Source organism: Spelaeicoccus albus (genome assembly GCF_013409065.1).
Taxonomy (GTDB): Bacteria; Actinomycetota; Actinomycetes; order Actinomycetales; family Brevibacteriaceae; genus Spelaeicoccus; species Spelaeicoccus albus.
The window spans coordinates 1,838,026-1,953,368 of sequence record NZ_JACBZP010000001.1 but is presented as its reverse complement, the minus strand read 5'-3'; the positions used below and the strand labels follow the sequence as shown (position 1 = coordinate 1,953,368).

The 115,343-nt window shown below is 63.9% G+C and carries 103 protein-coding genes and 3 tRNA genes (1 of these 106 running past the window's edge); 55 read left to right on the top strand and 51 right to left on the bottom strand.

Going from position 1 to position 115,343, the window contains the following annotated elements; translation table 11 throughout:
- Nucleotides 1-531: the 5' portion of a FadR/GntR family transcriptional regulator gene (locus BJY26_RS08990; RefSeq protein ID WP_179427522.1), read on the bottom strand. Its footprint begins 192 nt before the window's first position; 531 of the gene's 723 nt are visible here — the first part of the coding sequence; it begins with the start codon at nt 529-531; the stop codon falls past the left edge of the window.
- Nucleotides 532-613: 82 nt separating this feature from the next.
- Here BJY26_RS08990 and BJY26_RS08985 point away from each other — a divergent pair, with 82 nt between their 5' ends.
- The 11 genes from BJY26_RS08985 to BJY26_RS08935 all read left to right on the top strand — a co-directional run bounded on the left by BJY26_RS08985 (nt 614) and on the right by BJY26_RS08935 (nt 7,839).
- Entirely contained in the window at nt 614-1,573 is a 960-nt protein-coding gene (locus BJY26_RS08985) for an ROK family protein (protein WP_179427520.1), read from the top strand.
- On the top strand, nt 1,570-2,253 hold the full coding sequence (locus BJY26_RS08980; RefSeq protein WP_179427518.1) for an N-acetylmannosamine-6-phosphate 2-epimerase: 684 nt from the start codon (nt 1,570-1,572) through the stop codon (nt 2,251-2,253). Before BJY26_RS08985 ends, BJY26_RS08980 begins: the two co-directional genes overlap by 4 nt.
- A 351-nt stretch (nt 2,254-2,604) precedes the next feature.
- Complete coding sequence (locus BJY26_RS19550; protein WP_308191267.1) at nt 2,605-2,991, top strand: dihydrofolate reductase family protein; 387 nt, start codon at nt 2,605-2,607, stop codon at nt 2,989-2,991.
- Between the two features lie 30 nt (nt 2,992-3,021).
- Nucleotides 3,022-3,246 carry a hypothetical protein gene (locus BJY26_RS08970; protein ID WP_179427516.1) on the top strand — a complete coding sequence of 75 codons (225 nt, stop codon included), beginning with the start codon at nt 3,022-3,024 and terminating at the stop codon, nt 3,244-3,246.
- A gap of 339 nt (nt 3,247-3,585) precedes the next feature.
- Nucleotides 3,586-3,879 carry a hypothetical protein gene (locus tag BJY26_RS08965; RefSeq protein WP_179427514.1) on the top strand — a complete coding sequence of 98 codons (294 nt, stop codon included), beginning with the start codon at nt 3,586-3,588 and terminating at the stop codon, nt 3,877-3,879.
- Nucleotides 3,880-3,881: 2 nt separating this feature from the next.
- Entirely contained in the window at nt 3,882-4,124 is a 243-nt protein-coding gene (locus BJY26_RS08960; RefSeq protein WP_179427512.1) for a DUF2249 domain-containing protein, read from the top strand.
- On the top strand, nt 4,115-4,447 hold the full coding sequence (locus BJY26_RS08955) for a metal-sulfur cluster assembly factor (RefSeq protein ID WP_179427510.1): 333 nt from the start codon (nt 4,115-4,117) through the stop codon (nt 4,445-4,447). The genes BJY26_RS08960 and BJY26_RS08955 overlap by 10 nt, the downstream gene beginning before the upstream one ends.
- Nucleotides 4,444-5,592, top strand: a complete 1,149-nt coding sequence (locus BJY26_RS08950; protein WP_179427508.1) for a hypothetical protein — start codon at nt 4,444-4,446, stop codon at nt 5,590-5,592. The genes BJY26_RS08955 and BJY26_RS08950 overlap by 4 nt, the downstream gene beginning before the upstream one ends.
- 154 nt (nt 5,593-5,746) lie before the next feature.
- Nucleotides 5,747-6,292, top strand: coding sequence for a TetR/AcrR family transcriptional regulator (locus BJY26_RS08945; RefSeq protein WP_179427506.1), 546 nt, complete (start codon nt 5,747-5,749; stop codon nt 6,290-6,292).
- A 62-nt stretch (nt 6,293-6,354) separates the two neighbouring features.
- Nucleotides 6,355-7,005 (top strand): VC0807 family protein, encoded by a 651-nt coding sequence (locus BJY26_RS08940; RefSeq protein ID WP_280928325.1) that lies wholly within the window; start codon nt 6,355-6,357, stop codon nt 7,003-7,005.
- A 357-nt stretch (nt 7,006-7,362) separates the two neighbouring features.
- Nucleotides 7,363-7,839, top strand: a complete 477-nt coding sequence (locus BJY26_RS08935) for a PPOX class F420-dependent oxidoreductase (RefSeq protein ID WP_179427502.1) — start codon at nt 7,363-7,365, stop codon at nt 7,837-7,839.
- Nucleotides 7,840-7,916: 77 nt separating this feature from the next.
- Here the strand turns inward: BJY26_RS08935 and BJY26_RS08930 are convergent, their stop codons facing one another.
- Both BJY26_RS08930 and BJY26_RS08925 read right to left on the bottom strand, forming a co-directional pair.
- Nucleotides 7,917-8,960: an IS110 family RNA-guided transposase gene (locus BJY26_RS08930; protein ID WP_179425479.1), complete on the bottom strand. Its 1,044-nt coding sequence runs from the start codon at nt 8,958-8,960 to the stop codon at nt 7,917-7,919.
- 353 nt (nt 8,961-9,313) lie between these two features.
- Nucleotides 9,314-9,925, bottom strand: coding sequence for a TetR/AcrR family transcriptional regulator (locus BJY26_RS08925; RefSeq protein WP_179427500.1), 612 nt, complete (start codon nt 9,923-9,925; stop codon nt 9,314-9,316).
- A gap of 100 nt (nt 9,926-10,025) precedes the next feature.
- On the opposite strand from BJY26_RS08925, the gene BJY26_RS08920 reads away from it, so the two are divergent.
- Nucleotides 10,026-10,772, top strand: a complete 747-nt coding sequence (locus BJY26_RS08920) for an SDR family NAD(P)-dependent oxidoreductase (protein WP_179427498.1) — start codon at nt 10,026-10,028, stop codon at nt 10,770-10,772.
- 487 nt (nt 10,773-11,259) lie between these two features.
- Here BJY26_RS08920 and BJY26_RS08915 read toward each other — a convergent pair whose 3' ends face one another.
- Nucleotides 11,260-12,348, bottom strand: a complete 1,089-nt coding sequence (locus tag BJY26_RS08915; RefSeq protein ID WP_179427496.1) for a CHAT domain-containing protein — start codon at nt 12,346-12,348, stop codon at nt 11,260-11,262.
- A 1,370-nt stretch (nt 12,349-13,718) separates the two neighbouring features.
- Between BJY26_RS08915 and BJY26_RS08910 the strand changes: the two genes are divergently transcribed.
- On the top strand, nt 13,719-14,774 hold the full coding sequence (locus BJY26_RS08910; RefSeq protein ID WP_179427494.1) for a Gfo/Idh/MocA family oxidoreductase: 1,056 nt from the start codon (nt 13,719-13,721) through the stop codon (nt 14,772-14,774).
- Nucleotides 14,775-14,830: 56 nt separating this feature from the next.
- A complete protein-coding gene (locus BJY26_RS08905; RefSeq protein ID WP_179427492.1) occupies nt 14,831-15,946 on the top strand; it encodes an NAD(P)/FAD-dependent oxidoreductase in 1,116 nt (371 codons plus the stop codon).
- A 72-nt stretch (nt 15,947-16,018) separates the two neighbouring features.
- Here BJY26_RS08905 and BJY26_RS08900 read toward each other — a convergent pair whose 3' ends face one another.
- Nucleotides 16,019-17,071 carry a LacI family DNA-binding transcriptional regulator gene (locus tag BJY26_RS08900; protein ID WP_179427490.1) on the bottom strand — a complete coding sequence of 351 codons (1,053 nt, stop codon included), beginning with the start codon at nt 17,069-17,071 and terminating at the stop codon, nt 16,019-16,021.
- Between the two features lie 424 nt (nt 17,072-17,495).
- Between BJY26_RS08900 and BJY26_RS08895 the strand changes: the two genes are divergently transcribed.
- The 5 genes from BJY26_RS08895 (at nt 17,496) to BJY26_RS08875 (ending at nt 22,886) form a co-directional block, all read left to right on the top strand.
- A complete protein-coding gene (locus BJY26_RS08895; protein ID WP_179427487.1) occupies nt 17,496-18,818 on the top strand; it encodes an ABC transporter substrate-binding protein in 1,323 nt (440 codons plus the stop codon).
- A 93-nt stretch (nt 18,819-18,911) separates the two neighbouring features.
- A complete protein-coding gene (locus tag BJY26_RS08890) occupies nt 18,912-19,778 on the top strand; it encodes a carbohydrate ABC transporter permease (protein WP_237249175.1) in 867 nt (288 codons plus the stop codon).
- A complete protein-coding gene (locus tag BJY26_RS08885) occupies nt 19,775-20,683 on the top strand; it encodes a carbohydrate ABC transporter permease (RefSeq protein WP_179427483.1) in 909 nt (302 codons plus the stop codon). The genes BJY26_RS08890 and BJY26_RS08885 overlap by 4 nt, the downstream gene beginning before the upstream one ends.
- A 162-nt stretch (nt 20,684-20,845) precedes the next feature.
- The gene (locus tag BJY26_RS08880; protein ID WP_179427481.1) at nt 20,846-21,832 is read left to right on the top strand and encodes an SIS domain-containing protein; all 987 of its coding nucleotides are present in this window, start codon (nt 20,846-20,848) and stop codon (nt 21,830-21,832) included.
- Nucleotides 21,833-22,004: 172 nt separating this feature from the next.
- Entirely contained in the window at nt 22,005-22,886 is an 882-nt protein-coding gene (locus BJY26_RS08875) for a PfkB family carbohydrate kinase (RefSeq protein WP_179427479.1), read from the top strand.
- 17 nt (nt 22,887-22,903) lie between these two features.
- On the opposite strand, the gene BJY26_RS08870 is transcribed toward BJY26_RS08875, so the two are convergent.
- The 6 genes from BJY26_RS08870 to BJY26_RS08845 form a co-directional block, all read right to left on the bottom strand.
- A complete protein-coding gene (locus BJY26_RS08870; protein ID WP_179427477.1) occupies nt 22,904-23,692 on the bottom strand; it encodes a PfkB family carbohydrate kinase in 789 nt (262 codons plus the stop codon).
- A 46-nt stretch (nt 23,693-23,738) separates the two neighbouring features.
- The gene (locus BJY26_RS08865; protein WP_179427475.1) at nt 23,739-24,755 is read right to left on the bottom strand and encodes an SIS domain-containing protein; all 1,017 of its coding nucleotides are present in this window, start codon (nt 24,753-24,755) and stop codon (nt 23,739-23,741) included.
- Nucleotides 24,756-24,818: 63 nt separating this feature from the next.
- On the bottom strand, nt 24,819-25,646 hold the full coding sequence (locus BJY26_RS08860; RefSeq protein ID WP_179427473.1) for a sugar phosphate isomerase/epimerase family protein: 828 nt from the start codon (nt 25,644-25,646) through the stop codon (nt 24,819-24,821).
- A gap of 37 nt (nt 25,647-25,683) precedes the next feature.
- Nucleotides 25,684-26,511 carry a carbohydrate ABC transporter permease gene (locus BJY26_RS08855; RefSeq protein WP_179427471.1) on the bottom strand — a complete coding sequence of 276 codons (828 nt, stop codon included), beginning with the start codon at nt 26,509-26,511 and terminating at the stop codon, nt 25,684-25,686.
- 33 nt (nt 26,512-26,544) lie between these two features.
- A complete protein-coding gene (locus BJY26_RS08850; protein ID WP_179427469.1) occupies nt 26,545-27,522 on the bottom strand; it encodes a carbohydrate ABC transporter permease in 978 nt (325 codons plus the stop codon).
- A complete protein-coding gene (locus BJY26_RS08845; RefSeq protein WP_218852337.1) occupies nt 27,519-28,799 on the bottom strand; it encodes an ABC transporter substrate-binding protein in 1,281 nt (426 codons plus the stop codon). Before BJY26_RS08845 ends, BJY26_RS08850 begins: the two co-directional genes overlap by 4 nt.
- A gap of 426 nt (nt 28,800-29,225) precedes the next feature.
- Between BJY26_RS08845 and BJY26_RS08840 the strand changes: the two genes are divergently transcribed.
- From BJY26_RS08840 to BJY26_RS08830, 3 genes are all read left to right on the top strand, one after another.
- Nucleotides 29,226-30,227: an SIS domain-containing protein gene (locus tag BJY26_RS08840; RefSeq protein ID WP_179427465.1), complete on the top strand. Its 1,002-nt coding sequence runs from the start codon at nt 29,226-29,228 to the stop codon at nt 30,225-30,227.
- A 5-nt stretch (nt 30,228-30,232) separates the two neighbouring features.
- Entirely contained in the window at nt 30,233-31,117 is an 885-nt protein-coding gene (locus BJY26_RS08835) for a PfkB family carbohydrate kinase (protein ID WP_179427463.1), read from the top strand.
- A gap of 82 nt (nt 31,118-31,199) precedes the next feature.
- On the top strand, nt 31,200-32,291 hold the full coding sequence (locus BJY26_RS08830) for a LacI family DNA-binding transcriptional regulator (RefSeq protein WP_179427461.1): 1,092 nt from the start codon (nt 31,200-31,202) through the stop codon (nt 32,289-32,291).
- Nucleotides 32,292-32,307: 16 nt separating this feature from the next.
- On the opposite strand, the gene BJY26_RS08825 is transcribed toward BJY26_RS08830, so the two are convergent.
- Nucleotides 32,308-32,772: an MFS transporter gene (locus tag BJY26_RS08825; protein WP_269151246.1), complete on the bottom strand. Its 465-nt coding sequence runs from the start codon at nt 32,770-32,772 to the stop codon at nt 32,308-32,310.
- Between the two features lie 100 nt (nt 32,773-32,872).
- Here BJY26_RS08825 and BJY26_RS08820 point away from each other — a divergent pair, with 100 nt between their 5' ends.
- Nucleotides 32,873-33,073, top strand: a complete 201-nt coding sequence (locus BJY26_RS08820) for a helix-turn-helix transcriptional regulator (RefSeq protein ID WP_179427459.1) — start codon at nt 32,873-32,875, stop codon at nt 33,071-33,073.
- Nucleotides 33,074-33,083: 10 nt separating this feature from the next.
- On the top strand, nt 33,084-33,380 hold the full coding sequence (locus BJY26_RS08815; protein WP_179427457.1) for a tyrosine-type recombinase/integrase: 297 nt from the start codon (nt 33,084-33,086) through the stop codon (nt 33,378-33,380).
- A 374-nt stretch (nt 33,381-33,754) separates the two neighbouring features.
- Here BJY26_RS08815 and BJY26_RS08810 read toward each other — a convergent pair.
- Nucleotides 33,755-33,830 (bottom strand) — tRNA-Arg (locus BJY26_RS08810).
- A gap of 321 nt (nt 33,831-34,151) precedes the next feature.
- Between BJY26_RS08810 and BJY26_RS08805 the strand changes: the two genes are divergently transcribed.
- The gene (locus tag BJY26_RS08805) at nt 34,152-35,984 is read left to right on the top strand and encodes a phosphoenolpyruvate carboxykinase (GTP) (RefSeq protein ID WP_179427455.1); all 1,833 of its coding nucleotides are present in this window, start codon (nt 34,152-34,154) and stop codon (nt 35,982-35,984) included.
- Between the two features lie 283 nt (nt 35,985-36,267).
- Entirely contained in the window at nt 36,268-37,482 is a 1,215-nt protein-coding gene (locus tag BJY26_RS08800) for an MFS transporter (protein WP_179427453.1), read from the top strand.
- Between the two features lie 331 nt (nt 37,483-37,813).
- Here the strand turns inward: BJY26_RS08800 and BJY26_RS08795 are convergent.
- The 3 genes from BJY26_RS08795 to BJY26_RS08785 all read right to left on the bottom strand — a co-directional run bounded on the left by BJY26_RS08795 (nt 37,814) and on the right by BJY26_RS08785 (nt 42,884).
- Nucleotides 37,814-37,905, bottom strand: a tRNA-Ser gene (locus BJY26_RS08795).
- 66 nt (nt 37,906-37,971) lie between these two features.
- Nucleotides 37,972-40,152 carry a YhgE/Pip domain-containing protein gene (locus BJY26_RS08790; protein WP_179427451.1) on the bottom strand — a complete coding sequence of 727 codons (2,181 nt, stop codon included), beginning with the start codon at nt 40,150-40,152 and terminating at the stop codon, nt 37,972-37,974.
- A 2-nt stretch (nt 40,153-40,154) separates the two neighbouring features.
- Entirely contained in the window at nt 40,155-42,884 is a 2,730-nt protein-coding gene (locus BJY26_RS08785; protein WP_179427449.1) for an efflux RND transporter permease subunit, read from the bottom strand.
- Between the two features lie 135 nt (nt 42,885-43,019).
- Here BJY26_RS08785 and BJY26_RS08780 point away from each other — a divergent pair, with 135 nt between their 5' ends.
- Entirely contained in the window at nt 43,020-43,655 is a 636-nt protein-coding gene (locus BJY26_RS08780) for a TetR/AcrR family transcriptional regulator (protein WP_179427447.1), read from the top strand.
- A gap of 15 nt (nt 43,656-43,670) precedes the next feature.
- Here the strand turns inward: BJY26_RS08780 and BJY26_RS08775 are convergent, their stop codons facing one another.
- A complete protein-coding gene (locus BJY26_RS08775) occupies nt 43,671-45,137 on the bottom strand; it encodes a peptide MFS transporter (RefSeq protein ID WP_179427445.1) in 1,467 nt (488 codons plus the stop codon).
- A 197-nt stretch (nt 45,138-45,334) separates the two neighbouring features.
- Here BJY26_RS08775 and BJY26_RS19545 point away from each other — a divergent pair, with 197 nt between their 5' ends.
- Nucleotides 45,335-46,906 (top strand): LCP family glycopolymer transferase, encoded by a 1,572-nt coding sequence (locus tag BJY26_RS19545; protein ID WP_179427443.1) that lies wholly within the window; start codon nt 45,335-45,337, stop codon nt 46,904-46,906.
- 21 nt (nt 46,907-46,927) lie between these two features.
- On the opposite strand, the gene BJY26_RS08765 is transcribed toward BJY26_RS19545, so the two are convergent.
- Nucleotides 46,928-47,392 carry a MarR family winged helix-turn-helix transcriptional regulator gene (locus BJY26_RS08765; protein WP_179427441.1) on the bottom strand — a complete coding sequence of 155 codons (465 nt, stop codon included), beginning with the start codon at nt 47,390-47,392 and terminating at the stop codon, nt 46,928-46,930.
- A gap of 57 nt (nt 47,393-47,449) precedes the next feature.
- Here BJY26_RS08765 and BJY26_RS08760 point away from each other — a divergent pair, with 57 nt between their 5' ends.
- From BJY26_RS08760 to BJY26_RS08750, 3 genes are all read left to right on the top strand, one after another.
- A complete protein-coding gene (locus tag BJY26_RS08760; protein WP_179427439.1) occupies nt 47,450-49,459 on the top strand; it encodes an FAD/NAD(P)-binding protein in 2,010 nt (669 codons plus the stop codon).
- A gap of 72 nt (nt 49,460-49,531) precedes the next feature.
- Nucleotides 49,532-50,128 (top strand): nitroreductase family protein, encoded by a 597-nt coding sequence (locus BJY26_RS08755; protein ID WP_179427437.1) that lies wholly within the window; start codon nt 49,532-49,534, stop codon nt 50,126-50,128.
- Nucleotides 50,129-50,150: 22 nt separating this feature from the next.
- The gene (locus BJY26_RS08750) at nt 50,151-51,335 is read left to right on the top strand and encodes a low temperature requirement protein A (RefSeq protein WP_237249172.1); all 1,185 of its coding nucleotides are present in this window, start codon (nt 50,151-50,153) and stop codon (nt 51,333-51,335) included.
- Here the strand turns inward: BJY26_RS08750 and BJY26_RS08745 are convergent.
- Entirely contained in the window at nt 51,277-52,155 is an 879-nt protein-coding gene (locus tag BJY26_RS08745; protein ID WP_179427435.1) for a PaaX family transcriptional regulator C-terminal domain-containing protein, read from the bottom strand. The genes BJY26_RS08750 and BJY26_RS08745 overlap by 59 nt on opposite strands.
- A 50-nt stretch (nt 52,156-52,205) precedes the next feature.
- Here BJY26_RS08745 and BJY26_RS08740 point away from each other — a divergent pair, with 50 nt between their 5' ends.
- The 4 genes from BJY26_RS08740 (at nt 52,206) to BJY26_RS08725 (ending at nt 55,943) form a co-directional block, all read left to right on the top strand.
- Nucleotides 52,206-52,967, top strand: coding sequence for a VC0807 family protein (locus BJY26_RS08740; RefSeq protein WP_179427433.1), 762 nt, complete (start codon nt 52,206-52,208; stop codon nt 52,965-52,967).
- Nucleotides 52,964-53,452 (top strand): hypothetical protein, encoded by a 489-nt coding sequence (locus tag BJY26_RS08735; RefSeq protein ID WP_179427431.1) that lies wholly within the window; start codon nt 52,964-52,966, stop codon nt 53,450-53,452. Before BJY26_RS08740 ends, BJY26_RS08735 begins: the two co-directional genes overlap by 4 nt.
- 54 nt (nt 53,453-53,506) lie before the next feature.
- The gene (locus tag BJY26_RS08730) at nt 53,507-53,914 is read left to right on the top strand and encodes an RNA-binding S4 domain-containing protein (protein WP_179427429.1); all 408 of its coding nucleotides are present in this window, start codon (nt 53,507-53,509) and stop codon (nt 53,912-53,914) included.
- Nucleotides 53,915-54,077: 163 nt separating this feature from the next.
- Entirely contained in the window at nt 54,078-55,943 is a 1,866-nt protein-coding gene (locus tag BJY26_RS08725; RefSeq protein ID WP_179427427.1) for an ABC transporter ATP-binding protein, read from the top strand.
- Between the two features lie 13 nt (nt 55,944-55,956).
- On the opposite strand, the gene mgtE is transcribed toward BJY26_RS08725, so the two are convergent.
- The 12 genes from mgtE to BJY26_RS08665 form a co-directional block, all read right to left on the bottom strand.
- Nucleotides 55,957-57,291 (bottom strand): magnesium transporter, encoded by a 1,335-nt coding sequence (gene mgtE / locus BJY26_RS08720; protein WP_179427425.1) that lies wholly within the window; start codon nt 57,289-57,291, stop codon nt 55,957-55,959.
- Nucleotides 57,292-57,519: 228 nt separating this feature from the next.
- Nucleotides 57,520-58,542 (bottom strand): alpha/beta hydrolase fold domain-containing protein, encoded by a 1,023-nt coding sequence (locus BJY26_RS08715; protein WP_237249171.1) that lies wholly within the window; start codon nt 58,540-58,542, stop codon nt 57,520-57,522.
- Nucleotides 58,543-58,564: 22 nt separating this feature from the next.
- The gene (locus BJY26_RS08710; protein WP_179427421.1) at nt 58,565-60,253 is read right to left on the bottom strand and encodes an ABC transporter ATP-binding protein; all 1,689 of its coding nucleotides are present in this window, start codon (nt 60,251-60,253) and stop codon (nt 58,565-58,567) included.
- The gene (locus tag BJY26_RS08705; RefSeq protein WP_179427419.1) at nt 60,254-61,138 is read right to left on the bottom strand and encodes an ABC transporter permease; all 885 of its coding nucleotides are present in this window, start codon (nt 61,136-61,138) and stop codon (nt 60,254-60,256) included.
- Nucleotides 61,135-62,091, bottom strand: coding sequence for an ABC transporter permease (locus BJY26_RS08700; RefSeq protein ID WP_179427417.1), 957 nt, complete (start codon nt 62,089-62,091; stop codon nt 61,135-61,137). The genes BJY26_RS08705 and BJY26_RS08700 overlap by 4 nt, the downstream gene beginning before the upstream one ends.
- On the bottom strand, nt 62,088-63,668 hold the full coding sequence (locus BJY26_RS08695) for an ABC transporter substrate-binding protein (protein ID WP_237249170.1): 1,581 nt from the start codon (nt 63,666-63,668) through the stop codon (nt 62,088-62,090). The genes BJY26_RS08700 and BJY26_RS08695 overlap by 4 nt, the downstream gene beginning before the upstream one ends.
- Before the next feature lie 24 nt (nt 63,669-63,692).
- A complete protein-coding gene (locus tag BJY26_RS08690) occupies nt 63,693-64,190 on the bottom strand; it encodes a thioesterase family protein (protein ID WP_237249169.1) in 498 nt (165 codons plus the stop codon).
- Nucleotides 64,187-65,149, bottom strand: a complete 963-nt coding sequence (locus BJY26_RS08685; RefSeq protein WP_179427415.1) for a 3-hydroxyacyl-CoA dehydrogenase NAD-binding domain-containing protein — start codon at nt 65,147-65,149, stop codon at nt 64,187-64,189. The genes BJY26_RS08690 and BJY26_RS08685 overlap by 4 nt, the downstream gene beginning before the upstream one ends.
- Before the next feature lie 3 nt (nt 65,150-65,152).
- Entirely contained in the window at nt 65,153-66,040 is an 888-nt protein-coding gene (locus BJY26_RS08680) for a beta-keto acid cleavage family enzyme (protein WP_179427413.1), read from the bottom strand.
- Nucleotides 66,037-66,969 carry a TetR family transcriptional regulator C-terminal domain-containing protein gene (locus tag BJY26_RS08675; RefSeq protein ID WP_237249168.1) on the bottom strand — a complete coding sequence of 311 codons (933 nt, stop codon included), beginning with the start codon at nt 66,967-66,969 and terminating at the stop codon, nt 66,037-66,039. Before BJY26_RS08675 ends, BJY26_RS08680 begins: the two co-directional genes overlap by 4 nt.
- A gap of 123 nt (nt 66,970-67,092) precedes the next feature.
- Nucleotides 67,093-67,551 (bottom strand): nuclear transport factor 2 family protein, encoded by a 459-nt coding sequence (locus BJY26_RS08670; RefSeq protein WP_179427411.1) that lies wholly within the window; start codon nt 67,549-67,551, stop codon nt 67,093-67,095.
- Nucleotides 67,552-67,654: 103 nt separating this feature from the next.
- The gene (locus BJY26_RS08665; RefSeq protein ID WP_179427409.1) at nt 67,655-68,485 is read right to left on the bottom strand and encodes an MBL fold metallo-hydrolase; all 831 of its coding nucleotides are present in this window, start codon (nt 68,483-68,485) and stop codon (nt 67,655-67,657) included.
- Between the two features lie 343 nt (nt 68,486-68,828).
- Here BJY26_RS08665 and fdhA point away from each other — a divergent pair, with 343 nt between their 5' ends.
- Nucleotides 68,829-70,043, top strand: a complete 1,215-nt coding sequence (fdhA, locus tag BJY26_RS08660; RefSeq protein ID WP_179427407.1) for a formaldehyde dehydrogenase, glutathione-independent — start codon at nt 68,829-68,831, stop codon at nt 70,041-70,043.
- A 123-nt stretch (nt 70,044-70,166) separates the two neighbouring features.
- Here fdhA and BJY26_RS08655 read toward each other — a convergent pair whose 3' ends face one another.
- Nucleotides 70,167-71,036 (bottom strand): oxidoreductase, encoded by an 870-nt coding sequence (locus tag BJY26_RS08655; protein ID WP_179427405.1) that lies wholly within the window; start codon nt 71,034-71,036, stop codon nt 70,167-70,169.
- Between the two features lie 155 nt (nt 71,037-71,191).
- Between BJY26_RS08655 and BJY26_RS08650 the strand changes: the two genes are divergently transcribed.
- The 5 genes from BJY26_RS08650 to BJY26_RS08630 all read left to right on the top strand — a co-directional run bounded on the left by BJY26_RS08650 (nt 71,192) and on the right by BJY26_RS08630 (nt 78,451).
- Nucleotides 71,192-71,782, top strand: a complete 591-nt coding sequence (locus BJY26_RS08650; protein WP_179427403.1) for a TetR/AcrR family transcriptional regulator — start codon at nt 71,192-71,194, stop codon at nt 71,780-71,782.
- 137 nt (nt 71,783-71,919) lie between these two features.
- Nucleotides 71,920-74,016: a choline BCCT transporter BetT gene (gene betT / locus BJY26_RS08645; RefSeq protein ID WP_179427401.1), complete on the top strand. Its 2,097-nt coding sequence runs from the start codon at nt 71,920-71,922 to the stop codon at nt 74,014-74,016.
- A gap of 10 nt (nt 74,017-74,026) precedes the next feature.
- The gene (locus BJY26_RS08640) at nt 74,027-75,514 is read left to right on the top strand and encodes an aldehyde dehydrogenase family protein (protein WP_179427399.1); all 1,488 of its coding nucleotides are present in this window, start codon (nt 74,027-74,029) and stop codon (nt 75,512-75,514) included.
- Entirely contained in the window at nt 75,511-77,067 is a 1,557-nt protein-coding gene (locus BJY26_RS08635; protein ID WP_179427397.1) for a GMC family oxidoreductase, read from the top strand. The genes BJY26_RS08640 and BJY26_RS08635 overlap by 4 nt, the downstream gene beginning before the upstream one ends.
- Nucleotides 77,068-77,407: 340 nt before the next feature.
- A complete protein-coding gene (locus BJY26_RS08630) occupies nt 77,408-78,451 on the top strand; it encodes an IS110 family RNA-guided transposase (RefSeq protein ID WP_179425479.1) in 1,044 nt (347 codons plus the stop codon).
- An 80-nt stretch (nt 78,452-78,531) separates the two neighbouring features.
- Here BJY26_RS08630 and BJY26_RS08625 read toward each other — a convergent pair.
- Nucleotides 78,532-78,621 (bottom strand) — tRNA-Ser (locus BJY26_RS08625).
- Nucleotides 78,622-78,790: 169 nt separating this feature from the next.
- Between BJY26_RS08625 and glgX the strand changes: the two genes are divergently transcribed.
- Nucleotides 78,791-80,959, top strand: a complete 2,169-nt coding sequence (glgX, locus tag BJY26_RS08620) for a glycogen debranching protein GlgX (protein ID WP_179427395.1) — start codon at nt 78,791-78,793, stop codon at nt 80,957-80,959.
- Between the two features lie 40 nt (nt 80,960-80,999).
- Here glgX and BJY26_RS08615 read toward each other — a convergent pair whose 3' ends face one another.
- Entirely contained in the window at nt 81,000-81,731 is a 732-nt protein-coding gene (locus BJY26_RS08615; RefSeq protein ID WP_179427393.1) for a phosphotransferase, read from the bottom strand.
- A gap of 150 nt (nt 81,732-81,881) precedes the next feature.
- Here BJY26_RS08615 and BJY26_RS08610 point away from each other — a divergent pair, with 150 nt between their 5' ends.
- A complete protein-coding gene (locus BJY26_RS08610; RefSeq protein WP_342354693.1) occupies nt 81,882-82,178 on the top strand; it encodes a helix-turn-helix domain-containing protein in 297 nt (98 codons plus the stop codon).
- Nucleotides 82,179-82,210: 32 nt separating this feature from the next.
- Nucleotides 82,211-82,639, top strand: a complete 429-nt coding sequence (locus tag BJY26_RS08605) for a VOC family protein (protein ID WP_179427389.1) — start codon at nt 82,211-82,213, stop codon at nt 82,637-82,639.
- Between the two features lie 25 nt (nt 82,640-82,664).
- On the opposite strand, the gene BJY26_RS08600 is transcribed toward BJY26_RS08605, so the two are convergent.
- A complete protein-coding gene (locus BJY26_RS08600; protein WP_179427387.1) occupies nt 82,665-83,162 on the bottom strand; it encodes a DUF2306 domain-containing protein in 498 nt (165 codons plus the stop codon).
- 110 nt (nt 83,163-83,272) lie between these two features.
- Between BJY26_RS08600 and BJY26_RS08595 the strand changes: the two genes are divergently transcribed.
- The 4 genes from BJY26_RS08595 to BJY26_RS08580 are packed head-to-tail and all read left to right on the top strand — an operon-like array spanning nt 83,273 to nt 88,930.
- Complete coding sequence (locus BJY26_RS08595) at nt 83,273-83,923, top strand: MerR family transcriptional regulator (protein WP_179427385.1); 651 nt, start codon at nt 83,273-83,275, stop codon at nt 83,921-83,923.
- Between the two features lie 48 nt (nt 83,924-83,971).
- Nucleotides 83,972-86,368 (top strand): malto-oligosyltrehalose synthase, encoded by a 2,397-nt coding sequence (treY, locus tag BJY26_RS08590; protein ID WP_179427383.1) that lies wholly within the window; start codon nt 83,972-83,974, stop codon nt 86,366-86,368.
- Nucleotides 86,365-88,230 carry a malto-oligosyltrehalose trehalohydrolase gene (gene treZ, locus BJY26_RS08585; protein ID WP_179427381.1) on the top strand — a complete coding sequence of 622 codons (1,866 nt, stop codon included), beginning with the start codon at nt 86,365-86,367 and terminating at the stop codon, nt 88,228-88,230. Before treY ends, treZ begins: the two co-directional genes overlap by 4 nt.
- Before the next feature lie 4 nt (nt 88,231-88,234).
- Nucleotides 88,235-88,930, top strand: coding sequence for a GNAT family N-acetyltransferase (locus BJY26_RS08580; protein ID WP_179427379.1), 696 nt, complete (start codon nt 88,235-88,237; stop codon nt 88,928-88,930).
- 30 nt (nt 88,931-88,960) lie between these two features.
- Here BJY26_RS08580 and glgB read toward each other — a convergent pair whose 3' ends face one another.
- The 3 genes from glgB to BJY26_RS08565 all read right to left on the bottom strand — a co-directional run bounded on the left by glgB (nt 88,961) and on the right by BJY26_RS08565 (nt 94,991).
- Complete coding sequence (gene glgB / locus BJY26_RS08575) at nt 88,961-92,470, bottom strand: 1,4-alpha-glucan branching protein GlgB (RefSeq protein WP_179427377.1); 3,510 nt, start codon at nt 92,468-92,470, stop codon at nt 88,961-88,963.
- Between the two features lie 13 nt (nt 92,471-92,483).
- A complete protein-coding gene (locus BJY26_RS08570) occupies nt 92,484-94,487 on the bottom strand; it encodes an alpha-1,4-glucan--maltose-1-phosphate maltosyltransferase (protein ID WP_179429872.1) in 2,004 nt (667 codons plus the stop codon).
- A 66-nt stretch (nt 94,488-94,553) separates the two neighbouring features.
- On the bottom strand, nt 94,554-94,991 hold the full coding sequence (locus tag BJY26_RS08565; protein WP_218852336.1) for a DUF5709 domain-containing protein: 438 nt from the start codon (nt 94,989-94,991) through the stop codon (nt 94,554-94,556).
- Nucleotides 94,992-95,094: 103 nt separating this feature from the next.
- On the opposite strand from BJY26_RS08565, the gene mobA reads away from it, so the two are divergent.
- The 4 genes from mobA to BJY26_RS08545 all read left to right on the top strand — a co-directional run bounded on the left by mobA (nt 95,095) and on the right by BJY26_RS08545 (nt 97,893).
- Complete coding sequence (mobA, locus tag BJY26_RS08560) at nt 95,095-95,727, top strand: molybdenum cofactor guanylyltransferase (protein ID WP_179427375.1); 633 nt, start codon at nt 95,095-95,097, stop codon at nt 95,725-95,727.
- 43 nt (nt 95,728-95,770) lie between these two features.
- On the top strand, nt 95,771-96,745 hold the full coding sequence (locus tag BJY26_RS08555; protein WP_179427374.1) for an NAD(P)H-quinone oxidoreductase: 975 nt from the start codon (nt 95,771-95,773) through the stop codon (nt 96,743-96,745).
- A gap of 48 nt (nt 96,746-96,793) precedes the next feature.
- The gene (locus BJY26_RS08550; protein ID WP_179427372.1) at nt 96,794-97,333 is read left to right on the top strand and encodes a bacterial proteasome activator family protein; all 540 of its coding nucleotides are present in this window, start codon (nt 96,794-96,796) and stop codon (nt 97,331-97,333) included.
- Between the two features lie 95 nt (nt 97,334-97,428).
- Nucleotides 97,429-97,893 carry a hypothetical protein gene (locus BJY26_RS08545; RefSeq protein WP_179427370.1) on the top strand — a complete coding sequence of 155 codons (465 nt, stop codon included), beginning with the start codon at nt 97,429-97,431 and terminating at the stop codon, nt 97,891-97,893.
- A 51-nt stretch (nt 97,894-97,944) separates the two neighbouring features.
- Here the strand turns inward: BJY26_RS08545 and BJY26_RS08540 are convergent, their stop codons facing one another.
- The 3 genes from BJY26_RS08540 to serS are packed head-to-tail and all read right to left on the bottom strand — an operon-like array spanning nt 97,945 to nt 100,854.
- Nucleotides 97,945-98,757 (bottom strand): HAD family hydrolase, encoded by an 813-nt coding sequence (locus BJY26_RS08540; protein WP_218852334.1) that lies wholly within the window; start codon nt 98,755-98,757, stop codon nt 97,945-97,947.
- 1 nt (nt 98,758) lies between these two features.
- Nucleotides 98,759-99,586 carry an HAD family hydrolase gene (locus tag BJY26_RS08535; RefSeq protein WP_179427368.1) on the bottom strand — a complete coding sequence of 276 codons (828 nt, stop codon included), beginning with the start codon at nt 99,584-99,586 and terminating at the stop codon, nt 98,759-98,761.
- Entirely contained in the window at nt 99,583-100,854 is a 1,272-nt protein-coding gene (gene serS / locus BJY26_RS08530) for a serine--tRNA ligase (protein ID WP_179427366.1), read from the bottom strand. Before serS ends, BJY26_RS08535 begins: the two co-directional genes overlap by 4 nt.
- Nucleotides 100,855-100,925: 71 nt before the next feature.
- Between serS and BJY26_RS08525 the strand changes: the two genes are divergently transcribed.
- Nucleotides 100,926-102,125, top strand: a complete 1,200-nt coding sequence (locus tag BJY26_RS08525) for a diacylglycerol/lipid kinase family protein (RefSeq protein ID WP_179427364.1) — start codon at nt 100,926-100,928, stop codon at nt 102,123-102,125.
- Nucleotides 102,126-102,156: 31 nt separating this feature from the next.
- Here BJY26_RS08525 and BJY26_RS08520 read toward each other — a convergent pair whose 3' ends face one another.
- From BJY26_RS08520 to BJY26_RS08500, 5 genes are all read right to left on the bottom strand, one after another.
- Complete coding sequence (locus BJY26_RS08520) at nt 102,157-103,485, bottom strand: MFS transporter (protein WP_218852331.1); 1,329 nt, start codon at nt 103,483-103,485, stop codon at nt 102,157-102,159.
- Nucleotides 103,486-103,628: 143 nt separating this feature from the next.
- The gene (pheA, locus tag BJY26_RS08515) at nt 103,629-104,582 is read right to left on the bottom strand and encodes a prephenate dehydratase (protein ID WP_179427362.1); all 954 of its coding nucleotides are present in this window, start codon (nt 104,580-104,582) and stop codon (nt 103,629-103,631) included.
- Nucleotides 104,579-105,355, bottom strand: a complete 777-nt coding sequence (locus tag BJY26_RS08510) for a glycosyltransferase family 2 protein (RefSeq protein WP_179427360.1) — start codon at nt 105,353-105,355, stop codon at nt 104,579-104,581. Before BJY26_RS08510 ends, pheA begins: the two co-directional genes overlap by 4 nt.
- Nucleotides 105,356-105,383: 28 nt before the next feature.
- Entirely contained in the window at nt 105,384-106,340 is a 957-nt protein-coding gene (locus tag BJY26_RS08505; RefSeq protein WP_179427358.1) for a DUF5926 family protein, read from the bottom strand.
- A 68-nt stretch (nt 106,341-106,408) separates the two neighbouring features.
- On the bottom strand, nt 106,409-107,614 hold the full coding sequence (locus BJY26_RS08500; RefSeq protein WP_179427356.1) for an ATP-binding protein: 1,206 nt from the start codon (nt 107,612-107,614) through the stop codon (nt 106,409-106,411).
- Between the two features lie 191 nt (nt 107,615-107,805).
- Here BJY26_RS08500 and BJY26_RS08495 point away from each other — a divergent pair, with 191 nt between their 5' ends.
- Complete coding sequence (locus BJY26_RS08495; RefSeq protein ID WP_179427354.1) at nt 107,806-108,141, top strand: rhodanese-like domain-containing protein; 336 nt, start codon at nt 107,806-107,808, stop codon at nt 108,139-108,141.
- A gap of 1 nt (nt 108,142) precedes the next feature.
- On the opposite strand, the gene BJY26_RS08490 is transcribed toward BJY26_RS08495, so the two are convergent.
- The 5 genes from BJY26_RS08490 to BJY26_RS08470 form a co-directional block, all read right to left on the bottom strand.
- Complete coding sequence (locus tag BJY26_RS08490) at nt 108,143-109,102, bottom strand: threo-3-hydroxy-L-aspartate ammonia-lyase (RefSeq protein WP_218852330.1); 960 nt, start codon at nt 109,100-109,102, stop codon at nt 108,143-108,145.
- 108 nt (nt 109,103-109,210) lie between these two features.
- Nucleotides 109,211-110,080, bottom strand: a complete 870-nt coding sequence (locus tag BJY26_RS08485; RefSeq protein ID WP_179427351.1) for an Fpg/Nei family DNA glycosylase — start codon at nt 110,078-110,080, stop codon at nt 109,211-109,213.
- A gap of 4 nt (nt 110,081-110,084) precedes the next feature.
- The gene (locus tag BJY26_RS08480) at nt 110,085-110,564 is read right to left on the bottom strand and encodes a MaoC/PaaZ C-terminal domain-containing protein (RefSeq protein WP_237249112.1); all 480 of its coding nucleotides are present in this window, start codon (nt 110,562-110,564) and stop codon (nt 110,085-110,087) included.
- 82 nt (nt 110,565-110,646) lie between these two features.
- Nucleotides 110,647-112,689, bottom strand: coding sequence for an FtsX-like permease family protein (locus BJY26_RS08475; RefSeq protein ID WP_179427349.1), 2,043 nt, complete (start codon nt 112,687-112,689; stop codon nt 110,647-110,649).
- The gene (locus BJY26_RS08470) at nt 112,686-113,498 is read right to left on the bottom strand and encodes an ABC transporter ATP-binding protein (protein WP_179427347.1); all 813 of its coding nucleotides are present in this window, start codon (nt 113,496-113,498) and stop codon (nt 112,686-112,688) included. Before BJY26_RS08470 ends, BJY26_RS08475 begins: the two co-directional genes overlap by 4 nt.
- 179 nt (nt 113,499-113,677) lie before the next feature.
- Between BJY26_RS08470 and pgm the strand changes: the two genes are divergently transcribed.
- Nucleotides 113,678-115,315, top strand: a complete 1,638-nt coding sequence (gene pgm / locus BJY26_RS08465) for a phosphoglucomutase (alpha-D-glucose-1,6-bisphosphate-dependent) (RefSeq protein ID WP_179427345.1) — start codon at nt 113,678-113,680, stop codon at nt 115,313-115,315.
- The last annotated feature ends 28 nt before the right edge of the window (nt 115,316-115,343 follow it).

Here is a 115,343-nt window from a genome sequence, read left to right as displayed (position 1 = left end):
GGAGATGAGTTGACCGGCAAGGCTGTTGCCGACACGGGCGAGGAGACGGGAGTGAAATGCGCCGTCCTCGTCGGCGAACGTGCGCCCGCGACGCGCCTTTTCCTGCATCGCGCCGACAAGTTCGGCAAGTTCGGAATCCTCCGTGCCGTCCAGTGCGGCCACGACGTCGCGTGCCATCGCAAGATCGAGCGCTTGCCGGATCTCGACGACCTCGCGCAGCGCGGACATATCGCCCGACGCGTTCATCACGGCCTTGAACGCGAGACCCTCGACGAGTGGCGCCATCGACATCTTCCCGACGATCGTGCCGTACCCGTGCCGCACTTCGATGATGTCGAGAGCTACGAGAGTGCGAATGGCCTCGCGCAAACTCGACCGGCTGACGTCGAGCTGTTCGACAAGCGTCGATTCCGGCGGGAAAGGGTCGCCGGGCCGCAATTCGTGCGAGAGAATATAGTCTTTCAGCTCGGCAGTTACCGACCGGCCACGTCGCGAGTGCTGCGCGAAGACGGCGTCCGTGGGATGCTGCATCGTGTTTGACCTCTCGTCGAAGACTGGTAATTTGATTATCAAACATATGACGTCATATGTCTAGAACGAGCGGAGTCCTCCCATGACATTGGCAGTCGGCCTGGATCTCGGCGGTACGAAAATCGCCGGAGGTCTCGTGTCGCCGTCCGGCAGCGTGAGCGCGACCGCGTCGGTGCCCACCCCTGCCGACGACGGCCCCGCAGCAATCATCACTGCCGCTGCCCAACTAGTTGCCGCTATCGCCGGCCATGCCCGCGAGCCGGTCGCCGGTATCGGTATCGGCGCGGCGGGCGTGATCGACCCCGTCACCGGGCGCGTCATCGCCGCAACGAGTTCATTGCGCAATTGGGCCGGCACGGCTCTCGGCAGTGACCTGCAAGCGGCCACCGGACTGCCGGTGGCCTGCGATAACGACGTCCGCGTGCATGCGCTCGGCGAAGCCTGGCTCGGGGCCGGCGAGGGTGCCGAATCGATGTTGTTGATTGCTGCGGGAACCGGAATCGGCGGCGCGTACGTCACCGGCGACGGACCCACGATCGGCGCCCACGCCGCCGCCGGCCACTTCGGCCACATCCCCTCCCCCGAAGCCGCGGGCCTGCCCTGCACCTGCGGGCGCACCGGCCATCTCGAAGTCATCGCCTCGGGGCCGGCCATCCTGCAGGCCTACGAACGCGCGGCCACCGCGCCGACCGCGCCCGGCGCGCCCACGGACGGCCGGTTCACGTACCCGTCAACGACCCAGGACGTCGTCCGCCTCGCCGCCGAAGGCGACGCCACGGCTGCAGAGGCCGTCGCCGCGGGCGCCGGTGCACTCGGCCGCGCCGTGGCAGGCCTCGTCAACTCACTCGATCCGTCGCTCGTCGTAGTGACCGGCGGAATGGCCGACGCCGGACCGACCTGGTGGAACCCGTTGCATGCAGCCTTCGACGACGAATTGATGGACATCGTGCGCGACTGCCCGCTTCGGCCCGCAACGCTCGGCTCGAACGCGGCACTGATCGGCGCCGCCAAACTCGTATTCGACGAAAGGGCTCGCTCATGACGGAATCGACAACGGTCTTCGAGTCGCTTCGCGGCGGCCTGATCGTGTCGTGCCAGGCCTACCCGGGCGAACCGATGCGGCATGCCGAGACCATGACGCAGGTGGCCGAGGCAGCGGTCGCCGGTGGTGCGGTCGGGATTCGCGCACAAGGGCTCGCCGATATCGCGCTCATCCACGAGCGCGTGCGTTTACCGCAGATCGGACTGTGGAAGGACGGGAACGACGACGTCTTCATCACACCCACCCTGCGTCACGCTCTGGCGGTCGCCGAGGCCGGCGCCGAGGTGGTGGCGCTCGACGGCACACGACGGCGCCGTCCGGACGGGCTCACGCTCGCCGAGACTCTGACCAGGCTGCGCACGGAGACGAACGCGCTGATCATGGCCGATTGCGGAAGCTTGGACGACGCGATGGCGGCCGAGCAGGCCGGCGCGGATTGCGTCGGCACCACGCTGTCGGGCTATTCCGGCGAGCGCCCGAAACTGGACGGGCCCGACCTGGAGTTGATCGAGCAGATCGCGGGCAGCCTATCGGTTCCGGTGATTGCCGAAGGTCGAATTCACACGCCGGCCCAGGCAGCCGCGGCCAAAAGGGCGGGCGCACACGCCGTCGTGGTCGGAACGGCCATCACGCACCCGACCACCATCACGTCGTGGTTTACCGGCGCACTTGCCGATTAGTCCAATCGATTTCCTCTTCGTGCGATGAGTTCGCCCGTCTCGGCTCGTCTTACCAAGCGGAACGTCATCCACCCGCTCATCGAGGAGTCGCCATGGCCCGCGCCAGAATCCACAGCCTGAACGTTTCGCTCGACGGCTACGCCGCCGGCGCGGACGTCACGTTCGACGCCCCAATCGGCGGCGCCGAGCGCTTATTCAGCATGTACGACGGCCGCGTGATTCACGGGGTCGATGCAGTCGACGACGCCATCACCATCGATCGGGCCCTCACCAGCACCTGGGGCCAAGGCATCGGTGCCGAGATCATGGGACGACGTAAGTTCGGTCCCGCGGTCGGCGATTGGCCCGACGATGATTGGCGAGGCTGGTGGGGGCGACGAACCGCCGTTCCGCACGCCGGTATTTGTGATGACCCACTATCCGCACGAAACGATCGAGTTCGCCAACGGGACAAGCTTCCACTTCGTGTCCGGGTCTCCGCGCGAGATTCTCGACCGTGCCTACGAGGCCGCAGACGGCGGCGACGTCCGTATCGGCGGCGGCCCGTCGATGGTGCGTCAATTCCTGCAGGCGGGCCTCGTCGACTTCATGCACCTCGTGATCGTGCCGATCACGATCGGGCATGGAGTCTCGCTGTGGGACGGGCTGGACGGCGTCGAAAGCGGTTTTGCCGTCGAATCCGTTACGTCGCCGAGTGGTCTTGTCCATCAGTTCTGGAACAAGATCGACCACGAGTGATCCGGAAGTGCGCTCCCATATAATTCGACGATGGCTCATCAACCTCGCGGATTCGAATACGCAGTGGTCGGCAATGACGTGCTCATCACCCACAATGGGCGACGAGCGTCAACGCTGCGACATGCGGCAGCACGTCAATTCCTTGCTGACCTCGAATATGACGACCCGCAGGAACTGATGGCGCGCATCACGGGCAATTACAAACGCGGCAACGAGCGAGTTGCCAAGAATCATCCCCGCAATCGGCTGCGCTGATCATCGGTGGAAACCTCAGCGGCGGCAGCGAGAAAAGTCGCTGGAGCGTTATGCCCGGCGGATGATTCTCGCCGTTGACCGCCGGACCCGGCCACGGGTGATCAAGAGAATTACCGGTTACCTCTGTTCGCTCGGAGCCATCCTCGGTTATCTCGGCTTGATCACGTATCTGATCGCCACGCTGCCGATGACTACGTGCGGTCCGTCCGTCGGTTACGTATCAGTGATGCCGCCGCCGGCCGACTAATTTGATTAGTCGGCCGTTGCCCGATTGAACCGCCTTATTTAGGTGATAATCTCCTTGCGTAATTCGGTATTGAACGACAAAGGCGGTGACACGTGGAACGAGACCCGGCCCACACCGACCCGGTCGAGCGCACTCACGATGCCGGCTCGACGTCCGACGCTCTCACGAAAGTACTTGTGCGCGCGCTGCGGGCACTGGGCGAAGCCGGCCGTGCCGACCAAGCCAGCAGACTTGCTGCAGGGGCGTGGTCGGCGATGAGACACAGCGATCCCGCCATTGCCGAAAAGATCAACGGAACCATGCATTATCTTGCTCGGCTGCCCGATCCCGTCGATACCCCGCACTCGGACCACTCGGTCCGGGCATTCACGCACGAAGGAGACTAACTATGCCGGCAGCAGACTTGCAGCTCGATGTCCGTTCAGAGGTTCCGGCCAGGCGCCATCAACTGATTTTTGAGACGTATCAGGGCCTCGGCGACGGTGAGGCGTTTGTGCTGATCAATGATCACGATCCGAAGCCGCTCTACTACCAGTTCGAAGCCGAGCACACCGGCGAGTTCACCTGGGACTACCTCGAAGAGGGTCCGGAAGCCTGGCGCGTGCGTATCGGACGCATCGTATGTCCGTAACCGAATGGCTACACGGAGACGCCGACGTCTGGATGATCCAGGATCTTCTCCGCGGGGTGATCGACCCCGAAGTGGGAGTCGACATCGTGAATTTGGGGCTGATATACGGCTTGTCCGTGTCGCCGGACGGCGCGGCGACGATTCGCATGACGCTCACGACGCCGGGCTGCCCGTTGAGCGGCTATATGGACGACGCCGTCCACGACGTCTTGTGGGGCGCGCCGGGTATCAACTCGGTCGACTTGCAGATCGTGTGGGACCCACCGTGGGATACCTCCATGATGAGCGTTCAGGCTAAACGCGAGCTCGGCTGGATCCGGTGACGGGGCAGTCCATTGGTCTGACGACTGCCCGTCGGCGGCGCGGCGGCTGGGTTGCTCCGTTGATGATCGGAGCCGTGGTCATCCTCTTGGCCGCGTTGTGGTCGGGGCTCGTGCATTTGGGGCTGCCGCTTCCGAGCGGCGGAGTCAGCCTGCACAAGGGGCACGGGCCGATGATGATCCTCGGTTTCCTCGGCACGGTCATCGCACTGGAGCGCGCCGTGGCGCTTGGTGCCCGATGGGCGTACATCGGACCTGCCGCGGCGGCGCTCGGCGGACTCGGTGTCTTGTTCGCAGTGCCGGACGGCGTCCCGCAAATGCTCGTCACCGTCGGCGGGCTGGCACTGGTCGGAGTGTTCGTCGCAGTCGATCGGATTCAGCGGTCGCTGCACAATTTCGTACTGGCCTCCGGTGCCGTGTGTTGGGTAGTGGCCGGCTGTCTGTGGCTCAGCGGATGGGAAGTCTACGAGTTCCTGCCGTGGATGGCCGGATTCCTGGTTCTCACGATCACGGGTGAACGCCTCGAATTGTCCAGGCTGACGGGCACGTCGACGACCGGCAGGCGGCTGTTCATGGTCGCGGCGGCAGTTTTTGCGGCGGGGCTTGTCGTCTCGACGGTGACCGAAGACGCCGGAGTACGCTTGGCCGGCATCGGTCTCCTGTGCCTGGCGCTCTGGCTGGGCCGCTACGACATCGCGCGGCGGACCGTGCGCACCAAGGGACTCACCCGATACATGGCCGCGGCACTGTTAACCGGCTACGCATGGATGGCCGTGGCCGGAATTTTGTGGATCGTCTTCGGACGCCTGACGGCTGCCGTTTCCCACCAAGCGTCCTACGACGCCATGCTGCACGCGTTGTTCTTGGGTTTTGTGATCTCGATGATTTTTGCGCATGCGCCGATCATCATCCCCTCCGTGCTGGGTCGGCCCCTTCCGTATCACCCGGTACTTTACGTGCCGTTGGCCCTTCTCCATCTTTCCTTGTTGCTGCGGCTGATCCTCGGCGACGCCGTCGACAACACGGTGGCGTGGCAGTGGGGCGGCATCCTCAACGAAGTGGCGCTGCTGCTGTTCATGGTCATCGTGGTGTACCGATTGTTCTTGCACAAGCCGACTCGGCGGCGCACGCGATCCGCCGCGGCCTGAGGGTCGGCCGCCGAGCCGCGAGCAACGGCGACTTCAACACGGCGAGATCGCACAAAGTGGGTTGCGTTATTTTACTTAACCAAGTAATTTTTTACTTGTGCGAGTAACGAATGCGGATAAATCTGCCGCGGCAAGTGCTCGGCGCGCGCAGATCGTGGCTGCCACTATCACCGTGATCGCTGAAGAGGGGTACGGCCGGGCGTCGTTCGCGCGGATCGCAAAGCGTGCGGGCCTGTCCAGCACCCGGCTGATCTCGTACCATTTCGCCGGCAAGGACGAGTTGATCACTGCCGCGGCAAATGACGTGATGAGTACGATCGGGACCTTCATGGCCGAGCAGATGCGCGACCGGCACGCCGCTCCGGCGCGTTTACATGCCTATATCGAGGGAATAGTGGGCTTTATCGACTCCCATCGGACACAGATGAAGGCGCTGATGGCCATCTTGCTCGGGGGAGGTCTGAATTACGACGCCGATACCGACCGCAAGGTGATTTCCCCGGTCGAGCAGATCTTGCGCGACGGGCAGGCGGCCGGCGAGTTCGGCGAGTTCGACCCGGTCATCATGGCCGCCGTCGTGCAACGGGCGGTGGATGGGCTGCCGTTCCTGCTGGACTCGGAGCCGGACCTGGACTGCGCCCACTACGCCCGCGAGCTCGTAGCACTGTTCGACGCCGGCACTACCCGGACTCTGCCGTGAACCAGTCGACGACACAGGAGCAGGATCGCCGCACCGGTCGCGCATTGCTCGCGGCGGCACGAATGGTATTCGACTTGGTAGTTCCACTCACACTGTTCTACGTGCTGCGCGGCGCCGGAGCGAGCATCTACCTCGCACTGCTTGCGGGTACACTCGCCTCCGGGATCACCGCGGTCGTCATAGTGGCGACGCAACACCGGCTGGACGGTATCGCGGTATTCGTGATGAGCACGATGCTGTTGAGCGTCGGGGTGTCGCTGCTGACCGGCAGCGCCCGGTTCCTACTGGCCAAAGAAGGCTGGCTGACCGCCGTCACGGGGATCTGGTTCCTCGGCTCTCTCGGGGCGCGACGGCCGCTGGCCTATCAGTTCTCTCGCCCACTACTCGAAGGGCGGCTCGGCTGGCCGGCCAATTGGGACGCCACCTGGGACCGCGCGCCGCGCTTTCGGCGAATGTGGCAAATCTCCACGGCACTCTGGGGACTCGGCACACTACTCGATTCCGCCGCCCGGGTGATCATGGCGTATACCCTTCCCGTCGACGTCGTCCCCGCCCTGAGTACTGCAATGTACGCGATCACCTCGGCCGTCCTCATCGTCGTGACAAACGTCTACTATCGCGCCGCCGGTGCGCAGAACCCAACATCGGCGCTTTACCGTCCCAACCCCGCCCCGCTCACGCGAACGGGCGAAATAGGAGGTCTCGGTGTCTGAGCGGCCCCGTGCAATGCTGCCGGTCGTGGTCCTGATCGTGCTCTCTTGCCGTCGCCGTCGTCGTACTCGCGGTTTTGTGGCGTTCGTCGTTGCGCACGGGATGGAGTCGGCACCACAGTGTCGCAGTCGCCGGCAGTGCCCTGTTGGCACACACCGTTGTCGGCGCCTCCCTTTTCGCACTGACCAACCCGGCCGAGCTCATCACCCTTGCGGTGTTCGCTCTGCTCGAGGCGGTCTTGATCATCGCCCTCAACCACCGCCCGATCGATTCGCGGCCGGCATCGTCCGACCGGCGAGGGGCGCACCCGCCGTCTGCCGACCCAACCTCCGACGACACGCCAGAAAGGAGCACGAACGGTGCGCATCGGTCAGATAGTCCGCAGGACGCTCACGCGGAGCTTGGCCGGCCTGCAGTTTCGAACTGATCCGCACAAGGATCGCTTCTTCGCACTTCGAACTTTCCGACGTGACGGGTCCGCCAAGTCGACGCCGATCTGGTTCGCGCCGGCGAACGGGCGATGGTACGCCGTGACACCCGGCCGGTCGTGGAAAGTCAGACGCATTCGCCACAACGACCGCGTCGGAGTTGCAGCAGCCACGTTCCACGGCGAACCGCTCGGACGATGGCACTCAGGGCGCGCACGCGTCCTGCCCAGAGCGGAACTATGCACGGCCGCGCGCGCCATGACGGCCAAGTACGGCAATCAATTTCACCTGTTCCGTCTGATGCTCCTCATCGGCGCGTCCCGTCAATACGGTGGCCCGGCCGTCGGCCTGGAGATCACCCTCGACGAGGGGCCCCGAGCGGCCGGCGGGCGCGAATACGGCGCTTGAGTAGCCCGGCACCGCTGACCCTTCCGCCGAGTGGTGGCGAATGGCTTTACCGCCGCGTCGACACTTCTATGGTTGTGTCAAGCGGTGATGTGTTCGAGGTTTCGGTAGATTTCTCGGGCTATGTAGCGTTTGAGGCTTCGGTGGATGTCGCGGTTGCTGGCGTCGTGGGTGGTGCGTTTGTCGCGGTATGCCTGGGTGGCGGGGTCGTGGGCGAGTCGGGTCATGGCGATGCGGTGGAGTGCTGAGTTGAGTTGCCGGTCGCCGTAGCGTGATAGCCGGTGTCGGGTGGTGTTGCCGGAGGATGCTGGTAATGGGGCGGTGCCGGCGAGTTTGGCGAATGCGGCTTCGGTGCGGATGCGGCCGTGGTGGGAGTAGGCGTTGAGGATTTTCGCGCCGTTGATGGGGCCGACGCCGTTGATGTCGAGGAGGGCTGGCGTGGTGTCGGTGATGATGGTGGCCAGGCGTTCTCGGTTGGCGGCGAGTTCGGCGGTGAGGTGGTGGATTTCTTTGGCTATGCGGCGGGCTTCGTCGCGGCAGGTGGTGGTGTCGAGGTCGTCGGTGGTTCGGGTTCGCCAGGCGGCGATGGTGGTGATTTGAGCGTTGGTGATGCCGGTGCGGGCGTCGATGCCGAGGTTGGTGTCGCGGCATAGCGCGGTGAGTGAGTTTTTCAGCCGGGTGCGGTGGGCGTCGAGGCGTAGGCGGGCGGCGAGGAGCACTGCCAGGGCGTGGCGGGCGCCTGGCGCGCGGGGTGTGATGAGCTGGTCGGTGTCGGTGCCCAGAATCCCGCGGGCAGCGGTGCGGGCGTCGATGTTGTCGGTCTTACCGGTACCGACTCGGCTGGTTTTGGCTGGTGGGCGCACTTCGGTCACTTGCAGGCCGGCGTCGGCCAGCAGGAGGGCCAGTTGGCGCCCGTAGGAGCCGGTTCCCTCGCAGGCGATCAACACGGTGCCGGTGACTTGGCTGATCCAGGTCAGGGCTCGGGCTAGTCCGGCCGGGTGGGTCGGGAACGTTTTCGTTTTCTCAATGCCGCCGGTGCGGGCGTTGACGAGGGCATAGGTGTGCGTGCGGGCGTGGGTGTCCACGCCGATGACATGATCGTAGGTGTCTGCGACGATAGTCATGATGGTTACGTCTCCTTCACGGTTCGTGACTGTCACGGTGCCGGTCTGGAAATAGTGTGTGGAGGCATCTCCTTTAAGGGCCACACCCCCACATACGGGGTGGGCATACTTCTATCAAGCCTTCGACACGGTCAGGCCGGCACCGGCCTCTTATCGTGGTCAAGTCGACGCAAAGACACCTCAACAGAGGGGCCGAGTGGTGGAGAGACACGCCACAAGAGACCAGTTACCAGCCTGCCAGCTAACAACCAGGCCAGCCACACACCAGTAAAGGAGTGGTGGCGAATGGTGGCAAAATCGGCGATTTTGCCACCATTCGCCACCACTCGACGGGCCGGACTGGGTAGGAATGGTTAGTCCGCGGAATGGTCCGGCAGGAGCTGAGTCGCAAGTGATCGTGCGGTAGCGGTGAGAGTAGCGGTGTCCATTCCGGTTCGGCCCATGAAGACGATCCCTTGTTGCGCGGCCAGGAGTGCACGCGCGAGGAGGACCGGATCCGCATCGGCAGGGACGTCGCCTTCGCGTTGGGCCCGATCGACGCAGTTACTGATTAGTGCAGTGGACGTCTCGTACGCGCGACGGGCGTGGGCGAGAACGTCCGCATCGGAATTGCCGAGCTCACAGGTGCTGTTGGCCAGCAGGCAACCGCGTCGCACACCGCTGTCAGCCGGGCGGCGGGCGTGATCGCCGATCGGTGCCTCAAGGAGCATGCGCAGCGCGTCAATGGCCCGGCGTGCTTCGGTGAGCGCCCGACGAAGGAAGTCGTGGCTGGTGTCGGTGTAGTCCTGCAGGGCTCGGAGGAAGAGTTGGTGCTTGTCGCCATAGGCCGCATAGAGACTGCCCTTGCCCAGCCCGCTCACGCGCATCAGGTCCTCGACCGAGGTCGCGGCGTAGCCCGCGTCCCAGAACTGGTCCCGGACGGCGCTGACCACCGACTCCTCGTCGAACGCTCGCGGACGTGCCATGCACCCAGACTAGCGGTTCTTGACTGTTCAGTCCAGAATTTCTATTCTGGACCGAACGGTCAAGAACTCTCTTGACGCCGAACCTAGTGATGGGATGCACATGAGCAAGCTGGACAACAAGGTGGCGATCGTAACTGGCGGGTCCCGGGGCGTGGGGGCAGCGACTGCACTGGCACTGGCCGAGGAAGGCGCCAATGTCGCAATCAGCTACTCCTCCTCCACCGACCGAGCCGAGGCCATAGTCGCCGAGATGGAGGCGAAGGGGGTGCGCGCGGCGGCCTTCCGCGCCGACCAGGCGGACGCTAGGCAGGCTGTCGGTCTGATCAACAGCGTCGCACAGCGCTTCGGCAGGCTGGACGTCCTCGTCAACAACGCGGGTATCAGCGTCCGCGGACCGATCGACTCGGAGTCGGACGACGCTTCCGCCGTCGACCGCCAGCTGGCCGTGAACTACACCAGCGTGGTCGCCGCGATCCGGGCCGCATTCCCGCTCATGCCCGAAGGGGGTCGGATCGTCAGCATCACCTCGGGCGTGGCGACGCGGGTTGGCTTCCCGGGACTGACCGACTACGCCGGCACCAAGGCGGCCCTTGAGGGCTATAGTCGTGGCGCGGCGCGCGACCTGGCCCATCGGGGCATCACGGTCAACGTCATCGAGCCAGGGTTCATCGACACCGAGATGAACCCTGCAGACGGTCCGGCCGCGCAGGTTTTCCTGCCCACAACAGCGATGGGACGTTACGGCAGACCGGAGGAGATCGCCGCAGGCGTGGCCTTCCTCGTTAGCCCACAGGCCTCGTACGTCACCGGCGCAGTACTAAGGATCGACGGCGGCTACGCCGCGTAGAACGAGTGGGGACGTCGCCGGCGCGTGTCCCAAGGTATCGGCGTGATGGCGCGCGTCGCGATAATCACCGAATTGCAACTCGACGCTGGTCCCACCAATGGACTGCACCCGACAGGGTCCAAACATCCGTGCGCGGTCCCAGCCGGCAACCCTCGGTCGACGCGCGCATGGCCCTGCCCGGTGTCCACGATGGCGACGACGTGGAAGTCGTCCCGCTGCGTGCCGCCGTCGGCGTGTACCTGTGAGGCCTCAAGACAGTTACGAAAGGGCCCCTGGAGGGATTCGAACCCCCAACCTTCTGTTCTGGATCAGGCATTTTGTGCCGTTCGTTTGCGGCTTGCGTTAGCCCCCTACTTCCTTGCAACGGCGCGCATGGAGTGGTTTGCTGCTTTACAACGTTTTGCTCCAGATGCGGCCGGCTTTTCAATTTAAGTACGGGGTAAATACGGGGTCGACGTTAAGTACGCCATCGCGCTGGCCTCTAGGTTCATTCAGAAGGATTGACCAGCACGAGGGAGTGCCCGTCCACACCCTCCCGTGTGCGGATTTCAGGTAGATCGAAGTCTTCAAGCATCGCCATCTGCATTTGCGTCTTCGCTTGTTCGACCGCCGAGGCGACTGATTGTGCGGAGGCGATGGCGGCATAGAACTGAGTGGCGAAGTTCATGGCAGCAAGGTCGCTAATCGATTCCGACATTCCAATGATGGTCGGCACGGTCCTCAAGAGGTCACCGGCCCCTTCAAGACTTTCACAGGCGTTCAAGACAACTAAGCGTGGCGGCTCGTCAGTCGCCCCCAGGACACGCGCCAAAAGCGCAAACTCCATCCCGTTACCGTCCCGGGATCCTTCGTCGTCCTCCAGCAGGACGCCCAGCTCAGACGCATGACCCGAGAAATGGACAACATGCGGGCGATGATCGTTCAGGCCGTCCATCAGGTCCTGGCCCGTAGCAGCGGGCAGATGCTCGACGGTCACCAGATCCCGAAACTTCGACTTCTTTAGCGCCTGGTTGACCTTACGGACTTCCTGGTCAACCCGAAGCCAGACGCCGTTCGTCTCAACCGTCCCATCCGGGTGCTCTACAGTGGTCTCGGTGGCGTGTGGATTTGCCGTGAGATAGAGCACCCGCAATGGTTCGGGGTCCGGTGGTTGCACCTCCACGAAGCGCACGCGCGCGGGAGGATGACTCAACCTGGCGATCTCCTGCGCATGGCTCTTCTCCTTCCGCCGGCGACGATCGTCCTCGTGGTCCTTCGTTCTCTGCTCGCTCCGTTCAGCCGCGGCCAGCGAGGTCCGCTTAGCATTGACCGACTTCTCTTTCGCAGCGATTTTGACGCTGATGTCGCCAACCTTCTTCATCCCCGTGGATGCTTCCTTGTCTTTCCTTTCCGCCGTCGCCATTGCGGAACGTTTAGTCGAATCACTTTTCGTCTTATGTGCTCGGTCACGCTCATGGCGAGCCTTCGCTGCCGCGTCGTCGGCTTTCTTTTGCTGCCTCGCCAGTTCCTTCCTCAGGGCTGCGATCGAGCCATCCAGTCGTCCTATCTCTGATTTAATCTGGTCACTGCGAGTCATGGCGTGCCTCCTCAACTTCATACCCACGTCAGTCGTGGCGGTCGTGGATACAGTACCGGTCAGCACTGACGTAAGCGGATCAAATAGCCTGAGTTGGTCACAGCCTTGCCTAAGCACGACTCGAACCCACACTGAACAGATATGGTTTAAGCATTTTTCGATAGCCGTAAGCTGTGTGCATGAACCGTCAATTCTCCCCGAATTACGCGGATGGGGCGGGGTCAGCGCGTTGCATCGGTTTGCGCCAAATACGGGCCATTTTTCAACCAAAGTACGGGGTAAATACGGGGTGCGCCGCGGCGCTCTGCATTCGAGTCGCATCGGCGAGTATAGGTAGATATAAGTTTGGACGCGCATCCGCGCAGCTTCGGCCCGAGCGAAGTGTCGACTCACCTGAATTATTTCAATACAGCCGCGCATCGCCCGCCACTCGCGAAAAACGGAATGCCCCGTTATCTTTTTCGTGGTCCTTGATTGAGCGATGATTGAGGACAGGTAGCCAACCGGTCCCGGCATGATTGTTACCCCCAGTCGTTCATGATCCGGGGGTGTAGTCACCGGGACTGGTCTGGCGGTGGCGGATCGCTAATAGAAGCACGCCCAACATTCGGGGTCTACATAACGTGGATGTGAACGACGCGCCGGATTCGCGCATCGAGGACCTGATCCGGACAGAGTAAAAGTCAGATACGGGCTAGGGGATCACGCAAGCTAAAGCGTCGATGTGCTGACCAGCTCGAAACGCACCGCAACGTCACATCCCTCGCTGCGAGGTCGCAGCCGGCAACGTTTAAGTTGGGCATTGGGCAGCAAACATGTGGGAGTACCCCCTGCAAAGGCTCGATGATTCTGCCTCCCCGGGCGCAGTCATTCCCGACTGACGGCAGGGTGTTCAAGTGGCGCTCAAGCCCGTATTTACTCCGCATTTTCGTTGAAAAAACGCATCTATCCGGGCATGCGGATGAAAGCTGCCGTGACCGCTCTACAACCCGCGGGTTGCAGGGAAGTAACGCGTTCGTGCAAAGTCTCGACAGCTGCTGAAAATCGGGCTGCCTTTAACAATGGGTTCCGGGTCCAAGTCCCGCGGCCAGAGAGCCGATTCCGACCGGCGGCTTGAGCATCGTCGAGGTCGCGAACAACCCGAATACCGGCAAATTCGGTTTCCAGCGGACACCGCCGACCATTTCCAACAAAGCCATCCTCGGCTCCAAGCACCATCATTCCGCAGGCTTCACCTTGCAATCCCACATACTGAGCTGGCATCCGAAGAGGCTGGTATGTCGCCCTTGGGCATCGTGATTCGGTGACTTAGAATGAGATCGATCCCAGTAGAAAAAGTCAGCAAATTTCGGCGCAGAATGGAAAATAACATGTCCTCAGAAGACAATCGGCGTATCCGGACTGCAGTGATCGGGTTTGGAACGTCCGGGCACTACTTTCATGCACCGTTCATCGAGCGAAGCCCGGAATTCGAGCTGGCCGCGGTCGTAACCTCGAGTACTGATCGCAGTGCCCAAGTACGCAATGAGTACCCCAACACCGAAATCATCGCCGGCGCCGACGAACTCTTTGCACGTGCGCGTGAATTCGATTTGGTTATTGTGGGGAGTCCGCCCGAGACCCACGCGACGTTGGCTACCGAGACTCTGGCGTCCGGACTCGACGTCATTGTCGATAAGCCGTTCACCACCACATCCGACGAGGGCCGCGATTTGATCGCCGCCGCCCGAGACGCCGGCCGACGGTTGACGGTCTTTCAAAACCGCCGTCGCGACGGCGACTTTCTCACACTCAAGTCGCTTCTTCAGAGCGGACGGTTGACCGGTGTTAGCCGTTTCGAGTCGCGTTTCGAGGTCTATAATCCGGCCCCGAGACACTCCTGGAAGACCGCGACCCGGATGACGAACGGCGGTGGCGTCCTTTTCGATATCGGCTCCCATCTAATAGACCAGGCGATCGAACTTTTCGGACCCCTCGAAGTCTCTGCCGCCCCCTATATCGAACTGGCCTCGCGGCGCAAGGGGGCAGTGGCGCCGGACGACGCGTTCGTCGCGTTACGCCACGCTACCGGCACGATCTCGCACTTGTGGATGAATACGCTCGCAGCGCAGGTGGGGCCGCGTTATCGAGTTCTGACGCCGACCAGTGGATATACTTCGTGGGGCTTGGATCCGCAGGAGGCGCAGCTTAAGTCGGGAAAGCGACCCGGCGATGTGGGCTTCGCAGAAATCGCTCCGCAGAACTACGGAGTCCTCGGCACCGACGCCGTCTCGGAGCCCGTTCCGACTCTGGCCGGCGACTATGCAGGCTATTACGAGGCAGTTGCCGACTGGATCCTTCGCGACGGACCCGCGCCAGTCGACCCGGAGGACGCTGTCGCAGTCATCGCGCTCATCGAACGCCTGCACACCGTTGCTGTCCCGTAACACCACGCCATAGTGCCGTAACACTTCTGGCACCGCTCCCCCGAAAGGATCAGATCATGAGAATTCCTGAGCACGTCGTCGTCGTCGGCGGTGGTATCTTCGGAGCTTCTTCCGCTACTGAACTCGCACGTCGCGGTATAACCACCACATGGGTCACGAAGGGCCGTCTGGCCGATGGCGCGTCCGGCCGGTCCCTGGCGTGGCTCAACTCCGCAGGATTCCGTACCGAGGCCTACCATCGTATCCGAGTCGAGGGAATCTCTCGTTGGCGTGACTTTGCCAACCGAATCCCGGGCTCGGAGTCTTTTCTTCGCTTCGACGGGGGCCTTACTTGGGCCAAGCCTGGTTTGTCCCACAAGGAACGCTTTCGGCACGAGCGGGCGTTGGACTACCCTTCGGCGTGGGTGCCCCGCGATGCGATCTCCGAGGTCGCTCCGGCTGTCGACCCCGCTGCTGTTGCGTCCGAGGGCGCCATCTTCAATGCCAACGACGGCTGGGTGGACCTACCGAGCGTCATCTCTGTCCTCCGCCGCGAGTTCGAGATCTTTGGCGGCACTGTCATCGAAGACGCCGGACGCTGTGTGCCTGTGGTCGAAAACGGCAGAGCGACCGCCGTGCGTACCGGAGCCGGAGGCGTGCTGCCTGCCGACGCTGTAGTTGTCGCTGCCGGTCCCCAATCTCCAGGAGTTCTGCGCGATATCGACGTAACAATCAGCGACGATTCTCCCGCCGCGTTCGTGGCCTTCACTCAACCTCTCGATCACGGACTGAGCACCGTGCTGAACACCCCGCTGGTGGCGATTCGCCCGACAGTAGACGGCGGCCTTGCCATGGATTCGGGGTGGTCTGAGCGCTCCATCACTGTCGATGACGGTGGCACCACGCACGTCGCGGACCAGGTAATTGAACGACTACTAGCCGAAGCCACCAAGGTTCTTGCCGCACATCCCTCGCTCGAGCTCGACCACATCGGCATGGGTGAAAAACCGATCCCGGGCGACGGTGAGCCGTGCATTGGGGCAATAGACTCCGTAAGCGGCCTCTACGTCGCCTTCAGCCACTCCGGTGCGACACAGGGACTCCTGATGGGCGCACTCATCGCGGCGGAAGTCATTGATGGCAGCATTGACCCGCTCACAGAGCCGTTCCGCCCAGGCCGACTAACTGCCTGAATCCGGAGCAAGTCATCAGATCTCGCCGCTACTGCAGCGTCGAACAGCTTCTACGCGGATCCAGCTTAGTGATTAACCTGGCGGCCGAGCAATGGAGCCGCGTGGAATCCACCGATAGTCCATGACGAAGTTCTCAGGGGTAACTCCGCCGGAGAGTCGGGCGAGCAGTCGTTTCGCCGCCAACTCTCCGACTTCCTGGGAGGGCTGGGCGACTACCGATAATCCCGGGCGTACTACGCTCGCCCATTCCGGGTCGTCGATGGCGACGACCGAGACGTCCTCGGGCACGGAGAGGCCAGCCTGTTGAACACCCATTAAGGTTCCCAGAGCATGCTGTTCGTCTGTGGCAAACAACGCGGTCGGACGATTTCGATGGGACAGGAGCTGTGCGACGTCCGCGGCGACTTCGTCGAACTCGCGCGAGTTCCGAAGCACGTTGGGCGGGTATACGTCGATGCCGACGGAATTGAGCGCATCGACGTAGCCGCGGATGCGCTCGGTGCCCGGGGTAATGACCTCAGACCCCTCGGGCTGATGTAAGTGGGCGCTGCTACCGGTGATGATCGCGATGTTGCGGTGCCCGGCTACAGTCAAGTGCGAGACTGCCTCGAACGCGGCATGAACGGAGTCGAACACAATGCTGTCGACTGTCGTATCGGCGATCCTGCGGTCGATAGTCACAATCGGCACGTGGACGCTCTGTGCCGTGAAAAGGGACGCACTGGCGCCGTTCTGCGCAGGAGCGACCACCAGCCCGTCGACACGCCCCTGCTGCAGAACCTTGAATGCTTCGGATTCGACCTCGGCGTCGTCGTCGGTGTTGGCGATGATGACTTGGTAGCCTGCCGCGTGTGCGACGTCGCTGACCCCTCGTGCAACCGCTGAGAAGAATCGCTCTCCCACGTCGGCGACGACCAGTCCCAATGCTTCGGAACGTCCGGTGCGGGTGGATCGTGCGATCTGGTTCACTCGGTAGTCTAGGCGCTGAGCGGCATCGAGCACTTTCTCGCGAGCCTTGGCCGAGACCTGTCCGTACCCGCCGAGAGCACGCGAGACAGTGGAACGGGAGACGCCAGCCTCCGTGGCAACGTCATCAATGGTCGGCGCCGCCTGGGTCTCGCTCATGCTCACGTCTCTCTCCTCGCAATCGTGCGCCGTCGGTACCGGGCGCTGATAACTATGGCGCTGCGACGCCAATAGATGCAGGGCCAAGCCATGCATTGCTCCAGCAAAGCGGTCTCCTAGGATTTTCGGCGCACACACCGGAAATCGAGGGTTCCACAATTGAGTCTACGGCCGCGGCCCGGTGGATCCCGAAAGCCCACCCGCATGAAACTAAGCCACCAGCCCACCATGTGAGATCGATCTCAGAAACCTCTTGACACTCGAAGTTCACCGTCTGTAGATTCAATGACTGGGATCGATCTCAGTCACAACGGAAAGCGCGATGTTGCTCCGGCACGGACCGGGACAGGCCACCACAGTTCACGGATTCTCTCTTTAGGAGAAGTATATGCACATGCCACGCCCGACAAGGTCGGCTCTCGTCGTGACGGTCGCAGCATCCTTGCTCGCTCTTGGCGCATGCTCCACTCCCCCTGGCCCGGAAGCCGCCAAAGCCTCAGCCGCCGATTTCCAGCTCCCTGACGGCCCTAAGAAGGGCGAGCTGTCGATCATCACCAAGTACGGCAACGCGAAGTACTCTCCTTATTTCAACGGGATTGTGAAGGCCTACGAGAAGGCAAACCCCGGTGTCGACGTGACGATACAAAACGCAGGCGATCAGGCCTACAAGGACAAGGTCAAGGTCCTCGCTGCCGGAAAAAAGCTTCCGGACATCTACTTCTCCTGGCCCGGTGCTTTCGCCGAGCAATTTATCGACGCCGGTTATGCCGCTGACCTGTCGTCAGTGTTGAAGGGCACCAAGTGGGGTAAGTCTTTCGCACCGGCTGCCTTACGAGCCACTAAGCATGACGGCAAGATCTACGGCGTTCCGATCACGCTGGATGCCAAAGTCTGGATTTACAACAAGGAGGCCTTTCGCAAAGCCGGCCTCCAGCAGCCCAAGACTTTCCAAGACCTCATCGGTTCGTGCTCTGCCCTGCGCAAGGCCGGTTATCAGCCGGTGGCGTTCGGGAACCAGGACGGTTGGCCGGCCATCCAGTACCTCACGCAGCTCAACCCGCAACGCGTGCCCTACCAAACACTGCAGAAGGATTACGCGGGTGGACAGGGTGCGGACTTCTCCGACCCCGGATATGTCAAGGCTCTTAAGGACTTCAAGAAAGTTAACCAGGGCTGCATGACTAAAGGGTCCAACGCAATTTCCGATCAGACTGCGACTGCGAACTTCCTCAATCAGAAGGCAGCAATGTATTACACGGAATCTCTAGCCTTCGGGCAATTCTCCGAAGCCGGCGGCGCACCAAAAGGCTTCGAGAAAAAGTGGGGCTTTTTCCGCAATCCCCCAATTCAAGGGGCCAACGGCAACCAGAAGATTCTCGCCGGTGCGCCGGACACTTTCATGGTCAACTCGCAGTCGAAAAACAAGGCGCTGGCAGTCGATTTCCTGAAGTTCATGACGAGCCGGAAAAACGGCACCAAGATGATCGAGGAGCTCGGCTGGCTCTCGCCGATTGACGGCAGCGCCGCGGCCGCAGACACCATTCCCCAGCAGCAAAAGCTGTCGAACCTGATCGACCATACCGACACCATGGCAGTCTGGCTCGACACCGCCGCCGACCCCGACATCGCGCAGGCCTACCTAGCCGGCGTCGAGGGCATGCTGAGCGGCAACCTCAGCGCCACGGGCGTCATGAAAAATGTCAAGAGCGCGGCCAAAGGAGACGGCGATGCATCCCCCGAGAACTAACTCACGCACTCACCAACCAGGCCATCCACAATCGTGCCGTTACGCTTTCACCGCCTGCGAGGTCAACCCATGAGGTCCTCCCGAAAAGCGAGAATGAAAAACCTGGCATGGCTCGCGCCCGGCTTGTTGCTGGTGGCGATCTTTGTCTACTACCCTATCGTGTCCAATTTCGTGATGTCCACGTACGATTGGGGGGCGTTTCACAGCCCTAAATTCGTCGGTCTGGGCAACTATTCCAGGGCTTTCCATGATCCGGTATTTTTGCGGGCACTGCTCAACAATGTGGCGTTCGCCGCCGTGTCGTTGTTGGTGCAGGTCTTCGGGGCGCTTGCCCTTGCCGCGTGCCTCGAAACCTTCGTGGGACGCAGGCTCTCCGGAGTGTTGCGAATCCTGTATTTCGTACCGGCCACTGTCTCCATCACGGTCGGTGGCATCCTGTTCACCTTCATGCTCGACCCGAATATCGGCGTGTTCAACTCGTTCCTGGATGTCATCGGACTTGGAGACCTACAAAGAGCCTGGCTGGGCGACGGAAACACAGCAATGGGCTCAATCATCGCGATGAGCCAATGGATGAACTTCGGCTACACCACTATGTTGTTCGTGGTTGCCATGCAAAAAGTCCCCCGCGAACTCTATGAGGCAGTGGAAATCGAGGGCGCCGGCCCCGTCCGCGCCTTCTTCACGATCACTTTGCCATTGGTACGCCAGATGACCACGCTGATGATGATCGTGACCATCTCCGGCGCCTTCCTCGTATTCAATGAAGTCCAAGTGATGACCGGAGGCGGGCCGAATAATACCACGCAAGTATTGGGCACTTGGCTGTACTACAACGCGTTCACTGCCGATCGCATGGGTTATGCAGCAACAATCGCGACAATCATCTTCATCATCACGTTCGGTGCCGGACTCTTCCAGATTCTGCGCGCCAACAAGAAAAAGGTGGAACTGGTATGAGCATCACAAAATCATTGCCAGCCAAGGCGGCCGAGAAGACGCCCGAATTTACGGGTCAGGATCGGCACAAACACCAGCTTTCCCCAGTGAGCAAGTACGTCATCCGTCCGGCGATCTGGATCATTCTCGCAGCCTTGGTCGTGGCAGTGCTGTACCCGCTGATCTGGATGATCTTATCCAGTTTCAAGACCTCCCGGCAGATCTTCGGCGATCCGTTCGCACTCCCCACGCAGTTCAACTTCGACGCGTACCGCTCCGCGATCGATCAGGGCGTGATCGGGTTCTTCGGCAACTCATTGATAGTTACTGTCACGTCCATCGTTCTAGTCGTGCTGATCAGTTCGTTCGCCGCCTATGCCCTGTGCAGGCTGCATATCCCGTTCTCGGGCCCCCTGCTCATGTTTATTCTTGGTGGGCTCATGCTCGCCCCGACTGTGGCGCTTGTCCCGCTATTCAACCTTATGGCAGCTATCGGCCTGTACGACACGCGCACCGCACTGGTCATCCTTTACGTAGCCTTCCGTATTCCGTTCACCACGTTCTTGATCCGCTCGTACATGGTCGACCTGCCCAACGACATCGAAGAAGCAGCCACCATCGATGGTGCCGGGGCCTGGCGGGCCTTTTGGCAGATCATCATGCCACTGTGTAAACCGATCATCGCCGCAGCTGCAGTACTCCAAGTTATCTTTGCCTGGAACGAATATGCCTTCGCGCTGGTTTTCATCGACTCGCCTTCGAAGCTGACCCTCCCAGTAGGGCTGGACCAGATGGAAGGCAAGCTCACTACCGACTGGCCGGCGCTCTTTGCGGCCCTGGTTATCGCTGCCCTTCCTGTGATCATCACGTTCGTCATCGGGCAGAAGCAGTTCGTCCGTGGCCTCACAGCCGGATCCAACAAATGACACTAGGCTCCACCGATTCCGGCTCCAGCTCGGCAGCACGGGGTCGAATCCACACCCCGCAAGATTCCCAGCACCCCGCTTAAACACAAGACCACCCGCGTCAGCGCACGCGGGCCCCGCCGACCCCCGATGGGGGCGGCAGATCATTACCGAAAGGAACCCATGTCCGTAAACGACACAATCACCATCCAGGTTCAAGACGCAGTCGACGCCATCGCGGCCCGAGAGGCCGTACACACCGTGTTCCTTGCCGCGTGCGGAGGCTCGTTCGCCATGCTCGGACCAGCCAAGTACGTCCTGGATCATGAATCGGCCGACACCGCCGCACATCACTTGAACGCCCGCGAGTTCACCCACCGCGCGCCCAAGAGTCTCGGCAAGGGCTCGGTCGTCATCGCTGCCTCACACTCAGGCACAACCCCGGAGACGGTCGACGCCGCCGCGTACGGGCGCGATCACGGAGCACTAGTCATCGCAATCACCAACGACGGCGAGTCTCCCCTAGCCCAGAACGCCGATCACGTCGTCACATACGTGCACGGACCGGACATCGACCTGCACGACTCCTCCGAAGGCGTCCTCTACCGTGTCGTCTTTGGCTACCTCGCCGCTCGCGAAGGCAACACCGCCGGCAAAAATATCGATGCGTCGCTAAGCGCCCTCAACGGCACGTTGAAGAAGACCCGCGACGACAACGCCGGCGCTGCCGACACGTGGGCAGCTGCGCACAAGAAGCATGAACTGGTCTACACGATGGCGTCAGGGTCGAACTTCCATGAGGCTTATGCGTTTTCGATCTGCTTGCTACAAGAAATGCAGTGGGTACACTCGGCGGCCATCCATGCCGGGGAGTACTTCCACGGCCCCTTTGAGATCACCGACAAGGATGTACCGTTCATCGTGCTTGCCGGCATTGGCGAGACCCGCCCGCTGGATACCCGTGCAATCGACTTTGTGGCGAAGTACTCGGACGACGTCGTGGTGCTCGACGCCGACGAGATGGAGCTCACCGGCGTCGACGAATCACTGAGGGGGTACTTGGCAGTAATCATCTTCGGCAAATGGCTGCGGCTGTACGCCGATGCCCTCGCCGACTACCGAGGACACCCGCTCTCGGTACGTCGGTACATGTGGCGCATGGAATACTGATTCCCCGGCGAATCAGCGAAGGTACCTTCCCTCATCTTCGTCCGCAGGTGCGGCCGATCGAACCGATCGGCCGCATTCGCGACATCCTGTACCCGACTAATCCACAAGACATCCCCGTACCCTGGGCGTGCGCGGGACGCGGAACACATTGAGAAGAAAGAATTACCCACGCATGCGACTGCTCGGCATCGGCGACAACGTTCTGGACCACTACATGAATATCGGGATGCTTTATCCCGGAGGCAACGCCGTCAATGTCTCGGTCTACGCGGCTCAGCTCGGCGCGGACGCCGCAGGATACGTTGGAATCGTCGGCAGCGACGCGATGGGCGACCATTTGATGTCTGCCCTGGACGCCGAGGGACTCGATCTGGCGCAGGTCCGCCGCGCCATCGGACCGACCGGATCCCCGAAAGTCTCGATCGACGCTACCGGCAACCGCGTGTTCGTTGGCTCGAACAAGGGAGGCGTCCAGCACGGCCTGCGTCTACGCCTTACCGACGAGGATGTGTCACTTGCCTCCGCGGCCAATGTCGTGCACACCTCGGTTTACTCAGCCCTGGAGGATGCTCTCCCCGACCTGGCCGCGGTGGCTCCTGTGTCGTTTGATTTCTCCGACGAACGTGATCCCGCGTACGTCGGCAAGGTCGCGCCTCACGTGCAACATGCCTTCTTCTCCGGCTCCGGACTCGATGGTGCCGAAGTCCAGGCGCTTGCCACTTCGGCACTGAACGCAGGATGCGCGACGGCTGTCGTTACATTGGGGTCGGACGGGGCTTGGGTGACGGCCGACTCCGGCGAAGCATTCGCTGTGCCTACTGAGGCGGTCGAGATCGTGGACACTCTCGGCGCGGGCGACGGTTTCATCGCTGGTTTCCTCGTCGCGCACTACACGGGCGCCACGCTGTGCGAGGCCGCCGCAGCCGGTACCGCAGGGGCGGCCCGCGCATGCAGATTCAACGGCGCGTTCGGGCGTGCTATCAGCGAATCAGAACTAGTTCCCGCCGCAGCTGGCACAGCGGCCGACCGCAACGATCAGATGCAACCGCGTTGAGCGAGATTCGAAGATTGTCACTTCGACAAGGGGTCTTGCCTCCATCCTCCCCGATGGGTACACGTCCTAGCCGACGCGACTGATGCAGACTGAATACAATCGGTAATTGGCCGGCCATTCACGTACGAAGCGAGAAAGGCGGCGATGAACGTGTCGCCGGCTCCGGTAGTGTCGACTACTTTGACTGGTATGGCCTCCTGCCGCCACAAGTTCGTGCCGTCGAAGGCGACACTGCCGAATGCGCCGCGCGTGACGACCGCGAGTTTGGCTCCGCCTGTAATCGCGGTTTTCGCCAGTGCCAGAGCATCCTCGTCTGCGGGACTGTCGCGCGAGCAGAACGCGATTTCAAGATTGTCGAACCCCGTGCTAACCGCGCAGTCTTGGCTGACACGGCATCCACGTTCTGCAAGGTCACGGCGGAGTTCCGTGGCATCTCGGAGCATGCCGATGTGAACCCAGTCTCTCCTGGCGAGTTCATCGATAGTTCGTGAGTCGGGAAAATAGTCGTCGGATACGCCGAAAAATTCCTCCACGAATTCTCGGTCGCCGTCGTGGTGAAGCGCGATCGCTGAATAGGACGTCCTCCCAGGTAACTGCAACACGTGCTCAGTCGACACCCCAGCCCTGGCGAGAGCGTCGGTCGTCAAGACGCCGAGTCTGTCGGTGCCGACGGCCCCCGCGTACATCGACCTCGCTCCAGCTGTAGCTAGGTGGACCGCCACGTTCAGCGCATTTCCGCCGACGTACATGTGAGAGTCCGAGTAGCTATCGATTGTATTGTCGCCGACAGACGCTACGTCGAACATTCACCACTCCTTGACGCTTGGATCAACCACTTGCTCATGCGCCGCCCTAATAGTCAATTACTTTGTAGTACCGGCGGGTAGTCAGAGGATGGTCACGAATTACTTCCAGGTGGGAGCTCACGCGCTCCAGCATCGTCGCTAAGACTATTGGGGAGACATCTGCCTGCATTTCAGTGCTTAGACTCGGTACCAACGCTGCTCCCGAGTCGAGTGTTATCACTTCCGAACTGATCCGGTGTGCGAAATTCTCAGCACGATCTGCTATTGGGCGCGCAGCATCCTGCCCTTTCATGATGACGACTGGGGTATCGTCCTCCAGAAGTTCCAAGGCTCCGTGAAAAAAGTCGGAGGCATGGACGGGGCGAGTTCGGATCCACTGCATCTCTTCGAGGATGCACATGGCGTAGTAGTGTGTTTCCGGCCAAACATTTCCAGCACCGGTAAACATCACGTAGTCACGGCGAGACAGCCAATGCGCGACGCTGAGCGCCTGGTCGTCGTACGAGTCTCGAATATCCATGAGCGCGCTTGGCACCGCTTCGATTTCCTCGGCGAAAGTACTAAACGGCCTTCCGGATCCGCTGGCGCTGACGACGGCTTGAGCGACGACAAGAAAAGCTAAATAGAATATTTCCGACGACGTCGAGTCATCGAGCGACATTGCATAGTTGAAGTCAGCCTCGGTCGCTATCGGCGAGTCGGGATTTCCTGTGAATGTGACGACGCTGGCACCTTGGTTTTCAGCATGCCGAAGCGCCTCAATGGCCTCCGATGTCGTGCCCGATACAGATGGCATGAATACGAGTGACCTGTAGCCGAGATTGATGTTCCCGCGTTTAACGAGTTCCGCCCCCATTTCATAGAAGACCGGCACTCTGCTCCGTGTGCGTATGAGATCGTATGCAGGCTGTGTCAGAAATTGCACCCCGCCAGCGCCGAGGATAAATATATTTGCATCTGGGTGATTCTGAAGGTGTTGACTGACAACTTCGAATATTTGCCGTGAATGCGACAGCGGTTGTCGATAGACGGCTTCGAGATCATTGGACGTCGATGTAAGCATTGCTTCCTCTCGTTCCTGCGTACGTGCGGGTGGTCAGTACATTTTCAGTTGGCGGCGAGTTGACTAGAGCCAACGCCGAACCTGCGGTAGCCCTTTATCCCAAACCGATTCGGGATTGAGCGCGTATCGGCCATCGCCGAATGGTTCGAACGTCAATGACGCGTCGACGACGGACTCCGCGAGTTCCTTCATCCACGCATCGAGCGGCAGGTTGCCATCGCCCCATGCCAGGTGGCCGGTCGGGGTGCCGTCGACAATCTGAATGTGCCGGATACGGCTGCCAAGGCGCGCCAAGTAGGTGCCGATCGAGTCGCCGTTTGCCGACGCTGCGACAGTATCGAGTGTCACGCCTACACTGTCCTTGCCGATCTCCGACAGCATGCGTTCCACATCGGCGACAGTATTGACGAGGTTGCTCTCGGCGCGTTGCAGGGGTTCGATCAAGCACGCCACGCCAAGGGACTCAGCGAAAGCAACAATTTCCGTCAACGACGAGACAGACCGACGCCACGCAGCTTCCTTCGGTTCGTCTTCGAGGCCCCAGCCCGACGTCAGAAACAAGTAAGGGCTTTCTAGGTGTTCGGCAACTGCTGCTGCACGCCGGAAGTATTCGATGCTCTGCGCCCGAAGTTGTTCATCCGAAGCAGCAACGTTTACCGGGTAGATGACTTGTTCTGGGGTTACGCACCGCACGGACAGCGACCATTGATCCAGGCATGCGCGAATTCGATCCGTTTCGGCACCGAGATCACGAGCGAATAGATTTAGATGTGGTGCGATGCCCCACAATTCGATCGAGTGGATACCGCGTTTGGCCATCGCTGAAGAGAAATAGTCGAGCGAATAGCGATCAAAAGCGAAATTGGAGCCGACCACCGTCATCAGTGCCATAGTGCGTTGCCTTTCACGATCATACGAATTGAATTGGTCATTTACCGCTTCCTTCGGCCAGACCACGAACAAACAACCGTTGCGACACGAAGAACAGAATGATTATCGGAGCCGCAGCGATACACATAGCGGCGAAAATCTCGCCGAAGTTCGAGTTAACCCGTCCCATCAACGACGTCAAGCCGACAGGAAGCGGCTCGACTTTGGTGCTGCTTGTCAATACCAGCGCCATCGCATACTCGTTCCACGCGAACAGGACATGCAGAACTCCCGCGGAGTACAGAATCGGACGACACAGTGGAAAGATGATTCGCCAGAAGACGAGCCCCTTTGATGCCCCGTCGATCAGCGCTGCTTCGTCTAACTCTCGCGGCAGCGTGATCATGTACGACCGGAGTAGGAATGTCGTGAACGGTATCCGGAATGCCGTATAGACGACTATCAGTGCCCAAATGGTGTTGTACAGTCCGATGGCTTGAAATTCGTCGACCAGCGGCAGAAGCGCCGCGATCGGACTAATCATCAGTCCGCCCAGCACGATCCCGAGAATTACCGTATTGCCCTTGAGCCGCACCCGTGTCAGCCCGTAGGCTGCCCATGCACTGATTAATACCGTCGTGACAGTAGTGACGACAGTCACCACAACACTGACGAGCACGAAGTTCCGAGCGCCGTCGTTCCACGCATCGAAGAAGTTCTGCCAATTTAGCGACGTTGGAAGAGCGAACGGATTTCCAAAGATTCCGGCATTGTCTTTGAACGCACTGCTGAGCATCCAGAACAGTGGATAGACGACGATAAAGCCGAGACAAATCAGGAACGTGTAGAGCGTAGCCTTGGAAGTTGTCGAAAGGAATTTTTGCATTTTAAGTCCCGATCACCGAACGAGGCATGAGCTTCAGTACTCCACTCGGGTTCGTCGTGCATACATTTGTTGGATAACGCCGATCCCGAAGCTCAACACGAAGATCACGACGCCGATTGCCGTTGCCGCCCCGAAATCGTTCGCCTCAAACGCTTGGTGATAGAGCCACGTACCTAGGACGTGCGAACTGTTTCCCGGGCCGCCTGCGGTCATGACTTGGACCTCCGTGAATACCTGGAACGCCATCGTCGCGGTAAACAACGCCACGAATCCGGTCATCTCACGTACCAAAGGGAAGGTCACCGAGAACGCGCGCCGCACCGCCCCCGCGCCATCGACTTTGGCTGCGTCGAAGTACTCCTGTGGCACACGCCGGATCGCTATCGATAGGAGCAACGTCGAGTAACCAAAGCCCTGCCATTGGCTCATCAGAATGATCGCAAAGATGGCGGTACTTGAATTGCCGAGCCAAGGCAGCGCCAAGTCGCTAAGCCCGACAGCGTCCAAGAATCGATTTAAGATGCCGATATTAGGCTGATAAATGAAGTAGAAAAGCAGCCCGGATACCGGAATCGAGGTAGCCGACGGCACGAAGTACAGCGCCCGCCAAAACTTCCGCCAACCATCACTTCGCAACGACTCGATACAAGAAGCGACGAGAAGAGGGAAAAACACTTGGCCGACAATCGATAAGACGGCATAAAGAATATTATTGATTACCGCACGCCAGAATATCGGGTCAGCAAACAATATTCGGTAATTCTTTAGCCCGACAAACTTTGTTTCTTGCGTGAAGATGTCATGATCCGTGAAGCTCTGGCCGATATTGACTGCGATTGGATAGTAGACAAAAGCCAGAACGACTATAACGGCAAGTATTATCCATTTGTAGTCTGCAAGCGCCCGTAATACGCCGCGAGGCTGAGGTTTGAGACGAGGCGATCCCGGAGTGGCTCGATTTCGCCGAGCCACTCCGGAAATCCCGCTTCTATCTTCGGCGTTGACCGTCATTCTGCTTCCTTGGCGGCTTTCCGTACTTGTTCCATGACGTCTTTTGCCGATATGCTTCCGGAGACGAATTTCTGCAGACTGCTCTTCCACGTATTCGCAACATCGGGAGTATTCGCGGTGTCAAGCCACGGAACGAGGTACGTAGCGTTGTTGATGTCCTTCGTTGCCTGCGTGACGTATTTGGATGCAATGTCGGTCGATACGACGCCCTTCACCGCACTCGGCTGACCGTAAGGCGGTGCGGATAGAAGCCGCGCATTCTTCCGGTTTGTTAAGAATTTGAGGAAGTCCAACGCGAGCTTCGGATGCTTGGACGCCGAGCTGATCATGTACCCTTCGGGAGCCCCCTCCAGCACACCTTGGCGCTGTTGATCGCCGGCTGGAGCCGGCAGTTGGAAGTATCCGAAGCCGTCCTTACGCAGCTGCGTTCCCTTTGCGTTGCTCTGATCGAATTCGAGAATCTCCTGGTAATACATCGCAGCGTCACCGTTAATTGTCTCTTGAATGGCATTTGTATACGAAACACCATTCATACTTGCACCTTTGGTACAGTGATTGACGAATTTCTTCAATACACTCAAGCTTTTGACGTATCCCGAGTTACTATATTTTGCAGTCTTTGGATCGTAGTCTTTTTTCAGTACGTTATGCGGCACTGTATATCCGACGAGTTGGCCTTCGTAATGCAGTACTGGCCACCCTTCCTTGTTGCCCAGCGACACGGGAGTAATGTCGTGTTGCTTGAGCTTGTCGCAGGCTGTCAGCAAACCGTCGAACGTTTTCGGAACCTTAGCACCCGCACGTTTGAACAAGGTTTTGTTGTAGCCCATGAATTTTCCGTCGGTATACAAAGGCATGGTGTAGTATTTGCCGTGATATTTGAACGAATCCAGTGCAGCCTTGCCGAAAGTCTTTCCCCATTTGGTGTTCGGCGCGATCACCTTCGACAGGTCGATCGCGCGGTGCCCGCGGATGAATTGCTTTTGCCAGTCCCCGGTCCACGTAAAGTAGATGTCAGGTAGGGAATTCGATGAAACCAGACTCTTGGTCTTCGCTTTGATCGATTCGTCATTCTGCTGATCCAACTCGAACTTCACCTTCGGATGCAGCTTCTTATACTCCTTGGTCACAGTTTTGAAGTAGGGACTTAGCTCAGGAGTCCCGAACTTGGTCAACAGTGTCAACGTTCCGGAGTAGTCGGGCTTGCCCTTCAGTGACTGCTCGGTCTTAGCGCTTGCATTGCTGGAGCCGCCGCAAGCACTCAGTGAAAGACTCACGCACGCGAGTGCGCTAAATACCATTACTCGTCTGCTTCGCACGATCGATTACCTCCTTGTATCGCCGCCGTGCACTGGCTGGCAACTATCGGATTCATGCCTGTGCACGTTCGGAATGATGAAGTGGGCTTACCTCGCGTCCTCGCGGACTATCGAGTCATGGAGGCATCGGATGGTTGCCTCTCAATTTATTGATACCGATCTCTTTATCCGACGTTTTTCTGGGTACGTGCCGACCACGAGTCCGTTAGCCTCCTTTGTGCGTCCTCGTTCTCTCGCGGATCTCGTCTGTTTTAGCACGTGATTCAGGTCACGTCAAGATCCGCTTGCGCGCTTCGACATTGCGGTCTGTGTTGTCTTAAGCGACTTGGCGTGACATTATTCTGATACGTCTTGATACCGATATCACACCGAGAGGAACAACTCATGCTCGATTACGACTTGGACAAACACCTCAACGAACAGCGGAGTCTCGTCGCGCTCCGTCCACAGATCGAGGAAATCGCGGCGCTGATCCACGAGGGCCCATACAAGAACCTCTACTTCGTCGGAGCTGGCGGCACGTACGCGGCGGCACTCCCCTTTGAACGCCTCTTCCAGACCCGGTCGAGCTTTCCGGCGCGTGCGGTGATCGGCAAGGAATTCATCCTCGCGCCCGATCCGGACTTCGGCGCGGACTCCGTGGCGGTGTTCGGCTCGGAATCGGGCACGACGCCCGACATTCTCGAGTGCATCGACTTCGCCAAATCCAAAGGCGCGCTGACTATCGGCGTGACGGGACGCGCCGAGAACCCCTTCGCGAAAGCCGTCGATCGCGTTCTGCTGACGGAGCCGGGAGCATGGCCTATAGACGTTCCGTACCTCACGCTTTCCGCGAATTTGTTGCATCGCCGCGGCGAGTTCGACTCCTATGAGCGCCTGAGCACCGATCTGGATGCGCTCCCCGAAGCACTCACCGCGGTGGCTCGTGCGGCCGATCCGATCGGCCAGGCATTCGCCGAAAAGCACACGGAGACCGACTACCACTTCTTGACGGGCACGGGTTACCTCTGGGGATTCACCTACCTCTATTCCATGTGCATCCTCGAAGAGATGCAATGGTTGAAAACCACGCGCGTGCATGGAGCTGAATTTTTCCACGGCTCGCTCGAACTCCTCGAGAAGGACACCAGCGTCCTTCTCTTCTTGGGCGAGGACGAGACGCGCCCTCTCATGGATCGCGTGGAGAACTTTGTCACGTCATATAGCGACGACGTCACAGTGATCGACACGGCCGGATACGATTTGCCCGGCGTCAGCAGGGAAAACCGGGCTCTTCTCGCCCCGATGATCGCCAGCGCAGTGATGGACCGGTTCAGCCACCACCTCGCAAAGGTGCGCGACCACTCGCTTGACCTGCGACGCTACTACCGCGTGGTCTCGTACTGAGCGCCATGGAACACAGCACGCCGAGAATCCTCGGCTTCGGGGACAACATCGTTGACCGATTCGTCGACAGATTCGTTGAATATCCCGGTGGAAACTGCGTCAACGTTGCCGTCCTAGCCCGTTCACTGGGAGCCGATTGTGCTTACATGGGCGTGATCGGCAACGACGAACGCGGGCGATTTCTGAGTTCAGCAATCGCCGATTGCGGGATCGACACCTCACATGTCACCTCGCGGCACGGTCCCACCGGCTTGACTGAGATCGAGACGATTGACGGAGATCGCAGATTCCTCGGCGGAAATGACGGTGGCGTGACTGTGTCTGACGCGTACGTGCTGGAACCTGTTGATATTGAATTCGCGGCTGGCTTCGACCTCGTCCATTCAAGCGTCTACTCACAGAGCACCAACGAACTCGATAAGCTCAAAGCCACGGGTAGCCTCGTGTCGTATGACTTCTCGTCGGAGAGCGAGTTCCGCACGGACGAGTATCTGTCAGTCGTGGGGCCGTCGATAGATTTAGCCCTGCTCTCCTCCGCCGACGATAGCGGTGTCGATCCGGCAAGCGAACTGCCCCGGATCGCCGAGTTCGGCCCGTCTCTCGTCCTTGCCACCATGGGCGCATCGGGCGCTCTGCTGTACGACGGTGGCAGTGTGATCCGAGTGCCTGCCACCAAAGTGGAGGGCGAGTTCGTCGACACTATGGGATGCGGCGACGCCTATCTCGCAGCTTTCGTGGTTGAATTGCTTAGGGCAGGCTGGAGCCGTAAGTATCGTCCCGACGGCACGGTTCTCCGGCGAAGCATGAGCATTGCGGCGCAAGCCGCAGCAGATCAATGCACAGTCGAGGGTGCTTTCGGGTACGGCAGAGCCATCCCCGCGGACCAGTGAGGCCAACACATACGGGCAAAAGTTCGGGCCGACCACGCGCCACACGAAAGAGACTACTGAACCGTCTGAGGGGGGAGAGAGGTTGACAAAGCCCAAATCTTCACCAACAATCTCGGACGTAGCAACCGCTGCCGGTGTCGGACGAGCAACAGTCGCCCGATCACTCGGCGGATACGGGTCGGTAAGCGAGAAGACGCGTGCTAACGTCCTCGCTGCGGCACAGCGTATTGGTTACCGTCCAAATACTTTAGCCAAATCGATGAAGACGCGTACTACTCATACCATTGGCGTAGTACTGGCCGACATCGGTAACCCGTTCTTTACCGACGTCCTCCGTGGAGTCTCAAGCGTCGTACGCGAGGCAAGATACGACCTATTGCTGTCGACGTCCGACGAGGATACCGACAAAGAGGCAGCTTCAATTGACGTGCTTCTTAACAAACTGGTCGACGGGATTATCCTCGCGCCCGTGGCCGGCAAAGCCGAACCGCTAAGACATCTTGAGTCCTTGCTCGAACGGGAAGTTCCTTTGGTCATGGTAGACCGCAAGCTCAATGCGTTGGACGCCGATGCGATAGTCATCAACAATCGCGAAGCATCTTATGCCGCCGTGCAAGAGTTCATCAGACATGGTCACAAACGTATTGGCTTCGTGTGGGGCCCCACGACTAACCGGCCCGCTGCGGATGCGTCGGAAATGCGTGCCATCATCGAGAGGTCTATCTCAAGTGAAGGGGGACGTCTTCTCGGCTACATGGACGCGCTCGACGATGCCGGGATTGAATTCGATACCTCACTTGTCACACACGTCCACAACGACGAGCACCAGGCGATCCGGGCGGTGAATGGGATGATGGCGCTCAGCGATCCGCCGACTGCCATCCTCGCCACCGAGACCGAGGCGTTGACCGGCTCATTGCACGCGATGCAGCAACGGGGGCTTGAGTGCCCGCGAGATGTATCGCTGATAGGTTTCGATGACAGCGCATGGGCGTCAATTATGCAACCGCCCATGTCGATCGTTGCCCAACCGACGTTCGAGCTCGGTAGACTTGCAGCACGCAGGTTGATCGAACGTATCGACGGAGACGCTTCGCCGACCCGGGACTACGTTCTAGAGGCGACTTTTGTCCCAAGGGAATCGGTGACGACTACCGACCACGTCAATTCCTGAGCCGGAGCGCGCTCGATCATCGGCCCACATGTGCCAGGCCCTTCCGCGATGCGGCCGACGAGCGCTCCTTCAGCGTGCGGAGCGAACCAGCCGTAATAGCGATGTCAAGGTCCTCCGGCGATCGGCCGCGGGTCTCTGGCACAGTCGTGAATTCGAAGACCCATGACAGTGCGCCGAGTATCGCGAGCAATTGTTGGGCGTCGTGTTGTAAGCCGGTGGCCGCGGCAATCAGGATATGCGAGATAGTCGTTAAGGTGACTCCCAGCAAGAGCGTCGTCCGGCGATCCAAACGGTCCATCAACTTCAGAGCAATAATTGCTCCGATGACGGCGATGATGCCCGGCCCGATTTGAGCGATAGGCGCGCCGTTTCCCGCCAACCCTGTCCCAGTAAGCACTGCCTGCCCGTAATACATGATCACGTTGATCCCAGACGCCATCTGCACGGAACCTACACCAATTCCTATAAGCAGGATCTTCAGTAAATGCTTGTTCGCAGCAGCACGAAGCAGATCGTAGAAGTTGAAAACAGCTGAAAGCTATACGCAGACCTCGAATCATTCCCATCGCATAAAGGCCAGTATGCAGACATTACGAGAACCCATGACCATCTATCCGCTACTGACCGTCGACGACCTGGCGGCCTACCTATCGAAGCCGAAAGCCACCTTCTACGCCTGGCGTACCCGGCAACTCGACCCAAGGGCTGTACGTATCGGCGGCAACATCCGATACCGGTGGGAAGACGTCGAAGCCTGGATCGACCAGCACATCGAAGAATGACAATGCCGTCGTGCCAAAATGGGCATTGCCGATGTTCGCGGTCGACATGCTGCTCCGCCGTCGCGTCGATGATGACGCTTCCATCAATGAACTCGGTGTCGTTTTCCACACGAAAACGTCGAGCTACATTGCACCCCGCATTTTTGCCCGGACATGGCGGACAGTTCGATCGTTCGCCGGATTCGAGTGGGTAACCGGGCACACATTCAGAAAGACTGTGGCAACGATCTTGGAGTCGCAGGCCGACCTGCGCACCAGCTCGCTCCAGCTCGGTCATTCAAGCGAGGCGGTCACCAGCACTTACTAAGTCCAGCGACCTGACCGAACCCCGGATAGTAGCTCGATCTTGGATAAGTTGGCGTCAGAAACCTAGCGTCTGACTTCTACACTGACCCGTGACGAAAACGCGGCCACCCCAATTCACTGGGGTGGCCGCGTTTTCGCACCTGGAACGTCGAACGACACACGGGAAAATTTTGCCGATGTTCGCCGCATACACAACATTCGACGCGAGACCAGGTGGTCATCTTCGCCCGTGCTCGGCAACGCAAAAACTTCAGTAGATGCCTTCCGACTTGCACTATTTTGCACTCAAAGTACGGGGTAAATACGGGATTATGGAGTTATCAAGAAATTATCCGAGGCTGTGACCACTCGTTTTGCCTGGTCACAGCCTCGCGATGGTGCGCCTGGAGGGATTCGAACCCCCAACCTTCTGATCCGTAGTCAGATGCTCTATCCGTTAAGCTACAGGCGCATGCCCGAAAGTTCTCCGGGCGAAGCAATTAAGCCTCAACGATCATACCCATAACTGTCGTGATGAGCGAATCCGGGTGGTTGAGCGGGCGAACCCGGATGCACACGTCGTTCATCATGCAATATGACGTATAGCAGTCAACTATTTGTACAAATACGTCATTTAATTTACAGGATCGGTCATTTTGGTTGTCATTGTGATCTACGTCACAGCTTACTGACCAGTTTTTTCGGCTTCCGGCCGCGCTCACTTCCTAGCGTGGAATATGCCACCGACACCGGTGACTCGCTCTTAATATCTATCCGCCCGGGAGAGAGATTCATGACCCTTCTTGAAAACCGGCCATCCACCGATGCCCTCGCCGATGCGCCCACTTCGCATCCCGGACTTCTCAGCTGGGTTCGCGACGTCGCCCGGTTGACTTCCCCCGACCGCGTTCAGTGGGTTTCCGGTTCGACCGCCGAAAAGAAGGCATTGGAAGATGAGCTCGTCGAGGCCGGGACTCTCGTCCGCCTGACGAAGCAGAAAGACTCGTTCTACTGCGCCTCCGACCCCGAGGACGTCGCCCGCGTCGAAGGTCGCACCTTTATCTGCTCACGTAATGAGCGCGATGCCGGCCCGACAAACAATTGGGCCGCGCCGGACGAGATGAAAGCCACCATGACGGAGCTCTACCGGGACTGCATGCGCGGACGCACCATGTTCGTCATCCCGTTCGTCATGGGTCATCTGGACGCCGATCAGCCGATGTACGGCGTCGAAATCACCGACTCGCCCTACGTCGTGCTCTCGATGTTGATCATGGCCCGCGTCAATAGCGACGTTCTGGCGAAGATGTCGCGCACGAATGCGGACTTCGTCAAGTGCCTGCACTCCGTGGGCGCTCCGCTTGAGCCCGGTGAACAGGACGTCGTCTGGCCGTGCAATCCGACGAAGTACATCAGTCACTTCCCGGAAGACCGGACCGTGTGGAGCTTCGGCTCGGGCTACGGCGGCAACGCACTCTTGGGCAAAAAATGCTACGCACTTCGGATCGCGTCGGCCATCGCGCACGACGAAGGCTGGCTGGCCGAGCACATGCTCATCCTGAAGCTGACGAATCCCGAAGGTGAGTCCAAATTCATCGCGGCCGCCTTCCCTTCGGCATGCGGGAAGACCAACCTGGCCATGATCGAGCCGACGATCCCGGGGTGGAAGGCCGAGATGCTCGGCGACGATATCGCCTGGATGCGCTTTGGCGACGACGGACAGTTGTACGCAGTCAACCCGGAGTTCGGCATGTTCGGCGTGGCGCCGGGCACCGGCTGGTCGACAAACCCGAATGCCATGCGCGCCATCGAGGCCGGCGGCAACATCTTCACCAACGTCGCGCTGACCGACGACGGCGACGTGTGGTGGGAAGGCATGACCGATGAAACCCCTGAGCATTTGACGGACTGGCGCGGCAATGACTGGACTCCCGATTCCGGGCGCCCGGCCGCGCACCCGAATTCGCGGTTCTGCACGCCGATCGAGAACGTCCCGGTCGTTGCGCCCGAGTGGGACAACCCCAATGGCGTGCCGATCTCCGCCATCATGTTCGGCGGACGCCGCAAGACGACGATGCCTCTCGTCACCGAGACCCTCGACTGGGCGCACGGCGTCTTCATGGGCGCCACGCTCTCGTCCGAGACGACCGCAGCCGCCACCGGCCAGGTCGGTGTGGTTCGCCGCGATCCCATGGCGATGCTGCCCTTCATCGGCTACGACGCTGGCGACTACTTCGCCCATTGGCTGGCCCTGGGTGAGCGGGACGGCGCGGTGCTGCCGAAGATCTACTACGTCAATTGGTTCCGCCGGGACGAGAACAATAAGTTCATTTGGCCCGGCTTCGGCGAGAACTCGCGCGTGCTGAAGTGGATAGTCGACCGTATCGACGGCAAGGCGGACGCCGTCGAAACGGCGATCGGACGCATTCCGGCCCCCGGTTCGCTTGACGTCGCCGGACTCGACTTCTCCGACGACGAGCTGGCCAAATGCCTCGCTGTCGATCCCGCCGAATGGGATGCCGAACTTGACGACATCGCCGACTGGTTCGCTCGAATCGGCGACACGCTGCCCAGCGAACTGGCCGACCAACGCGACGCACTTCGCGGCCGGCTCGGCCTGGAGTAATCACCGCCCGGCGCACGACGCCGGTCACACGCCGAGAAGGGGCGCCGTCACGAGCCGGACGGCGCCCCTTCTCCATGCCGTGGTCGAGGCGACCACGGACCGGGCAGTGATCGACACCACGAAGTTCGACGAAATATTTTCCGCCCGTCTAGGCTTGTGCCCGTAGGGATTGCCGTGCACCGCCCGCGGGCGCGAGCCCGGCCGCGTAAGTCCCTCCCCTTTGTCCTCACCGGAATGCCGACGACGCCGACCGGACCCCGCCCGAATATCGGAAGGCAGATCTATGACTTCTTCGGCAACGGTCTCGCCAACGACCGAACAGCCGAACGCCTCACGCCGTACCGCCGGCTGGGCGATCCTGGCCCTGGCGCTCGGCGGCTTCGGCATCGGCACCACCGAATTCGCCACGATGGGCATCCTTCCGCTCATAGCGCACGGTCTCGGCACGTCCATTTCGACGGCCGGCCTTGTCATCACCGCCTATGCAATGGGCGTCGTGGTCGGTGCGCCGCTGATTTCGACACTGACTGCGCGATTGCCGCGCAAGACGCTGCTGCTCGCGCTCATGGGACTCTTCGTCATCGGCAACGCGGCGTCGGCGCTGGCCCCGAGCATCAGCATGCTCATCCTTGCCCGCTTTGTGGCCGGGCTTCCGCACGGCGCGTTCTTCGGCGTCGGATCCGTTGTCGGCTCGCATCTCGTCGGGCCGCAGCGCAAGGGGCGCGCCGTGTCGCTCATGATGGCGGGATTGACCGTCGCCAACATTCTCGGTGTTCCGGGCGCAACGTTGGTCGGGCAGCACTTCGGTTGGCGGGCCGCGTTCCTCATCGTCGGCGCCATTGGGCTGATCACCCTGTTGGCACTGATGCGGTGGGTGCCGAAGATCGATGCGCTCGGCGGCACCAGCATGCGCCGCGAGCTCACCGCGTTGAAGCGTCTGGACGTGTGGCTCACCGTACTGACCGGGGCAGTCGGCTTTGGCGGCATGTTCGCCGTCTACTCGTACATTGCGCCGATCATGACGCACGTCAGCGGCCTATCGGCCGATTGGCTGCCGCTGGTATTGGCGATCTTCGGCGTCGGGATGACCCTTGGCAATTTACTCGGCGGCCGGCTGACCGACCATTCGCTATCCACATCGCTGCTCGTCGGTTTCGCCTCGATCGCGGCGATCATGACGACGTTCGCGCTCGTGGCGCACAATCCGTGGCTGGCAATTCCGACGGTGTTCTTGATCGGAGTGTCGGCCCAGTTCATCGGACCGGCCATCCAGATCCGGCTGATCGAATCCTCCCCGGACGCCCCGTCGCTTGCCGCATCAATGTCGCACTCCGCGCTCAACATCGCCAATGCGGGCGGCGCCTGGCTCGGCGGAGCAGTCATTGCTGCCGGGTTCGGGCTGCTCTCCCCCGCATGGGTCGCCGTCATTCTCGGCTCAGCCGGCCTGCTCTTGGCGATCGGTACCGAGTGGCGTCACCGTCGGCCGGCCGTCCGCTAGCCGATTCCCCGCTGGCCCCCCGCAGCCGGTGATCGCACCCTGCCCAGTGGTGGCGAACGGCTGTCCCGCCTTGCCCAGTGGTGGCGAATGGCTGTGAAATCGGCGATTTCACAGCCATTCGCCACCACTGGATGGATGGGGCCGCCGGACGTCGACACCCTGGCCCGAGCGTCGTCCCGGGCGGTACCAACCATGCCAAACGGCGCGGCCTCGTGCATTCCGGGCGGAACGTACGAGGCTGCGCGACTTGCCGCAAGAAACGCGGTTGGTCCCGCCAGCCGACAAGAGCCCCCGTCGTCCGGATCAACGGACGACGGGGGCTCTTGTCGGCTGGCGGAGACGGAGGGATTTGAACCCTCGGTCCCCTTGCGGGGACTCCACCTTAGCAGGGTGGTGCACTAGGCCTGACTATGCGACGTCTCCAAGCAATTTCGCGTGCCGATCCAGCCTAGCGGTTCGGAGCCACTTGTCGCAAAACCTGTCCGCCGCCTACACCTCTTGCGGGTGGCCGAGCCCGTCCGGGGAAGCCGAGCGCCGCCTGGCCACCGCCAGAATGCTCACGACGACCCCGCCGATCAACCACCCCAGCAGGCCGCCGGCGGCCGAACCCACGCCGGTACCGCCGCCCGCAATGGCCTGCAGCCCGTCGATAGCGGGCGTCAGCGGCAAGAACGGAGTGATACTTGCGAAGAACTCCGGTATTGCCGACAAAATGTTCGCTGCGGCAGTGGCCACCACCAGCACGACGGAGATGAACCGGCCGATGCCTCCCAGCAATGCCACTAGCGCGTGGTTGACTGCGACGAATGCCGCCCCGGCCAACAGGCTGAACACGAAGAACTGGGTGAACACGCTCGCGGAGAAGTCCATTACCACGGCCAGCAGGCCCGACAGCAGGATCGCCTGCACGGCGACGACCAGCATGCCCGGCATCAGCCCGCGCAGGGCGAGCATCCACGAGGGCCTGCTCGACGTCAACACGCGACTCGTCACGGCACGCATCACCAAATACGCCACCAGGGCGCCGATCCACAAGGCGATCACGACCAGGAATCCGGAGGCCGACGCGTCGGCGAAGATCGACGAACCGCTCGCCCCGGAATCCTTCACCGGTGACGACACCACCTTCGACAGCTGGGCACGCTGCGATTTCGAGTAGCTGGGCACCGACTTTGCGCCCTTTTCCAGACCGTCGGCCAGCTTTTGAGTGCCGTCGGTGAGCTTGTCGCTGCCCTTTGACAGCTTGCCGACGCCGTGCGAGAGCTTGTGCGCGCCGTCCGCCGACTTGTTCGCGCCCGTGGCCAGCTTGTGCGCGCCGGTGCTGAGCCGGTTGGTTGCCGCGGCCAGCTTGTCCGCGCCCTGGGCCGACTGGGTAAGCCCCTTCGACAACGGACCCATACCGTCGGCCAGCTTTTGAGTGCCCGAGGCCAATGAGTCGGCGCCCGATGCGACGCCGTTTGCGCCGTTGGACAGTTTGCCCATGTTCTGATCGAGTTTCGTCACGCCGTCGGCGACCTGCGAGACTCCGCCCGTGTACGACTTCGTGCTGGACGCGAGACCGGCGGCACCGGCGGCAAGGCCCGGCTGCTGCTCCGATCCTTGCCCGGCCGCATCGGCCATCGCCTGGACCTGCGCACAATACCGTTGCATCCCCGGACTCTGCTTGGGGCAGTTCGCCGCAAGTTTCTGCATGTGTCCGGCATAGGCCTTGGCGCCGGCCGCGTACTTGCTCGCGCCGTCGGACAGCTGCTGGCCGCCGTTCTTCAGGGCCGGCATTTTCGAATCGAGCTGGTGGACGCCGCCGGCGGCTTTCTGAGTGCCGTCCGCGACCTGCCCCGCACCCGACGAGAGCTTTTTGGCGCCGTCGGCGAGCTTTTGCGTTTGGCCGGGCAGCTGGGACGCGCCGTCGGCAGCCTGGTGCAGCCCCGAGGCCAAGCCCTTTTGCCCCGTTGCCAGCTTATCCGTCCCGGACGCCAGCTCGTCGGCACCGGACCCGAGCTTGTCGAGCCCGTTCGCCAGTGACTGACTGCCGTGATGCGTCTTGTGGATGCCCTTGTTCAGCCCGTCCTGGCCGTCCGCAAGTTTGCTTGTCGCATCCGACACGTTCGAGAACTGGTCGCCGATCTTGTTGAATCCGACATAGATGTTCTTCAGATACGACCCGGTCAACTCCGAATTGAGAGTCTTCGTCGCCGTCGACGAAATCATGCTGCTGATGGCCGGATCGGCAAGCCCCGTCACGTTCGACGTCGTCACGTCGAGCGTTGCGTGCCGGGCTTTGTCACCGTCCTTCTTGGCATACGACGTCGCCGCTTTCGAGAAGTTCTTCGGGATGGTCACGACTGCCGCGTACTTGCCCGACTTCAACCCGGCCTCGGCGTCCGAGGAATCGGTGATCTGCCAGTCGTAGTTCTTCCCGTCGGACGACTGGGAGTCGCCGCCCTTGACCAGTCCCCCGGCCAGCTGCCGTCCCATCGGAACGGTCTGCCCGTTGACGGTGGCCGGCTCGTCGTTGTTGACGATCGCGGCGTCCACGTTGTCCAGCCGGTCGGTTGCGTGCCAGATCGCCCAGACGAAGCCGCCGGCCACGATCAACGGGACCAGGATAATCCCGATGATGGACAGGGGGCTGATCTTGCGCGTGCCGCCTGCGTGTTCGATGTTCATCATTCTTAGCGGGCTCCTTCAACGTTCAAAGCCGGGTTGTACATGGATATCCGAGTCGTGCCCGGAGGGAGCAGATCCGTCAGGATTTCGGGGTTCGTCGCCCCCAGAACGATGGCGGGCCCCTGACCGGAACCGGCGCGCTCGCTCATTTCGGCGATCTTCGCCCGGTCGGCATGCGCCAGCAACATATCGGCATCGTCGATGAACACGATGTCCGGACCGCGTCCGAGAACCCGCCTGGCAATACGTGTCAGGTCGTCCGCATCGCTTCCGGTGATGTATCCGGTGTGCCGGCGGACGCCCGTGGATTGTTCGGGCAGCACATTGCCGAGCACCTTGGCCCGGCCGCCTTGCAGCTTCATCCGCCCGGCAAGCGTCAACATCAATTGCGAGCGCCCCGAATCGCGGCTTCCATCGATCAAAAGAACGCCGCCGCGCTCCAATCGCATCGACACGCCCTCGAAGACGGTCTTACCGTGGACGTTCTGCAGGGACAGGCCGTCGGCGTAAATCGCCGAGTCGTCATCGGCGCTCGGCCAGTTCTGCAATTGGATTTGATGGTGCAAGGCTTCGCCTTCCACATCGAACGACGGCAGAACCCTGTCAAGCCATGCCGGCAGCCACCAGGCGTGTCTGCCCAGCAACGCCAACACGGCCGGTACCAGCGTCATCCGGACCAAGAACGCGTCGACGAACACGCCGACCGCCAGGCCCAGACCGATGGCCTTGATGGCCGGCTCCCCCTCGGGGACGAACGCCGCAAACACCGAGAACATGATGACGGCCGCGGCCGTCACGACCGTGGACGCGCCAAGGAACCCGGTGCGGATCGCGTGTTTGGCATCGCCGCCGTGCACGAAGTCCTCGCGGATCCGGGAGACCAGGAACACCTCGTAGTCCATGGCCAGGCCGAACAGGATGCCCATCAGGATGATCGGCAGGAAGCTGATCACCGGACCGGTGTGGCCGACGTTCAACGCGTCGGCAAACCAGCCGTGACCGAAGACCAGCGAGACAACTCCGAACGAGGCTCCCACGCTGAGCAGATAACCGACAGTGGCCTTGATGGGTACGGCTATCGACCGGAACACCATCGTGAGCAGCACTATCGACAGGCCGACGACGAGGATTCCGAACGGAAGGAGCGCGCTACCGAGTTTGTCGGACACGTCGATTCCGACGGCGGTGAATCCGGTGACGGCAGTCGTCACTCCGTACTTGTCCTCCCAATGTCCGGACTTGTCGCGGATCCTGTTGACGAGATCCTTGGTGGCCTGCGAGTCCGGCGCGGATTTGGGCGTGACCTGCACGATACCGGTGTCGGCGTCCTCGTTCGGAGTGGCGAGCGGCACCGCCGCAACGTCCGGCATCTTCTTGATATCGGATTCGATGCCGTCCATCACTCCCAGCGGGTCGTCCGAGCCCACGATATTGGCCGTCACGATGAGCGGGCCGTTGTACCCGGGACCGAAGTTCTTGGAAATCATGTCGTACGTGATCCGCGCCGGCGTCCCCTTGGCCGACGTGCCGTTGTCGGGAAGCGCCAGCTTCAGGCTCGTCGCCGGCAAGGACACGACCGCCAGCCCGACGACGACTATCGCGATAGTGAGCGGCGGCCATTTCGTGACGGCAGTGATCCATCCCCGGAAGAACGCGCGCTTCTCCCGCGGCTGCTTCGAGGTGTGCCCCCGCTTCTTCTTCGACACTCGCTTCACCTTCGGGCGCAGCTTGTCGCCGGCGAACCCGAGCAGCGCCGGCAACAGAGTCAGCGCGATCATGACGGCGATGGCGACGGCGGCCGCCGCAGCTATGCCCATGGTCGTGAGGAACGGAATACCGGCGACCGACAGACCCGCCAGGGCGATGATCACCGTCAGCCCGGCAAAGACGACTGCGGATCCCGCCGTCGCCACCGAACGCGCAGCGGACTCTTCGGTTTCCATCCCTTCACCCAACTGGTCGCGATGTCGGGAGAGGATGAAGAGTGCGTAGTCGATCCCCACGGCCAGTCCGAGCATGAGGGCCAGCATCGGCGTCGTCGACGACACCGTGGCGAACGCCGTGGCCCCGACGACAAGCATCATTGAAATCCCGACGCCGAGCAGCGCCGTCAAAAGCGGCATGCCCGCCGCCCGGAACGACCCCAATGTCAGGAAGAGGACGACAAGCGCAATGACGACGCCTATCGCTTCGGTCACGCTGACCTGCACCCCCGTCATGCCGAAGGCGTCGCCGCCGGCTTCCGCTTTCGACTGGGGGAATTTCTTTTCCAGCTCGGTGGCGACGTCTTGAAGTTTGTTCTTGGTGCCCTGCGTGATCTCGGCCCGCTCACCGTCCAATTGGACAGTGATGATGGCAGCCTTGCCGCCCGCCGCGATCGCGCCGTGGATGTGCTTGTCGTACGGCGAACTCACGTTCGACACCTGGTTGAACTGTTTAATCGATTTCACGTCCGCCTGGAGGGCGCTTTTGATATTCGATGAGCGCACCGAGTCGCCGTCAGGCGCCTGAAAGACGATCTGCGCATTTGAGCCGCTGGCCTGCGGGAACGTGTGACTGAGGGAGTCCATCGCCTCTTGGGACTGGGTTCCCGGCAACGTGAACTGATCATCGAACGCTTTGGAGAACGCGCCGGCAAAGCTGCCGATGACGACGAGCGCGCCGAGCCAGATGAACAGCACCATCTTGCGGTGGCGGAACGACGAACGCCCGAGAGCGTACAAGAACGAGGACACGGAGGACTCCTGAAAAATATATTCGGGTCGGCGTCACTGGATCGCATTTTGCATACAGGACTGTATTGCATACAGTAATGTATTGAAAATACTCACTGCAAATCGCTAGCCGGTTCCCGGCGAGAAGGACAAGCAATGGCTGAATCGGCACCCGTGACGAAGCGTCGTGCCCAGACCCGGGCGCGACTGATGGACGCCGCCATCGATGCATTTGCCGAACGCGGAGTGATGGCGGCAAGCGTGGAAGACATCTGCGAGCGGGCCGGCTACACGCGCGGCGCGTTCTATTCCAATTTCGCCGACAAGGAAGAACTCGTCCTTGCACTGCTCGATCAGCAGATTTCGGATGTCGTCGAGCGCGCACACCAAGTGATCGGCGACTCCTTGGCAGAGCCCTCGCAGGAGGATTCGGCGACACTCATCGAGCACGCGGCCGAAGCGTTCTCGCGTGCCGCCCGCCCGGTCACCCGCGAATGGATAATCGTCCAGGAAGAACTACGCCTTTACGCACTGCGCAATCCGGAGACTTTCGAAAAGTACAACGTCCTCGAGCGCGAGACGATCGGCAATGTCCGGGATCTGCTCACCGACGCACTTGCCAAGGTGGGCCGCGAATTCGCGCTGCCCACGAACGAAGCGATCGAAATCCTGGGCGCCGTCCAGAAACAACACAGCCTGGACGCGCTCATGCCCACCGAGCCCGGCGTCTACCGCGAGTCGGCGCCATCCTTGACTACCCTCTTGCTGTTACTCACCCGGCCCACCGGATAACCGGCTTGCCGGCGATCAGTGCACTCCGGACATGAGCGAGCGGATCGGCTTGATGAAGGCGAGCAACAGCAGTGCCACGACGATGCCGGCGCCGCCGATGATGCCGAAATAGGCCACCTCGTGGTCCGGCGAATACCACTTGGCCAGTTCGCCGGCCATTGCCGTGCCGATTGCCACCGACAAGAAGTACAAGGCGACCGTTTGGGTTTGGAAGATCGACGGCGAGAGCTTGGTGGTCAGCGACAGGCCCACCGGCGAAATGAACAGTTCCGCCACCGTGAAAACGAAGATGACGCCGACCAGGCCGAGCAGCGGGGCGCCGTGCATGCCGGTGCCGGACATCGTGATGAACAGCAAGAACGCTACGCCCATGATCGCCATGCCGACCACGAACTTCATCGGCGTCGAGGGCTGACGGCTCCCCAACTTCGTCCAGATCGCCGCAAAGACGCCGGCAAACACGATAATGAACACCGGGTTGATCGATTGCGACCATGACACGGGCATCTCCCAGCCGAAGAGGCTGCGGTCGAGCCGGACGTCCGTGTAGATCGTGACCACCGTGAACTGCTGCTGATACAGCGACCAAAAAGCCGAATTGGCGATCAGCATGGGAATGAACGCCAGCACCCGTCGGCGTTCGACATGCGTGATCCGGCGGCTGCGCAAGATCACGATGAAGTACACGACTGCAGCGGCGGCGGCCGCAATGATGACCACGACCGCCAGGTTCGCGGCCGTGATGACGTGCACCAGCGTGAGCACGACCAGCAACGCCAGTCCTGCCACGGCAATGCCGATCAGCTTGGGATAGGCCGACTTCGGCAGCGGGTTGGGCACGCGCTTGCCGGACTCGGGCAGGTTCTTCCGACCGATCGAATACTGCACGAGCCCGATGGCCATGCCCAGCGCGGCGAGCCCGAAGCCGAAATGGAAACCCCACTCCTTTTGCAGAATTCCGGTGAGGAACGGCCCGACGAGAGCTCCCACGTTGATGCCCATGTAGAACAGGGAGAACCCGGCGTCCCGCCGTTCATCGTCCGTTGAGTACAACGTGCCGACCAGGGAGGTGGCTGTCGTCTTGATGCCGCCGCTACCGACGGCGATGCAGATCAGCCCGGCGAACAGGCCCGCATATCCGGGCAACACCCCGAGGAAGATGTGGCCGAACATGACGACGATGGCGCTGAAGAACAAGACGCGCTCGGCGCCGAGCACGCGGTCGGCCAGCCATCCGCCGAGGATTGCGCAAATGTAGACGGTTCCGCCGTAGCCGCCGACGATTCCGGTGGCAATCGATTTGTCCAGCCCGAGACCGCCGCGCGTGGCGGAGTAATACATGTAGATGAGGACGATGCCCTGCATCCCGTAAAACGAAAATCTCTCCCAGACTTCGACGCCGAAGAGATTGGCGAGAACCTTGGGATGACCAAAGAACGAACGATCCCGAGATCCGGTTATTGTGTGATTGCCTCCAGACACCGTGGCAACTTTTCCATATCGGCTTCCCCGTTGTCCAAATGTTGCCCCCGCGGTGAACTACCTGTGAATCCGCCGAACAATTGCGCTTTGATGTGCATAACGAGCCGCCAAACGTCTATCGTCGTTACGTGCCTGTTGCCACGCGATGACGTCGTGCGCCTTTTCAGGCCCATCAGTACCCGATGACGAGGAGAGCGGTGCCGGATTCTTCCGAGCAGGCCACGCGGCGTTCGATCCGCGAGGCCGAGAAGCGCCGCCGTTCCGCCCGTCGTCCCGACGAGTCGGATTCATCGACCGAACGCCACGCCTCGTCCCGCGGTGACAGGTTCACCCACGTCCTGACGTGGACGACAGTCGGCACGTTGATCCCCGGAGCCGGGCTCATCGCTGCGGGCCGGCGCGTCCTGGGCGGCGTCATCCTCGCCGTGTTCATCGTGGGGCTGGCAGTCATTGCCGGCATCATCATTTTCGCCGATCCCATGGAGATCGGCCTGCACCTGGCCGTCTCACCGGCCTGGCTGACGACGATCGCCATCGTCTGCGCCGTCCTATTGCTGATATGGGCCGCGATCATCGTGGCCTCGTACGTCGAGTTGAAACGGCCGCTGTCGCTGCAGAGCCCGCAACGCGTGCTCGGCGGCGTCCTCGTGGTCTGCATGCTGGCATTTGCGGCAATGCCGACCGGGCTGGGCGCTTTTTACAGCCTGACCGAACGGTCGCTGCTGACCAACGTGTTCGGCAACTCCGGCCCGATCAAAAAGCACGGGCCGAACGTGGCCGCGGACGACCCGTGGGAGGACATGCCGCACATCAATGTGCTGCTCTTGGGCTCGGACGCCGGCAAATCCCGTATCGGCACCCGCCCCGACACGCTGATGGTCGCCTCGATCGACACGCATACGGGCGAGACGAAATTGATAGGGATCCCGCGAAACCTCGACTTCCCCATCTTTCCCAAGGGCACGAAGATGGCCAAGAAGTTCCCCGACGGGTTCAACGCGTTCGGCAAACAACAAAGCATGATCAATTCCGTGTGGACGTGGGCTGCTCAGCATCCGCAATACGTCGACGGACCCAAGAAACAGGCCGGGCTGACTGCGACGACGCATGCCGTTGAGGGTTCGCTCGGACTGTCGATCAACTATTTCGCGCTTGTGAACTTGCAAGGGTTCGAGGACGTCGTCAATTCGATCGGCGGCGTCGACATCAACGTCAACCGCAAGATTCCGATCGGCGGCGGACACGATCTCGGCACCGGCGGCAAGTACCCGATCCGCGGCTATATTCAGCCGGGCCAGCAGCATCTCGACGGCTTCCACGCCCTGTGGTACGTCCGCTCGCGCGAGGGCTCGAACAACTACGACCGCATGTGCCGTCAACAGCGGATGATCAAGACGGTGCTGGGGCAGGTCAACCCCGCCAAACTCGCCCTGGCGTTCCCGCAGCTGGCCGGCTCTGCCACCCGGAACGTCGAGACCGATATCCAGCAGGATCAGCTGAAGTCGTTCGTCATTTTGGCCCGCAAGGTGAAGGTCGCCGGTTTCCAGACCATCCAAATCGACAACAACGTGGTCAAGACGTGGCATCCGGATTACGACAAGCTGCACAAATTCATCGACAAGAAGACCAGCGAGAAGGCACCAAGCGGCACGGCGCCGACGGACACCAAGCCGTCAAAGACCAAGGACAAGCCGACACAGAGCTCGGACGAAGCGTCCAACGACCCGACCACGCAGTGCTATCCGCCCGAGGAGCGGCCGGACAGCTGAGGCCGCGGGAAGCAGCCGGGCCTATTCGTCGACGTCGGACAGCAGCCGTTCCACCACTGCGACACCGTCGCGAAGCGACTGCCGCTCCCTGCCGTCAAGCGATTCCATCCGATCGCGCAACGCGTTCGCCACGCCGTCCCGCAATTCCCCGAGTCGGCGCACGCCCTTTTCGGACAGCCGGATGCGAACCGCCCGCCGGTCCTCCGGGTCGGTGACGCGCTCGACCAGTCCGTGTCCTTCCAGTCGCTTGAACATTGCCGTCGCGGTCGGCTGCGAGCACCTGTCGCGGACGGCGAAGTCGCCGACGCGCATTTCGCCGTATTCGTCAAGGATCGCCAGTGCCCGCCACACGGCCGGCGGCACCTGTGTCTCGGACAGTCGAGCGGAGGCGCGAACCAGCTTGGACGACGCCACGATAAGGTCGATCGAAAGTTGGTCGACGGCGGCATGCATGCCGTTTTCGGTGGTGGAGACGTTCGGTGCCATGGCGCCAATTATACATAGTAACTCTATATTTTTAGGCTCGTATGTAAATATATGAGTATGCCGCGGCGAGGTCCGCGGCTCCTCCATCCGAAAGGTCTCAAGAACATCGACCCGTCGTACGCCGCCGACCCGCACGTACTCACCGTCGCCGTCATTGGTGCCGGGCCGCGCGGAACAAGTGTGATTGAACGCCTCGTCGCCCATGCGGCCGAGCTCGACGCGTCGTTGACCATCCACGTCGTCGACCCGCACCCCGCCGGGTCCGGCCAGGTGTGGCGCGACGACCAGAGCCCGCTGCTGCTCATGAACACTCAGCCGGGCGACCAAACCGTATACCCCGATTCGAGTACCACTTTCACGCCGCGGGACACCGGCCCGGACATGGCCGATTGGCTGCGCCAGGTCGCTGCCGGCAATTCCGACGAACCGGCGGACGTGGTGGCCGAGGCGCGGGCGCTCACCCCGAGTTCGTTCCCGTCCCGCCGGCTGTACGGCGCGTACCTGCGGGCGGCCTATCACCGCATTGCCCGCGAAGCACCGCCGTCGGTGCGCCTGCTGCGACACGCCACCCGTGCCCGGGCCCTGCGCGAGACCGCCGACGGCCGCCAAGTGATCTCATTGGCCGACGGCACCGAGTTGATGGCCACCCACGTCGTGCTGGCCCTGGGCCATTTGCCGGCCCAGCCGACCACCACGTCCCGGCGGTGGCGGGACTTCGCCGACGCCCACCAACTCGTGTACCAACCGCCCGCTCTGCCGGCCGACGTGGATTGGGATCGGATGGCCCCGCCCGGTGAACGCATCATTTTCCGCGGCATCGCGCTGAATTTTTTCGACATCTGCGCCATGGTCACCGAAGGCCGCGGCGGCCGGTTTGTGCCGGACGGCGCACGCCTGACCTATCTGCCGTCGGGACGCGAACCGGTGCTGATCGCCGGTTCCCGTCGCGGCGTGCCCTATCGCGCCAAACCAATCGTCGACGGCGTGCCGCTTCCGCGCTACCACCATCGGTTCTTCACTGCGTCGGCTCTCGAAGCGCGGCGCCGGCAAGCGCAGTCGGGGCAGCTGGCGTTCAACCGGGACGTGTTCGGCCTGCTACAGCGCGACGCGCTGTGGATTTATTATCAAACGCTGGCGCGCACCGATCCCGAGGCGATTCACGGCGACGTGCGGGAACTGCTCGATCACCTCGAGCATAGGGCGACGGACAGTGCGTGGGAGGCACTCGCCGCGCGACTCGTGCCGGACGAAAGCTACCGCTTCGACGTCCACCGGCTGATCGCCCCGGCCGCCGGCCTCACCTTCGACGGGTACGACGAGTGGCACAGGTGGGCGGTCGCCTACTTGGATGCGGACGCCGCCCAAGCTCGCCGCGGGGTCGATTCCCCCGTGAAGATGGCCGCACTGGCCATCTACACCGGGCGCGAGATGGTCAAACGGCTCGTGCTCGTCGGCGCGATCGAACCGGCGTCGTTCCTCGACGAGGTCCGGGGGTGGTTCGAGGATGTCGCACAGACTCTCGGTTCCGGCCCGCCACTGCGCAGGATCGAGGCACTGTCCGCGCTGGCCCGGTGCGGCCTCGTCAAATTCATCGGCCCGCGCATGCAGGTGGACACGCGCAACGACGGCAGCGCCCGGTTCGTCGCGACATCCCCGGCAGTTGCGGGCTCGGAATTCGCCGCCGAACGGCTGGCCGAAGCGTTGGCCCCCGCCAACCGCGTCAGCGTGGCGGCCGACGGGCTGCTGCGCGATCTGCTCGATACCGGCGCAGCCCGGCCGAAATCGTATCGATTGCCGGATCTGACAACCGTGCCCGGGACGGGTTTGGACGTCTCTGCCCGTCCGCATCGGTTGATTGATGGGGCCGGCCGCACGCATCCACGCCGGTACGTCATCGGTTTGCAGCTCTCCAGCGTTGAATGGGGCACCGCAATTGCAGCGACCCCCGGGACGAATGCGATCTCGCTGGGCGACGCCGACGCCATCGCCCGCGACATCCTCGGGTTGAAAACGTCCGCCCCGCAGTCGGTAGTCGATCTTGTCTCGCGAGTGAGGGACGTCACGTAACGCTTCGGGAAGATCATCGGCATTCCGGCGGTTGTGCCCAGTTGAAGATTCAACCGCAGAAATTGGAGTTCCATGTCGATCGATTCCGCCGCTCGCGCCGCCGATACCGCCGCCCCGATCCTCCCCGTACTGTCGGAACGCTGGTCGCCGCGCGCGTTCGATCCCGAGGCAGTCCTCCCGGAGGGCCGGCTGGCCGGAGCGCTCGAAGCCGCGCGCTGGTCGCCGTCCGCCGCCAATACACAGCCGTGGCGGTTCATCATCGGCCGACGCGGCACGAAGGCGTTCGACAAGATCTTCACGAACCTGGCCGAGGGGAACCGCAAGTGGGCCGGTTCGGTCTCCGCGCTCGTCGTCAATGTGGCCGAGCTTCGGCGCGATGACGGCACGGAACTTCGCTGGGCCGAGTACGACCTCGGGCAGGCCGTCGCGAACTTCAGCGTCCAAGCTCACCACGAAGGCCTGCACGTGCACCAGATGGGCGGTTTCGACGCCGAGGCCATTCGCACGGCCTTCGATCTACCGGACAGGTTCTGCGCCGTGTCGGTGACGGCAGTCGGCACGATTGGCGATCCGGCCGCGCTGCCCGAGCCGTACCGCGAGCGCGAAAGCGCGCCGCGCACCCGTCGACCGCTCAGCGACGTCGTGTCGACCGGCGACTGGGAGATTTAAAGCTTCCCGGCATAATTGGCGCATGCCCCCACCTCGTCAATCATTGCCGCGCATGGTTCCGCGACGTCGGGATGAACCCGGCCGCGGCGCCACCCCGCTCGAGCTGCTCTTCGACTTGGTCTTCGTCGTGGCGGTCTCGCAAGCGTCGTCCGGCCTGCATGCGGCTATCGCGCACGGACACTCCGGGCCGGGAATCGTCGGTTACCTGATGGCTTTCTTCGCCATCTGGTGGGCCTGGATGAACTTCACCTGGTTCGCCTCGGCCTATGACACCGACGATTGGCTCTATCGCATCACCACCATCGTCCAAATGGGCGGTGCCCTGGTGCTTGCCGCGGGCATTCCCGGTTTCTTGGCCGTCGAACACCGTACGTTCACGCTCGGAGTGCTCGGCTACGTCGTGATGCGGCTCTCGATGATCTTTCAGTGGTTGCGCGCCGCCCACGACCATCGGGACGCGCGTCCGACCACGCTGCGGTACGCCGTCGGCATCGCCATGGCGCAGGCCTATTGGGTGCTCATCCTGTTGCTGCCCGGCTCCATCACCCTCATACCGTTCCTCATTGGAGCGATCATCGAACTGTCGGTTCCGGTGATAGCCGAACGGCATGGGCAAACGAACTGGCATCCCGGCCACATCGCCGACCGCTATTCGTGTTTCACGATCATTGTGCTGGGCGAATCGATCCTGGCATCGACGCATACCGTGGTCGAGGCATTCGGGTCGCCCGGGCACGGACCCGAGCTGATAGTGCTGGCCGCAACGGCCCTCGTCGTCATCGCGTGTTTGTGGTGGGTCTACTTCGCCTTGCCGCAACAACACCTGCTCGTGCGGCTCAGTGTCGCGTTGCGGTGGGGGTATTTGCATGCGCTCATCTTTGCCTGCGTAGCGGCCGTGTCGGCCGGGATCGAGGTGCTTGTCGACTTCGATGCCGGCTCCGACCTCTCGCGCACTGCCGCACAGGCCGCGCTTTGCCTACCGGTCGCCATTTACGCGTTTCTGGTGTGGGTCATCATCGTGCGGCCGCAGTCCGCGCGCTGGGTCAATATCGCCGTCCCGATCGGCGCACTGCTGTTGGCCGCGGCCTCGCTGGCCCCGTTCGGCGTCCAGTTCGCTGCACTGATACTTGCCGCGCTGGCCGGAATGCTCACCCGCTTCGGCGGACGTCGTCCGCACCAGAGTCCCGCGCAAACTCCGCCGGCTTGAATTCGACGAGACTCCGGTGCCTGCTGGCCCGAATTACCGACTCGACGTGTGCATTCACCGCGCCCTCCCACACCGTGAGCATGTCGCCGAGCAGCCTGTCGAGTTCACCGGCTTTCCAATCGGCGGGCAGCAGCTCGGCCGGCAGGCCCGGGTCGGACAGGCGGACGTCGATCGACGCCAGGTAATTGTCGTGGAATTGCCGGAACGCTGCAGCGTTGTCCCTCGGCACGGCCGAGATCTGCGTGAGCTTTTCGGCCGCGCGGCATGCCCGCGCGAATTCGGCGGCCCTGCGGGGTAGATCCCAGGCACGAGCGGCAACGGCCCGGGCGGCCGCGGGGTCGAATTCCAAGGTTCCGGTCTCGAGCAGGCCGTTCCCGTCGTAGTGCCGGGGCGCCTGCCGCCACAGCTCGTCCCCGATGGCGATCAGGACACCGGGCCGCAGCGTGCCGAACCCGTAGCCCGCGGCCAACGCACGGAGCTTGTCCTTTTCCGCCCGCTCCGATTCGGGGATGTCGTAAACGATTGTGCGGAACTTTCCGTCCCAGGGCGCCTGCCGGGGCCCGTGTTCGACCCGTTCGAAACCGCGGAGCATTTCACCGGCCAACCGGTAGACGCCGGCGCGGCCGACCCGGGTGACGGTGAGGGCTCCGCGCTTTTTGAGCCGGGCCAGTACGGTCCGTGCGGCGGATTGCGTCATTCCGGTATCGACCAGCAGGGTCGTCAAAATCGTTCCGGGCAGCCCCACGGCTTCGGCAATGCCGAACATGAGCGGAACGCTGCTGACCGGCGACGGTGTGCGCGCCTCACCGGATTGCGCCATTTGATGTCGTTTTCCTTCCGAATCGTGAGTGCATGTGCCACAATACCGACATGAGCTCGCCAAGCGAAACAGGTTCGCATCCCCAACGCCCGGTTCAATCCCCGACTCATTCCCCGGCAACGGCGCCGGCCGGCCAGGACGCCGGTGCCCGCCATCTGAACGGCACGGCCATGCTCGGCAGCTTCCTGTTGACTGCGATCTTCGACGTCGGCGTCACCATCGCAGTGTTCCAGATCGCCGAAAACAACGGCGCCAGCACCCAACTGGCATTTGTCTTATCGGGAATCGGTCCGATCATCATGATGGTCATCACATGGATCCGGGCCCGTAAGATGTCCGGCGCCTCGCTCGTCATCTTGTTGTGGGTGCTGCTCTCCGCAGCAGTCGCGTACATCGGCAGCGGCGACGACCGGCTCCTCCTGGTCAAGGACTCGGCAGTCACGGGCGGGTTCGGATTGGCGTGCCTCGTGTCGATATTCTTCCCCAAGCCGATCATGTTCTACTTCGGCGCCAAGTTCGCCACCGACGGCACCAGGGCCGGCCTGGATTACTGGTACGGCCTCTGGCAGTACCCGCAATTCCGGCACGTGCAGTACAAGCTCAATTACGTGTGGGCGGTCGCCTTCATCCTGGAGGCGATCACGCGCATCGTTTTCGCTTACACGACAAGTTTCTCGACGGCGTTCACGGTGTCGAACATCTTGCCGATCATCGTGCTGGCAGGCTTGATCACCTACACCATCACGGTCGGGAAGAAGTCGCAAAAGGCCGGTGACGCCAGACGGGCCGCCGCAGTCGAGAAGGCCGCGTGACGACCAGTCCGGACGACGAGGGCCCCGACAGTTTGGCCGCGCACCGCAGCGCGCTGGGCCGGCTTTCCGGCTTCGCCGGCACATGGCACGGATCCGGCTGGACTCTCACCGAACGCGGCCGCGCGGAATTCGAGCAGACCGAGCACGTGACGTACGTGCTCGGCGGCGGGTTACTGACGATCGAGGGCACGGGAACTCATCCGGGAGCGCCGGACGACGTGCGGTTCCGCGCTTTCGCCGTCGTCCGGTTCGATGCCGACTCCGGGGACCTGAAGTGGCGTGCCTACTCGGGCGGGAATTCGATCGAGGTTCCGCTGGAGAGTACCGATTCCGGCTGGCGGTGGGGATTCGAGCCGGCTCCGGGGATCCTCATGCGCTTCGACATCACTCTCGACGATTCCGGCTGGCACGAAATCGGCCGGATGTCGATGGACGGCGGCCGCACCTGGCAGCCTTCGTTGGAAATGCGCCTCACCCGGGAGTAGTCCCGTCACTCGCGGGGCGACCACGGAACCCGGCCGCCGCAGCCCGGCGTTACCATGGGGGCATCCGTCACCACCCGAGGACGCATCATCGAATCGACAAGTCAGGCCCGCATCGACAGCTGGACGTGGGCCGTCCGCTTTTTCAAGACCCGCTCGGCCGCAACGGCGGCGTGCAAGGCCGGGCACGTGCGCGTCAACGGCGATCGCGCCAAACCCGCCCAGACCGTGCGCATCGGCGATGAAGTACGAGTGCGCAAAGAGCGCGAGCATCGAGTCATAGTCCGACAAATCCTCACCAAGCGCGTCGGCGCGCCGATCGCCGTCCAAGCCTACGAGGACAGAACTCCGCCCCCGCCGCCGCGAGTCGAACAACCGGCCGTCGTGCACCGCGAGCGCGGGGCCGGGCGGCCGACCAAACGCGACCGCCGTGCGCTCGACAAGCTGCACGGCCGCAAACGCTAGCCGCTTTTCTGCCCCGTCCCGGCGGCCCCAATCCGGCGCCGAGTGGTGGCGCAACGCCCAGCTGCTCGCCGCCACTCGAGGGATGGGAACATACCGGCGCGCGCCGTAGTTACGTCGGTAGATCCCTTCCACTCCCCCACGGCTGAAAGCAGCGGACGACACGATGAGCATGGACAACGCGGCATGGAACTCGTTGTACAACGCGATGTACGCCAAAAACGACAAACGCCCGTTTTCCAAGGCGACCTTGACGCGGATCTGGGCGTTCGTACGCCATCGCCGCGCGGCGCTCGGCGTTTTCTTGATCTTGAGCATTGCGGCGGCCTCGGTTGCCGTGGCCACGCCGGTGCTGGCCGGCCGCGTGGTCGATGCGATAGTCGCACACGACGAAGTGCGCACCGTCGTCTTCTTGGCGGTGCTGATCGCCGTCATCGCGCTGGCCGATGCGGCGTTGTCGATTTTCACGCGGCTGTACTCGTCGCGGATCGGCGAGGGGCTCATCTTCGATCTCCGTACCGCCGTCTACGACCACGTCCAACGGATGCCCGTCGCGTTTTTCACCCGCACCCGCACCGGTGCCCTGGTCAGCCGGTTGAACAATGACGTGATCGGCGCGCAGCGCGCATTCAGCGGTACTTTGTCCGGCGTCGTGGGCAATGTGGTGGCGCTCGTGCTGACCCTCGTCGTGATGCTCAGCGTGTCGTGGCAGATCACGCTCTTTGCCTTGATATTGCTGCCGATCTTCGCGGTGCCGGCTCGCCGCATGGGCGGACGCCTCGCACGGTTGCAACGCGAATCGGCAAATCACAACGCCACAATGAGCACGCAGATGACCGAACGGTTTTCGGCGCCCGGAGCCACGCTGATCAAACTGTTCGGGCATCCGGAGTCGGAGTCGGCCGAGTTCTCGGTGCGCGCCGCGCGGGTGCGCGATATCGGCGTCCGCACGGCCATGCTGCAGTCGGTGTTCGTCACTGCCTTGACCTTGGTGTCGGCTCTCGCCTTGGCGCTGGTCTACGGGCTGGGCGGGTTTTACGCGCTGATCGGACAACTCCAGGCCGGCTCGGTTGTCACCCTCGCCCTCCTGCTCACGCGCTTGTACGCGCCGCTGACGTCATTGGCCGGAGCCCGCGTCGAGGTCATGAGCGCCTTGGTGAGCTTCGAACGCGTTTTTGAAATCCTCGACCTGAAGCCGCTCGTCGCCGAAGCGCCCGATGCGCGGCCGATCCCCGACGGGCAAATCGGAGTGGAATTCGACTCGGTCCGGTTCGGCTACCCGGCCGCGGACAAGGTCTCGCTGGCTTCTCTCGAGGAGGTCGCCGTCCTCGACTCCCGCGGCGGTTCCGAAGTGATCCACGATGTGTCCTTCAGCGTCCGGCCCGGACAAACAGTTGCAATTGTCGGGTCTTCCGGAGCCGGAAAATCGACTATCGCCCAACTTCTCACCCGGTTGTACGACGTCGACGGCGGCAGCATCCGCGTCGGCGGCGTCGATGTACGGCAGGCCACGAAATCGTCATTGCAGGACACCGTGGCACTTGTGACGCAGGACGGTCACTTGTTCCATGAGTCGCTGCGCTCGAACCTCGCCCTGGCGCGGCCCGGTGCGACGGACGCCGAGCTCTGGGACGCGCTGGGAAAGGCTCGGCTGACCGAGCTTGCCGGTTCGCTTCCGGACGGGCTCGACACGATAGTCGGCGAACGCGGCTACCGGCTGTCCGGGGGCGAACGCCAACGGCTCACCATTGCCCGAATGCTGCTGGCCAAGCCGCGATTCGTGGTGTTGGACGAAGCGACCGCGCACCTCGACACGACGTCCGAAGCGGCGGTGCAGGCCGCACTGAGCGAGGCGCTCGTCGGCCGCTCGGCCATCGTGATCGCGCACCGTTTGTCCACTGTTCGCGCTGCCGATGCGATCCTCGTCGTCGAGTCCGGCCGAATCGTCGAACGCGGCACCCACGACGAGCTGCTGGCCCGCGGCGGCCGCTACCACGAGTTGTATCGGAGCCAATTCGCCGCAGTCGGGTGAACGCCGGCTCTTGTCAGAACAACACGAGCCGGGCCACCTCGAAATAGATCACGAGCCCCGTACCGTCGACGACGGTCGCAATCATGGGCGCCGAGACAACAGCCGGATCAAGCCGGATCTTGCGCAGTATCGGTGGAAGCACCGTCGCAATCACGGCGCTCCACACGACGATGGCCGCGATCGTCACCGTCACGACCACCCCGACCTCCGGACCGACCCCGAGCGTCCACGCTCGAATCCAGGCGGCAACGGCCATGGCGATAGCGATCAGGCCCGCCGCGGAAATTTCCTTGCCAAGGATGCGTCCCATATCGCGCATTCGTACTTCGCCGACGGCGAGCGCGCGGACGATGGTGGTCGTGATCTGGGTTCCGGTGTTACCGCCGGTTCCAATCAACAACGGGATGAAGAAGGACAGCGCAACCACCTGATCGAGCTCAGCTTCGAAATTTCGCAAAACGCTGCCGGTATAGGCCTCCGCGACAAAGAGGGCCAGCAGCCAGACAATGCGTTTGCGCCACAAGAGGAGCGGACTGGCACGAAGGTACGGGACCTCCAGCGGAGTCGACCCGCCCTGCCGTTCGGCATCCTCGGTCGATTCCGCCACGATGATGTCGGACACGTCGTCGGCACTGATGATGCCGAGGAGCTTGCCGTCCAAGACGACCGGCAGCGCCGCCAGCCGGTGGTTCACCAAGAGCTGCGCGGCTTGTTCTTGATCTTCGTCCGGCTCGACGGTCACCAATTTGGCTTCCATCAATTCCGAGATGCGCATCCGTGACGGCGCCAGCATGAGGTCGCGGAACGTCACGACGCCCAGCAGCGTGTCACGCGCATCGAGAACGAACACGTAAACGATAATCTCCGCCTGCTTCCATGCCGCCCGCACATGCGCCCGCGCCCCCATCGCCGACGAAGTGGACAGCACGGTGAGCACGTGCGGCGTCATTCGCGCGCCGGCCGTACCGTCCGGCCACCGGAGAATCGTGTCGACGGCTGCGCGCTGCGCGTCGGACAGGCCGGTTCGCAGATTCGACAGTTCGTCACCGCTGTGACGCAAGACGGCGGCGACGACGTCCGGAGCGAGTTCATCGAGAACCGCAGCGGCACGCGACGTGCCGAGTCGCGTCAAGATCGCGGCAGCGTGCCCGGCCCACAGCGTCCCGACAAGTTCCCCGGCGTCCTCCACCGGTAGCTCATCGAACAAACGCGCCAAATCAGCCGACGTGAGCGACGTGAGCTGCTCACCGCGATCGATCCGGTCCGGGGTCGCATCAAGCCACTCGCCGACAGTGGCGCACCCATCGGGAAAGACGGGTAGCGCGGGGGTGCCAATCTCGGAGTTCATCAGGGCCTTAGAAAAACGATAGGGTTTCGGCCCGCGACCCCGCTAGCCCGGAGTACGAGCCGCCGACTGGGGCTTCGTCAAAGATCGACTTTCGTCCACGGCGGCTCACCCCCTCATTGATTTCGACTCGAACACGCATTACAGCAGCTGCCGCGTCGAAACGCAATTTGTCCCGTCACCCGGGCGGGGCTGCGCCGGCGAGCATTTCAGGCCGGCCGCTCGGAGGCCTCACAGATGCGCACGGGCGAATTCGGCTCCGCGGGCGAGTTCCTCGTTCGCTTCGTCGAGCATCCGGCCGAAGTGCAGGAAGGAATGCAGGACGCCGGGCACCATTCGAAAGTCGACCTCGCGGCCGTTGCGGGCAAGCATCGCGGCAAGCGCCCTGCCGTCGTCGGCCAACGGGTCGAGCTCCGCTCCGACGATGAACGCGGCGGGCAGATCGCGCGACAAGTCGGCCGAGAGATGGTCGATGTACGGGCTCGAGCGTTCGGCGGCATCGTTGAAATGAAACGCGTCGACGTCCCCAAGCTCCCGCTTGCCCATTCCGTCCCAAAAGCCGCCGTACAACCGGCTGGTGGCGGAATCGCGGAGCCCGTGCCCGCCGTAGTACAAAAGCATCCCGCGAATCGACGCGAACGCCGCGGCCGCCGCGTCCGCCCGGAGCCCCGCTTCGGCGGGCCCGTCCCGGAGCAGCAACACCGTCCCCATCGACAGCATCGACCCGGCCGAGTCGCCGGCGACAACCAGCCGGGAGGGTTCGATGCCGTAGCGCTGCCCTTCGGCGGCCAGGTGCGCCACGACTCCGGCACATTCATGCAGCGCTTGCGGGAACCGGGCTTCGGGCGAAAGCGTGTAGTCGACGCCGACGACTGCGGCGCCGCTCTTGTCGGCGAGCACCCGCATGATCCGGTCGTGCGTGTCGAGATCGCCGACGTTGAAGCCCCCACCGTGGAAATACGCGATGGCCGGCAACGACTCGGCCGCCGTCGGCCGGTAGATCCTGATGGGCACGTCGACCCCCGCCGCATGCACGTGGCCGTCGTACGTCGAGGCCATTTGCGGACCTCCCTCGTTCCAGAAGGAGCGCTCGGCACGGTAATCGGCACGCATCACCGCCAGCCGGGCCGAGCGATCCCCGCCGGGCGCCGAGTCGACGCCGCGCCGTTCCGCGGCCCTGGCCAGCTGATGGTCGAGCACTTCGTACATGCCCGGTGTCAGGGCGTCCCGCACATAGGCCGGGACGGAAGCCATGCTCTGCTGCATCGGTCCTCTTCTAAATCGTGGGCACGTTGTCGAGAAGTTCCCGGGTGTACTCGTGCCGGGGATTGTCCAAGACCTCCGCAGTCGGGCCGTTGTCGACGATTTTGCCCTTTTGCAGGACCGCAAGTCGCTGCGAGATGTGCCGAGCCAACGCGATATTGTGCGTGACGAACAGCATGGCCATGCCGGTTTCGACTTGCAGGGTACGCAACAAGTCCACGATTGACGCCTGCACCGACACGTCGAGCGCCGACGTCACCTCGTCGCACACCAGCACCGACGGCGTGTTGACGAGTGCGCGGGCAATTGCCGCACGCTGTCGTTCACCACCGCTGAGCTCGCCCGGACGCCTGTCGACGAACTGCCGGCCCAGTCGGACCTGGTCGAGCGCTTCAAGCGTCTTGGCGCGGCGTTCGGCCCGGGTGCCGGCACTGTTCATCTCCAACGGCACCGCGATCGATTCGCCGATCGTGCGCCGTGGATTGAGCGACGAGAAGGGACTCTGGAAGACGTATTGAATACGTCGGCGATCGTCCTGCGTGCGTTGGCGGGTGCCGTTCTTCAACGTCTCGCCGGCCAACCGCACGCGCCCGGTGAACCCGGCGTTGAGCCCGGCGATGCACTGCGACAACGTCGTCTTCCCCGATCCGGATTCGCCCAACAGCATTGTCGACTCGCCCGGCGCCAGACTGAGCGTCACACCGTCCAGCACCCGATTCGACCCGTAGCTCAGGCTGATGTCCTCGGCGCAGACGACCGCATCATCGGTCTCGGGCGCCGTCGTGGACACCGAGCCCGCCGGCTCCCCGACCGCCGCCGGCCGGGAATTCTCGACGACCACCGCATGCTCGTCGGTGACGGCGTCCACCGTGCCGATATGATTCCGGCCGGCCAGATCGGGCACGGCGCGAAGCAGTTTGCGCGTATAGGAATGCGTCGGCGAGTACAGCACATCGCGGGCACGCCCCCGTTCCACGATGTCACCGCCCAGCATGACGACGACTTCGTCGGCGACCTCGGCCACAACCGCCAGGTCGTGTGTGATGTACAGGCCCGCCACATCGTGCCGACGAGTCAGCGTATCGATTGTCTCGAGTACGAGCGCCTGCGTGGTCACGTCGAGTCCCGTCGTCGGCTCGTCCAGCACTATCACCGACGGCCGGCACGCGAACGCCATGGCAATGCCGATTCGCTGCTGCTGCCCGCCGGACAGCTGATGCGGGAATCGACGCTGATAGTTCCGGTCGCCGGGCAGGCCGACTTCGGCTAGTACCTCCGCGACCCGCTTGCCGCGTTCGTGCTCGTCGGCGCCGAATCCATGAACCCGCATGACCTCCAGGATCTGCTCGCCCACCCGGATCGCGGGATTGAGCGACAGGGCCGGATCCTGCGGGACGTACGAGATCGATCCGCCGCGCAAGCCGCGGCGCGCCGGTTCGCTCATCGTCAGCACATCGGCCGGCCCCTCGGGGGTCTCGAGCCTCACCTCGCCGCCGCTCAGGCTGAGCCCGCGCCGGAAGTGCCCCATGCAGGCGAGCCCGGCAGTCGTCTTCCCGGACCCGGATTCGCCGACCAGCGACAGAATCTTGCCGGGCTGCAGCTCGAACGACACGCCGTGCAGGATCTCGGTGCCGTGCGCCGTGGTACTGATGCGCAGGTCGCGAACGGTCAGGACGGCGTCCGCCTGGGATTCGTCGGTCATTTACTCGTCCTCCACATTCAGATTGGCCGATGCCCTGGCCAGCGAATCGGTGATCAGGTTCGTTCCCACCGTCAGGATGGCGATCGCGGCCACCGGCAACAACACGCCCCACGGTTGAAGCAGCAGCGCAATCCGATTCTCGTTGATCATCAATCCCCAACCGGCCGTCGGCGGCTGCATGCCCAGTCCCAGGAAGGACAATGACGCGATATAGCCGATGGAGTACGTCATGCGCAGCCCGAGCTCGACCATGAGGGGTCCGGTGATATTGGGAAAGACCTCGCTGAGAAGAATCTTCCATCTCGGCATCGCATACATTTCCGCTGCCGCTATGTAGTCCTCGGTGATGACTGCAACAGTTGCGGAACGGGCCACGCGGGCGATCCGCGGAGCGTGCGTGACGCCGATGACGGTAATCAGCACCCACGCCTTGGGCCCCAGGACGGTGATGGCCAACAGCGCGAACACGATTTGCGGCAAGGCCAGCAAGACGTCGGATCCGCGCATGATGACGGAGTCCAGCCAGCCGCCCTGATAGGCGGCGACCATACCAGCGATCAGGCCCAACAGCATGCCGAGCAGGGTGGCGAGCGCCGCATAGATCAACAGCCGCAGACCGCCGGCCAGGAACCGGCTGGTGATGTCACGGCCGAGGTTGTCGGTACCGAACCACCCGTCCGGCTGGAATGGCCGCCCGGCGAATTCAGTGCTCGAATAGCCCGTCAGCCAGGGAAGCAGGAGCGGTCCGACGAGAGCGAGGACGACGATGACGCCGGCCAGCACAATGCCGATTTTCGCTTGCCGCTGGCGTACCATCCGCCGGAAGAGGCCCGGTGGTGCTTCGATTTCCTTGCCGACCTGCTCATCGGTCTCGATGGCGCTCATTTTGCCACCTCCGTGCGTAGCTTCGGATTCGTGACGATGCCGACGATGTCCGCCAGCAGGTTCACGACGACGTAAACCGCGGCGATCAGCATCGACAGGGTCTGAACGACCTGCACGTCGCGGTTGTCGACTGCATTGACAAGCGCCGCGCCGACTCCCGGGTACCGGAACAGGAATTCGACGACAACTATGCCGCCGACCAACCACGCAAGCTGGATCGCGATGACCTGCGCCACCGGTCCGAGTGCGTGCGGCACCGCGTGTTTGAGGATGGCCTGCCTTTCCGGCACACCCTTCAGCCTGGCCATTTCGACAAACCCGCTGTCGAGCACTTCGATCATCGTGGCCCGCATCATCCTGATGATGTACGGAGTGACGACGAGCACGAGCGTCACGATCGGCAAGATCAGTTGGGTCGGATGGTCCCACACGTGCTCGCCCGGCGGGTTCATCGTCACCGACGGCAGCAGATGCATGACGCTTGTCGACAGCAACGCAATCAGGCCGATGCCGATCACGAACTCGGGAAGGGCAGCCAGCACGAGGCTCACGCCCGTCGCCGCGTGATCGCCTGCACGTCCTCGCCGGATCGCGCCGTAGGTGCCGGCGGCGATGCCGACCGGCACACTGATCACCGCAGCGACCACCATCAGGACGAGCGAGTTCACGATGCGCGGGCCGAGCAGTGCGCCGACCGAGGAGCCGGTCGCTGTCGACGTGCCGAAGTTGCCGACGAACAAACCGCCGAACCAGGACAGATAACGCTGCCAAATGGGATCATTCAAGTGCATTTGCTCGCGCAGGGCATGCAGTCGTTCGGGGGTGGCCTGCTGGCCGAGGATGGCCCTGGCCGGGTCGCCCGGCAACAGCAGCGTGGCGAGGAACACGAGTATCGACACGATGATCAGAATGATGACGCTGATCGCGAGCCTGCGAACTATCAGACGAGTCATGAGTTGCTCCCTCCCAGCCATACGCGGCGGAATTGGAATCCGGACAGCGACAAACCGGTCCGGTTCGGCTTCAACCCCGCCACGTATTTCTGATAGGCGTCCGCCTGATCGGAGAACCCCCAGATGATGTATCCGCCTTCGTCGTAGAGAATCTTCTGCGCTTGCTCGATGAGCCGGTTACGCTGGCCTTCGTTGATGGTCTTCGTCGCTTCGGCCACGAGTTTCGTGAATTTGGCGTTCTTCCAATGCGTTTCGTTGAAGGGCGCGTCTTGAGCGGTACCGGAATTCACTTGCGGAAGAAAGTTGCGCGTGTACCAGAAATCCTGCGCAAACGTCCATTTCAAATAGTTGTCGCCAAAGAACGTCGTCGAATCGACGCGCCGAATATTGACGCGGATTCCGGCCTTTTTCGCTTGCTGCGCGAACACCTGCGCCGCCTCGACCGCGCCGGACTGAATCGGCGCCGTGACAAGTTCGACGTCCAGGCCGTTCGGATGCCCGGCGTCGGCCAGCAGCTTCTTCGCTTGACGGATGTCCTGACGGCGTTGCGGCAAGTCCTTGGAATAGGCGGGATCGAACGGCGCGTACATGTCGTTGCCGATTCGGCCGTGTCCGCTGTAGACCTGCTCGATCATTTGCTTCCGGTCCACTGCCAGCCGGAACGCCTGCCGTACTCGCTTGTCGTCGAACGGCTTCTTGTCGATCCGCATCGTGAACGGCATCCAGGAACCGGTGGGCGAGGTCAAAACGTTGACGCGGGGGTCGGAGCCGATGACTTGCGTGAGCGCCAGCGGAATCTGCCCAATCGCATCGACCTGGCTGGACAGCAGCGCGTTCACTATCGCGTCGTCGTCGCTGAAATCCAGGATGACGAGTTCGTCGAGGTACGGCTGACCTTGGCGCCAGTAATGGTCGTGGCGCGCAAAAACGCTTTGTTGACCGGCGGTGAAGGACTTCACCTTGAACGGCCCGGTGCCCACCGGGTGTTTCGGATCGTAATCGGCCGGGACGATGCCGTTCGCGTACTGGCCGAGCGAGTCGTCGAACGCGGCGTTCGGCGACTTGAGGTGGAATTCGACCTTGTGCTCACCCGCAACCACTACCTTGTCGAGGTCCGTCAGGCCGGCCGCGCCGCTTTTCGGGTCTTTCGGGTCGGTGATCCGCGCGAAAGTGGCCGCCACGTCCTTGCCGGTCATCGGACGGCCGTCGTGGAATACCACGTCGCGGCGCAAGTGCGCCGTCCAGACCTTTGCGTTGGGAGAGGATGTCACTTTGGTGGCCAGGAGCGGGGTGAGTACGTAGTCGTCGTTGTAATAGAGCAACGTCTCGTACAAGTTGATGCATCTGGCGATATCCGTCGTGTTGACCGGAAGATGCGCGTCCAGGGTATCGGAGGCGCCGCCGCCGGTCAGTCCGACGCGTAATCGGCCGCCGCGCTCGGGCTCGCCCTTCGGCGCTTCGATTTCGCCGGCGGGTCCGCCGCATGCAACGAGCATGGCGCCGGCGCCGGCAGTCATTCCCGCACCGAGCAGGCGTCGCCGGCTCAGCGAGGTGGCAGGTGGTGGATTGGGTGGCATGAGGTCAGTTCTCCAGGTAGTCGATCAGCTACGCCCTTGATTGGATTGCGCTGCGCCGGATTGCGCTGGGCCGGATTGCACTGCGCGCCCGATCCAGTCCGGAGGGTGACGATCGGGTCCCGGCAGCGCGCGGGCGATCTCGGCCGCGACTGCGCCGTCGAACGGCACGGTCTTGTCCCCCGCGCCCACGTGCAGGCCGAGCAGCTCCTCGGTGGCGGCAAGCTCGCCGCCGACGTGCATTTCGTGGGCCAAGTGGAGCTTCTTGGCACCGCTCCCGACCACTGACGTCGTCACTGTCAACTCGTCGCCCAGCACAGCCTGGCGCAGGTAGCGGATATGCGCTTCGACGGTGTAGAGCGAGTTGCCGGTACGCCTGCGGTAATCCTCGTCCATGCCGAGGGCATCCATGACGCGGTCGGTGGCGTAGCCGAAAACGAGAACGTAAAACGCTTCGGACATGTGGCCGTTGTAGTCGATCCATTCACGCCGGACGACGTCGCGATAAGTGTGCGGCTTCGTCACGCGGCCTCCCGGATTCCGGAGATGACGCGCTGGATCGCGATTATTGCGGCGTCCCGTTCGGCGATGAGGTCGGCGACCGACCTGTCACCGGCTTCGTCATCGCAACCGGCCACCACGGCGTCGCGCAGTTCACTCGTCAATTCGGGCGCGTCCAGCCGTGTCCAGGGGGACTTCAACGACGGTCCGAAATGGTCGAGCATATGTGCCATGCCGCCTTCGCCGCCGGCCAGGTGGAAGGTCAGCATCGGGCCTTGCACGGGCCAACGCAGGCCCGGCCCGTCGGTGATGGCCCTGTCGATCTGGTCGACTGTCGCTTCACCGGAGTCGATCATGTGCAAGGCTTCGCGCCAAAGAGCCTCTTGCAGCCGGTTGGCGATGAACCCGGGCACTTCCCGGTCCATGGCGATCACCGATTTACCGATGTGGTCGTACCAGTCGGCGGCCCACCGGACCGCTTCCGGGTCGGTCCGGTCGCCGCCGACGACCTCGACCAGCGGTATCAGGTACGGCGGGTTGAACGGATGACCGACGACGAGCCGGCCCGGCGAGGCGGCGTCGCCGGACATTTCAGTCATCGAATATCCCGACGTCGACGATCCGACCACAATGGTCGGGTCGGCTGCCGCATCGATGTCCGCAAGAAGCGAGCGTTTGAGGTCGAGCACTTCCGGAGCGCTCTCCTGGACGAACTGAACGTTCCGGACGGCGCCCGGTAACTCGGCGTGCACGCGCACGTTGTCCGGCGACGCGCCGTCGGCAAGCCCCAGCTCGGTCAGCGCCGGCCAGGCCGCCTCGATGAGCCTGCGTAGCTTGGGCTCGGCGTCCGGCGACGGGTCCCACGCCTCGACGCGGTAGCCGCGGGAGAGGAAGTACGCGGCCCAGCCGCCGCCGATCGTGCCGATGCCGACGCAGCCGACGGCTTCGACGTCCGCCGGCGCCGGGTAGGAGTCATAGCTCATGGATCAGCCCTTCTTGTTCAGGCCCAGGATGTCCCTGGCCTCGTCCGGTGTAGCGACCTGCGCTCCGAGGCTCTCGACGATGTCGACGGCCCGTTCGGTCAGCTCGGCGTTCGTTGCCTTGACGCCCTTGCGGAGGTACAGGTTGTCCTCGAGTCCGACGCGGACGTGTCCGCCCAAGAGCACCGACTGGGCGACCCAGGGCAGCTGATTGCGCCCGATCGCGAACGACGTCCACTCGGCGCCGTCCGGCAGCATGTTCACCATGGCCTGCAACAGGCCCGCGTCGACGGGCGCCCCGTACGGGATTCCCATGCACAGTTGATAGAGCGGCGGCGGATCGATCAGGCCTTCGCGGACCAGCACATTGCCGAACCACAGGTTGCCGGTGTCGAAGATCTCCATCTCGGGCTTCACGCCGAGTTCCTGGATCTTTGCGGCCCCCTCACGCAGCATGTCCGGCGTGGAGACGTAGATATTGCTGCCTTCGCCGAAGTTCAAGGTGCCGCAATCGATCGTGCAGATCTCCGGCAGCAACTCTTCCACGTGCGGCAGCCGGTCGATGCCGCTGACCAGGTCGGTACCCTCCAACTGCTTCGTCGGATCCTGCGGGTCGACGACAAGGTCGCCGCCCATGCCGGCGGTCAGGTTGATGACCGGGTCGACGTCGGATTCGCGGACGATCCGCACGACCTCGCGGTAGAGTCCGACGTCCCGCGAGCCTTGGCCGGTGGCGATATTGCGCACGTGGATGTGCACGGCCGAGGCGCCGGCGCGGGCTGCCGCGATGGCGTCGTCGGCAATTTGCTCGGGGGAAACCGGCACGAATTCGCTCTTGCCGGTCGTGTCACCGGCGCCGGTCAGGGCGCACGTGACAATGGTTTTTTTGGTCATGGTGTGATGCCTTTCTCGCGCCCTGCGTCGGTGAGCAGCGCACGGTCGATGAAGTCGATGAGCCGGCCCTTCATGGCCGCCACATCGATGATGCCGGTGAGAACTTTGATGCCGAGGCCGTCCATGATCGCGGTGAGTTCGAGCGCCAACCCGTCGAGCGGACCGTCGATGACGAGTCCTGCCTGCTGACCGGCCGCTATCGCGTCACGGACGGTTTGGAACCACCGTGCGTACCCTTGCCGGTGGTTTTCCGCCGCGCCGGCGCCGACCGCCACATCGGCCCACGTTTGCAGCCAGATCGACCATTCGGCACCGACGACCTCGTCATCGGGGGTTTGCAGGTCGACGAGTTTCTTCAGCCGCGCAACCGGGTCGTCGATGGCGTACAGGACGGCGACCTGCCTGTCGAATGCCAACTTGACCGAATAGCGCAGCGACTCTTCGAAAAGTTCGCGTTTGGACGGGAAGTAATAGTGCACCGTCGCGCTGGACGTGCCGCAAGCCGACGCGATGTCCGCGATCCGCACGGAGGCGTACCCGCGTGCGGCGATCAGCTTCCACGCGGTCTCGACGATGTCGCGGCGCTTTTTGGCATGCTCACTGTCTTCGCGATGAAGGGTGGGCATGGCCCGGGGAGCCGGTGTGGCCGATGCCGCGTCGTCGTCCGCCGTGGCAAGCAACCAGCTGACGGTGGCGCCCGTGACGTCCGCAAGCCGGATGAGCTCGGCCGGCATGAATCGGCGCGTACCGCGAAGTGATTTGGAAAGCTTCGTCTCGTCCAGTCCCATAGCCCGGGAAACCTCGCGCTGAGCCATCCCGCTGTCGGCGATCGCCGTCCTGACGCGCATGCGAGTACTCGGCACCGCAGCGGAATCCGGGCCGAGATCGTCGTCCGGGGACGGGGCGGGAGGCTCGGAGGCGGACGACATGACCCCGACCTTAAACCAAAACTTGCGATTTCCGCAAACACGCCGCGATCCTCGGTCAGCCGAAGATTGCGATTATGTGATCTAGATCTCTCTATCGGCCGGTGCCGGATACCGGTGCAGGTCTCAGCGCAGGTCTATGACATCGCGCCCGCGGTCGGCGTCCGATCGGCGACCAAAGATGCGCCGTTCGGACTCGATGATTGGTACGTCGTTGATACTGGATTCGCGCCGGCTGTTCAGTCCGGCGTCGTCGTATTCCCACAGCTCGTTGCCGTAACTGCGCCACCAGCGGCCCGCCGGATCGCGGCTTTCGTATTGGTACCGCACGGCGATCCGATTGCCGGTGAACGCCCACAGCTGTTTGCGCAACGAATAATCGAGTTCGCGCTGCCATTTTTGCCGCAAGAACGCGATGATTTGATCGCGCCCGACGATGAATGAATCTCGATTGCGCCATACCGAATCGTCGGTATAGCCCATCGCAACCTTCTCGGGGTCGCACGTATTCCACACGTCCTCGGCCGCTTGGACCTTGGCGGCAGCCGTCTCGGCATCGAACGGCGGCACCGGCATCGGCGACATCTGATACTCCTCTCGGCGAAGCGGGTCATCCGTACTTGCACTGTAGGCACGAACCGCGGAGCCGGACGCGGTCAGCGTACGAACAATTGCGAATCCCCGGTCGTCATCGCCCGGAAAACCCCGAAGGTTCCGTCATGTCCGCCTCGCCGCGCACCCATTCGATATACCGGCCGAGCGAGCGCTTGACGATGGCGGAAGCGCCGGCGGCAATATCGTTCTCGAACGATCCGTACAGTCGCTCGTACTCGTAATCGGCGAGCGCGCGCAGGATTGTGCGGATCGCCCGCTCGGGCAGCGGAATCTTATTGGGATAGGACCGCATGGCCGACACGGTTCCAGGGCCCGGGAAGATGGTGTCGCCGGTCAAAAGCGCGCCCCCGCCGATGCCGGGCACGTGGGCGACGCAGCTGCCGGCGAAATGGCCGCCGCACTGGACCAGTCGGATTCCGCCGCCCAATTCGGCGGTACCCGACCAAAGGCGGATACGTTCGTCCGGGCGCCTGATCCAGCCTGCGTCGTCCCGGCAAAAATACAACGGCACGTCGAACGTGCGCGCCCAGCTGACGGCGGCGCCCGTCATATGCGGATGACTGAGCGCTACTGCGGCGATCCCGCCCAGGTCGCGCACGGCATCGATCATCGACGCATCGATATATCCGCTCGGATCCCACAACAGGTTGCCGTCCGGCGTGGTCACGAGCAGCGATCGCTGGCCGATGGCGACGGCCGGGGCGACAATGATGCGGTGCAGGCTGGCGGCAACGCGCACGACACTGCTTGTCGTTCCGGACTTTTCCAACGTCGCCGACGTCGTCCAGGCCTGTCCCGATGCCGGCACGAATTGCCGCTCGTCCAGACAGATTTCGCACCGCACCGGAGGCCCGGCCGTGTCCGGATGTTCGATGCCGCATGCTGCGCAGATCCAAACTGCCATCGTCGTCCCTCCGATTTCCGGACCGACCGCTCGGCCGCCGGTATTGCACCAACCGTAGACCGGAATTCACGGTGCCGCGACAAGCCATTGACGGGCCGGATTAGGTCGACCTAAGCTGATGAGACGTGGCGGTTGCCACGGCGTCAGGATTGGTAGCCATGCTTATCGATTACGGTCATCTCCGGACGGGCGCTCGGTTCGCCCCCGATGATCGTCGCCGCTGGGCCGTAATCCGGTTTTTCCCGCCCCCGTTTCCCCGGTGAACTTGTCGCTCTTGGTGCCAAACCGGGCGGGGCACCGCTGATCGATTCATTGCCCGGATCGAGTAGCAGGAGGAAGACCAATGCCAGACAATCGCGTGATCGTATACAAAGGACCGCGCCAGGTAGGAATCGAATCCATTGACTATCCGAAGCTGGAAATCCCTGCCGAGGTCGCCAATGGGCTGGGAATGCAGCAAAAAGCGCCGCACGCCGTCATCTTGAAGCTCGTCACCACGAATATCTGCGGCAGCGACCAGCACATGGTGCGCGGCAGGACGACGGCCCCCGTCGGCCAGTCACTTGGCCACGAAATCACCGGCGAAGTGGTGGAAAAGGGCGACGACGTGTTGTTCGTGAAGGAAGGCGATATTTGTTCGGTGCCGTTCAATATCGCCTGCGGCCGGTGCCGGATGTGCAACGAAGGTAAGACCGGCGTGTGCCTGAACGTGAATCCGGCGCGGCCCGGCGCGGCCTACGGCTACGTCGACATGGGTGGATGGATCGGCGGACAGGCCGAATACGTCATGATCCCGTACGCCGACTTCAACTTGTTGAAGTTCCCGGACCGGGATCAGGCACTCGAGAAGATTCTCGATCTGACGATGTTGTCGGACATCTTCCCCACCGGATATCACGGCGCGGTGTCGGCCGGCGTGACAACCGGGTCGACGGTGTACGTCGCAGGGGCCGGTCCGGTCGGGCTTGCCGCGGCATACGCCTCGCACGTGCTGGGCGCATCGGTGGTGATAGTGGGCGACATGAACGCCGACCGGCTGGCGCAAGCCAGGTCGTTCGGCTGCGAGACTGTCGATCTCAGCAAACCGGGTGACCTTCCCGACAAGCTCGAGCAGATCCTCGGCGAGCCTGAGGTCGATGCCGCCGTCGACGCGGTGGGCTTTGAAGCCAAGGGCCACGGCGAGGGTGCGGCCGAACAGCCGGCCACGGTGCTCAACGACATCATGACGGCGACGAGAGTCGGCGCGTCACTGGGCATTCCCGGACTTTATGTCACGGGTGACCCGGGCGGGGTCGACGAGAATGCGAAGATCGGTCAGATCGGCGTCCGGCTCGGTTTGGGCTGGGCGAAGTCGCATTCGTTCACGACCGGCCAGTGCCCGGTGAAGCGGTACAACCGGCAGCTGATGAATCTGATCCTGGCGGGCAAGGCTGATATCGCCAAGGCCGTCAACGCCACGACCATCAGCCTGGACGAAGCGCCCGACGCGTATCAGCAGTTCGATCAGGGTGCTGCCAAGAAGTTCGTGATCGACCCGCACGGGATGGTCGCCGCGTAACTTCCGTTACCGCGCTTCCCCATCGCCGAGAGTGGAGTTGTTGTCGGTTCGACGGTCTCAAAACCGACAACGACTCCACTCTCGACGTGGCGGGCGGGGCGTGGTGGCGGATGCCGGACGGCGTCAGCGTTCGAGGCCGATGGCATCGAGCGTTGCCACGGTGTCCGCATCCAGTTGCAAGTCGGCCGCCGCGACGTTCTCGCGAAGATGGGCGCTTGACGACGTGCCGGGGATCACCGCGATAGCCGGCGAACGTTGCAGCAGCCACGCCAACGCAACTTGCTGGGCCGAGGCCCCGAGTGCGGAAGCCACCGAATCCAGTGTGGTCGACTGAATCGGCGAAAAACCGCCGAGCGGGAAAAACGGCACATACGCGATGCCCTCGCGGGCGGCGCGGTCCACGAGTGGATCGTCGTTCCGGTTGGCCACGTTGTAGTGGTTTTGCACGGTGACGATGGGCGCGATCGCTTTGGCTGCGGTGACTTGCTCATCGGTCGCACCGCTGATGCCGATATTCCGGATGAGCCCTTCGTCGCGCAGTTCGGCCAGGGCACCTACCTGATCGTCAAGATCGGCCGGATCGGCGGGCCCTTCTTCGACCGCCAAGCGCAAATTCACGACGTCCAGCGCCTCAAGACCCAAACGGCCGAGATTTTCGTGCACCTGAGCCTTCAATTCGGCCGGCTCAAGCGTGTGGATCCACGAACCGTCACTTCCGCGCCGCGCCCCGACCTTGGTGACGATGTGCACATCCGACGGATACGGATAGAGCGCCTCCTTGATGATCTCGTTCGTCACGAACGGACCGTAGAAGTCGGCGGTGTCGATATGCGTGATGCCGAGGTCGACTGCTTCACGCAGCACGGCCACCGCGGCATCGCGATCGGCCGGCGGCCCGCTGACCCCCGGTCCGGCCAACTGCATAGCCCCGTAGCCCATGCGTGAAATGCTCAAATCTCCGGCAAGCGAAATCGTTCCGCCGGGTGTACTCATGTGCTTGTTCCTTTCACAATTGTCCCGCCCTGAAGATTTCACGGCCCTCGTCGACGAGAATCTACAAATCCAACGGTGCGGTTGGTAATAGCTTTAGTGTAGGTGCCGGTCCAGCAAACTGCAACGTTTTGGTTGGAGTGGTTTATGGTGAGGGCATGGCTTGGGACACCGAAGGCACGCGGCGCCGGCTCAAGGAAGCCGCCACCATCGAGTTCGCGGAGCGGGGGCCCGACGGCACGACGATGGCGCGAATCGCCGAGCGTGCCGGAATCAACAAAGAACGCCTCTACAAGTACTTTGGCGACAAACGTGCCTTGTTCGAGACGGTGTTGACCGACGAGCTGGGCAAGCTGGCAGCCACCGTGCTCGTCGACGACCCCGGCACGCAGGGCGTTGGCGAATTCGCCGGACGCACCTTCGACTACCACACCGACCACCCGGAATTGATTCGGCTGCTGCAATGGGAAGGACTCAGCGGGGGGCCGGCCGCCGACGAGGCGAACCGTTCCGCCCATTACCGGAAGAAGGTCGAGGTGGTGATCGCCGAGCAACGAAACGGTGCCGTGACATCCGATCTCGACCCGGCGTATCTGACATTCATCTTCATGGCGCTTGCCGCGTGGTGGTATTCGGTACCGCAGCTTGCCCACATGCTCACCGGCGCCGACGCCGACGATCAGGACGAGCGTGCCCGCCGTCGGGCGTTCGTGGTCCGGGCCGCCGAACGGCTTTCCGCACCGCGCTGACCGCCTCAATTCCGCCTTCACCGAACTCCCCTCGTACGGAGACGGCCGACATCACGAAACTTCACGCCGTCCGGCTCTTTGGTTAGACTCGGCCCGGAGCGCTCTGATCTGACATTGTTTTCCGACCCTAGGACTTCATGACCTCGAAAACTGCTGAGAAGCCGGTGGCCAAACCGGAACGCGAAAGCCGCGTCAACCCGATAGTCTTCTTCACCTCTGCCGGGATCATCATCGCGCTGACCCTGTGGGCGTGGCTGGCTCCCGGCTCGGCCGAAACCGTCATCGGTGCGGTCGTCGAATGGGTGGCCACGTACTTTGGCTGGTACTACTTCCTCACGGCCGCCGTCATCATCGGTTTCATCCTCTTCATCGGTATTTCCCGATACGGGAAGGTCAAACTCGGCCCGGAGCAATCGAAACCGCAATTCAACATCTTCACGTGGGCGGCAATGCTGTTTGCAGCGGGCATCGGCACCGACCTCATGTTCTTTTCCGTCTCGGAGCCGGTCACCCAATACTTGGCACCACCGGACGGCGACGGGAAGAGTATCGAGGCGGCTCGCCAAGCCGTCGTGTGGACGCTGTTCCACTACGGCATCACCGGATGGGCCATGTACGCGCTGATGGGGATGGCGCTTGCCTATTTCGCCTACCGCCGCAATCTTCCCTTGAGCATTCGCGCTGCGCTCTACCCGATCTTCGGCAAGCGCATCTGGGGCCCGATCGGCCACTCGGTCGATATCGCCGCAGTGCTGGGCACCATCTTCGGCATCGCCACCAGCCTGGGCATCGGCGTCGTCCAGCTCAATTTCGGCCTGAAGTTCCTCTTCGATCTGCCGCAGAACGTCGGCATGCAGGCCGCGCTGATCGGATTGGCCGTCGTCATCGCCACCATTTCCACTGTCTCCGGCGTCGACAAGGGCATCCGACGGTTGTCCGAGATCAACGTGGTCCTGGCTCTGATGCTGACGATGTTCATCTTGTTCACCGGCAAGACGACCTTCTTGCTCAATTCGTTCGTGATGAATGTCGGCGACTACCTCACCGGCTTCGTGCATATGACGATGAACACTTTCGCATTCGACCACCCCGATGCCTGGCTGAACAGCTGGACGCTGTTCTTCTGGGCCTGGTGGATCGCCTGGGCGCCGTTCGTCGGACTGTTCTTGGCGCGCATCTCACGCGGCCGCTCGATCCGCCAGTTCGTGGCCGGCACCATGATCATTCCGTTCATCTACATCCTGCTGTGGGTGTGCATCTTCGGTAACAGCGCGCTGGACATCGTCATGAACTCCGGCGCCTCCGGAGCCCACTTCGGCCAGGTCGCCATGAATCACCCGGAAAAGGCGTTCTATTCGCTTTTGGCCGACTACCCCTGGGCCCCGGCCTCGGCAGGCGTCGCCACGTTCACCGGCCTGCTCTTTTACGTCACCTCCGCCGACTCGGGCGCGCTCGTGATGTCGAACTTCACGTCGTACCTGAAGACCTCCCGAGCGGACGGCGCGAAGTGGCTGCGTGTGTTTTGGGCGGTGGCGACCGGCCTGCTCACGCTCGTGATGCTGTCGATCGGCGGCATCACGACCTTGCAGAACGCGACAATCATCATGGGCCTGCCGTTCTCGTTCGTCCTGTATCTGATCATGCTGGGGCTCTACAAATCGCTGAAGGGCGAAGGACGCCACTACGACAGCGTGCGCGCCGCGTTGCCCGGCACCTTGTCGTCGCGCACATCGCCGGCGAAACCCGATGCGAAGCTGTGGCGCCGACGTCTCACGCGCATGATGAGCTATCCCGGCAAAAAGCAGACCGAACGGTTCATGCTCGAAACGTGCAAGCCCGCCGTCGAGGAAGTGCTCGCCGAATTCCGCGACCAATCGACCGACGCCGCACCCATCAACGGCACCGACCCGGAGTCGGGATTGTCGTTCACCGGACTCTCCGTCAACATGGGCGATGCCGAGGCGTTCACGTACACGTATTGGCCGGTCGAATGCCCCATCCCCGAATTTGCCACCGGCAGTGCGCGCGGAGACGACGTGTACTACCGGATCGAGGTGTACATTCCCGAGGGCACGCAGGGGTACAACGTGCAGGGATATTCAAAGGAACAGCTCATCAGCGACATCCTCGACTACTACGAGCGTCATCTGACCTACTTGCGGATCACCAGCGAAGACTCGATTGTCGCCGATCCGCCCGAAACCGACACGGCCGACGTCGTCGCCGAAAGCTAAGGAGCACGACATGCCAGACACTCAGACTTTGTACATCGACGGTCAGTGGCAGGCCGCCGCCGACGGCGCCACCCGGGAGATCCACTGCCCGGCCAACGGCGAGCTGGTCGCCAGCGTTTCGGAAGCCGGACGCGCGGACGTCGACGGCGCCGTCGCTGCTGCCCGGCGTGCCTTCGACTCCGGCGACTGGCCGGGCACGCCCGCAGCCGAACGGGGCGACGTCCTGCTCAAGGTCGCGGCCGGTCTTCGCGCGGCCAAGGACGAGTTCGCCCATGCCGAGTCGCTCGACACCGGCAAGCGGCTCGTCGAAAGCGAAATCGACATGGACGATATCGCGAACTGCTTCGACTACTTCGGCAAACTGGCCGGGCAGGATGCCGGGCGCCTTGTCGACGCCGGCAGTGCCGATGTGGTCAGCCGGATCGTGCACGAGCCGGTCGGGGTCTGCGCACTGATTACGCCGTGGAATTATCCGCTGCTGCAGGCCGCGTGGAAGGTCGCTCCGGCCCTGGCCGCCGGGAACACGTTCATCCTGAAGCCGAGCGAGCTGACACCGCACACCGCCGTTCTGCTCATGTCGCTGCTCGAGAACTGCGGAGTGCCGGCCGGCGTTGCGAACCTGGTGCTGGGCGCGGGTGCCGAGGCCGGTGCGCCCATGACGGAACATCCGGACGTCGACATGGTCTCGTTCACCGGTGGTTTTGAAACCGGACGGCATATTTCGTCGGCCGCCGCCTTGTCGGTGAAGAACGTCGCACTCGAACTCGGCGGAAAGAACCCGAACGTCGTGTTCGCCGATGCCGATTTCGACGCGGCCATCGACAATGCGCTCAATGCCGCATTCGTGCACTCCGGCCAGGTGTGCTCGGCCGGCGCCCGCCTCGTCGTCGAGAAGTCGCTGCACGACAAGTTCGTCGACGAGCTCGTCCGCCGCGCGAAGATGATCCGCCTGGGCGGGCCGTTCGACCCGCGAGCCGAGACCGGACCGCTCATCTCGGCAGCCCACCGGGAGAAGGTCAGCGCGTATGTGCAGCGCGGGATCCAGGAAGGCGCCGTGCTGCGGTGCGGCGGCGAAGCGCCGTCCGGCGATCTCGAGAACGGCTTCTACTACTTGCCCACGGTGCTCGACGACGTCAAGCAAGGCATGTCGGTGGTTGTCGATGAAGGCTTCGGCCCCGTCGTCACTGTCGAAACGTTCGACGACGAGGACGACGCCGTGCGCATCGCCAACGACACGAAATACGGGCTCGCCGCCGGAGTGTGGACGCAGGACGCCGGCAAGTCCCAACGCGTGGCGGGCCGGCTGCGCCACGGCACCGTGTGGATCAACGACTTCCACCCGTACCTGCCGCAAGCCGAATGGGGCGGCTACGGCCAGTCCGGCATCGGCCGCGAGCTCGGGCCGACGGGGCTTGACGAGTATCAGGAAGCCAAGCACATCTACCACAATCTCAGGCCGGCAGTCACGGGCTGGTTCGAGGACGGAGGAGACCAGTGAGCGAGAACGAATTCGATTACGTCGTCATTGGCGGCGGCTCAGGCGGGGCCGCCGTTGCGTCCCGACTGAGTGAGGACGCGGACGTTCAGGTCGCGCTGATCGAGGCCGGACCGTCCGACGTCGACGACGCCGCGATTTTGCAGGTGTCGCGGTGGATGGAGCTGCTCGAATCCGGGTACGACTGGGATTACCAGGTCGAGCCGCAGAAGAACGGAAACTCGTTCATGCGTCATGCCCGCGCCCGGGTGTTGGGCGGCTGCTCCTCGCATAACTCGTGCATTGCGTTCTGGGCCCCGCGCGAGGACTTGGACGAGTGGGAGGCACGCGGCGCCGAGGGCTGGCGCGCCGAGAACACGTATCCGCTGTACCGCCGTCTGGAAAACAATTCCGAGTCCGGCGACCACCACGGCCGAAGCGGCCCCGTCAGAATCCGCAACGTGCCGCCGGTCGACCCGTGCGGCGTCGCGCTACTGGACGCCTGCGAGCAGACAGGCATCCCGCGCGTGCAGTTCAACGACAACGAGACGGTCGTCAACGGTGCGAACTTCTTTCAGATCAATGTCCGGGAGGACGGCGTCCGGTCGTCGTCGTCGGTCAGCTATCTGCACCCGAATCTTGACCGGCAGAATCTGCACGTCCTCACCGGGCTGCGGGCCAAGAAGATCGTCATCGACGACGACGGCCGCGCGCGTGGCGTCGAAGTCCTCGATACCGACCTGATCCACAGCCGCACGATCGGGGCCAGGCGCGAAGTCATCCTCAGCGCCGGCGCTATCGATTCGCCGAAACTGCTGATGCTGTCGGGTATCGGCCCGGCCGACCACCTGCGCGAGGTCGGCATCGATGTGCGCGTCGACTCCCCCGGCGTCGGATCGAATCTGCAGGACCATCCGGAGGGCGTCATCCAGTGGGACGCCAAGCAGCCGATGGTGTCCGAATCGACGCAGTGGTGGGAGATCGGCATCTTCACTCCGACCGAGGACGGGCTGTCTCGGCCCGACCTCATGTTCCACTACGGATCGGTGCCGTTCGACATGCACACCGCCCGGCAGGGGTATCCGACAACGGAGAACGGCTTCTGCCTGACCCCGAACGTCACGCACGCCCGCTCCCGCGGCACAGTGCGGCTACGCACTATCGACTTTCGGGACAAGCCGAAGGTCGACCCGAACTACTTCTCGGATCCGCACGACATGCGCGTCATGGTCGCAGGGATCAAGAAAGCCCGCGAGATCGTGTCCCAGCCGGCCATGGCCGAGTGGGCCGGGCGGGAGCTGTATCCGGGGCCGGGCGTACAGACCGATGAGGAGATCGCCGACTACATCGCCAAGACCCACAACACCGTGTACCATCCGGCCGGCACGGTGCGGATGGGCGCGGCGGACGACGCAGGGTCGCCGCTCGATCCGCAGCTGCGGGTGAAGGGCGTGACGGGCCTGCGAGTCGCCGACGCCTCTGTGATGCCGGAGCTCACGACGGTGAACCCGAACATCACGACCATGATGATCGGCGAGCGGTGCTCGGATCTGATCAAGGAGGCCGCCTCCCAGTAGTTCCGCCCCGCCGAGTGGTGGCGAATGGCTGCGAAATCGCCGATTTCGCAGCCATTCGCCACCACTCCTTTACTGGTGTGTGGCTGGCCTGGTTGTTAGCTGGCAGGCTGGTAACTGGTCTCTTGTGGCGTGTCTCTCCACCACTCGGCCCCTCTGTTGAGGTGTCTTTGCGTCGACTTGACCACGATAAGAGGCCGGTGCCGGCCTGACCGTGTCGAAGGCTTGATAGAAGTATGCCCACCCCGTATGTGGGGGTGTGGCCCTTAAAGGAGATGCCTCCACACACTATTTCCAGACCGGCACCGTGACAGTCACGAACCGTGAAGGAGACGTAACCATCATGACTATCGTCGCAGACACCTACGATCATGTCATCGGCGTGGACACCCACGCCCGCACGCACACCTATGCCCTCGTCAACGCCCGCACCGGCGGCATTGAGAAAACGAAAACGTTCCCGACCCACCCGGCCGGACTAGCCCGAGCCCTGACCTGGATCAGCCAAGTCACCGGCACCGTGTTGATCGCCTGCGAGGGAACCGGCTCCTACGGGCGCCAACTGGCCCTCCTGCTGGCCGACGCCGGCCTGCAAGTGACCGAAGTGCGCCCACCAGCCAAAACCAGCCGAGTCGGTACCGGTAAGACCGACAACATCGACGCCCGCACCGCTGCCCGCGGGATTCTGGGCACCGACACCGACCAGCTCATCACACCCCGCGCGCCAGGCGCCCGCCACGCCCTGGCAGTGCTCCTCGCCGCCCGCCTACGCCTCGACGCCCACCGCACCCGGCTGAAAAACTCACTCACCGCGCTATGCCGCGACACCAACCTCGGCATCGACGCCCGCACCGGCATCACCAACGCTCAAATCACCACCATCGCCGCCTGGCGAACCCGAACCACCGACGACCTCGACACCACCACCTGCCGCGACGAAGCCCGCCGCATAGCCAAAGAAATCCACCACCTCACCGCCGAACTCGCCGCCAACCGAGAACGCCTGGCCACCATCATCACCGACACCACGCCAGCCCTCCTCGACATCAACGGCGTCGGCCCCATCAACGGCGCGAAAATCCTCAACGCCTACTCCCACCACGGCCGCATCCGCACCGAAGCCGCATTCGCCAAACTCGCCGGCACCGCCCCATTACCAGCATCCTCCGGCAACACCACCCGACACCGGCTATCACGCTACGGCGACCGGCAACTCAACTCAGCACTCCACCGCATCGCCATGACCCGACTCGCCCACGACCCCGCCACCCAGGCATACCGCGACAAACGCACCACCCACGACGCCAGCAACCGCGACATCCACCGAAGCCTCAAACGCTACATAGCCCGAGAAATCTACCGAAACCTCGAACACATCACCGCTTGACACAACCATAGAAGTGTCGGTGCGGTACGGGGCGCGGTGCGGCATGAGGCACGGTACGGGGTGCGGTGCGGCGCCTGCGGCGGAGAGCGAGGGATTCGAACCCTCGGTGCAGGGATCACCTGCACAGCGGTTTTCAAGACCGCCACCTTCGGCCGCTCGGTCAGCTCTCCCCGGCGTCCGGACGTTCACGCCGGACGCCGCCTTCATAGTTTTACATGCTTCGCTCCGGCGTGCATCCGGGGCCCTGCCGCCGGCCGGTACCGTTCGCGCTGCACCGGACGAAGGTTACTACCGAGTAAGGTTGCCTAGGGTCTTGCATCGTCGATACCAGGAGGATCGTTGGAAGTTCAGCCGGGAACGCCTTATCCGTTGGGTGCCACTTTCGACGGTTCGGGCACGAATTTCGCGTTGTACAGCGAGGCCGCGGAGTCGGTCGAGCTGTGCTTGTTCGACGATGACGGCGGCGAAGAGCGCATCGCCGTCACCGAGTGCGACGCGTATGTCTGGCATTGCTATATTCCGCAGATCGAGCCCGGCCAACACTATGGCTATCGAGTGGATGGGCCGTACGAGCCCGAGAACGGGCTCCGTTGTAATCCGAACAAGCTCCTCCTCGACCCGTACGCCAAATCGGTAGCGGGCGAGATCGAGTGGGGCCAGCCCATGTTTTCCTACGATTTCGGGGATCCGACGAGCCGTAACGATGACGATTCGGCAGCCAATACTATGCACGGCGTCGTCATCAATCCGTTCTTCGACTGGCACGGCGACCGCGCTCCAAAGACTCCGTACTACCAGAGCATCATTTACGAAGCCCACGTCAAGGGCCTGACCGCCTTGCATCCGGACGTCCCCGAGGAACAGCGCGGCACGTACGCAGGAGTCGCCCACCCATCGGTGATCGCGCATTTGCACAAGCTCGGCGTCACCGCAATCGAGCTCATGCCCGTCCACCAGTTCGTCAACGACGACACCCTCGCTCAGCAGGGCCTGACCAATTACTGGGGCTACAACACGATCGGCTTCTTCGCCCCGCACAACCGGTACTCGTCCACGGGTGATGCCGGCCAGCAGGTGCAGGAGTTCAAATCGATGGTCCGCACCCTGCATGACAAGGGCATCGAGGTCATCCTCGACGTGGTCTACAATCACACGGCCGAGGGCAACGATCTCGGGCCGACGCTTTCTTTCCGCGGCATCGACAATCTGCACTATTACCGCACCGTCGACGACGACCCGCAACACTATATGGACTACACCGGCACCGGCAACACTCTCAACGTCCGGCAACCGCACACGCTCCAGCTACTGATGGATTCGCTGCGCTATTGGGTCACCGAAATGCACGTCGACGGCTTCCGATTCGACCTGGCATCGGCCCTTGCCCGCGAGTTCTACGACGTCGACAGGCTCTCCACGTTCTTTGAAATGGTCCAGCAGGACCCGATCGTTTCGCAGGTCAAACTCATTGCCGAACCGTGGGACGTCGGCCCGGGCGGCTACCAGGTCGGCAACTTTCCGCCGCTCTGGACCGAATGGAACGGCAAATTCCGCGACTCGATCCGCGATTTCTGGCGCGGCGTACCGGCGACCATCGGCGAATTCGCCTCCCGCATCTCCGGCTCGTCGGACCTGTACGAAAATTCCGGACGACGTCCGTTCGCCTCGATCAATTTCGTCACGGCTCACGACGGCTTCACCATGGCCGACCTGGTGTCATACAACGACAAGCACAACGAATCCAATGGCGAAGACAACAACGACGGAGCCGATGACAACCGCTCGTGGAACTGCGGCGTCGAGGGCCAGACCGATGACGAGGAGATCAACGCGCTTCGAGCCCGCCAACAACGCAACTTCCTGGCAACGCTCCTGCTCTCGCAAGGCGTGCCGATGATTTCGCACGGCGACGAGCTCGGACGCACCCAGAACGGCAACAACAACGCGTATTGCCAGGACAATGAGCTCACGTGGATCGACTGGGAGAACGCCGACTCCCCGCTCATCGAATTCACTGCCGCCGTGGCGAAACTGCGCACCGACCATCCCACGTTCCGCCGCAGCCGCTTCTTCGACGGCCGGCCGGTGCGCAGCAGCACGGGCGATCCGTTGCCCGACCTCGTCTGGCTGAACCCGGACGGTGCCGAGATGATCACCGACGACTGGGATTCCGGCTTCGAGCGGTCGATCGGCGTCTTCCTCAACGGCGACGGCATCCGCGGGGTCAATTGGCGCGGCGAAGCAATCCGGGACGACCATTTCATGTTGTTCTTCAACGCGCACGACGACGGAGTGAACTTCACGCTCCCCGGCGACGATTATGCTCCCGCCTGGTCCGTAGTGATCGACACATCCGGCAGTGTCGACGTCGGCACCGAATGTCAGGCGAACGGCTCGCTCACCTTGGGCGGCAAATCGCTCATCGTGTTGCGCGCTCACGGCGACGACGAAGAGGAACCGGACCATTCGGTGCAAGCGTCGCTGGCCGGACGAGGCGGGCAACGCTAGCTATCGGCCGGCCGTTCGGTGCCCGCAAGCCCCCGTGTCGTCAGCCGTCTTGCCGCAAACCCGCGAGATAGTCGGCGTCCCGCTCGTACCCGTCGGCATCGCCGCGCAAATGCGGCTTTGACAGTTCCGCCGCCTTCCGGCGAGACATCCGCGCCAGATCGACGAGCCTGATGACGGCAATGCGCAGGACGTCGTCCCAGGTCGCCTCGGAGCCGTACGCGCGAAGCAGGATATCCACGCGGCGCCGGGCCTCGCCTCGTCCCGGAGCGCCGTCCGGCGTCAGTGCGGTCAGCGGCACGGCGCGCGTTGCGAAATGGGCGATGTCCCAGAGACGCGGGCCCGGCGCACACATGTCGAAATCGATGGCTCCGACGATCACCCCGTCGCGAAAGACCAGATTATGCGGTGCGAAATCGCCCACACAGATGACTTCGGCCGGGATCTTCGCCGTCGATTGCCACACTGCGCCGTCCATCGGAAAGCCGATACTTGCCTCGTGCAGCAGGCGCAGCCGGCGAGCACCGTCCCGCAGCACCCCGTCGTCCCACACCCAGCCGGGCAGCGGATAGACCGGAACGACGCCGTCGATGAAGGTCAGGCGCTCCCGATCACCCTCGATGCCCAGCGGCCGCGGCGCCCAATCGATACCGGCCCGGGCGAGGTATTCGAGATACCGGTGCACCGTCGGCGTCCAGGGCCCCGCATCGCGAAGCACCGTGTCGCCGCTTCGCCGGACGCGATTCATGTTTCCGCCGGTCAGCTCTGCGTCCATGCGCCAACCCTAGACCGGAAGAGCGCGGGGCGGCTCGGATTTTCTTCCCGCCGGCGGCCGCGGGCTATCCGGGCTCCGTTCTCGTAGTCTTACCGGGTGAGCCGCTACGCAGAAGATCGCAGCCGACGACTGTTACGTGCCCGGGACGCGATGGATCGCGCGTACGGCGGACCACTCGACGTGCGCGCGGTGGCCGCCGTGGCTCATATGTCCCCCGCTCATTTCAGTCGCTGCTTTCGCTTAGTCTTTGGCGAGCCGCCTCATCGCTACTTGCAGCGCCGGCGTGTCGAGCGCTCGATGTTTCTGCTCCGCGAGACTGACCGTACGGTGACCGCCGCACTGCGTCCAGCGCGCGGTCATGCGACCTCGGAATGGCGAAAGTCGCCCGGCATCGCAAGACAGCACGTTTGGATAAGTCGCTGCATTGAGCGACGACGTAAGATCTGAGAACATTCGCGACAACCGATTCCGAGGACACGATGATCACTGCGCTGAACGTCACTTCCATTTACGTACTGGACAAGGAGGAGGCGCTGGATTTTTACGTCACCAAGCTGGGCCTGGAGAAGGGCAACGACGTGAAGCAGGGTGAGTATCGATGGCTGACCGTTCGCGTTCCCGGCAATGGCGCCACCGAGATCTCTCTGGAGCAACCGGGTCCGCCGATTCACGACGAACAAACCGCAGCTCAGCTCCGCGAGTTGATTGCCAAGGGTGCTCTGGGAGGGCTCGTCTTCGTCACTGACGATGCGCACGCGCTGTACAAAACTCTCCGCGAGCGGGGCGTCACGGATTTTACTCAAGAGCCCACCGAGCACTTTTACGGCATTGATATGGGCGTGAGAGATCCCTTTGGCAATGCCATCCGGATCCTGCAACAAGGAAAGGCCCACGCTCCTGGCGCATGACCCGAGCCCGTGCCCGGATCGGCGTTCACGCGGCTTTCGCCAGCCGTGGTCGTTTTGACGTCCGCGGCCGGACGGGGGCAAAGCGCAGGACGTAGACGGCCCAGCCGGTGATCGCCACGAGAATCACGGCGATGATCGTCCATAGCAGGCCCGGGTCGCTGACCGCCAAGGACGGGATCTCCCGGCCGGGAACGATCGCGGCAAAGAGTCCGGCCGTCAGCGCACCAAGCCACGACCCGACCATCATGAAGATGTGCCGACGGACTTTCCCCTTGCGGATCGCCATCACACCGACGGTGGTAGTGCCGAATGTGAATATCGCCAGGGCGTGAAATACCGTGAACGACCCCGTGAGCGTGTAAATGAACATGCCGCTCGCGCATACGAGATACATGAGAATTACCCACGAGCGTCCGATCAGCTTGTGGCGGGCATCCTTCTTCTTGCGAATGATTTGGATGGGCGCCAACAGCACGACGCCCGAGGCGGCTGTGGCGTGGAGGGCTATGAACATCGTTGTCATACCGATAAGATAATTGGACTATCCGATCACGGCAACGTAGATAGTCACAGCACGCTCAACTATCCGATCGATGCACGGATCACATCACGGCGCATCAGTTCAGGAGCACGATGAAACTCAGCTCACTAGCCGTCACGACCGGAGTCTCGACCGCCAGCATCAAGTACTACATTCACGTGGGGATCCTTCCGGCCGGACGAAAAAGGAACGCCACCACGGCCGTCTATGACGACGTGCACGTCCATCGCCTCGCACTGGTGACCTGGCTCCGAGCGGAATTGCACACACCGCTCGGCTCGATCGCCGACCTCGCCCGCGCCATTGACGACGAAAATGTGCCGATGATCGAGCTCATGGGCGAATGCCAGCGCCTCGCGCTGAGTTCCGGCGGCACGGCGGCCCCGCGCCGCACGCCTGCCGGCGAGTCGTCACGCCACGATTTCAACGACGACGTTCTCAGCGCTCTCGAAGAACTGGGTTGGCCGGACATCTCACCGACAGCACGCAGGTCCGTCTCGGATGCCCTCGCGGACTTCGCCGCTGCGGGCTACGTAGTCGGGCCGGACACGATAATTCTTCACGCCCGGGCGTTGACGAAGATCGTCCGGGAGAACGTCGACCCCATCACCGACGGCCTCAGCCGAGACGAAGTCTGTTTACAAGTCATTCGCGGGGTCACGATGCACAACCGACTGCTCATTGCCACAAGCGCGCTCGTGCACGCGTCCATCTCGGCACTCGGGCACGAACGGCAGTCGTGACTGTCCGCTTAGACTGAAATCCGGAATTCCGACGAACGAGAGGCGGCAATGAGGACTCCCGTATCCACGTATCGCTTGCAGGTGCGCGAATCGTTCGATTTCGATGCCGCCGCGGCCGTGCTCGATTATGTCCGCGGTCTCGGTGCCGACTGGGTGTACCTCTCCCCCGTCCTTCAAGCCGAGCCCGGCTCGTCGCACGGCTACGACGTCGTCCGGCACGACACCGTTGACGTCGAACGCGGCGGGCGGGAAGGCCTCCGCCGACTCGCCGACGCGGCCCACGGCCTCGGGCTGGGTGTACTGATCGACATCGTGCCCAACCACATGGGCGTGGCCACGCCGGCCGTGAACGTTTGGTGGTGGGATCTGCTCACGCACGGCCGCGGCTCGCGGTACGCCGAGGCGTTCGACGTCGATTGGGACGCAGCCGGCGGCAAGATCCGCATCCCCGTGCTCGGCGACGACAGCGATCCCGGCTCCGAGCTCGGCAAGCTGCGGATCGACGAGTCGGGGGCAGAGCCGGTGCTGTGTTATTACGACAACCGGTACCCGATTAGCCCCGGCACGCTGACCGACCGGGAGGGCGCGCCGGACGACGCTCACGCGGCAGGCTCCGCCGTGGCCGTGCACGCCCGGCAACATTACGAGCTGGTGAATTGGCGCCGCGCCGACGACGAGCTGAACTACCGGCGCTTCTTCGCCGTCAATACGCTTGCCGGTGTGCGGGTGGAGGAGCCGTGGGTGCTGGGCGAAAGTCATAGTCAGATCGGCAGCTGGTTCGGACGCGGGCGCGATGGCGCCGGCCCGGACGGCGCCGGGCCGGCGGACGACTCATCGCTTGCCGACGGCCTGCGCGTCGACCATCCGGACGGTCTCGCCGATCCGAAGGGATATCTGGAATCGCTGCGGACGATCACCCGCGACGCGTACACGGTCGTGGAAAAGATCCTCGAACCCGGCGAACGACTGCCCGGCGATTGGGCGTGCGAGGGCACCACCGGATACGACGCGCTCGGCGACATCGACCGCGTGCTGATCGACCCGGCCGGCAAACCGGGACTCGACCGGCTGGACGCCGAACTGCGCGGCACGAAATCCGGCAAGCCCGTGGACTGGCACGACCTGACCCACGACACGAAACGCGCCGTCGCCGACGGAATTTTGCGCTCGGAAGTGCTCCGGCTCACCCGGCTGATCGACCGTCCACGAGGCGATGCGGCGGATGCCCTTGCCGAGCTGATGGCCAACTTTCCGGTTTACCGGAGCTACCTGCCGGCCGGGTCGGAGCATCTGGACGCCGCGGTAGCCGAGTCGACCCGCCGCCGTCCCGACCTCGCCGGCTCTCTCGACCGGCTGCTGCCGCTGCTGAGCGATCCGATGTCACCGCTCGCCCGCCGGTTTCAGCAAACCAGCGGCATGGTGATGGCCAAGGGGGTCGAGGACTGCGCGTTTTACCGGTATTCGCGCCTGACGTCGTTGACCGAGGTCGGCGGGGATCCGTCGGTGTTCTCCATCGAGCCGGCCGAATTCCACTCGCGGCAAGAGCTCCGCCTCTCCCGCTCCCCCAGGTCCATGACGACGCTGAGCACGCATGATACGAAACGCAGCGAGAATGTACGCGCGCGGATCGACGTGCTGTCCGAAATTCCGGGCGAGTGGACAGAACTCGTTCGGGCGGTGCGACCAGAGACGGCTCTGGACGACGGGCCGCTGGCAAACCTGCTCCTGCAAGCCGTCGTCGGCAGCTGGCCGGCGACCCCGGACCGACTGCACGCCTACGCGGAAAAGGCCGCACGTGAGGCCGGCGATTCGACGACGTGGACGGCACCGGACGCCGCATTCGAACAGTCGATGCACGATTTTGTCGACTACTGTCTGGGCTCCGCGGCGGTGAAGTCGTTCGCGGACCGGATTGCCGCGCCCGCAGCGTCCAATATCCTGACGGCCAAATTGTTACAGCTGGCCGCTCCCGGCGTTCCGGACGTGTACCAGGGCAGCGAATTCGGCGACGAGAACTCGCTTGTCGACCCGGACAATCGCCGCCCCGTCGATTTCGACGCCCGCCGCGCGGCCCTGGCCCGGCTCGACGCCGGCGAACTGGCCGATGTCACGGATCCCGCTGCCAAACTCCTTGTGACGAGCAGGTCGCTGCGCCTCCGCCGCGACAGGCCCGACCTGTTCGGCGGCTACCGGGCTGTTCACGCCGCCGGGCGGCGGGCATCCCACCTGCTCGGCTTCGATCGCGGCGGCGCCGTGGCACTGGGCACGCGGCTACCTGCCGGGCTGGCGGCGTCCGGCGGCTGGGCCGACACGGTTGTCGACCTCGGCGGCGGCTACGTGGACGTGTTCACGAGAAGGCGTCGCACCGGAACCGTGCCGGTGGCCGACCTCTTTGCCGACTACCCTGTCGCCTTGCTGCGGCCGGCCGAGGAGGACGACCAATGACCGACTTTTCCGTGTGGGCGCCCACCCCCGATCGTGTCCGCATGTGGACCTCCGGCGCCGAGGGCGAACGCATCCATGATCTGAGACGCGGCGTCGGCGGGTGGTGGCATGCAGCCGATCTCGAGGCGCTGGATCAGGTCGAGGACTATGCCTACCTGCTCGGCGACGACGAGACGCGGATTCCCGACCCGCGGTCGCGCCGTCAGCCCCGCGGCGTCCACGAGCCGTCGCGCGTCGTTGCTGCCGGGCCTCCGACCGGGGACGACGCGGCGTGGCGCGGCCGAGAGCCGGCCGGATCCGTCATCTACGAGCTGCACATCGGCACGTTCACGCCGGACGGCACATTCGACGGAGCAATCGGCAAACTCGACTATCTGGCGAATCTGGGCATCGATTTCGTCGAACTGCTACCCGTCAACGCTTTCAACGGGATGCGCGGATGGGGTTATGACGGCGTGCTCTGGTTCGCCGTCCACGAGCCCTACGGGGGCCCCGACGGATACCGGCGGTTCGTCGACGCGTGTCACGCCCACGGCATCGGCGTCATCCAAGATGTCGTGTACAACCACCTCGGCCCGAGCGGGAACTACCTGCCCCGATTCGGCCCCTACCTGTCCGGCGGGCCGGGTAATACGTGGGGCGAATCGGTCAATCTGGACGGTCCGGGCTCCGACGAAGTGCGGCGCTACATCATTGACAACGCGCTGATGTGGCTCGGCGAATATCACGTGGACGGATTACGGCTCGACGCCGTCCACGCCCTGCGCGACACCCGCGCCACGCACATCCTCGAAGAATTGGCCGCCGAAGTCGGCGTGCTGCAGGCTCGGACCGGGCGGCCGCTGACGCTGATCGCCGAATCGGATCTGAACGATCCGCGGCTCATCACGAGTCGTGAAGCCGGCGGCTACGGCTTGGACGGGCAATGGAGCGACGACTTTCATCACGCCGTCCACGTCGCGGTCACCGGCGAGACTGCCGGATACTACGCCGACTTCGAACCGTTCGACGCGGTGGCGAAGGTCCTCCGGCGCGGGTTCTTTCACGACGGCACGTATTCGTCGTTCCGCGGCCGCCACCACGGACGCCCCATCGATACGCTCCGGATACCGACCTCGAGGCTCGTCGTGTGCATCCAAGATCACGACCAGATCGGCAACCGGGCAGCCGGGGACCGCCTCCACGCCACGCTCGGCACCGATGAGTTCCGTTTCGGCAAACTTGCTGTTGCCGCGGTGCTCAATTTGTCCGGACCGTTCACGCCGATGCTCTTCATGGGCGAGGAATGGGGCGCCGGCACGCCATGGCAGTTCTTCACCTCGCATCCCGAACCCGAGCTTGCTGCTGCCACTGCGGAAGGACGCCTGCGCGAATTCGAGCAAATGGGCTGGGACCCGGCAATCGTGCCGGATCCACAGGCTGAGAAGACTTTCACCGACTCACGGCTCGACTGGACCGAGCCGGACACCGGTGATCATGCCCGGTTGCTGTCACTCTACGGCGAGCTCATCGCAACCCGGAAGCGGCTTCCCGGCCTCGCCGATCCGCGGTTTGCGGCAATCGACGTGGACTACGACGCCGCCCGGCGTGGGCTCCTGATACGGCGGCCCGGAGCCCTGGTGGCGGCAAACTTGTCGGGCGACGAACACGCCGTCCGCCTCGCACCTGCAGCGGCGGACGCGGCGGCTGCGCCGGACTCGGCTTTGCCCAATCGGGCACTGGTCGACGAGGTTGATGACGGCTCGCGGCCGCGGATCGAATTGGCGACGACGGACGGCTTCCGGCTCAGCGATACGGAAGTGGTGTTGCCGGCGTGGTCGGCCGCCGTTCTGTCCGTTCCCCCGGTGGGCGGCATAGGGTGAAGGGATGGACGCCAACACCGAAGCGATAGTGCGCCTGGCTTGGACCAGACGCCTCGGGCTCGCCGATGACGCCATGAACGTGCCCGGAGAGCGGCTGTATGCGATAAGCACGGACGCCGTCAGCTTCATTTCGATCTGGGGGCGTCACGTGATGGCCGGTCCGGAGTGGGCGCGGCAACGGGCGGTCTCGGTCGCGGACGACGAGTTGACTACCCACGCCGGTCTGCTGGCTCTCACTGCGGATCGCGGCGGACACGGATTGGGCCCGGCGGTGCTTGCCTACGCCGACGTCGATACCGCGGTCCGCGACGTCGCGGATGACAAACCGCTGATCTCGAACGATCACGCCGACGTCCGCCGGCTCGAGTCGTTGTGTCCGCCGGACGACGTCAACGAGGCCGGCCTTTCCGCGCGCGAATCCGTCTTCGTGCTGCTTGATGACGATGCCGCTCCGGTTGCCGCGGCCGGGTTCGACGAATGGAACGCCATAGTTGCCCACATGGCCGTGCTGACCGCGCCGAACCATCGCCATCTTGGCGCCGGCGCCACCATTGCGGCGATTGCCACGAGTGAGGCTCTGGACGCCGGCCTCGTACCCGGCTGGCGGTCGCACATCGATAACAAGGGCTCCCGCCGGCTTGCCGCATCGCTGGGCTATGAAGAGGTCGGCACGCAAACCACCGTGTTGCTCGCCTCCTAAACCTTCCCGTCTCGCCCCTTCCCACTTCGGTTATGAGGCGGACGGCGTCAAATACAGCACCCCGAGCGGCGGTATCCGGATATCGGCATAAGCGGGCTTGCCCAAATACGTTCCGGTGACGGCTTCGATGGGGCCGTCGTTGCCCACTCCCGATCCGCCGTACGCCTCGGCGTCGGAGTTCAACCGCTCGTCCCAGCTCCCGCCGAACGGCAACGCCACCCGGTATCCCTCGTACGGGAGGCCGGCGAAATTCGCGATGCACACGAGCGCTTGGCCGGTCCGGCTCCAGCGCACGAACGACACCACGTTGCGCTCGGCGTCGGCACCGTCGAGCCATTCGAAACCGGCAGCCGAATTGTCCTGACCGTAGAGCGCCGGCGAAGCGCTGTAGACGGCGTTCATATCGGCGACGAGGCGTTGCACGCCCGAATGCCGAGGATCGTCCGTCAGCCACCAATCGAGCCCGTGTTCTTCGGACCATTCGGCTTCCTGCCCGAACTCGGTTCCCATGAAGATGAGCTGTTTGCCCGGATGTGCCCATTGGTACGCCAGGAACGATCGGACGCCGGCCAGCTGCTTCCATCGGTCCCCCGGCATCTTCCGCAAGAGCGACCCCTTGCCGTGCACCACCTCGTCGTGGCTGATCGGCAGCACGAAGTTCTCGCTGAACGCGTACACGATCGAGAACGTCAGCTTGTCGTGGTGATAGCTGCGGTACATCGGGTCTTGCGCGACGTATTCGAGCGTGTCGTGCATCCAGCCCATATTCCATTTCAGTCCGAAGCCGAGCCCGCCGGCGTCCGTCGGGGCCGTCACGCCCGGGAATGCCGTCGATTCCTCGGCGATCATGACGGTACCCGGGTGCAGCCGGTAGCAGGTCGCCGTGACCTCCTTGAGGAAGTCGATGGCCTCGAGGTTTTCCCGGCCGCCGCGTGCGTTGGGCGTCCATTCGCCTTCGCCACGCGAATAGTCCAAGTACAGCATCGATGCCACGGCGTCGACCCGCAGCCCGTCGATGTGGAATTCACTCATCCAGTACAGGGCGTTGGCCACCAGGAAACCTCGTACCTCGCGCCGGCCGTAGTCGAAGATGAGCGTGCCCCAGTCGGGTTGTTCGCCGCGACGCGGATCGGGGTGTTCGTAGAGCGGGCCGCCATCGAATTTGGCAAGTGCGAAGTCGTCCTTGGGAAAATGCGCCGGCACCCAGTCGAGGATGACGCCGATCCCGGTCCGGTGCAGCGCATCGACAAGATGCCGGAATTCGTCCGGATGGCCGAACCGGGCGGTCGGCGCGTAATAGGACGTGACCTGGTATCCCCACGACCCGCCGAACGGGTGCTCGGCGACGGGCATGAACTCGACGTGCGTGAACCCGAGCCGGGTCACGTAATCGACGAGTTCGACGGCGAGCTGCCGATAGTCCAGACCGAGCCGCCACGATCCCAGATGCACTTCGTACGTGCTCATTGGCGCATTGTGCGGGTCCCGCGACGAGCGCGCGCTCATCCACTCGTCGTCCGCGAACTCGTACCGGCTCGCCGTCACGACCGAACCGGTGGCCGGCGGGACCTCGGTACCCTGCGCCATCGGATCGGCTTTTTGCTTCCATGTGCCGTCGGAGCCGAGGATCTCGTATTTGTACACGGTGCCGGCGCCGACTCCGGGGATGAAAAGCTCCCAGACGCCGGACGCCCCCAGCGAGCGCATCGGGTGGGTGATGCCGTTCCAGTCGTTGAACGCTCCGACCACGCGCACCGATTGCGCGGACGGCGCCCAGACGGCGAACGCCGTTCCGTCGACGTCGCCCAACACGCCGGGATAGCGGCGTACGTGCGCGCCCAACACCTCCCACAGCGTCTCGTGCCGGCCCTCACCGATCAGGTATCTGTCGACTTCGCCGACCGTGGGGAGGAACCGGTACGGGTCGTCGACCTCGTTCTCGGTGCCGTCCGGATACGTCACGCGCAGCCGATAGTCGGGGATCCGGCCGTCGTCGGGCCGGTACGACCCGGCCCACAGCCCGTCCTGCACGTGTTCAAGCGGAACGACGTCGTCCGGCGTCACGGCCGTCACTGTCGAGGCCAAATGCTTCACCGTGCGGAAGGTGACCACGCCGTCGTCCTGATGCGCACCAAGCAGCCGGTGCGGATCATGATGGTTGCCGCCGGCCAGCCGCGCCACCTCATGCGCGTCGAGCCGGTCGTCCTGGCGGTCCGTCATGCTCTTCTCCTCCAGTAGGTCGGTCAGCGCGCCAAGCGGAACGGGGAGCCATTTGGGGCGGTGTCGTTCCTCGTACACTACTTCGTACAGCGCCTTGTCGATCAGCAGCGCGTGCAGCAGCGGGTCGCCGGCGTCGATAGCCGTGCCGGACTCGGCCGAGTACCCGGCCAGGAATTCGCCCGCAGCGCGCGCCGGCAAGCCCGGATCGACCGGATGACCGTGCAACGCGCCGTACCCGGCCGCGTAATCGAACGACCGCAGCATTCCGGCGACGTCGCCGAGTGCCGGGGCCGGACGGCGGCGGGCCGCAAGCGGTCGGAGCGGTTCGCCTTCGAAGTCGAGCATCAGCCACCGGCCGTCCGCCGCCAGGAACTGGCCGAGGTGCAGGTCGCCGTGCACGCGTTGGACGTCGCCGACGTGCTCGAGGCCCTCGATGGCCCGCCGGTGCTCGTCCAGCGCCGCGGCGTGCGGGTCGAGCAGCGCTCCGGCTTCGCGGCGCGCCCAGTCGACGCGGTCCAGCAAGGACGCGCGGACGTCGTCCGGCTCGGCACGGCGGGCACCGAACGACGTTGCCAGATCGCGGTGGACGCGAGCCGTGACCACCCCGAGATCGTAGGCTCCCGGAAGTCCGCGGCCCTCCGCGAACGCATCGGTGGCGAGACTCCAGCCGTCGGAGGCCCCCGGAACGTACCGGCCGGCCGATGCCAGTGTCGCCCGCCCCTCTCCCGCGGGCAGGTCGATCTCGAACGCTCCCAAGCACGCCGGGGTGTCGACGCTCCCGGCGGCCGCCAACGCGGAAGCGATCTCGACGTCCGGGTTCGGGCCGGGAGCGACGACGCGAAAGAATTTGACTATCACGGCGTCCGGGCCGGTGCCCAGGACGGCGGAGCTGTTCGTTTGTTCGGCAGTGATCGGGCGGACCGCCGCATTGCCCGTCAGGGCCACGCCGGCCTCCTCGTCACCGGCATGGTCGCCGTCCGCGGTGATCGCACCGGCCACCCAACGCACCATTGCCGGGTCGACGGCGCCGTCGTACACCCACCGCGGGCCGAGCGTGAGGTCGTCCACGCGTCCCAGCAGCGCGGCGTCCGGCGTGTCGGCCAACCGGTGCCGCCGGAACGTCAACGGCACGTGAAGCAGCGCCCGGCCGCCCGGCCACGTCAGTTCGATCAGCAGCAGCCGCCCGGCCACCTCGTCGCCGTCGTCGAACAGCTCGCGGAATTCGGCCGGGTGCGAGAACGCCGTCCCGGAGCCCGGGTACCAGCGGCGTGCGGGCAGCCAGGCGTCGAGCAAACCGGCAAGTGCCCCGCTGATCCCCACTGCAGATTCGTTCCTACCGGCCGGAGCCGTCGGCCGCCGAGACGACGAGGATATGCGCCGGCTCGATGTACGGGTCGAGGCGCACGTAGTTGTGCGCGCCCCACTCCCACTCGCCGTCGCTGAGCTGATCTCGCACGCGGTACGTGCTGCCGGTCGGCAGGCCCAGGGCTTCGACATCGATGTCGACGGTTGTCTCGCGGACGGCGTGCGGGTCGAGGTTGACCACGACGATGACTCTGTCGTCCCCGGTGCGTTTGGAAAAGGCGAGGATGGAGTCGTCGTCCGCGCGGTGCAGTCGAATATTGCGCAGCTCTCCCGTGGCCGGGTGGGCGTGACGGATTTCGTTCAGCCGCGTCAGATACCCGGCCAGCGACCTGCCGTCGGCTTCGGCGGCGGCAAAGTCGCGGGGGCGGTATTCGTACTTCTCGTTGTCCATGTACTCTTCCGAGCCCGGCCGGGCCACGTGTTCGCACAGCTCGTATCCGGCGTACACGCCCCACAGCGGGCTGCCCATCGATGCCAGCACGGCGCGGATCTTGAACGCCGGCGGTCCCCCGAACTGCAAATATTCGGTCAGGATGTCCGGCGTGTTGACGAAGAAGTTCGGGCGGAGGAAATCGCCGGAGTCGTCGCGCAGCTCGATCAGGTATTCTTCCAGCTCTTCGCGCGTATTGCGCCACGTGAAGTACGAATACGATTGCTGGAAGCCGGCCTTGGCAAGTGCATGCATCATGGGCGGGCGAGTGAACGCTTCGGCCAGGAACACGACGTCCGGATGCCGCCGCGCGACTTCGCCGAGCAGCCACTCCCAGAATTTGACAGGTTTCGTGTGCGGATTGTCGACGCGGAAGATCGTGACGCCGTGGGCGATCCAGAGTTCGACGATGCGCAGGACTTCCCGACGCAGACCGTCGTAGTCGTTGTCGAAATTGAGCGGATAGATGTCCTGATACTTCTTCGGCGGGTTCTCGGCGTAGCGAATAGTCCCGTCGAGCTGCGTGGTGAACCATTCGGGGTGCTCGGTGACCCATGGGTGATCCGGCGCGGCTTGCAGAGCCAGGTCGAGGGCGACTTCCAGACCGAGGTCGCGGGCGCGCGCCACAAAAGCGTCGAAATCGTCGAAGTCGCCGAGGTCCGGGTGGATCGCGTCATGACCGCCCTGGGCCGACCCGACCGCCCACGGCGATCCCGGGTCGCCCGGGGCCGGGTCGAGCGTGTTGTTGGGGCCCTTCCGGTTCACCGTGCCGATCGGGTGCACGGGCGGAAGATAAATCACGTCGAACCCCATGGCCGCGACGTCGTCGAGCCGCTCGGCCGCCGTCCGCAACGTGCCCGACGTCCAGGTTTTCGCGATCCGGTCGAACCGCGCGCCTTCCGATCGGGGGAAGAATTCGTACCAGGCGGCATTTCCGGCCATCCGCCGTTCGACTTTCACCGGCAGCGCTTCGGACGCCGTCACGAAATCACGGACCGGCAGCGCGGCCACGACGGCCCGCACTTCGGCTCCGAGCGCCGGCCCGAGCCGTTCGGCGGCGCCCAGGTCGGTGCGGTTCAGCTGATCCTTTGCCCGGCGCAACACCGCTTGGTCCGCGTCGCTCCGGCCCGCCACGGCGAGAGCCCGATCGAGCGCAACAACGCCCTCGGCGAGCATCAGATCGACGTCGACGCCGGCCGGGACCTTCGAAGTCGCGTCCCGCGCCCATGTGGCATACGCATCGGCCCATCCTTCGATGACGATCTTGGCGGGGCCGACCCGGGCCGGATGCACCGTGCCGGTGAACCTGTCGGTTCCCGGAACTTCTTCGACAAGGCGCACCCGTTCGATTTCCTCGCCGGTAGCTCCCAGCAGGACGGCGTGCGCGCCGACCAGGTCGTGGCCCTCCCGAAACACTGTGGCCCCGACCGGCACGCTTTCCCCGGCGATCGCCTTGGCCGGGAAGGCGCCGGCTTCGACGAGCGGGCGCGGGTCGGTCACGACGATGCGTCCGTAATGGCCCGGTGCGGCGTGGCGGGGCATTGTGACGAGACGGCGGGATTCGGACGATTGGGCCTCGGGGCGTTGAGTGGTCACGCTCTATTATGATCAGTCTTCGTCATCGTCGTCGATCACGTGCACGGCGGCCTCTTCCGCACCGGCCGCGCCGCCGTCGATTCCCATATCGGTCGCGTACACGTCGCCGATCGTTTCGCCGCCGTCAGCGCCGCTGCCGTTCTGCAACCGGCCGGCACGCCGGAGCCCGACTTCGCCGCCCACGCATTCGCCTTCGTCCTCGACCAGACTCATCTCGTAGTCGTCGGGCTCTTCCTGCGCCAGCCGATAGTCGAGATTCTGGCCGTACCAGTCGTCGTCGGTCGAATAGCCGCGACGCCAACCGACCGACGGGCGCTCCGGCGGGGAATACCCCTCATCGAGCAAATCGACCACGCCCCGGTCGTCGAGGGTGTCGCCGACCTGCAATTGATCCGAATCACCGGCGGCAGCCTGCCCCGGAATATTGTGCGTTTCCATTGCCTCGGACATCGCCGGCCTCCTTCGGCTCTCGCTTACCGCTCAGTATGGCCGATTGTCGCCGGGGATAAAAGCATCTTTGGCCACTTTGCCGGCTGCGATGCATGATTGAGACATGACCCGTGCACATATTCTCCGCGATGTGCTCGGGGTGATCGTGCTGGCCGGCGGGCAAAGTTCCCGGATGCGCGGGCAGGACAAGATGACCGCCCGATTCGGTTCGGACACTGTCTTGAACATGTGCCTGACGAACGTTGCCGGGCAATTCCCGGATTCGCCCATCATCGTAGTGGGCCCGTATCGCGAGCTACCGGCCGAGATGCCGGAATCTCGGGTGACGCGAGTCCGCGAAGACCCGCCCGGCGGCGGTCCGGTCCCCGCCATTCGCGCAGGAATGGACGCCGTTCCGTCGGACGCCGCGCTGGTAGCCGTGCTGGCCGGCGATATGCCCGAAGCGCCGGCGGTGCTCGGCGACCTCGTGCAGCCGCTTGCCACGTACGACAACCTCGACGTCGCGGTGGCTCGGGCCGGCGGCGCGGTACAACCGCTGCTGGCCGTTTACCGGCGTCGCACCCTGGCCGGCGTGCTGGCAGCCGACTCGTCGCTTCGGACGGCGCGCAGTTTGCTGACCGGCTTGCGCCACCGATTTGTCGAGGTACCCGAGCGGCTGTGCTACGACATCGACACACCCGAAGATTTGTCGGCGGCCCGTTCACGCATCGGGCCAACGCGACGGCGACGCCGATGAGGCACGATTTCCTTGACGGACCGAACGAAAGGACTGACCAGCCGTGCAGGCAATTGAAATCGATGAGACCGCGAAAACGTTGCGACCTTGCGAAATGGCGGAGCCGGAGTACGGCGAGCGCGATGTGCTCATCGACGTTGTCGCGGCGGGGATCAACCGTGCCGACGTGATGCAGCGGCAGGGCCTTTACCCCAATCCACACGGCGGCCCGAACGTGCCGGGTCTCGAGGTCTCCGGCAGGATCGCCGCAGTCGGCCGCGCCGTGCACCAGTGGAAGGTCGGCGACGAGGTGTGCGCGCTGCTGTCCGGCGGCGGATACGCCGAGAAGGTCGCCGTCGATGCCGGGCACGTGCTTCCGGTGCCGGCTGGCGTACCGCTCGAGGATGCCGCGGCCCTTCCCGAGGTGATGTGCACCGTGTATTCGAACGTGTTCATGACGGCGAATTTGCGCCCCGGCGAGTGGTTGCTGGTGCACGGCGGCGGTTCGGGGATCGGCACCGCGGCCATCCAGGTTGCCCGAGCGTTCAACGCGCATGTGGCAGTGACTGCCGGCAGCCAGGAGAAGCTGGACGCCGTCCGGCCGCTGGGTGTCGAACTGGCCATCAATTACCGTACCGACGATTTCGTCGAACGGATGCGCGACCGGACGGGTGACGGGGCCGATGTGATTCTTGACGTGGTCGGGGCAAAATATTTGGCCCGTAACGTCGAAGCGTTGGCGCCGTCCGGGCGTCTGGTCGTCATCGGGCTCTTGGGCGGGCGCAAGGCGGAACTCGACCTGAACAAGTTGATGGGCAAGCGGGCGGCGGTGATCGGGACGACGCTGCGGGCACGCCCCGATCAGGAAAAGGCGTCGATTGTTGCCGAGGTGACTGCCGAAGTGTGGCCGCTGATCGAGTCCGGGCGGGTTGCCCCGACGATCCACGCCCGGCTGCCGTTGGACGAGGCCGCGCGCGGGCAGCAAATGCTGGAGGATTCGACAAGTGTCGGCAAGGTCCTGCTCACGCTCGGCTCGTAGGATTCCGGTCGAACGACGGCACCTCTCGTCGAGTGACACAATGGGATCATGACTGATTCCGAGGAGGCATTGACCGGCAGGACTATCGATGGCGAGCCTGAGAAGGCCGAGGACGCCGAACGCGCCGAGGCCAGCCCGGTCGACGATGTGTCGCAACCCGCCAAGGTGATGCGCATCGGCACAATGATCAAGCAGCTGCTCGACGAGGTACGCGGTGCGCCGCTCGACGACAAGGGCCGCGCGCGCCTGGCCGAAGTGCACGAGCGTTCGCTCAAGGAGCTCGAAGAGGGCTTGTCGCCGGACCTGGTCGATGAATTGCATCGCATCACGCTACCGTTCGGCGACGATGCGACCCCGTCGGACGCGGAGTTGCGGATCGCTCAAGCACAGCTCGTCGGCTGGTTGGAAGGGCTTTTCCACGGCATCCAGACGGCTCTTGTCGCGCAGCAGATGGCCGCTCAGACGCAGCTGAATCAAATGCGCCAGCTCCCGCCGGGGGTCGACCCGGCCATGGCGGCGGCCGCAGCTCGGAAGCAAAAGGCCGGGGCGGACTCCGAGCATCCGTCCGGCACCGGGCAGTACCTGTAGCCGCAGGTCAATCGCGCCGGCGGCTTCCCGGGGTGCCGACGGGGCGGTAGGACGGCGGGGCGCCGGGCAGCGGCGCAAACACCGGCAGGAGACATATGGCATTATTCGGCAAACGGCGCCGGGACGAGCTCGGGCGTGGAGCGTGGCGGCACGATCACGACCGGTTCGGCCGCGCCGTCGACCGGTTCTATGCCATCGTCGGCGGCATCGACACCGACCGGAAGCCCGACGGCACGTGCGCTTCCCGCGAAGCGCTTGCCGCGTTGACGGGCGACTTGGGTCAGGCGGCGGACCGGGTGCACGGCATCTGTGTGCGGGCCGAGCGGCTTGCACCGACCGATGGAATGGCGTTGCCGGGCGGCGCACCGGAGTTCATGGACGTCCAGCGAAACCTGTCCCGGGCCGCGACTGCCGTGGCGCAAGCCGCCCAGGCAGCGTTCATGGTGCGAGCGGCGCTGCGCACCGGCGAGCCTGCGGACGCCGAGCCGGCCGTGCGCGCCGTCCGCGAGGCTCTGGACCTCGTCGACCGCGCCGAACGGCTGTTGAACACCGGTGATTAGCCGGGCTCGACGTCGCCGTTCCGAACCGACACGCACGCGGAGCGAACGGGGCTAGCCGACGTTTTCGGCAAGCAGCCCTTCGAGCACTTGCGCCACGCCGTCCTCATCGATCGGAGGCGCCAACCCCGGGGCCGCGGAGATCGCTTCGGGGTGGCCGCCGGCCATGGCGTAGCCGCGTCCGGCCCAGCGGAGCATTTCGATGTCGTTGGGCATATCGCCGAACGCGATCGTCTCGTCGGCGGAAAGCCCCAACGTCTTGGCGTACCCGGCCAGCGCGTGCGCCTTGTCGACGCCGAGGGGCGACATCTCCAGCAAGGCCTCGCGCGGGCTCGAATGGGTAGGCGTCACGAGGTCGGTCAACATTTGACGGGCACGGGTGAGGAATTCGTCGCCGTCACCGGTCCAGCGCGCCAGCATCTTCACAATGCGCGGCGAATCGGCAAGCAACTCGTCGATCTGCCCGACGCGGCACTTGACGCCCGGCGGGAAGTTGCGCGAGTAGACCGGGTCGACGCGGTATCCGTCGAGTGTTTCCAGGCCGAACCCGAGTTCGGTGAACTCGCTGCGCAGCCGCTCGGCCACAGCGCGAGCGGCCGCCGCCGGAATCGTTTGCGCCGACACGATTCGCCGGGCTTCCATGTCGTACAGCACGCTGCCGTTCGAACAGATCACCATGCCGGCGTGGCCGATCTGCTCCTCGATGGGCCCCAGCCACCTGGTCGGCCGTCCGGTGACGAACACCAGCGCCATGCCGGCGTCCCGTGCCGAGTGCAGCGCTTCGATCACGCGCGGGCGGATGAGGCCGGACGACGTCAGAATGGTGCCGTCGATGTCGCTGGCTACCAGCCGCACGGGTCCGGGCATATCAGAGATACGGCCCCAGCACGTCGACCAGGCCGTCCTGGTCGATGGTGCCGGTGATCTCCGCGGCCGCCTCCTTGAGGACGTCGGGAGCCTGCCCCATGGCGACGCTGCGGCCGGCCCAACGGATCATCTCCAAATCGTTGGTGCCGTCGCCCGCCGCAAACGTGTGCCCGGCGTCGATCTGCAGCCAATCGCGTACCGTTTCCAGGGCGCTGGCTTTCGACACGCCTTCCGGCGCGATGTCGAGCCACGCCGTCCAGCCCACCGAATAGCTCACCCCGTGCAATCCGCTTGCCTCCACCACGTCGTCGAACTCGGCGGCGGTCTTGGTGGGATCGCGCATCACGATGCGGGTGACGCGCTTGTCCAGCATCTCCTCGAACGGCATCGTGTCAATGGCGCCGGACAGCTCGTTGTTGGGGAAGGCTTGCGTCACCCACCGGTGCAGGTCGCCGTCCTCGATCATGAACCGCGACATCGGGGCGATCTCCCGCAGCCGAAGCAGTGCGGCCCGCGGGTCGAACGTCGTCACCTGCACCGCTTCCCAGCCGGAGTCGTATTCCGGGTCGAGCCTGAGAATCATCGACCCGTTCGCGCACACTGCGTATCCGGACGTCAGCGACAGGCTGTCGAGCACCGGCAGCGTGCCGGCCACCGAACGCCCCGTCGAGATCACTACGTGGTGTCCGGCGCCGGCCACGCCTTGCACGGCATCGCGGACGGCCTCGCTCAACGCTCCGTCGTAGCCGACGAGTGTTCCGTCGACGTCGAGCGCGATCAGATACGCGTCGGCGGCCGGTATTCCGGACTCGTCCACGGCCAGGCTCATGCGGTCGGCTCCAATACGCTCATGCCGCCCAGATACGGCTGCAAGGCGGCCGGCACCTTGACCGATCCGTCGGCTTGTTGGTGGTTTTCCAAAAGGGCAACGAGCCAGCGGGTGTTCGCCATGGTGCCGTTGAGCGTGGCGACCGGTTCGGTGCCGTGCTCGGTGCGTTCGCGGATACCCAACCGGCGGGCTTGGAATGTCGTGCAGTTCGACGTCGACGTCAGCTCGCGGTACGTGTGCTGGCTCGGCACCCACGCCTCGCAGTCGTATTTGCGGGCGGCCGACGACCCGAGATCGCCGGCAGCCGTGTCGATCACGCGGTAGGGCAGTTCGCACTTGGCGAGCATCTGCTCTTGCCAGGCCAGCATGCGCTCGTGTTCGGCGGCGGCGTCCGCGGCATGCACGTAGCTGAACATCTCCACCTTCTGGAACTGATGCACCCGGATGATGCCCTTGGTGTCCTTGCCGTACGACCCGGCTTCGCGCCGATAGCACGACGACCATCCGGCGTACCGGAGCGGCCCCGAGTCCAGGTCAACGATCTCGCCGGAGTGATAGCCGGCCAGCGCCACCTCGGACGTGCCGGTGAGGAACAAGTCGTCGGCCTCCAACCGGTACACCTCGTCGGAATGCTCGCCCAAGAACCCAGTGCCGGCCATCACCTCGGGTTTGACCAGCGTCGGAGTGATCATCGGCACGAATCCGTTGGCGATTGCCTGGTCCAGTGCCATGGTCAGCAGCGCCAGTTCGAGGCGCGCGCCCACACCCAGCAGGTAGTGGAACCGGGCACCAGACACCTTCACGCCGCGTTCGGTGTCGATCGCGTGCAGCTCCGTGCCGATGTCGAGATGGTCGCGCGGGGTGAACCCCTCGGCGTCGAAATCGCGCGGCTCGCCGACCGTCTTCACAACGGCGAAGTTCTCCTCGCCGCCGGACGGCACTCCGACGGCCACCAGATTGGGCAGTTTGAAGAGCAGCCGGTCGAGCGCGTCTTGGGCGTCGTCGGCGTCCGACTGCAACGTCTTGACCTTTTCGCTCATGCCCTTGGCAGCCGCCACGAGGTCCTTCTTCTCGTCGCCGGAGGCCTGCGCCACGCGCTTGCCGAACGATTTCTGCTCGGCGCGCAGGCTCTCGTACTCGGACAGCGTCGTCCGCCGTGCCTTGTCGGCACGCAGTATCGAGTCGACGAGAGAGTCGTCCTCGCCGCGGGCCCGCTGCGAAGCGCGGAATTTGTCGGGGTCGTCGCGCAAGAGTTGAAGATCGATCACCCTCATAGCCTACCGAGAGAGCACCGCCTCATCAGAATCCGCTCAGCCAAGCGGGTTACTGTTGCATCACCATGATTACCGTCCCCCTCGTACTCGTGATCGCCATCGCAGTCGTTGTGGCGATCCTGGGTGTGCTTGCGGGCAGCGTCGTCACGCGTCGCCGACTGGTCGGCCGCGGCGGCCCGACGAGCTTGCGTCGCGCCGTGCATACCGACACGTCGACCATCGAGATCGGCGGAAATCGGACGGGCCGGCGCGCCGCCGTCATCATGAATCCGACGAAGCGCGACGCAAAGCAGCTGCGTGCCACGGTCGAGGCCATCTGCCGGCAAGAGGGCTGGCAGGATCCGCTGTGGCTGGAAACGACGGTCGACGATCCGGGCGGCGGACAGACCCGCGAAGCGCTCGAGGCAGGGGTGGACGTCGTGATCGCCGCCGGCGGGGACGGCACGGTGCGCGTTGTGGCCGAGCAACTGGCGGGTACGGACGTCGCGCTCGGCCTGCTCCCGCTGGGCACCGGGAATCTGTTGGCACGCAATCTTGACGTGACTGTCGACCGGCACGAATGGGCAATTCGCACGGCACTGTGGGGACAGAATCGGCGCATCGACGTCGGCCTGGCCAAGCTGGACGGCGGCACGGGCGAGCCGGGCGGTACGGGCGACCCGGCGCACGTGTTCTTGGTGTTGGCCGGGATCGGATTCGATGCGACGGTCATGGCCGGCACGCGAAGCGACTTGAAGCAGATCGTCGGCTGGTGGGCGTATCTCGAAGCGGGCATGCGCAACCTGGGCGGCCCGCGTACCAAGGTCGAGTTGCGCTTGGACGACGGCGAACCGATGTCCCGCAAGATCCGCACGGTGTTGGGCGGCAATTGCGCCCGTCTGCCCGGCGGTATCGACTTGATGCCCGACGCCAAGATCGACGACGGCATCCTCGACGTCATGGCCGTCTCCCCGCCCGGCTACTTCGGTTGGGTCGGGGTGGCCGCCCGCGTGCTCTTCCGCACGCGGCGCGGCCTGCCGGTGGTCGAGCACTATCAGGGCGCCAAAGTCGTCATTGACGCCGAACAGCCGCTTGACGTGCAACTGGACGGCGACATGATCGGCAGCACCTCGACCCTGACCATGCAGGTCGAACCCGGCGCCTTGTTGGTGCGGGTGCCCACTCCCGAACAACGTCGGCAAATGCGACTCGACATGTGGCCGAACCTGGGCACTCTCGGGCCGCGCCCCGCGCCAAAGAGCACGCCGGCGACGTCCCGGCAATAAGGCGCGGCGCGGCCGGAACCGGGTCGGCGGCTTAGCGCGAGGCGCGGGCCAGCATCGACGACGATTTCGTTTCCGGCAGCCCGAGGATGCACACCAGTGAGATGAGCGCTAGCACGGAGATCATCGCCCCGATCGTCCAACTGGAGAAGTTGGCCGACAGTTCGGTGGCGATCAGCGGCGGCAGTGCTCCGCCGAAGACGCCGCCCAGGCTGTATGACAGGGACGCGCCGGTGTAGCGGTACCGGGTTTCGAACAGCTCCGGCAGGAAGGCGCCCATCGGCCCGAATCCGAGTCCCATCAGCGCCAGACATCCGGCCAATGCCAGCCACATCAGCACGTAGTTGCCGGTGTCGAGCAGCGGGAACGTCGCAAGCCCCCAGACGACGGCGAGTCCGCACGAGATGAGCAGGACGCGTTTGCGGCCGATCCGGTCGGACAGGATCGAGCTGAACACCGTGGCGACGCCGAGCATGACGACCGCGAGCATCACGATGACGAGCATCGTCGACTGTTTCACGCCCAGGGTGGTGGTGGCGTACGCCAGACAGAACGTGGTGGCCGTGTAGAACAGCGTGTACTGGATGATCATGCCGCCGGCACCCAGCAACAGCGCCTTCCACTGATTTTTGACAAGCTCGACGAGCGGGGCTCGCACGATCTCGTGATTGGCGGTGGCTTCCTTGAAGATCGGTGTCTCGGCGATCTTCAACCGCACGTAGAGGCCGACAAGCACCAGGACGAAACTGACGAGGAACGGGATGCGCCAGCCGATCGTGTTGAATGCGTGGTCGGACATGCTCACGCGGCAGGCAAGGAACGTCAGGTTCGCCAGGATGAACCCGATGGCCGGGCCGAGTTGCGGGAACATGGCGTACAGCCCGCGCTTGCCTTCCGGCGCGTGTTCGGTCGCGATCAGCGCGGCTCCGCCCCACTCGCCGCCGAGCCCGATCCCCTGGATGATGCGCAGGACGACGAGCAGGATCGGCGCCCAGAGGCCGATGGTGGCGAACGACGGCAGCAGCCCGACCGCGAACGTGGCGAGCCCCATCATGAGCAACGACACGACGAGGATCTTCTTCCGGCCGATCCGGTCGCCCCAATGACCGAACAGCGCGGCTCCGACCGGCCTGGCCACGAAGGCCACGCCGAACGTGGCGAACGCGGCGAGCGTACCGGCCGCCGGGCTGAGGTCGGGGAAGAACGCCTTGTTGAGCACGAGCGCCGCGGCAAGGCCGTAGGCGTAATAGTCGAAGAATTCAATTGTCGTACCGGCGAAACTCGCCACCGCGATACGGAAGACGGATTCGCGCGGCGGGCCGGACGTCGTGCGATCGTCGGCGGGGATGTTCTGGCTTGTCACGTGGGGACTCCTTCGGACCGATCCGCCGGGCGGCGCCGGTGGGCGGCTGGGGACGGGTGCCCGGGTGACGGGCATCACGCAAAAACGATACGCCCGCGCTCAACGGAATGAGACGGAAGTCTCACACTGTGAAACGTCCGGCGTCAGGACGGCTCGCAGCCGTGCGAGACGGCGTCCAGCCACGCATCCGCCCGGCCGAACGCATCGTCCGTCGTCTGCTCGGTGATGAGCGGACGACGCCCGTCGGCGCGCGGATACGACCCGAGGAACCGGACGCTGCGAGCCGTGCGGTGCACGCCGGACAAGGCTTCGGCGACGCGGGCTTCGCTGATGTGGCCGTCGACGTCGAGCGAGAACTGGTACAGGCCGAGGCCGTCGCCAGTCGGGCGGGATTCGATCCGGGTGAGATTGACGCCGCGGGCCGCGAATTGTTCGAGAAGTTCCAGCAGCGCACCGGGTGCTTCAGTGCGCAGGCCCGCAACTATCGACGTACGGTCGGCGCCGGTGGGCGGCGGCACGGGGCTCGGCTTCGACACCAGAACGAACCGGGTCTCGGCGTCCGCGATGTCGCCGACGTTATCGGCCACCACGTGCAGGCCGTAGCGCCATGCCGCCAATTCGTTGCACACTGCCGCTTCATACGGCGCGCCGACCAGATCGGCGCCGAGGCCGGCCGCCGCGGCAGCCGTCGACGCGGCCTGCAGGTACGTCACGCCCGGCAGCAGTTTGCCGATTGTGCGTCGGGTTTGGGCCTCCGCATGCGGATGGGTGGCGTACGTGCGGATATCGCTCAGCTTCACGCCCGGGCGCGCGGCCAGCACGAACTTGATGGGCACCACGAATTCGCGCATGATCTGCAGCGGCATGTCACTGATCAAGGCATCGAGAGTGGCGCTGACACCGCCCTCGACCGAGTTCTCGATGGGAGCCACGGCCGCCGATACTTCGCCAGTGCGTACCGCTTCGAGCGCTTCGATGACGCCGGGCATCGGTACCCGCTCGGCGTCCGCTGCCTCCGGCAACTGGAGCAGTGCGGACTCCGTGAACGTCGCCGACGGGCCAAGATAGGCATAGCGCGACCGGGTGCCGTCATTCATGAGTTCTCTTTTCCGTGTGTCCGTTTGCTGCCGATTGATTGACGCGGCGCCCGGCGCCGGGCCGACATCCGGCGAACGGCAAGTGCCCGCCAGACGTCCCGATACTGGGCGGCGCGGTGCAGCTGCGCACGCAGGTCGCGTCCGGTCACCCGGTGTTGCAGCGCGCATTCGACTTCGCGCACCCGAAACCCCGCCGACACCAGATCGATCGTCATGGCCGTCTCGACGCCCCATCCGGCGGCAAACGGCTGGGCGGCGTCGTAGGCGGCGCGGGTCAGGCACCGCATTCCCGACAACGGCTGGGTGGCGGTGAAGCCGCTGAGTTCGGCGATGCCGCGCCGGGCCAAGCCGACGACAAGGCCGAACCCGCCGCCGTCCGTGCTCTGGCGTGGAAGGACGGCGATGGTCATGTCGGCCCGGCCGGCCACGACAGGCTCGGTCAACGGGGCTGTTTCGGCTGCCGTGTCGCCCAGATCGGCATCGATGAAGAGCAGAGCGCGCGGCGGCTTGCTGGTGTCCGCCGATGAGATCTCCCGATTGTGCACGGCCAGCGCGCCCGACATCATGGCGGCGGCCTTGCCCTTGTTGCGCGGGTGGGTCAGAACGCCGGCGCCGGCGCCGCGGGCGACCCGGCCCGTGTCGTCGGCGCTGCCGTCATCGACGACTATGACGAGGTCGACTCCGGAAATGGACCGCGCCGAGCGCACCGTGGCGGCAATTGTCGCCGACTCGTCCTTGGCCGGGATGACTACTGCAACATGCTGGTCGTTCACTCGGCCTAGCCTACTTGTCCCCGGTTTTTTAACGCAGGGTCAACTGGCGCGAGACGACTCCGGCGCGGGCGCGGCGCTCTTCCACCGTGAGGTCGGACGGCGCGGCAAGGGCGTCGTCGAGAGCGGCTCCGAACGCTGCGGCCGGTTCTTCGACATCGTCGGCCTGGGTGCCCTGTTGGAGTTCCCACACCGGCACGATCAGTCCATCGGCCCGGAAGCAGCCCAGGTACCGGCTGCCTTCTCCCATGCTGTTCTTGCCGGCGGCGTGCAGTTTGGCGAACGCGTCGAGCAACGGCTCCTCGTCGTGCGCCATCGACCAGCGAAGATACGTGCGCCCGCCGATGACCGTCCAATACGCCGATTCAACTCCCGCAAGACGCTCGGTCGGGGCGACGGCCTCGTTGGCTTGTTCGAGCGACGCCTTGACCTCTTCATCGTGGTCGCCGTCCTCGGGCAGCCAATAGTCGAACGTCTCCTGGACGCGGACCGTCCACGGGTGGGAGGTGTCCAGAATGTCTTGCAGGCGCGGCCCCGGGCCGGGGCGCGATCCGCCGCCCGACTGCGTACCCGCATCGCGGTCCTTGACGTCCAGCAGTGCGGCAGCAGCGTCGCGGGACAGATCGGCCGACGACGCCGCCGTCTGCAAGCCGATGAAGAGTTTGCCGTCGTTGCGTTTCAGCGCCTGCCACGCGCCGGGAAGCAGGGTGGCGATGGTGACTTCCTCGCCGCCGTACTCGTCACGCAGTTTGGCCGTCGCAGTGGCGGCGGGCACGAGCTCGCGCATGGCCACCCAATCGGCTTCGCCGGGAAGCCCTTCATACGGGCGGGGCACCAGGTCGGCCTCTTCGGCATGCACCTTGCGGCCGTGGCACTGCTTGTACCGCTTTCCCGAACCGCACGGGCACGGCTCGCGCATTCCGACGACCGGTAGATCTTCGGCGGCGACGTCGGTGCGCCCGACAGGTTTGCGCGACTTTTTACCCATGGGGCCCAAGCCTACTGGGCGCGCCTTTTGCGGCAAAACGCGCTCGTCCCTCGCCGGGGGTGCAGCGGTTAGCCGGCCGAGCGGAGATAGCGGCCGAAATGCGGAACCGTGAAGGCGATTCGCCCGCGCTCGGCCGAATAGACGAGCCCTTTCTTCAGCAGGCCGTCTCGGGCCGGCGACAGCGATTGCGGCTTGCGCTTCAAATGATCGGCCACCGAGGACGTCGTGACGATCAGGGTGCCGTCCTCGCTATCGTGTTCGAGATCTGCGACGGCGCGCATGTATTCGCGTTCGGCCGGCGTCGCCCGCTCATAGCGGGAACCGAAGAATCCCACGGCGAGTTCGGCCTGGGCCCCGGGCGAGGCGACGCGCACGTCGTCCGCCGTGATGGGCGACTTCGGGGCAACGTCCCATGCACCTTTGCCGTAGGCCTGCACGAAATAGGGGTACCCGTCGGTGGCTTCGTAGAGCGCGTCAAGGGCTTCGATCGTGTAATCGGCGTCTTCGTCGATTGCCGGGGTGCGAAACGCCCGATCGGCTTGTTCCCGGTCCAGACGGTCGATGCGCACGTAGCTGAACAACCGTTCGCTGTACGATTTCGATGCCGAGAGTACTGCCGGTAAATGCGGCAGGCCCGCGCCGACGACGATCAGCGGCAGCCCGAGCTGGCTGAGCTCATGGCACGCGGCACACAGGGCCGACACGTCGTCCGGCCGGAGATCTTGCATCTCGTCGATGAAGATCGCCACGCCGTGCCCCGCGTCCCCGGCCAGGCCGGCGATGTCGGTGAACAACTCGACGAGATCGATCTCGATATCGCCCGTGTCGGCGCGGCCGGTCGTCGCCGGCACATCGATGCCCGGCTGCCATCGATCGCGCAGCTTCGCCGGCGGTTTGCCCGGTTCCTGGCCACTGCGCATGGCGAACGCCTTCAGCGTGCCGAGCACCTGGTCGCGCTGGTCGGCGTCCTTCAGCCCCAGCTCACGGACTGCCAAATGCAGCGCAGCCGACAAGGGACGACGCAGGTCCGTGTCGGGCCTTGCCTCGATTTTTCCGGTGCCCCACCCGCGGCGCACCGCCGTTGACCGCATGCTGTTGAGCAGCACCGTCTTTCCGACTCCGCGCAACCCCGTCAACACGAGCGAGCGTTCGGGTCGGCCGCGGGAAATTCGCTCCAGCACGACGTCGAACGAGCGCAGCTCGCTGTCGCGGCCGGCCAATTCGGGCGGCCGTTGCCCGGCGCCGGGCGCGTAGGGGTTACGGATGGGATCCATGCCTTAACGCTATCGGCGTATTGCCGTTTCTAGCTGCAGCGACATACGTGTGACATCCGTGTACTTCAGCAGTGATTTTGCAGCGGCCGGCTCGCCACGCAGACATTTCCGCCGACTTCGTCCGCGGGCGGCGGGGAGGCGCAGCGGCGACGGCGTGGCCACGCCGGCCGGGCCTGGTTTAGCCTGGAATCATGAGCGATCTACCCAGTATCAGCGCCACCGAGGTTCCGCCCGGAGCGCCGATTGTCGACGTCCGTGAAGACGATGAATGGCAGGCCGGCCACATCAACGGGGCAGTGCACATTCCGCTCGGCCAGTTGATGGAACGATACGGCGAGGTGCCGATGGACGGTGACGACGACGTCGTGGTCGTGTGCCGGTCCGGCGGCCGCTCGGCGCGAGCCGTCCAATGGCTGAACGACAACGGCATCGACGCGGTCAACCTGACCGGCGGGATGGGCTCCTGGTCACTCGACAACGGTCTGCCGATCGTCTCCGACGGCCCGGACGAACCGTACGTGAAATAGCTCAGGCCGGCGCCAGGATGCCGGCGAGCGCTGCCGGATCCACGTTTCCGCCCGAGACGACCACGCCGACCCGTTGACCCGCGAGGTCCAACTGGTTCCCGGACGCTGCGGCAGCGGCCAGCGCGCCCGTCGGCTCGACGACGACGTTCATTCGGGAGGCGAAAAAGCGCACCTGGGCGGCCAGCTCGTCGTCCGACGCCGTCACGACGTCGTCGACCAGGTCGCGAATGATCGGAAACGTCAGTTCACCCAATGCGGTGGTCTGAGCGCCGTCCGCAATCGTCTTCGGCGTCGGGATCGTCACGATGCGCCCCGCCCGGAAACTTTGCCGCCCGTCGTCCCCGGCTTCGGGCTCGACACCGTAAATCCGCGCACCGGGCGACAATTCGCGGGCCGACAGCGCGCTGCCCGACAGCAGCCCTCCCCCGCCGAGCGGCACGACGACGGCGTCCAGCACGCCGACCTCGCCGATGAGCTCGGCAACTGCCGTTCCCTGGCCGGCAATGATGTCGGGATGATCGAACGGAGGGATCATCGTGTAACCGTGCTCGGCCGCAAGCTCGGCGCCGACATCCCTGCGGTCTTGCGAGTACCTGTCGTATTGCACGATTTCGGCGCCGTAGCCGCGCGTGGCCTCGAGTTTGGCGGCGGGGGCGTCAAAGGGCATCACTATTGTCGCCTTGATGCCCAGTATCCGCGCCGCCAGCGCAACCGCTTGTGCGTGATTTCCACTGGAGAAGGCGATGACGCCGCGAGCACGCCGGTCGGCATCGATCCGTGACAACGCGTTGTACGCACCGCGGAACTTGAAGGCGCCGACACGTTGGAAATTCTCCATCTTGAAGAACACCTCGGCACCGGTCAACTCATCGAAAGTGCGCGACGTGAACACGGGTGTGTGGTGCGCGATCCCCGCAATGCGCCGGCGGGCCGCCAGCACGTCGTCATAAGCAAGTGTCATGCGGTCCATAGTGGCACGGCCGGCCCTTCCGCACGACCCCGCTCGTCGAGTGGTGGCGAATGGCTGCGAAATCAGAGATTTCGCAGCCATTCGCCACCACTCGGCGGGTTACTTGAGGAATTTGGATGTGCGCCGGTCGGCAAGGATCTTGCCGCGAGTCTGACACGTCGGGCAATATTGCAGCGCGGAATCGGCAAAGGAGACCTCGCGCACGGTGTCGCCGCACACCGGGCAGGGCTCGCCGGCACGGCCGTGAACGCGCATGCCGGACCTCTTGGCGTCCTTGAGTGCCTTGGCCGGCTTGCCGTCCGCCGCCGCGACCGCGCCGGCCAGTATCTCGTGCATCCGGTCGAACAGGTTCCGGACGGCGTCGGCGTCCAACGTATCGGCCATGGCGAACGGCGAAAGCTTCGCCGCATGCAAAATCTCGTCGCTGTAGGCATTGCCGACGCCGGCGATCAGGTTTTGGTCGCGCAGCACTCCCTTGATCTGCGCGTGCGAGCTGCGCACGAGACCGTCGAATTCGGGCAACGCCATAGCGAGCGGGTCCGGGCCGAGGGCCGCAATGGCGGGTATGTCCCGGGGGTTCCGGACGACGTACACGGCCAGTCGGCGCTTTGTTCCGGCCTCGGTCAGGTCGAACCCGTACGGCTCGCCGCCTTCAATGCTGTCGAGCCGCACGCGCATGGCGATGGGGCCCTTTCCGGGGCGAAGCGGGGTAGCCGGGATCGAGTCGTACCAACGCAACCAGCCGGCCTTTCCCAGGTGAAACACGAGGTGCAGCCCGTCGACGTCGAGGTCGATGAATTTTCCGTGCCGGGCGGCACCCGTGACGCTGAGCCCGGCCAGTGCCGTGACGGGAGGGTCGACCGTCTTCAACGCCGCTATCGACGCCATCGTCACAGTGGCCACGACGCTCCCCACCGCCTCGGCACGTAAGAATCGCGCCAAGCCTTCGACTTCGGGCAGCTCCGGCATCGGCTTATCCCGTCTCCGAGCCCGAGTCGGCGCCCGCAAGCACCATGATGTCCATTCGACCGGATTGCACGGTTTCGCCGTGCTGGTTGCGCAGCGTCAGCATGCGTTCGACGATCCCGTAGCCGCCTTTGCTGGTCGGCCGCGCGGAGAGGATGTCGACGGTGCACGTCACGGTGTCGCCGATGAACACCGGGGCGCTGAACTTCCACCCGTCAATACCCAGCAGCGCGACGGCGCTGCCTTCAAACACCCCCGTGCGAGCAATGAGACCCAGACACAGCGAGGCGCCGAGCATGCCGTGGACGACGCGCTGCCCGTACCTGGTGCCCTTGGCGAATTCCACATCGGTATGCACCTGGTTGTTGTCGTTCGTCCATGCCGCAAACGACATCACGTCGGCCTCCGTGATGGTGCGCCCGGGCGTTTCAAAGGACTGCCCGGCATGCAGATCTTCCAAGTACAGCGGCATCGGCTCTCCAATCATTCGCGGCTACCTCCCCTACGGTAGCCGCCCTCGCCCACCACCGCACCGCACACGCGCCGGCGCAGACAGCCGGTCCGGGCCGTCAATCCGGCCGCGGCGACGGATCGCGCAGCACGTCCCGCAGGATCGGCCGCGAGGCGGCCGACGCGGCCAGCACCATGGCAATGCCGACGAGCAGACAGCCGGCGAGCATGAACAGACCGGCCGGCTGAGCGACGAGGCTGCCCAGCATCGGCAACGTAAAGAACAGGCCCAACCCGGCCGACACGGCGACTGTCAGCAACAACGGCCACAAAGTCGTCTTGAAGCGAACTGCGTCGAGAACGCGCCGTTCGGTTCCGGCCAGCCGCATCAGCCCGTACAGTTGCCGGCGATCGAGGGTGGACGCCGCGCTGGTGATGCCCACGGACGAGGCCGCGATCACGAACGTGATGAGCAGCGTGAACAGCACCCCCGTGCGGATGTCGGACATGAGTTCGGCGTCGGATGCGGCCCGCGTTGCGGTCGACGTGACCGGCGCGCCGTCCGCCGACTTCGCGGCAATAGTGGTGACCTCGTCTTCGGCCGCCGGGGTATCGGCCTTCGGTCGAATGACCACCCTGTCCTTCGCGGTTGTCACCGCCGCGGCCACCTGTGCATCGTCCAACCGGTCCCGGGCCGTCGCGGCGAGTTGCCCCGCGGCAGCCGAGCTCGATGCGGTCACGCTCACGGACGACGGCGGGGCCGACACCGCGGACGTCAATGCCGGCATCACCGACACGATTGCCGCGACGAAACCGGCAAGCGCCAGTCCGGACACGCCCCGCCACGCTCCCTTCGGGTCGTCGAGCAGACGGCGGGCCGCCAGCAGATTCACCGGCCCGGTTGCGCTCCGGGCTCGGATCTTCGCCATCATCGCCACCAGCCACGGGCCGATCACGCCGATGACCGAGAACACGCAGAACAGGGCTATCAGCACCATCGAGATACCGAATCCGGCCGGCGACCGCGCCAGCACGTTCCACCCGATGATGACGGCGAAGAAAACGAGTGCACGGATCCAGGAAACGCCCGGCGGCGTCGTCCGTGCCGCGACGCCGAGCGGCGACACGACCACGCGGCGCAGTCCGAGCACCGAACTGACCCCGGCCAGAATGACGACGCCAGCCAGCACGGCAAGCAACGGCACCACACCGATCCAGAGGCCGGCGAATCCGAAACCGGACCCCTGGAACGGCACCACGCCGGCTATCGGCAGCAACACGATCGACAGGACGGCGCCGATCACGGCACCCGTCCCGGCGTGCACCATCGATTCGACGGCTGTCATGCCGACGACCTGTCGCGGCGTGGCCCCGGCCAACCGCAGCGCGGCCAACCGAGCGTTGCGGCGGGACACGCCGAGCCGGGCCGCCGCGCCGCCGAGCGTGACAAGAGGAACGGCCATGAGCAGCACTGCCAGCCAGGCGAGCCCGTAATACAGTGACGCGTCGTCGTCGACGCCGAGCGATGATGCGTCGGCGTCGATCGCCAGCGATGCCTGCGGCTCGGCAAACGACGTGTAATGGTGCGGCTCCAGCCCGTCCCACGACCCGGTTGCGGAATTCCCGGAAAGCGCGCCGTCGTCCCGTCCCACGACCGCGACGAGACTTCCCGGAGTCGGCATGCTGTCCGTTGGCAGCACGCCCGCGACAGCCGGGAACCTGTCGGCCAGTTGCGCATCCGGGAGCGTGCGCATCAACGTGGCGAGCGCCGGTGACACGAACACCTCACCGGGCTTCGGCGCGCGAGTCATGCCGGGAGGCGCCGACTCGCCCGGCGCATTCTTTGGCGCACCGGCAATCTCGACAACGGTCATGCTCTTGCCGCCGGCCGGCTCATGATGGGCGGCAATTATCGGCCCCTGCCTGCCGTGTTCCGCAGCGCTCGACACTCCGGTGACCGACCAGGCCGATGCCCGCTCGGCCCTGTCGTGGAAGGCGAAAAGTCCGCCGAGGATCACTATCAGCAGCGCGGTGGTCACCGCGTATGCGACAACCGCCAAGACCACCGACTGATAGTCGCGTCGTCCGCCGCCGCGCAGCAACCGCATGGACAGCCCCACAGTTGCCGTCAACCGGTTTCCTTTGAGCTCGGTCGTATTCATCGTGTCGCTGCCCGGCCCGATCCGATGCCGGACGCCGCGCGGACGCCGGGCGCGGTGTCGCCGGCTTCCGTCCCGGGGCGTCGGTATTCCCCGCTGACCAGACCGTCCCGCATGGTGATGGTGCGCTCGCACCAGCCGGCGATCTGCCGGTCGTGCGTGACCAGGACGAGGGCGGCGCCTTGGCCGCGACAAGCGTCCGTGAGCAGGTTCATCACTTCGACGCCGGACCGGGAATCGAGCGATCCGGTCGGCTCGTCGGCAAAGATGACGTCGGGCGCCGTCACGAGTGCGCGGGCGACCGCGACGCGCTGCGATTGCCCGCCGGACAATTCGCCGGGCCGGCGCGCTTCCAGCCCGGCCAGCCCGAGCGGGCCGAACAGTCCGGTCGCCCGCGCTTCGGCGTCGCGTCTGGGTACCCCGCCGAGCATCAACGGCAGCGCTACGTTTTCGATCGCCGGGAGCTCGGGAAGCAGCTGCCCGAACTGGAACACGAAGCCGAAACGACGGCGCCGGAGCGAGGTGCGAGCCCGTTCGGACAATCCGCTGATCGTGTCGCCGTACAAGGCAACCGTGCCGGCGTCCGGCGTCATGATGCCGGCCAGCACGTGCAAAAGTGTCGATTTGCCCGAGCCCGACGGTCCCATCACCGCCAGGGATTCGCCCGGACCGATCGCGACGTCGACCCCGGCGAGCGCGCGTGCCGGGCCGAAAGTCTTGACGAGCCCGGAGGCGGTCAGCGCCGGTCCCCTCCGCCCGGCGTCCGGATTTTGTACGGGTTGCGGCTGGTTGTCGAACAGCGAAGGTGTCATGGACCAAGCTTGTCGCGCCGCGGGCGGTCCGCGCGTCGGCGCCGGGCCGGATCTTGGCGGATGCGGAGTCCTCCCGGAGGATGATCTGCTCCACCCCGTAGTCGGACACCGGCCGAGACGGCGTCCCACCATATGGCGTACCCCTGTTGCGGTTCCGGCAGGGCTGGCAAGATCGAGCCATGAACTCATCCGCAGGAAAACCGGCCCGCGCCGAAGACCTCGTCGATATCCCCGAATTGCTCGATGCCTATCACGACATCACGCCGGACGCGGGCGACCCGGACCAAAAAGTCGTCTTCGGCACGTCCGGGCACCGAGGCAGCAGCCTGAACGGCTCGTTCAACGAAGCGCACATAGTTGCCACGACCGCGGCGATAGTGGATTACCGCGAGGGCCAAGGCATCACCGGGCCGCTCTTCATCGGCCGCGACACGCACGCGCTGAGCGAGCCGGCGTGGGCCACCGCGCTCGAGGTGCTTGCGGCACGCGGCGTCCGGGTGATGATTGACGACCGGGACGGTTATACGCCGACGCCTGCCGTTTCGCACGCCATCCTGACGTTCAACGCCGGCAAAACGTCTGGGCCGGCCGACGGAATCGTCGTCACCCCGAGCCACAATCCGCCCAGCGACGGCGGGTTCAAATACAACCCGCCGAACGGCGGCCCGGCCGACACCTCGGTGACGTCGTGGATCGCCGGCCGCGCGAACGAGCTGCTGGCCGCGGGCATCGGAGCGATTCCGCGCACCCCGTTCACCAGGGCCCGGCAGTTGGACGGCGTGAGCGGTTACGACTATCTGGCCCGCTACCTCGACGATCTGGACAGCGTGCTCGACATGGACGCGATCGCCGGCTCGGATCTGCATATCGGCGCCGATCCGCTCGGCGGCGCAAGCGTCGACTACTGGTCCGCGATCGCCGACCGGCACGATATCAACCTGTCGGTCGTCAATCCCGTCGTCGATCCGACATGGGCGTTCATGACGCTCGATTGGGACGGCAAGATCCGCATGGATTGCTCGTCGCCGTGGGCCATGCGCTCACTCATCGACAGGCGCGACGACTACGACATTTCCACCGGCAACGATGCGGACGCCGACCGGCACGGCATCGTGACGCCGGACGCCGGACTGATGAACCCGAATCATTACCTCGCCGTGGCGATCGACTACCTGCTGCGTCATCGCCCGGATTGGCCGGCCGACGCCGCCGTCGGCAAGACTCTCGTGTCGTCGTCGATCATCGACAAGGTCACTGCGGCGAACTCGCGCACGCTGCTCGAGGTGCCGGTGGGGTTCAAATGGTTCGTGCCCGGCCTACTCGACGGTTCCGTGGCGTTCGGCGGCGAGGAATCGGCCGGTGCCAGTTTCTTGACGCGCGCCGGACGGCCGTGGACGACGGATAAGGACGGCATCCTGCTTGCGCTCTTGGCCGGCGAAATCACTGCCGTGACGGGCAAGACGCCCAGCAAACATTACGACGAACTGGCCGAGCGGTTCGGACGGGCCGCCTACGCCCGCGTGGACGCCCCGGCCACGAAGGCGCAAAAGAAGGTACTCGGCGAGTTGCGTCCCGAGCAGGTCACGGCCGATTCGCTGGCCGGTGAGTCGATCACTGCCAAACTGACGCGGGCACCCGGCAATGACGCGCCGATCGGCGGGCTCAAGGTGACTACCGAGAACGCGTGGTTCGCTGCGCGCCCGTCGGGTACCGAGGACGTGTACAAGATCTACGCGGAGTCGTTGCGCGGCGAGGACCATCTGGCCCAGGTGCAGGACGCCGCGCGGCAGGTAGTCGCCGACGTCCTGGACTCCTAAGGCGCCGGGTCGCGGACAGCGGCGCCGG

Bases quoted from the DNA above. Each gene is read 5' to 3' on its own strand.
- BJY26_RS08985 (WP_179427520.1), top strand. From the start codon at position 614: ATGACATTGGCAGTCGGCCTGGATCTCGGCGGTACGAAAATCGCCGGA.
- BJY26_RS08980 (WP_179427518.1), top strand. From the start codon at position 1,570: ATGACGGAATCGACAACGGTCTTCGAGTCGCTTCGCGGCGGCCTGATC.
- BJY26_RS19550 (WP_308191267.1), top strand. From the start codon at position 2,605: ATGATTGGCGAGGCTGGTGGGGGCGACGAACCGCCGTTCCGCACGCCG.
- BJY26_RS08970 (WP_179427516.1), top strand. From the start codon at position 3,022: ATGGCTCATCAACCTCGCGGATTCGAATACGCAGTGGTCGGCAATGAC.
- BJY26_RS08960 (WP_179427512.1), top strand. From the start codon at position 3,882: ATGCCGGCAGCAGACTTGCAGCTCGATGTCCGTTCAGAGGTTCCGGCC.
- BJY26_RS08955 (WP_179427510.1), top strand. From the start codon at position 4,115: ATGTCCGTAACCGAATGGCTACACGGAGACGCCGACGTCTGGATGATC.
- BJY26_RS08940 (WP_280928325.1), top strand. From the start codon at position 6,355: ATGGTATTCGACTTGGTAGTTCCACTCACACTGTTCTACGTGCTGCGC.
- BJY26_RS08930 (WP_179425479.1), bottom strand. From the start codon at position 8,960: ATGACTATCGTCGCAGACACCTACGATCATGTCATCGGCGTGGACACC.
- BJY26_RS08925 (WP_179427500.1), bottom strand. From the start codon at position 9,925: ATGGCACGTCCGCGAGCGTTCGACGAGGAGTCGGTGGTCAGCGCCGTC.
- BJY26_RS08920 (WP_179427498.1), top strand. From the start codon at position 10,026: ATGAGCAAGCTGGACAACAAGGTGGCGATCGTAACTGGCGGGTCCCGG.
- BJY26_RS08915 (WP_179427496.1), bottom strand. From the start codon at position 12,348: ATGACTCGCAGTGACCAGATTAAATCAGAGATAGGACGACTGGATGGC.
- BJY26_RS08910 (WP_179427494.1), top strand. From the start codon at position 13,719: ATGTCCTCAGAAGACAATCGGCGTATCCGGACTGCAGTGATCGGGTTT.
- BJY26_RS08905 (WP_179427492.1), top strand. From the start codon at position 14,831: ATGAGAATTCCTGAGCACGTCGTCGTCGTCGGCGGTGGTATCTTCGGA.
- BJY26_RS08900 (WP_179427490.1), bottom strand. From the start codon at position 17,071: ATGAGCGAGACCCAGGCGGCGCCGACCATTGATGACGTTGCCACGGAG.
- BJY26_RS08890 (WP_237249175.1), top strand. From the start codon at position 18,912: ATGAAAAACCTGGCATGGCTCGCGCCCGGCTTGTTGCTGGTGGCGATC.
- BJY26_RS08885 (WP_179427483.1), top strand. From the start codon at position 19,775: ATGAGCATCACAAAATCATTGCCAGCCAAGGCGGCCGAGAAGACGCCC.
- BJY26_RS08880 (WP_179427481.1), top strand. From the start codon at position 20,846: ATGTCCGTAAACGACACAATCACCATCCAGGTTCAAGACGCAGTCGAC.
- BJY26_RS08875 (WP_179427479.1), top strand. From the start codon at position 22,005: ATGCGACTGCTCGGCATCGGCGACAACGTTCTGGACCACTACATGAAT.
- BJY26_RS08870 (WP_179427477.1), bottom strand. From the start codon at position 23,692: ATGTTCGACGTAGCGTCTGTCGGCGACAATACAATCGATAGCTACTCG.
- BJY26_RS08865 (WP_179427475.1), bottom strand. From the start codon at position 24,755: ATGCTTACATCGACGTCCAATGATCTCGAAGCCGTCTATCGACAACCG.
- BJY26_RS08860 (WP_179427473.1), bottom strand. From the start codon at position 25,646: ATGGCACTGATGACGGTGGTCGGCTCCAATTTCGCTTTTGATCGCTAT.
- BJY26_RS08855 (WP_179427471.1), bottom strand. From the start codon at position 26,511: ATGCAAAAATTCCTTTCGACAACTTCCAAGGCTACGCTCTACACGTTC.
- BJY26_RS08850 (WP_179427469.1), bottom strand. From the start codon at position 27,522: ATGACGGTCAACGCCGAAGATAGAAGCGGGATTTCCGGAGTGGCTCGG.
- BJY26_RS08840 (WP_179427465.1), top strand. From the start codon at position 29,226: ATGCTCGATTACGACTTGGACAAACACCTCAACGAACAGCGGAGTCTC.
- BJY26_RS08835 (WP_179427463.1), top strand. From the start codon at position 30,233: ATGGAACACAGCACGCCGAGAATCCTCGGCTTCGGGGACAACATCGTT.
- BJY26_RS08820 (WP_179427459.1), top strand. From the start codon at position 32,873: ATGCAGACATTACGAGAACCCATGACCATCTATCCGCTACTGACCGTC.
- BJY26_RS08805 (WP_179427455.1), top strand. From the start codon at position 34,152: ATGACCCTTCTTGAAAACCGGCCATCCACCGATGCCCTCGCCGATGCG.
- BJY26_RS08800 (WP_179427453.1), top strand. From the start codon at position 36,268: ATGACTTCTTCGGCAACGGTCTCGCCAACGACCGAACAGCCGAACGCC.
- BJY26_RS08790 (WP_179427451.1), bottom strand. From the start codon at position 40,152: ATGATGAACATCGAACACGCAGGCGGCACGCGCAAGATCAGCCCCCTG.
- BJY26_RS08780 (WP_179427447.1), top strand. From the start codon at position 43,020: ATGGCTGAATCGGCACCCGTGACGAAGCGTCGTGCCCAGACCCGGGCG.
- BJY26_RS08765 (WP_179427441.1), bottom strand. From the start codon at position 47,392: ATGGCACCGAACGTCTCCACCACCGAAAACGGCATGCATGCCGCCGTC.
- BJY26_RS08760 (WP_179427439.1), top strand. From the start codon at position 47,450: ATGCCGCGGCGAGGTCCGCGGCTCCTCCATCCGAAAGGTCTCAAGAAC.
- BJY26_RS08755 (WP_179427437.1), top strand. From the start codon at position 49,532: ATGTCGATCGATTCCGCCGCTCGCGCCGCCGATACCGCCGCCCCGATC.
- BJY26_RS08750 (WP_237249172.1), top strand. From the start codon at position 50,151: ATGCCCCCACCTCGTCAATCATTGCCGCGCATGGTTCCGCGACGTCGG.
- BJY26_RS08745 (WP_179427435.1), bottom strand. From the start codon at position 52,155: ATGGCGCAATCCGGTGAGGCGCGCACACCGTCGCCGGTCAGCAGCGTT.
- BJY26_RS08740 (WP_179427433.1), top strand. From the start codon at position 52,206: ATGAGCTCGCCAAGCGAAACAGGTTCGCATCCCCAACGCCCGGTTCAA.
- BJY26_RS08730 (WP_179427429.1), top strand. From the start codon at position 53,507: ATGGGGGCATCCGTCACCACCCGAGGACGCATCATCGAATCGACAAGT.
- BJY26_RS08725 (WP_179427427.1), top strand. From the start codon at position 54,078: ATGAGCATGGACAACGCGGCATGGAACTCGTTGTACAACGCGATGTAC.
- mgtE (WP_179427425.1), bottom strand. From the start codon at position 57,291: ATGAACTCCGAGATTGGCACCCCCGCGCTACCCGTCTTTCCCGATGGG.
- BJY26_RS08715 (WP_237249171.1), bottom strand. From the start codon at position 58,542: ATGGCTTCCGTCCCGGCCTATGTGCGGGACGCCCTGACACCGGGCATG.
- BJY26_RS08710 (WP_179427421.1), bottom strand. From the start codon at position 60,253: ATGACCGACGAATCCCAGGCGGACGCCGTCCTGACCGTTCGCGACCTG.
- BJY26_RS08705 (WP_179427419.1), bottom strand. From the start codon at position 61,138: ATGAGCGCCATCGAGACCGATGAGCAGGTCGGCAAGGAAATCGAAGCA.
- BJY26_RS08700 (WP_179427417.1), bottom strand. From the start codon at position 62,091: ATGACTCGTCTGATAGTTCGCAGGCTCGCGATCAGCGTCATCATTCTG.
- BJY26_RS08695 (WP_237249170.1), bottom strand. From the start codon at position 63,668: ATGCCACCCAATCCACCACCTGCCACCTCGCTGAGCCGGCGACGCCTG.
- BJY26_RS08685 (WP_179427415.1), bottom strand. From the start codon at position 65,149: ATGAGCTATGACTCCTACCCGGCGCCGGCGGACGTCGAAGCCGTCGGC.
- BJY26_RS08680 (WP_179427413.1), bottom strand. From the start codon at position 66,040: ATGACCAAAAAAACCATTGTCACGTGCGCCCTGACCGGCGCCGGTGAC.
- BJY26_RS08675 (WP_237249168.1), bottom strand. From the start codon at position 66,969: ATGTCGTCCGCCTCCGAGCCTCCCGCCCCGTCCCCGGACGACGATCTC.
- BJY26_RS08670 (WP_179427411.1), bottom strand. From the start codon at position 67,551: ATGTCGCCGATGCCGGTGCCGCCGTTCGATGCCGAGACGGCTGCCGCC.
- BJY26_RS08665 (WP_179427409.1), bottom strand. From the start codon at position 68,485: ATGGCAGTTTGGATCTGCGCAGCATGCGGCATCGAACATCCGGACACG.
- fdhA (WP_179427407.1), top strand. From the start codon at position 68,829: ATGCCAGACAATCGCGTGATCGTATACAAAGGACCGCGCCAGGTAGGA.
- BJY26_RS08655 (WP_179427405.1), bottom strand. From the start codon at position 71,036: ATGAGTACACCCGGCGGAACGATTTCGCTTGCCGGAGATTTGAGCATT.
- BJY26_RS08650 (WP_179427403.1), top strand. From the start codon at position 71,192: ATGGCTTGGGACACCGAAGGCACGCGGCGCCGGCTCAAGGAAGCCGCC.
- betT (WP_179427401.1), top strand. From the start codon at position 71,920: ATGACCTCGAAAACTGCTGAGAAGCCGGTGGCCAAACCGGAACGCGAA.
- BJY26_RS08640 (WP_179427399.1), top strand. From the start codon at position 74,027: ATGCCAGACACTCAGACTTTGTACATCGACGGTCAGTGGCAGGCCGCC.
- BJY26_RS08630 (WP_179425479.1), top strand. From the start codon at position 77,408: ATGACTATCGTCGCAGACACCTACGATCATGTCATCGGCGTGGACACC.
- BJY26_RS08615 (WP_179427393.1), bottom strand. From the start codon at position 81,731: ATGGACGCAGAGCTGACCGGCGGAAACATGAATCGCGTCCGGCGAAGC.
- BJY26_RS08610 (WP_342354693.1), top strand. From the start codon at position 81,882: ATGGATCGCGCGTACGGCGGACCACTCGACGTGCGCGCGGTGGCCGCC.
- BJY26_RS08605 (WP_179427389.1), top strand. From the start codon at position 82,211: ATGATCACTGCGCTGAACGTCACTTCCATTTACGTACTGGACAAGGAG.
- BJY26_RS08600 (WP_179427387.1), bottom strand. From the start codon at position 83,162: ATGACAACGATGTTCATAGCCCTCCACGCCACAGCCGCCTCGGGCGTC.
- BJY26_RS08595 (WP_179427385.1), top strand. From the start codon at position 83,273: ATGAAACTCAGCTCACTAGCCGTCACGACCGGAGTCTCGACCGCCAGC.
- treY (WP_179427383.1), top strand. From the start codon at position 83,972: ATGAGGACTCCCGTATCCACGTATCGCTTGCAGGTGCGCGAATCGTTC.
- treZ (WP_179427381.1), top strand. From the start codon at position 86,365: ATGACCGACTTTTCCGTGTGGGCGCCCACCCCCGATCGTGTCCGCATG.
- BJY26_RS08580 (WP_179427379.1), top strand. From the start codon at position 88,235: ATGGACGCCAACACCGAAGCGATAGTGCGCCTGGCTTGGACCAGACGC.
- BJY26_RS08570 (WP_179429872.1), bottom strand. From the start codon at position 94,487: ATGCCCCGCCACGCCGCACCGGGCCATTACGGACGCATCGTCGTGACC.
- BJY26_RS08565 (WP_218852336.1), bottom strand. From the start codon at position 94,991: ATGTCCGAGGCAATGGAAACGCACAATATTCCGGGGCAGGCTGCCGCC.
- mobA (WP_179427375.1), top strand. From the start codon at position 95,095: ATGACCCGTGCACATATTCTCCGCGATGTGCTCGGGGTGATCGTGCTG.
- BJY26_RS08550 (WP_179427372.1), top strand. From the start codon at position 96,794: ATGACTGATTCCGAGGAGGCATTGACCGGCAGGACTATCGATGGCGAG.
- BJY26_RS08545 (WP_179427370.1), top strand. From the start codon at position 97,429: ATGGCATTATTCGGCAAACGGCGCCGGGACGAGCTCGGGCGTGGAGCG.
- BJY26_RS08540 (WP_218852334.1), bottom strand. From the start codon at position 98,757: ATGCCCGGACCCGTGCGGCTGGTAGCCAGCGACATCGACGGCACCATT.
- BJY26_RS08535 (WP_179427368.1), bottom strand. From the start codon at position 99,586: ATGAGCCTGGCCGTGGACGAGTCCGGAATACCGGCCGCCGACGCGTAT.
- BJY26_RS08525 (WP_179427364.1), top strand. From the start codon at position 100,926: ATGATTACCGTCCCCCTCGTACTCGTGATCGCCATCGCAGTCGTTGTG.
- pheA (WP_179427362.1), bottom strand. From the start codon at position 104,582: ATGAATGACGGCACCCGGTCGCGCTATGCCTATCTTGGCCCGTCGGCG.
- BJY26_RS08505 (WP_179427358.1), bottom strand. From the start codon at position 106,340: ATGGGTAAAAAGTCGCGCAAACCTGTCGGGCGCACCGACGTCGCCGCC.
- BJY26_RS08500 (WP_179427356.1), bottom strand. From the start codon at position 107,614: ATGGATCCCATCCGTAACCCCTACGCGCCCGGCGCCGGGCAACGGCCG.
- BJY26_RS08495 (WP_179427354.1), top strand. From the start codon at position 107,806: ATGAGCGATCTACCCAGTATCAGCGCCACCGAGGTTCCGCCCGGAGCG.
- BJY26_RS08490 (WP_218852330.1), bottom strand. From the start codon at position 109,102: ATGACACTTGCTTATGACGACGTGCTGGCGGCCCGCCGGCGCATTGCG.
- BJY26_RS08485 (WP_179427351.1), bottom strand. From the start codon at position 110,080: ATGCCGGAGCTGCCCGAAGTCGAAGGCTTGGCGCGATTCTTACGTGCC.
- BJY26_RS08480 (WP_237249112.1), bottom strand. From the start codon at position 110,564: ATGATTGGAGAGCCGATGCCGCTGTACTTGGAAGATCTGCATGCCGGG.
- BJY26_RS08475 (WP_179427349.1), bottom strand. From the start codon at position 112,689: ATGAATACGACCGAGCTCAAAGGAAACCGGTTGACGGCAACTGTGGGG.
- BJY26_RS08470 (WP_179427347.1), bottom strand. From the start codon at position 113,498: ATGACACCTTCGCTGTTCGACAACCAGCCGCAACCCGTACAAAATCCG.
- pgm (WP_179427345.1), top strand. From the start codon at position 113,678: ATGAACTCATCCGCAGGAAAACCGGCCCGCGCCGAAGACCTCGTCGAT.